This window comes from Chryseobacterium gossypii (assembly GCF_041361455.1).
Classification (GTDB): Bacteria; Bacteroidota; Bacteroidia; order Flavobacteriales; family Weeksellaceae; genus Chryseobacterium; species Chryseobacterium gossypii.
The window spans coordinates 1-113818 of sequence record NZ_JBGCUR010000009.1 but is presented as its reverse complement, the minus strand read 5'-3'; the positions used below and the strand labels follow the sequence as shown (position 1 = coordinate 113818).

94 protein-coding genes are annotated in these 113818 nt (G+C 41.1%); 33 read left to right on the top strand and 61 right to left on the bottom strand.

What is annotated here, in order from left to right:
- Nucleotides 1-73: 73 nt before the first annotated feature.
- On the bottom strand, nt 74-2008 hold the full coding sequence (gyrB, locus tag ABMQ40_RS07445) for a DNA topoisomerase (ATP-hydrolyzing) subunit B (protein WP_370898113.1): 1935 nt from the start codon (nt 2006-2008) through the stop codon (nt 74-76).
- A gap of 294 nt (nt 2009-2302) precedes the next feature.
- Between gyrB and ABMQ40_RS07440 the strand changes: the two genes are divergently transcribed.
- Together ABMQ40_RS07440 and ABMQ40_RS07435 are read left to right on the top strand one after the other, a co-directional pair.
- Nucleotides 2303-3646, top strand: a complete 1344-nt coding sequence (locus tag ABMQ40_RS07440) for a cytochrome ubiquinol oxidase subunit I (protein ID WP_370898112.1) — start codon at nt 2303-2305, stop codon at nt 3644-3646.
- The gene (locus ABMQ40_RS07435; protein WP_370898111.1) at nt 3643-4647 is read left to right on the top strand and encodes a cytochrome d ubiquinol oxidase subunit II; all 1005 of its coding nucleotides are present in this window, start codon (nt 3643-3645) and stop codon (nt 4645-4647) included. Before ABMQ40_RS07440 ends, ABMQ40_RS07435 begins: the two co-directional genes overlap by 4 nt.
- A gap of 118 nt (nt 4648-4765) precedes the next feature.
- Here the strand turns inward: ABMQ40_RS07435 and lysS are convergent, their stop codons facing one another.
- The 3 genes from lysS to ABMQ40_RS07420 form a co-directional block, all read right to left on the bottom strand.
- Nucleotides 4766-6463, bottom strand: a complete 1698-nt coding sequence (lysS, locus tag ABMQ40_RS07430) for a lysine--tRNA ligase (RefSeq protein WP_370898109.1) — start codon at nt 6461-6463, stop codon at nt 4766-4768.
- A 446-nt stretch (nt 6464-6909) separates the two neighbouring features.
- Nucleotides 6910-7290: a c-type cytochrome gene (locus ABMQ40_RS07425; protein ID WP_370898107.1), complete on the bottom strand. Its 381-nt coding sequence runs from the start codon at nt 7288-7290 to the stop codon at nt 6910-6912.
- Complete coding sequence (locus ABMQ40_RS07420) at nt 7290-7517, bottom strand: hypothetical protein (protein WP_370898105.1); 228 nt, start codon at nt 7515-7517, stop codon at nt 7290-7292. The genes ABMQ40_RS07425 and ABMQ40_RS07420 overlap by 1 nt, the downstream gene beginning before the upstream one ends.
- Before the next feature lie 128 nt (nt 7518-7645).
- Between ABMQ40_RS07420 and ABMQ40_RS07415 the strand changes: the two genes are divergently transcribed.
- From ABMQ40_RS07415 to lipB, 10 genes are all read left to right on the top strand, one after another.
- Nucleotides 7646-7927, top strand: a complete 282-nt coding sequence (locus ABMQ40_RS07415; RefSeq protein WP_370898103.1) for a hypothetical protein — start codon at nt 7646-7648, stop codon at nt 7925-7927.
- 137 nt (nt 7928-8064) lie between these two features.
- Nucleotides 8065-8280 (top strand): hypothetical protein, encoded by a 216-nt coding sequence (locus tag ABMQ40_RS07410; RefSeq protein WP_370898101.1) that lies wholly within the window; start codon nt 8065-8067, stop codon nt 8278-8280.
- A gap of 255 nt (nt 8281-8535) precedes the next feature.
- Nucleotides 8536-9957: an anthranilate synthase component I family protein gene (locus tag ABMQ40_RS07405; protein WP_370898099.1), complete on the top strand. Its 1422-nt coding sequence runs from the start codon at nt 8536-8538 to the stop codon at nt 9955-9957.
- 23 nt (nt 9958-9980) lie between these two features.
- Entirely contained in the window at nt 9981-10595 is a 615-nt protein-coding gene (locus ABMQ40_RS07400) for an anthranilate synthase component II (protein WP_370898097.1), read from the top strand.
- A gap of 38 nt (nt 10596-10633) precedes the next feature.
- A complete protein-coding gene (gene trpD, locus ABMQ40_RS07395; RefSeq protein ID WP_370898095.1) occupies nt 10634-11623 on the top strand; it encodes an anthranilate phosphoribosyltransferase in 990 nt (329 codons plus the stop codon).
- A gap of 110 nt (nt 11624-11733) precedes the next feature.
- Nucleotides 11734-12516, top strand: a complete 783-nt coding sequence (gene trpC / locus ABMQ40_RS07390) for an indole-3-glycerol phosphate synthase TrpC (RefSeq protein ID WP_370898093.1) — start codon at nt 11734-11736, stop codon at nt 12514-12516.
- Nucleotides 12517-12526: 10 nt separating this feature from the next.
- Nucleotides 12527-13231: a phosphoribosylanthranilate isomerase gene (locus tag ABMQ40_RS07385; protein ID WP_370898091.1), complete on the top strand. Its 705-nt coding sequence runs from the start codon at nt 12527-12529 to the stop codon at nt 13229-13231.
- 98 nt (nt 13232-13329) lie between these two features.
- A complete protein-coding gene (gene trpB / locus ABMQ40_RS07380) occupies nt 13330-14514 on the top strand; it encodes a tryptophan synthase subunit beta (protein ID WP_370898089.1) in 1185 nt (394 codons plus the stop codon).
- A gap of 53 nt (nt 14515-14567) precedes the next feature.
- Entirely contained in the window at nt 14568-15329 is a 762-nt protein-coding gene (gene trpA, locus ABMQ40_RS07375) for a tryptophan synthase subunit alpha (RefSeq protein WP_370898087.1), read from the top strand.
- A gap of 5 nt (nt 15330-15334) precedes the next feature.
- A complete protein-coding gene (lipB, locus tag ABMQ40_RS07370; RefSeq protein WP_370898085.1) occupies nt 15335-16063 on the top strand; it encodes a lipoyl(octanoyl) transferase LipB in 729 nt (242 codons plus the stop codon).
- A gap of 34 nt (nt 16064-16097) precedes the next feature.
- Here the strand turns inward: lipB and ABMQ40_RS07365 are convergent, their stop codons facing one another.
- From ABMQ40_RS07365 to ABMQ40_RS07330, 8 genes are all read right to left on the bottom strand, one after another.
- On the bottom strand, nt 16098-16715 hold the full coding sequence (locus ABMQ40_RS07365) for a peptide deformylase (protein WP_370898083.1): 618 nt from the start codon (nt 16713-16715) through the stop codon (nt 16098-16100).
- A 93-nt stretch (nt 16716-16808) separates the two neighbouring features.
- Nucleotides 16809-17684 (bottom strand): ChaN family lipoprotein, encoded by an 876-nt coding sequence (locus ABMQ40_RS07360; protein WP_370898081.1) that lies wholly within the window; start codon nt 17682-17684, stop codon nt 16809-16811.
- A gap of 149 nt (nt 17685-17833) precedes the next feature.
- Nucleotides 17834-18862 carry a hemin-degrading factor gene (locus ABMQ40_RS07355; RefSeq protein ID WP_370898079.1) on the bottom strand — a complete coding sequence of 343 codons (1029 nt, stop codon included), beginning with the start codon at nt 18860-18862 and terminating at the stop codon, nt 17834-17836.
- Nucleotides 18863-18954: 92 nt separating this feature from the next.
- Nucleotides 18955-19728 carry a heme ABC transporter ATP-binding protein gene (locus ABMQ40_RS07350; protein WP_370898077.1) on the bottom strand — a complete coding sequence of 258 codons (774 nt, stop codon included), beginning with the start codon at nt 19726-19728 and terminating at the stop codon, nt 18955-18957.
- Complete coding sequence (locus ABMQ40_RS07345) at nt 19728-20768, bottom strand: FecCD family ABC transporter permease (RefSeq protein ID WP_370898075.1); 1041 nt, start codon at nt 20766-20768, stop codon at nt 19728-19730. Before ABMQ40_RS07345 ends, ABMQ40_RS07350 begins: the two co-directional genes overlap by 1 nt.
- Nucleotides 20752-21630, bottom strand: coding sequence for a heme/hemin ABC transporter substrate-binding protein (locus tag ABMQ40_RS07340; RefSeq protein ID WP_370898073.1), 879 nt, complete (start codon nt 21628-21630; stop codon nt 20752-20754). Before ABMQ40_RS07340 ends, ABMQ40_RS07345 begins: the two co-directional genes overlap by 17 nt.
- 18 nt (nt 21631-21648) lie before the next feature.
- The gene (locus ABMQ40_RS07335) at nt 21649-22755 is read right to left on the bottom strand and encodes an HmuY family protein (RefSeq protein ID WP_370898071.1); all 1107 of its coding nucleotides are present in this window, start codon (nt 22753-22755) and stop codon (nt 21649-21651) included.
- 10 nt (nt 22756-22765) lie between these two features.
- Entirely contained in the window at nt 22766-24904 is a 2139-nt protein-coding gene (locus ABMQ40_RS07330; RefSeq protein WP_370898069.1) for a TonB-dependent receptor plug domain-containing protein, read from the bottom strand.
- 96 nt (nt 24905-25000) lie between these two features.
- Here ABMQ40_RS07330 and ABMQ40_RS07325 point away from each other — a divergent pair, with 96 nt between their 5' ends.
- Nucleotides 25001-25777: a T9SS type A sorting domain-containing protein gene (locus ABMQ40_RS07325; protein WP_370898067.1), complete on the top strand. Its 777-nt coding sequence runs from the start codon at nt 25001-25003 to the stop codon at nt 25775-25777.
- A 185-nt stretch (nt 25778-25962) separates the two neighbouring features.
- Nucleotides 25963-27234, top strand: coding sequence for a T9SS type A sorting domain-containing protein (locus ABMQ40_RS07320; protein ID WP_370898065.1), 1272 nt, complete (start codon nt 25963-25965; stop codon nt 27232-27234).
- 111 nt (nt 27235-27345) lie between these two features.
- On the opposite strand, the gene ABMQ40_RS07315 is transcribed toward ABMQ40_RS07320, so the two are convergent.
- The 6 genes from ABMQ40_RS07315 to ABMQ40_RS07290 all read right to left on the bottom strand — a co-directional run bounded on the left by ABMQ40_RS07315 (nt 27346) and on the right by ABMQ40_RS07290 (nt 32023).
- Nucleotides 27346-27636: a putative quinol monooxygenase gene (locus tag ABMQ40_RS07315; RefSeq protein ID WP_370898063.1), complete on the bottom strand. Its 291-nt coding sequence runs from the start codon at nt 27634-27636 to the stop codon at nt 27346-27348.
- Nucleotides 27637-27722: 86 nt separating this feature from the next.
- Nucleotides 27723-28610, bottom strand: a complete 888-nt coding sequence (locus ABMQ40_RS07310) for a sulfite exporter TauE/SafE family protein (RefSeq protein ID WP_370898061.1) — start codon at nt 28608-28610, stop codon at nt 27723-27725.
- Nucleotides 28611-28612: 2 nt separating this feature from the next.
- The gene (locus ABMQ40_RS07305; protein WP_370898117.1) at nt 28613-29854 is read right to left on the bottom strand and encodes a sulfate adenylyltransferase subunit 1; all 1242 of its coding nucleotides are present in this window, start codon (nt 29852-29854) and stop codon (nt 28613-28615) included.
- A gap of 51 nt (nt 29855-29905) precedes the next feature.
- Nucleotides 29906-30814 carry a sulfate adenylyltransferase subunit CysD gene (gene cysD / locus ABMQ40_RS07300; RefSeq protein WP_370898059.1) on the bottom strand — a complete coding sequence of 303 codons (909 nt, stop codon included), beginning with the start codon at nt 30812-30814 and terminating at the stop codon, nt 29906-29908.
- A gap of 20 nt (nt 30815-30834) precedes the next feature.
- Complete coding sequence (locus tag ABMQ40_RS07295; protein WP_370898057.1) at nt 30835-31527, bottom strand: phosphoadenylyl-sulfate reductase; 693 nt, start codon at nt 31525-31527, stop codon at nt 30835-30837.
- Nucleotides 31528-31615: 88 nt separating this feature from the next.
- Nucleotides 31616-32023: an RrF2 family transcriptional regulator gene (locus tag ABMQ40_RS07290; RefSeq protein ID WP_370898115.1), complete on the bottom strand. Its 408-nt coding sequence runs from the start codon at nt 32021-32023 to the stop codon at nt 31616-31618.
- A gap of 143 nt (nt 32024-32166) precedes the next feature.
- Between ABMQ40_RS07290 and ABMQ40_RS07285 the strand changes: the two genes are divergently transcribed.
- The 6 genes from ABMQ40_RS07285 to darG all read left to right on the top strand — a co-directional run bounded on the left by ABMQ40_RS07285 (nt 32167) and on the right by darG (nt 36984).
- Complete coding sequence (locus tag ABMQ40_RS07285) at nt 32167-32595, top strand: DUF4268 domain-containing protein (RefSeq protein ID WP_370898055.1); 429 nt, start codon at nt 32167-32169, stop codon at nt 32593-32595.
- Between the two features lie 224 nt (nt 32596-32819).
- On the top strand, nt 32820-33659 hold the full coding sequence (locus tag ABMQ40_RS07280) for an SDR family NAD(P)-dependent oxidoreductase (protein WP_370898053.1): 840 nt from the start codon (nt 32820-32822) through the stop codon (nt 33657-33659).
- Nucleotides 33660-33760: 101 nt separating this feature from the next.
- Nucleotides 33761-34675, top strand: a complete 915-nt coding sequence (locus ABMQ40_RS07275) for a helix-turn-helix domain-containing protein (protein WP_370898051.1) — start codon at nt 33761-33763, stop codon at nt 34673-34675.
- A gap of 202 nt (nt 34676-34877) precedes the next feature.
- Nucleotides 34878-35249, top strand: a complete 372-nt coding sequence (locus ABMQ40_RS07270) for a helix-turn-helix domain-containing protein (RefSeq protein ID WP_370898049.1) — start codon at nt 34878-34880, stop codon at nt 35247-35249.
- Between the two features lie 48 nt (nt 35250-35297).
- Entirely contained in the window at nt 35298-35933 is a 636-nt protein-coding gene (gene darT, locus ABMQ40_RS07265; protein ID WP_370898047.1) for a type II toxin-antitoxin system toxin DNA ADP-ribosyl transferase DarT, read from the top strand.
- Nucleotide 35934: 1 nt separating this feature from the next.
- On the top strand, nt 35935-36984 hold the full coding sequence (darG, locus tag ABMQ40_RS07260; RefSeq protein WP_370898045.1) for a type II toxin-antitoxin system antitoxin DNA ADP-ribosyl glycohydrolase DarG: 1050 nt from the start codon (nt 35935-35937) through the stop codon (nt 36982-36984).
- 76 nt (nt 36985-37060) lie between these two features.
- Here the strand turns inward: darG and gldG are convergent, their stop codons facing one another.
- The 8 genes from gldG to priA form a co-directional block, all read right to left on the bottom strand.
- The gene (gldG, locus tag ABMQ40_RS07255; RefSeq protein ID WP_370898043.1) at nt 37061-38731 is read right to left on the bottom strand and encodes a gliding motility-associated ABC transporter substrate-binding protein GldG; all 1671 of its coding nucleotides are present in this window, start codon (nt 38729-38731) and stop codon (nt 37061-37063) included.
- Nucleotides 38732-38735: 4 nt separating this feature from the next.
- The gene (locus ABMQ40_RS07250; protein WP_370898041.1) at nt 38736-39464 is read right to left on the bottom strand and encodes an ABC transporter permease; all 729 of its coding nucleotides are present in this window, start codon (nt 39462-39464) and stop codon (nt 38736-38738) included.
- A 100-nt stretch (nt 39465-39564) separates the two neighbouring features.
- The gene (locus ABMQ40_RS07245) at nt 39565-40119 is read right to left on the bottom strand and encodes a CopD family protein (protein ID WP_370898039.1); all 555 of its coding nucleotides are present in this window, start codon (nt 40117-40119) and stop codon (nt 39565-39567) included.
- Nucleotides 40119-40565, bottom strand: coding sequence for a toxin-antitoxin system YwqK family antitoxin (locus ABMQ40_RS07240; RefSeq protein WP_370898037.1), 447 nt, complete (start codon nt 40563-40565; stop codon nt 40119-40121). The genes ABMQ40_RS07245 and ABMQ40_RS07240 overlap by 1 nt, the downstream gene beginning before the upstream one ends.
- On the bottom strand, nt 40565-41761 hold the full coding sequence (gene kbl / locus ABMQ40_RS07235) for a glycine C-acetyltransferase (protein ID WP_370898035.1): 1197 nt from the start codon (nt 41759-41761) through the stop codon (nt 40565-40567). The genes ABMQ40_RS07240 and kbl overlap by 1 nt, the downstream gene beginning before the upstream one ends.
- Before the next feature lie 200 nt (nt 41762-41961).
- Complete coding sequence (locus tag ABMQ40_RS07230) at nt 41962-43887, bottom strand: M1 family metallopeptidase (protein ID WP_370898033.1); 1926 nt, start codon at nt 43885-43887, stop codon at nt 41962-41964.
- A gap of 81 nt (nt 43888-43968) precedes the next feature.
- Complete coding sequence (gene dacB, locus ABMQ40_RS07225; RefSeq protein ID WP_370898031.1) at nt 43969-45441, bottom strand: D-alanyl-D-alanine carboxypeptidase/D-alanyl-D-alanine endopeptidase; 1473 nt, start codon at nt 45439-45441, stop codon at nt 43969-43971.
- Between the two features lie 159 nt (nt 45442-45600).
- Nucleotides 45601-48048, bottom strand: coding sequence for a replication restart helicase PriA (gene priA / locus ABMQ40_RS07220; protein ID WP_370898029.1), 2448 nt, complete (start codon nt 48046-48048; stop codon nt 45601-45603).
- Between the two features lie 99 nt (nt 48049-48147).
- Here priA and ABMQ40_RS07215 point away from each other — a divergent pair, with 99 nt between their 5' ends.
- Entirely contained in the window at nt 48148-48621 is a 474-nt protein-coding gene (locus ABMQ40_RS07215) for a hypothetical protein (protein WP_370898027.1), read from the top strand.
- Here ABMQ40_RS07215 and ABMQ40_RS07210 read toward each other — a convergent pair.
- The 7 genes from ABMQ40_RS07210 to ABMQ40_RS07180 all read right to left on the bottom strand — a co-directional run bounded on the left by ABMQ40_RS07210 (nt 48618) and on the right by ABMQ40_RS07180 (nt 57819).
- Nucleotides 48618-49526 carry an AEC family transporter gene (locus ABMQ40_RS07210; protein WP_370898025.1) on the bottom strand — a complete coding sequence of 303 codons (909 nt, stop codon included), beginning with the start codon at nt 49524-49526 and terminating at the stop codon, nt 48618-48620. The genes ABMQ40_RS07215 and ABMQ40_RS07210 overlap by 4 nt on opposite strands.
- A gap of 104 nt (nt 49527-49630) precedes the next feature.
- Nucleotides 49631-52120, bottom strand: coding sequence for a beta-mannosidase (locus ABMQ40_RS07205; RefSeq protein WP_370898023.1), 2490 nt, complete (start codon nt 52118-52120; stop codon nt 49631-49633).
- Between the two features lie 89 nt (nt 52121-52209).
- Nucleotides 52210-52872: a copper homeostasis protein CutC gene (locus tag ABMQ40_RS07200; protein ID WP_370898021.1), complete on the bottom strand. Its 663-nt coding sequence runs from the start codon at nt 52870-52872 to the stop codon at nt 52210-52212.
- A gap of 8 nt (nt 52873-52880) precedes the next feature.
- The gene (locus ABMQ40_RS07195; RefSeq protein ID WP_370898019.1) at nt 52881-53876 is read right to left on the bottom strand and encodes an isoaspartyl peptidase/L-asparaginase family protein; all 996 of its coding nucleotides are present in this window, start codon (nt 53874-53876) and stop codon (nt 52881-52883) included.
- A gap of 35 nt (nt 53877-53911) precedes the next feature.
- A complete protein-coding gene (locus tag ABMQ40_RS07190) occupies nt 53912-56164 on the bottom strand; it encodes a beta-N-acetylhexosaminidase (RefSeq protein ID WP_370898017.1) in 2253 nt (750 codons plus the stop codon).
- Nucleotides 56165-56385: 221 nt separating this feature from the next.
- Entirely contained in the window at nt 56386-57039 is a 654-nt protein-coding gene (locus ABMQ40_RS07185) for a CoA transferase subunit B (RefSeq protein WP_370898015.1), read from the bottom strand.
- 78 nt (nt 57040-57117) lie between these two features.
- Nucleotides 57118-57819 (bottom strand): CoA transferase subunit A, encoded by a 702-nt coding sequence (locus tag ABMQ40_RS07180; protein ID WP_370898013.1) that lies wholly within the window; start codon nt 57817-57819, stop codon nt 57118-57120.
- 146 nt (nt 57820-57965) lie between these two features.
- Here ABMQ40_RS07180 and ABMQ40_RS07175 point away from each other — a divergent pair, with 146 nt between their 5' ends.
- Complete coding sequence (locus ABMQ40_RS07175; protein ID WP_370898011.1) at nt 57966-58457, top strand: DoxX family protein; 492 nt, start codon at nt 57966-57968, stop codon at nt 58455-58457.
- A gap of 233 nt (nt 58458-58690) precedes the next feature.
- Nucleotides 58691-59044, top strand: a complete 354-nt coding sequence (gene rplS, locus ABMQ40_RS07170) for a 50S ribosomal protein L19 (RefSeq protein WP_370898009.1) — start codon at nt 58691-58693, stop codon at nt 59042-59044.
- 101 nt (nt 59045-59145) lie between these two features.
- Here rplS and ABMQ40_RS07165 read toward each other — a convergent pair whose 3' ends face one another.
- Nucleotides 59146-60141 carry an alpha/beta fold hydrolase gene (locus ABMQ40_RS07165; protein ID WP_370898007.1) on the bottom strand — a complete coding sequence of 332 codons (996 nt, stop codon included), beginning with the start codon at nt 60139-60141 and terminating at the stop codon, nt 59146-59148.
- A gap of 378 nt (nt 60142-60519) precedes the next feature.
- Here ABMQ40_RS07165 and ABMQ40_RS07160 point away from each other — a divergent pair, with 378 nt between their 5' ends.
- A complete protein-coding gene (locus tag ABMQ40_RS07160; RefSeq protein ID WP_370898005.1) occupies nt 60520-62754 on the top strand; it encodes a reprolysin-like metallopeptidase in 2235 nt (744 codons plus the stop codon).
- Between the two features lie 71 nt (nt 62755-62825).
- On the opposite strand, the gene ABMQ40_RS07155 is transcribed toward ABMQ40_RS07160, so the two are convergent.
- From ABMQ40_RS07155 to rpsA, 3 genes are all read right to left on the bottom strand, one after another.
- The gene (locus tag ABMQ40_RS07155; protein WP_370898003.1) at nt 62826-63806 is read right to left on the bottom strand and encodes an EamA family transporter; all 981 of its coding nucleotides are present in this window, start codon (nt 63804-63806) and stop codon (nt 62826-62828) included.
- A 128-nt stretch (nt 63807-63934) separates the two neighbouring features.
- Entirely contained in the window at nt 63935-66538 is a 2604-nt protein-coding gene (locus tag ABMQ40_RS07150) for a T9SS-dependent M36 family metallopeptidase (RefSeq protein ID WP_370898001.1), read from the bottom strand.
- A gap of 192 nt (nt 66539-66730) precedes the next feature.
- Nucleotides 66731-68515: a 30S ribosomal protein S1 gene (gene rpsA, locus ABMQ40_RS07145; RefSeq protein WP_370897999.1), complete on the bottom strand. Its 1785-nt coding sequence runs from the start codon at nt 68513-68515 to the stop codon at nt 66731-66733.
- Between the two features lie 296 nt (nt 68516-68811).
- On the opposite strand from rpsA, the gene ABMQ40_RS07140 reads away from it, so the two are divergent.
- Both ABMQ40_RS07140 and ABMQ40_RS07135 read left to right on the top strand, forming a co-directional pair.
- The gene (locus tag ABMQ40_RS07140) at nt 68812-70119 is read left to right on the top strand and encodes a DEAD/DEAH box helicase (RefSeq protein ID WP_370897997.1); all 1308 of its coding nucleotides are present in this window, start codon (nt 68812-68814) and stop codon (nt 70117-70119) included.
- 137 nt (nt 70120-70256) lie between these two features.
- Nucleotides 70257-71066 (top strand): PhzF family phenazine biosynthesis protein, encoded by an 810-nt coding sequence (locus tag ABMQ40_RS07135; protein ID WP_370897995.1) that lies wholly within the window; start codon nt 70257-70259, stop codon nt 71064-71066.
- Nucleotides 71067-71116: 50 nt separating this feature from the next.
- Here the strand turns inward: ABMQ40_RS07135 and ABMQ40_RS07130 are convergent, their stop codons facing one another.
- The 3 genes from ABMQ40_RS07130 to ABMQ40_RS07120 all read right to left on the bottom strand — a co-directional run bounded on the left by ABMQ40_RS07130 (nt 71117) and on the right by ABMQ40_RS07120 (nt 75847).
- Nucleotides 71117-72010, bottom strand: a complete 894-nt coding sequence (locus tag ABMQ40_RS07130) for an SMP-30/gluconolactonase/LRE family protein (RefSeq protein ID WP_370897993.1) — start codon at nt 72008-72010, stop codon at nt 71117-71119.
- Nucleotides 72011-72288: 278 nt separating this feature from the next.
- Nucleotides 72289-74697: a reprolysin-like metallopeptidase gene (locus ABMQ40_RS07125; RefSeq protein WP_370897991.1), complete on the bottom strand. Its 2409-nt coding sequence runs from the start codon at nt 74695-74697 to the stop codon at nt 72289-72291.
- A gap of 604 nt (nt 74698-75301) precedes the next feature.
- The gene (locus tag ABMQ40_RS07120; RefSeq protein WP_370897989.1) at nt 75302-75847 is read right to left on the bottom strand and encodes a hypothetical protein; all 546 of its coding nucleotides are present in this window, start codon (nt 75845-75847) and stop codon (nt 75302-75304) included.
- 170 nt (nt 75848-76017) lie between these two features.
- Between ABMQ40_RS07120 and ABMQ40_RS07115 the strand changes: the two genes are divergently transcribed.
- Both ABMQ40_RS07115 and ABMQ40_RS07110 read left to right on the top strand, forming a co-directional pair.
- On the top strand, nt 76018-76362 hold the full coding sequence (locus ABMQ40_RS07115; protein WP_370897987.1) for a MerR family transcriptional regulator: 345 nt from the start codon (nt 76018-76020) through the stop codon (nt 76360-76362).
- Between the two features lie 142 nt (nt 76363-76504).
- Complete coding sequence (locus tag ABMQ40_RS07110) at nt 76505-77791, top strand: helix-hairpin-helix domain-containing protein (RefSeq protein WP_370897985.1); 1287 nt, start codon at nt 76505-76507, stop codon at nt 77789-77791.
- Between the two features lie 66 nt (nt 77792-77857).
- On the opposite strand, the gene rluF is transcribed toward ABMQ40_RS07110, so the two are convergent.
- From rluF to ABMQ40_RS07080, 6 genes are all read right to left on the bottom strand, one after another.
- Nucleotides 77858-78580 (bottom strand): 23S rRNA pseudouridine(2604) synthase RluF, encoded by a 723-nt coding sequence (gene rluF / locus ABMQ40_RS07105; protein WP_370897983.1) that lies wholly within the window; start codon nt 78578-78580, stop codon nt 77858-77860.
- Complete coding sequence (locus tag ABMQ40_RS07100) at nt 78580-79173, bottom strand: hypothetical protein (RefSeq protein ID WP_370897981.1); 594 nt, start codon at nt 79171-79173, stop codon at nt 78580-78582. The genes rluF and ABMQ40_RS07100 overlap by 1 nt, the downstream gene beginning before the upstream one ends.
- The gene (gene truB, locus ABMQ40_RS07095; RefSeq protein WP_370897979.1) at nt 79170-79868 is read right to left on the bottom strand and encodes a tRNA pseudouridine(55) synthase TruB; all 699 of its coding nucleotides are present in this window, start codon (nt 79866-79868) and stop codon (nt 79170-79172) included. Before truB ends, ABMQ40_RS07100 begins: the two co-directional genes overlap by 4 nt.
- A gap of 27 nt (nt 79869-79895) precedes the next feature.
- Nucleotides 79896-80714, bottom strand: coding sequence for an undecaprenyl-diphosphate phosphatase (locus ABMQ40_RS07090; protein ID WP_370897977.1), 819 nt, complete (start codon nt 80712-80714; stop codon nt 79896-79898).
- Between the two features lie 171 nt (nt 80715-80885).
- Complete coding sequence (locus tag ABMQ40_RS07085) at nt 80886-81182, bottom strand: DUF3098 domain-containing protein (RefSeq protein ID WP_370897975.1); 297 nt, start codon at nt 81180-81182, stop codon at nt 80886-80888.
- A gap of 3 nt (nt 81183-81185) precedes the next feature.
- Nucleotides 81186-82085, bottom strand: coding sequence for a cell division protein FtsX (locus tag ABMQ40_RS07080; RefSeq protein WP_370897973.1), 900 nt, complete (start codon nt 82083-82085; stop codon nt 81186-81188).
- A 90-nt stretch (nt 82086-82175) separates the two neighbouring features.
- On the opposite strand from ABMQ40_RS07080, the gene rsmA reads away from it, so the two are divergent.
- Nucleotides 82176-82946, top strand: coding sequence for a 16S rRNA (adenine(1518)-N(6)/adenine(1519)-N(6))-dimethyltransferase RsmA (gene rsmA / locus ABMQ40_RS07075; RefSeq protein WP_370897971.1), 771 nt, complete (start codon nt 82176-82178; stop codon nt 82944-82946).
- Between the two features lie 57 nt (nt 82947-83003).
- Here rsmA and ABMQ40_RS07070 read toward each other — a convergent pair whose 3' ends face one another.
- The 8 genes from ABMQ40_RS07070 to ABMQ40_RS07035 form a co-directional block, all read right to left on the bottom strand.
- Nucleotides 83004-85352 (bottom strand): choice-of-anchor L domain-containing protein, encoded by a 2349-nt coding sequence (locus ABMQ40_RS07070; RefSeq protein ID WP_370897969.1) that lies wholly within the window; start codon nt 85350-85352, stop codon nt 83004-83006.
- A 112-nt stretch (nt 85353-85464) separates the two neighbouring features.
- Nucleotides 85465-89040, bottom strand: a complete 3576-nt coding sequence (locus tag ABMQ40_RS07065) for a choice-of-anchor L domain-containing protein (protein ID WP_370897967.1) — start codon at nt 89038-89040, stop codon at nt 85465-85467.
- A gap of 140 nt (nt 89041-89180) precedes the next feature.
- Nucleotides 89181-91508 (bottom strand): choice-of-anchor L domain-containing protein, encoded by a 2328-nt coding sequence (locus tag ABMQ40_RS07060; RefSeq protein ID WP_370897965.1) that lies wholly within the window; start codon nt 91506-91508, stop codon nt 89181-89183.
- A gap of 201 nt (nt 91509-91709) precedes the next feature.
- Nucleotides 91710-92243 (bottom strand): coiled-coil domain-containing protein, encoded by a 534-nt coding sequence (locus ABMQ40_RS07055; RefSeq protein ID WP_370897963.1) that lies wholly within the window; start codon nt 92241-92243, stop codon nt 91710-91712.
- A gap of 13 nt (nt 92244-92256) precedes the next feature.
- A complete protein-coding gene (locus tag ABMQ40_RS07050) occupies nt 92257-93027 on the bottom strand; it encodes a TIGR02757 family protein (RefSeq protein ID WP_370897961.1) in 771 nt (256 codons plus the stop codon).
- A gap of 7 nt (nt 93028-93034) precedes the next feature.
- The gene (locus ABMQ40_RS07045) at nt 93035-93949 is read right to left on the bottom strand and encodes a ribonuclease Z (RefSeq protein WP_370897959.1); all 915 of its coding nucleotides are present in this window, start codon (nt 93947-93949) and stop codon (nt 93035-93037) included.
- A gap of 52 nt (nt 93950-94001) precedes the next feature.
- The gene (rdgB, locus tag ABMQ40_RS07040) at nt 94002-94586 is read right to left on the bottom strand and encodes an RdgB/HAM1 family non-canonical purine NTP pyrophosphatase (RefSeq protein WP_370897957.1); all 585 of its coding nucleotides are present in this window, start codon (nt 94584-94586) and stop codon (nt 94002-94004) included.
- Between the two features lie 10 nt (nt 94587-94596).
- Nucleotides 94597-95427, bottom strand: a complete 831-nt coding sequence (locus ABMQ40_RS07035) for a CPBP family intramembrane glutamic endopeptidase (RefSeq protein ID WP_370897955.1) — start codon at nt 95425-95427, stop codon at nt 94597-94599.
- Between the two features lie 289 nt (nt 95428-95716).
- Between ABMQ40_RS07035 and ABMQ40_RS07030 the strand changes: the two genes are divergently transcribed.
- Together ABMQ40_RS07030 and ABMQ40_RS07025 are read left to right on the top strand one after the other, a co-directional pair.
- Nucleotides 95717-97312 (top strand): peptide chain release factor 3, encoded by a 1596-nt coding sequence (locus ABMQ40_RS07030; protein ID WP_370897953.1) that lies wholly within the window; start codon nt 95717-95719, stop codon nt 97310-97312.
- Between the two features lie 209 nt (nt 97313-97521).
- On the top strand, nt 97522-98442 hold the full coding sequence (locus ABMQ40_RS07025; protein ID WP_370897951.1) for a DUF4349 domain-containing protein: 921 nt from the start codon (nt 97522-97524) through the stop codon (nt 98440-98442).
- A gap of 55 nt (nt 98443-98497) precedes the next feature.
- Here the strand turns inward: ABMQ40_RS07025 and ABMQ40_RS07020 are convergent, their stop codons facing one another.
- Both ABMQ40_RS07020 and ABMQ40_RS07015 read right to left on the bottom strand, forming a co-directional pair.
- Nucleotides 98498-98860, bottom strand: coding sequence for a hypothetical protein (locus ABMQ40_RS07020; RefSeq protein ID WP_370897949.1), 363 nt, complete (start codon nt 98858-98860; stop codon nt 98498-98500).
- Nucleotides 98861-98876: 16 nt separating this feature from the next.
- Nucleotides 98877-100016, bottom strand: a complete 1140-nt coding sequence (locus tag ABMQ40_RS07015) for an acyl-CoA dehydrogenase (RefSeq protein ID WP_370897947.1) — start codon at nt 100014-100016, stop codon at nt 98877-98879.
- Between the two features lie 298 nt (nt 100017-100314).
- On the opposite strand from ABMQ40_RS07015, the gene ABMQ40_RS07010 reads away from it, so the two are divergent.
- On the top strand, nt 100315-102093 hold the full coding sequence (locus ABMQ40_RS07010; RefSeq protein ID WP_370897945.1) for an AMP-dependent synthetase/ligase: 1779 nt from the start codon (nt 100315-100317) through the stop codon (nt 102091-102093).
- Nucleotides 102094-102365: 272 nt separating this feature from the next.
- Here the strand turns inward: ABMQ40_RS07010 and ABMQ40_RS07005 are convergent, their stop codons facing one another.
- On the bottom strand, nt 102366-103142 hold the full coding sequence (locus tag ABMQ40_RS07005) for a zinc ribbon domain-containing protein (protein WP_370897943.1): 777 nt from the start codon (nt 103140-103142) through the stop codon (nt 102366-102368).
- Between the two features lie 2 nt (nt 103143-103144).
- Nucleotides 103145-104242, bottom strand: a complete 1098-nt coding sequence (locus ABMQ40_RS07000) for a Nif3-like dinuclear metal center hexameric protein (protein ID WP_370897941.1) — start codon at nt 104240-104242, stop codon at nt 103145-103147.
- Between the two features lie 59 nt (nt 104243-104301).
- On the opposite strand from ABMQ40_RS07000, the gene ABMQ40_RS06995 reads away from it, so the two are divergent.
- A complete protein-coding gene (locus tag ABMQ40_RS06995; RefSeq protein WP_370897939.1) occupies nt 104302-105129 on the top strand; it encodes an ion transporter in 828 nt (275 codons plus the stop codon).
- A 266-nt stretch (nt 105130-105395) separates the two neighbouring features.
- Here ABMQ40_RS06995 and ABMQ40_RS06990 read toward each other — a convergent pair whose 3' ends face one another.
- From ABMQ40_RS06990 to ABMQ40_RS06980, 3 genes are all read right to left on the bottom strand, one after another.
- Nucleotides 105396-107366: a T9SS type A sorting domain-containing protein gene (locus ABMQ40_RS06990; RefSeq protein ID WP_370897937.1), complete on the bottom strand. Its 1971-nt coding sequence runs from the start codon at nt 107364-107366 to the stop codon at nt 105396-105398.
- Nucleotides 107367-107498: 132 nt separating this feature from the next.
- On the bottom strand, nt 107499-110150 hold the full coding sequence (locus ABMQ40_RS06985) for a fibronectin type III domain-containing protein (RefSeq protein ID WP_370897935.1): 2652 nt from the start codon (nt 110148-110150) through the stop codon (nt 107499-107501).
- Between the two features lie 320 nt (nt 110151-110470).
- Nucleotides 110471-113605, bottom strand: coding sequence for a fibronectin type III domain-containing protein (locus ABMQ40_RS06980; RefSeq protein ID WP_370897933.1), 3135 nt, complete (start codon nt 113603-113605; stop codon nt 110471-110473).
- Nucleotides 113606-113818 lie beyond the last annotated feature (213 nt).

Genomic DNA, 113818 nt, shown 5'->3' with positions numbered 1-113818 from the left:
TGGATTAAAAAAAACATGAGCAGAAAAAAGACTGTCCTTTTGAGACAGCCTCTTTGTCATTTATTTAAACTGTTTATGCATCAATTTTAGCATATTTTGCATTCTTCTCGATAAATTCTCTTCTCGGTGGCACCTCATCTCCCATCAGCATTGAAAAAATACTGTCGGCTTCCACCGCATTATCAATGGTCACCTGTTTCAGGATCCTGTGCTCCGGATTTAGGGTGGTTTCCCAAAGCTGCTCAGGATTCATTTCCCCAAGACCTTTATAACGTTGAATTTCTACGCCTTTTCCGTCCGGAGCCATTTCCAGGGTAAATTCCTCACGCTCTTTCTCGTTATAGGCATATATTTTCTTGTTTCCTTTTTTCAATAAATATAAAGGAGGCTGGGCAATATAAATATATCCGTTTTCAATAAGCTCTTTCATATATCTGAAAAAGAAAGTTAGGATCAGAGTGGAAATGTGCGAACCGTCGATATCGGCATCGGTCATGATTACGATCTTATGATATCTCAGTTTAGAAAGGTTCAGTGCCTTGCTGTCTTCTTCTGTTCCTACAGAAACTCCAAGAGCAGTGTATATATTCCGGATCTCTTCATTATCATATACCTTATGAAGCATTGATTTTTCCACATTCAAAATCTTACCTCTCAGCGGAAGGATGGCCTGGAAATGTCTGTCTCTTCCCTGCTTAGCCGTTCCTCCTGCGGAATCTCCCTCCACAAGGAAGATCTCAGATTCTGCCGGATCTTTGGATGAACAGTCAGACAATTTTCCCGGAAGTCCGGAACCGCCCATAGGCGATTTTCTCTGAACCATCTCACGGGCTTTTTTGGCCGCTTGTCTGGCTTTTGCCGCCAGAACCACTTTCTGAACGATCTGTTTAGCTTCAGTAGGGTTTTCCTCCAGGAAATTGGTAAGCATTTCCCCTACGATCTTGTCTACCGCACCGGAAACTTCCGAGTTTCCTAATTTTGTTTTGGTCTGCCCTTCAAACTGGGGTTCCATTACTTTTACAGAAACCACAGCAGTTAAGCCTTCACGGAAATCATCACCGGTAATTTCCACCTTTTCTTTCTGAGGAATGCCTAAATCATCCGCATATTTTTTTAAGGTTCTCGTCAATGCCCGTCTGAAACCCGCCAGGTGGGTACCCCCTTCATGGGTATTAATGTTATTAACGTAAGAATGAAGGTTTTCATTGAACGAGGTATTGTAGCGCATAGCTACTTCAACGGGAATATCATCTCTTTCTCCTTCCATGAAGATCACATTCTCCATGATAGATTCCCTGTTGCCGTCAATATATTCTACAAACTCTTTCAATCCGCCTTCTGAATGGAAGGTTTCGGATACCGGAGTTCCGTTCTCATCCTTATTCCTTTCATCGGTAAGGGTGATCTTAATGCCTCTGTTTAGATAGGCCAGTTCCCTGAGCCTCGCTGCAAGGGTATCATAATTATATACCAATTCATTAAAGATAGAGCTATCCGGCTGAAAGAACTGCTTTGTACCTCTTCTGTCACTATCTCCTATCTGCTCTACCTCGGTAACGGCACGGCCTTTCTGATATCTCTGCTGGTAAACGTGTCCGTCACGGTATACGGTAGTAATCATATCCGTAGAAAGGGCATTCACGCACGATACCCCTACCCCGTGAAGACCTCCTGAAACTTTATAGGAGTCTTTATCGAACTTACCTCCGGCCCCGATCTTGGTCATTACTACCTCAAGGGCGGATTTCTGTTCTTTTTCATGGAAATCTACAGGAATACCTCTACCGTTATCACTTACTTCAATCGCGTTTCCTTCTTTAATGGTAACGGAGATCGTATCACAGTATCCCGCTAACGCCTCGTCGATTGAGTTATCCACTACCTCATAAACCAAATGGTGAAGACCTCTTGTCCCAACATCACCGATATACATTGAAGGTCTTAAACGTACGTGTTCTATCCCTTCTAATGATTGAATACTACTAGCTGTATATTGTTTCTGACTCATATCAAATTATAAAATCCTGCTCAATGCAAAGACCCACAAATATCGTGATTTTTTTCGACTTATGAAAGTTAAAATATATCAAAAATAGAGTTTTGATCATAAAAAAAGGTACTACAGCCGGCCGCTATAACAGCTCTTATTTTAGATTTAAAATCATCTTATAATGAGTCCTGAATTATGAAAAAATGAAACAAAAAGGAGTAAAGTTAATATACATTACGTTATATCTTACTGTTTTATATCATGCTAAATCTCAAAAATTTATGCGTAACTTTATTACTCAAAAGTTGAAATATGGATGATTTTATTGCTGCCCGTGCACAAATGGCCGTATCACTGGGTTTCCACATCATCTTTGCATGTGTAGGCATGGTGATGCCTTTTCTTATGGCCTTCGCCCACTGGAAATATCTAAAAACCAATAAAGAGATCTACAAAGGACTTACCAAAGCCTGGAGTAAAGGTGTTGCCATATTATTTGCCACCGGTGCCGTTTCGGGGACAATGCTTTCCTTTGAGCTGGGCCTTCTCTGGCCGGAATTCATGAAACATGCCGGGCCCATATTTGGGATGCCGTTTTCCCTCGAAGGGACGGCTTTTTTTATTGAAGCCATCGCCATCGGTTTTTTTCTTTATGGCTGGGACAGGTTCAACAAGTGGTTTCATTGGTTCTGCGGCTTTCTTGTGGGATTAAGCGGGCTGGCATCGGGCATTCTTGTGGTTGCCGCCAATTCCTGGATGAATTCTCCTGCCGGCTTTGATTATATCAACGGGCAATATTTAAATATCGACCCTATAAAGGCAATGTTTAATGATGCCTGGTTTCCGCAGGCCCTGCATATGGTTGTGGCTGCCTTTTGCGCCACGGGATTCGCCGTTGCCGGATTGCATGCCTATCTGATATTAAGGAAAAAAAATGTGGAATTCCATACCAAAGCGTTTAAAATTGCCGCAGGCTTTGCATTGCTGGGTGCATTCGGCGCTCCCCTGAGTGGTGATATTGCTGCAAAATCCGTAGCCCAGAGACAGCCGATCAAACTGGCTGCCATGGAAGCTCATTTTGAAACTGAAAAAGGAGCGGCATTCATTGTAGGTGGCATTCCGGATGAAGAAAAAGGCGAGGTAAAATACGCAGTGAAAATTCCGAAGATGCTAAGCTTTTTGGTAAGCGGCGATTTCAATTCTGAAGTGAAAGGACTGAATGATTTTCCGAGAGATGAATGGCCACCTGTAACCATAACTCATTATGCTTTTCAGATCATGATTTTCTTCGGGGTTGTGATGATCGGTATCGGGATGATCTATTTATATGCGTTGTTTTTCAGAAAAAGCTGGCTGGATAAAGCCTGGCTGCTAAAAACATTCCTGATTGCCACCCCTTTCGGGTACATTGCCCTGGAAGCCGGCTGGACGGTCACTGAAGTAGGAAGACAGCCCTGGATCATCTACGGGATCATGAGAACGATAGATGCTGTAACCCCGATGCCCGGGATTCAGTATTCATTTTATTTTTTCACCGCTATTTTCATATCCCTGTCAATGATCATTATTTTTCTTCTGGGAAGACAGGTGCGGATGGTTCCCAAGCTTTATGACCCTACAGATCCTCAGTTTAACGATAAAAACAAAAAGTTATGATTTATGTTGTCATAGGTTTCCTCTGGTTATCCATTTGCCTGTATGTTATTTTAGGCGGGGCAGATTTCGGGGCAGGTATCGTAGAACTCTTCACCCGCAAAAAAGCACGCCCTAAAACACAGGCGATCATGTACGAGTCTATTGCTCCGGTATGGGAAGCCAATCACATGTGGCTGATTATTGCCATCGTTATTCTTTTTGTAGGGTTTCCGGAAATCTATACCACATTATCCACCTATCTCCATATTCCGCTGGTCTTGATGCTTCTGGGAATTATTGCGAGAGGAACAGCCTTCACATTCAGACATTATGATGCCGTGCGGGACAACTGGCAGGTGGTATATACACAGATCTTTTATTTTTCCAGCCTCCTTACCCCGTTTTTCCTGGGCCTGATCGCTGCCGCTACGGTTTCTCATTCTATCAATCCGGATGCGACAGGCTTTTTAGACCTTTATATTTTCAGCTGGCTGAACTGGTTTGGGATAGCTGTGGGCTTATTCACCATTTCCATCTGTGCTTATCTGGCCTCCATATTTGCTCTGAGGGAAACAGTTGACAGGCTTGAATTAAATCTGATGATCAGAAAATCCAAACAGACCATGGTCTTTGTAGTGATTACGGGGATCCTGGTTTTCTTCACTGCCTATATTTCCGATATTCCTCTTCTCATGTGGGTTTTCTCGAAACCTCTTGGGATCATTGCCATCACTTTCGCTACGATTGCCCTTGGATTGATCTTTTACTGTATGAAAGAAAGAAAACTTTTACCGGTACGCGTTTTGGCGGGCTTTCAGGTAGTGATGATCCTGGTAGCAGCCACCTATCAGCATAATCCGGATATTATCCTGCTTGGAAACGGACAACACCTTTCCTTACTGGAGCATATAGACGCTCCCAAGACCATTTCCGCATTGGGATGGGCTTTAATTTTGGGTTCCGTCTTTATTTTACCGTTTCTTTTTTACCTGATGGCCTCATTCAGCAAGCAAAGGCGATAGTATCTGATGCTATTCAAATAAAAAATCCTCCGTTTGCTTATCTACGGAGGATTGTTTTATTGTGTTAAATCTGTCTGAGATATATTTTCCTGTTGATCTTAAATCCTGATCAACATGATTAAACCAGCTTCATCAAAAGATTCTCATCAATCTTTTCTACTTTCACCAGATTATTTTTGGTCAGGTTTTTTGAAGCCTTATCCCATTTTTTTCCGGAAAGCTGGCTTCTTTCCTTTACTTCAGCCAGGGCAAACGGCTCTTCCTGGGAATTCAGGATCTCAAGGATCACCTTTTCATCTTCCCCTAATTCTACCTGTGGCGTTGTTTTTTCAGGACGCATTTGCGGGAAGAACAACACTTCCTGTATAGAGGCGTTATTGGTCAGGAACATAGTCAGTCTGTCCATTCCGATCCCTAAGCCTGATGTCGGAGGCATCCCGTATTCCAGTGCTCTCAGGAAATCCTGATCAATGAACATCGCCTCATCATCTCCTTTTTCTGAAAGTTTCAGCTGTTCTTCAAAACGCTCTCTCTGGTCGATCGGGTCATTAAGCTCCGAATAGGCATTGGCAACTTCTTTTCCGCAAACCATCAATTCAAAACGCTCTGTCAGGCCTTCTTTGCTTCTGTGTTTTTTAGTCAGAGGTGACATTTCGATCGGATAATCTGTAATGAAAGTAGGCTGAATGAAGTTTCCTTCACATTTTTCCCCGAAAATCTCGTCGATAAGCTTTCCTTTACCCATGGTTTCATTGACTTCTATGCCTATGGACTTTGCAAAGTCATATAATTCCTGCTCTGTTTTGCCTGTAATATCAAAACCTGTAAATTTCTTAATGGCATCCGTCATTGAAATTCTTTCAAAAGGAGCTTTGAAATCAATCTCATGTTCCCCGAACTTCACTTTCGTTGTTCCATTTACCTGAATTGCGCAGTGTTCCAACAATTGCTCCGTAAAATTCATCATCCAGTTGTAGTCTTTATAGGCTACATAGATTTCCATTACGGTAAATTCAGGATTATGGGTTCTGTCCATTCCTTCATTCCTGAAGTTTTTAGAGAATTCATAAACACCATCAAAACCTCCAACGATCAGTCTTTTTAAATATAGCTCGTTAGCGATCCTTAAATACAATGGGATGTCCAGGGCATTGTGATGTGTAATGAACGGTCTTGCCGCAGCCCCTCCCGGGATGGACTGTAAAACCGGAGTTTCCACCTCAAAATATCCTGCCTCATTGAAAAAGTTTCTCATGGCGTTGAACAGCTTCGTTCTTTTTACGAAAACTTCTTTTACGCCCGGATTTACAATTAAATCCACATAACGTTGTCTGTATCTGAGCTCCGGATCATTGAAGGCGTCGTGAACCACTCCGTTTTCATCGGTTTTAGCCTGAGGAAGCGGCCTTAAGGATTTGGTAAGAAGAGTGAAATTCTTTACCATTACGGTCATCTCCCCTACCTGGGTTTTAAACAACTCTCCTTCAACGCCTATGATATCTCCTATGTCCAGAAGGTGTTTGTATATTTCATTATATAAGGTCTTATCCTCACCCGGACAGATCTCGTCCCTGTTAAAATATATCTGGATCTTGCCTTTAGAATCCTGCAATTCAGCAAAAGAAGCCTTTCCCTGGATTCTTCTTGACATTAACCTACCTGCAATCTTAACCTTCTTATTATCAGCGAAATTCTGCTTTATAGATTCTGTAGTATCTGTAATTTTATATTCATCTGCCGGGAATGCATTGATCCCCACTTCAACGAGCTTATTAAGCTTTTCTCTTCTAATTAGTTCTTGTTCTGATAATTGCATTTCTTATTTTTCTAAAAGCGTACAAATTTAGTGATAATTTATAAAATCTTTGATGAAAAAATAAATTAATAATTCCTTAGTGTTCAAACAATTATTCAGGATAAAAATCTGATAAGGAAAGCTTTTGTTCAATAAAAACATTGATCCCGGCATTCTTGCCCCGAACATTATAGTTCAAAAAACAGCGGAGACAGAGCCATTATCGGCGGATTTAATCAATAAGATCTTACGCTGGCAAGCTCAACTATGTTCGGGTTGCTGTTTTCATGGTCATTTCCTTCGGGCTCATTCCGGTATGCATCAAGCTTTTGGGAATCCGCCATTGAAAAGAGGCTGTCTCAAAAGGTAAATTAACGCTCTGAGAATCTCTTAAATGACAAAAGTTGTCAGACAGGAGTCCGAGAGAGGGGGTGCTTTTGAGACAGCCTCATATTTACGATTCAGAATTATTTCTTCTTTAAAGTTAAAATATATTCTACCATCTTCTTAGCATCTTCCTTGGATACCTGAGGGTGTGCAGACATAGGCACTCCTCCCCAAACTCCGCTTCCGCCTTCTATAATCTTGGAGGCCAGCATTTCCACATCTTTCTCAGAATATTTCTCCGCTATTTCCTGATAAGAAGGACCTATCAGCCTTTCATTAACGGAATGGCAGGCCGTGCAATCCTGTGTTTCAATGATCCGCTCGCCCGAAAGATTGCTTTTTGCAGGCTCAGAAGATGTAGCAGCGGTTTCAGAAGATGTAGTGGCAACCGGCGTACTTTCTTGTTTGGAACAGGAGAAAAAAAGTACTCCCAGACATCCTGTAAGAAACAGCTTTTTCATTATTTCTTGGAAATAGAATCTGTTTTAGAGGCTTCTGAAGGAACTGATACCGCGGCATTCACATCTGCCTCAGGCTTTTCTGTTTTCTTATTTGCAGAATCCACTACAGTAGGAGCTTCCGGTTCTTCCAGCATCGTATTGCTGTCTTGTAATGAATGATCTGGTTTTTTAGTACAGTTTACAACCAATAAACTTCCGATAAATGCGATTGCTAATACTTTTTTCATTATCTTTCTATAATTATTTAGGCAAAAATATAAAAAATAAACGTTCGGGCTCATGAAAAAACATTCACTTTCATGATATTTTATATGGCTTCAGGCATAATTATTATATTTAGCAAAATCAAATTCCTATGATTCTCATTTCAAAAATATTATTTTTTACAAGCCATCATGGCTTTTATACGGCAATCATTCTGGCTTTATTCTTTGGTTTACTTTTCGCTCTGACCAAAAAATGGTGGACCGTATTACCTGCTCTTCCTTTAGCTATTTTGAACGGAATTGGAGGACAGTTTTTTAACGCCTGGTTTTTAAATAAATACGGAATTGAAGGTACAGCCATCATTACCTCCGATATTGAGACCAGCTCCACTCTGAATGACCCTATATCCATGATTATGAGGCTATCGTAAGGAAACAGGACGGCAGCTACGTTTCTACTTTCTTTTCTACCACAACAGCCGCGATTTATCCTATAGAAAATGCCATCAGAATCCCCCGGTCGGGTGAGCCTTTTCCCGTAAAGTATATTCCGGGGTATGAAAAGAACATGGTCATCCTTTATTATCAGTCAGAAGAAGGAAAGGCTCTTAGGAAATACGAATTGCAGGCTCCGGTGAATGCAGCAAAGATCAAATATGAAGCTGATCCCTCGAATCCTGAATTTGTAGAAGAATATATTTCAGCGCTACAAGATTATCTGAAGGTTTACGACGATCAGGAATACAGGATCAGGCTTCAGGAATTACAAAATATGAGAAAATAAGGGATGTGACAGGATACCCGGAATTAAGTTTTTTTATTTTTTCCTGTTTTACTTTTTTATATTAAAAAATTATTTACATTTGTGCCATGCTAAAAAACAACAACAATATGTGGTGGTGGCTTTCAAACTCTTCGTCGGGTCTGAGCTGAAATCCTATTGTTGAATTATAACGAATAAAAGAAAAGCTATATAAAGACTTTGACGGACGCCGTTGAAGTCTTTTTTTATTAAATTCATATCAAAACAAAACGACAAATGTTCAATAAAAAAATTAAAATAAAAACTGTTTCAAAAAAAATGCTGGGAGATCTTCAGACTCCGATGAACATCTACCTCCGGATGCGGGACAAGTTCAGGGATACCATCCTGCTCGAAAGCTCCGATTCCAGGAATATTGACAATAATTTTTCCTTTATTGCCATTAATGCCGTTGCAGGAATCGAAATCAAAAACCTGAACGAGTTTGAAATAAAACTCCCCACAAAAGAACCTATCAAACAGTTCATCATCGATCATAATATCACAGAAGTTTTCAGGCAGTTCTGCGATATTTTTGAGTGCGAAAAAGCCAATGACCCCGTTGAAGAAACGGCACAGAGCCTGTTCGGGTATACAAGCTTTGAGGCTGTACAGTTTTTCGAAAATGTAGCTTTCAAAGCCCAAAGCCCCGAAGTGGAAATTCCCGTTCTCCGCTACAGACTTTATCAGTATGTGATTGCAATCAACCATTATAATGATGAGATGTACATCATTGAAAACCAGATTGACCATGTAAAATCTGAACTTTATTTACTGGAAAGCCTGATCAGAAACCAGAATGCAGTGATTTATCCTTTTGAAAAATCAGGTCAGGAAACTTCAAACCTAACGGATCGGGAATATACGGAGCTGGTACAGACAGCCCGGAAGCATTGCCTGAGAGGTGATGTGTTTCAGCTGGTCCTGAGCAGAAGATTCGAGCAGAAATTTCTGGGTGATGAGTTCAATGTTTACCGGGCCCTCAGAAATATCAATCCTTCGCCCTATTTATTCTTTTTTGATTATGGCAACTACAAATTATTCGGATCAAGCCCGGAAAGCCAGCTGATCATAAAAAACAATAAGGCGATCATCCACCCTATTGCCGGAACATTTAAAAGAACGGGCCATTTTGATATAGATCTGCAATCTATTGAGGCATTGAAGAATGACCCCAAAGAAAACGCCGAGCATACGATGCTTGTAGATCTGGCAAGGAATGATCTGGGAAAGCTTGGAAAGAATGTAACGGTTACCCGTTTAAAGGAAATACAGCTTTTTTCCCATGTGATCCACATGGTCAGTGAAGTTACTGCTGATTTACCGGAAAAAACCAATCCTTTTGAAGCAATCTCGGCAACTTTCCCGCAGGGTACCTTAAGCGGGGCTCCGAAACATAAGGCTCTTCAGCTTATCAATAAATATGAAAAAGATTCGCGCGGCTACTACGGGGGCTGTATCGGGATTATCGGTCTGAACGGGAACTGTAACCAGGCCATTATGATCAGAACATTCCTGAGCAAAAACAACACCCTGTATTATCAGGCCGGAGCAGGTCTGGTGGCCAACTCGGTGCCTGAAAAGGAACTGGAGGAGGTCAATAATAAACTGAATGCACTAAAGAAAGCAGTGGAAAAAGCTGCAAAAATCAGCTATTAATCAATAATCTGAAATACAAGGAAATGAGCGATAAAAAAGAATATAAAGCCAATAACTCCAATGCCGGAACCAGGGTTCTGGTCTTTGACAATTATGACAGTTTCACCTATAATCTCGTTCAGATCGTAGAAAAGATATTAAACGAGAGAGTGGATGTAGTGAGAAATGATAAAATCACTTTAGAAGAAGTCGGGAAATACGACAAAATAATTTTGTCTCCCGGTCCCGGGATTCCTGAGGAAGCAGGTATTTTGCTGGACCTGATCAGAGAATATGCCCCCACCAAAAGTATTCTGGGAGTTTGTCTCGGCCAGCAGGCCATCGCGGAAGCATTTGGCGGAAGCCTGATCAATCTTTCTGAAATTTTCCACGGTGTAGCTACCTCTGCCAGGCTGGTGAAGGACGGCACCAGGCTGTTCAAAAATCTTTCTTCCGGATTGGAGGTAGGAAGATATCACAGCTGGGTCGTAAATCCTGAAGGGTTCCCTGAAGAACTCGAGATCACCGCCGTAGACGAAAACGGAATGATCATGGCCCTGCAACATAAAAGATATGATGTACACGGCGTTCAGTTTCATCCGGAAAGCATTTTAACGCCCGACGGAGAAGTTATCATCAAAAATTTCCTTTTAAATTGAATATAACCCAACTTTCCTCAACCGTAAAATCCACACAAATGAAAGAAATCCTGCAATACCTTTTCAATCATCATACCCTGTCCAAATCCGAGGCAAAAGCCATCATGATTGAAATTGCACAAAATAAGTTCAGTGCTATAGAAGTAACCGCTTTTACCAGTGTTTTCCTGATGCGTAATATTACATTAAAGGAGCTTGAAGGCTTCAGAGAAGCCCTTCTTCAGATGGCCATACACGTGGCCCTGGATGCTTCGGATGCTATGGACATTGTAGGAACAGGCGGCGACGGGAAAAACACCATTAATATTTCCACTTTGGCCGGCTTTGTGGTGGCCGGGGCGGGACAGAAAGTGATCAAGCACGGAAATTACGGAGCTTCCACCGTTACCGGATCGTCAAACGTCCTGGAAGAACTGGGATATCATCTTAACAGTGATTCGGATAAGCTGAATAAAAGCCTGGAAAAAGCCAATATATGCTTTCTACATGCCCCCTACTTTCATCCTGCGCTCCAGTCCGTGGGCACATTACGAAGGGCTTTGGGGCTGAGAACGTTTTTCAATCTGCTCGGCCCGCTGGTAAACCCTGTTAAGCCCCGGTTTTCCATGATCGGGGTTTACAATCTGGAAATCGCCAGGATCTATCAGTATCTTTTACAAAAGGATCAAAGGGATTTTATTCTGGTTCACAGTATGGACGGATATGATGAGATCAGCCTTACCCATGACACCAAAATCATCACCAGGGACGGAGAGGAGATTTATTCAACGGAGGACCTCGGTTTTGATTCGGTAAGTCAGGAAAGCCTGAAAGCTGGAGAAACTTCCCAGGAAACAGCTAAAATATTCAGGGATATTTTACAGGGCAAAGGTACAAAACAGCAAAATTCCGTAGTTCTGGCCAATGCTTCCGTAGCCCTTTACCATACGCACAAGTTCGGAAGCTATCATGACTGCCTCCTGCTGGCGGAAGAAAGCTTAAAAAGCGGAAAGGCACTGAAAAGCCTGGAATTGCTGCTGGAGCATTAGGATTATGAGTTATAAGTTATGAATTATGAGTTGTGATTTTGCAGATAAATGACCAATTGCCGGATCCCATCCATATCCACAATCCCAACTTTACCAAATAAAAAAATACAATGACAATACTGGACAAAATCATAGAGAATAAAAAAGAGGAAATAATGGCCCGCAGTTCCCAAATTCCGGTTGAAAAACTAACAGATTCCGGATTTTTCAGACGAAAGATTTTTTCCTTAAAAGAATCCATTAAAAACCGGAACGGAATCATTGCCGAGTTTAAAAGACAATCCCCTTCCAAGGGAATCATCAATGATAAAGCCTCGCCTCTGTACATAACGTCAGCTTATGAGCATTTTGGCGCAAGCGGAGTTTCCATTCTTACCGATAAGGATTTTTTCGGGGGAAGCATTGATGATATCATACAGGTAAGGGATCATATCGGTATTCCGGTCCTTCGGAAAGATTTCATGATCGGGGAATATCAGTTTTATGAAGCCAAGAGCATAGGAGCGGATGCCGTTCTGCTGATTGCTGCCTGCCTTTCTCCTGCCCAGGTCCGTGAATTTACAGAGCTTTCTCATGAGCTGGGACTTGAAGTATTGCTGGAGATCCATACGGAAGAGGAACTGAAGCATTATAATCCGGAAATTGACATGGTTGGGATCAACAACAGGAATTTAAAGGATTTCAGGGTAGATTTACACCATTCCGCCCGGCTGAAAAGTCTGCTTCCGGCCAATGCCCTTACCGTTGCAGAAAGCGGAATCTACAGTATTGAGGATTTTTGTTATTTAAAGGATAAAGGATTTGACGGGTTTCTGATGGGAGAATATTTTATGAAGCAGGAAGACCCGGCTAAAGCCTTTGAAGATGTTATTAAAACAGCTTTACAGCACTAAAGAATGCAAGATGTACAAATCTGATATTTCAGCAATAGAGCCACCGTTGAAGCTCAAAGTATGCGGACTGACAAAGCCTGGCCAGATCCATGAACTGATACTCATGAATACAGATTTTCTAGGATTTATCTTTTATGGGAAATCGCCCAGATATGTTTTAAATCATATGAGTCTCGCCGATATTTCGCAGATATCCCACAGGGGAAAAGTTGGCGTCTTTGTCAATGAAAAAACAGAGAATATCCTACAGACAGCTGAAAAGGCCGGCCTGAATTTCATACAGCTGCATGGGGATGAAAATGAAAGCTTCATTTCAGGATTAAGAGAAAAGCTGGCTCCAGAAATACAAGTCATTAAAACTCTCAGAATAGGAAGCCATGAAATATCACTTAAAGATTATCTACCCGGTCCTTCCAGCAATACCGCGGATTATATCTTATTCGATACCGATAGCAGCAATTATGGCGGAACAGGGAAACAGTTTGACTGGAATGTTTTAAACGGCTTTGAAATTCCTTTACCCTATTTTTTAAGTGGCGGAATTTCAGAAGAAAATATTGAAAACATACAGATCCTGCACCGGAAGCCTTTTGCCATAGACATTAACTCCAGATTTGAAACTGAACCGGGGAATAAAGATATTCCCAAAATACAACAACTGAAATCTAAAATACATCAATGTGAATCATCTGATCAAAAACCCCGATGGGTTTGATAAGGGACAGAAGCATACTGAAATATGGACATTGCATCATGGAACGGAATAAAATCACGGAGGGCCTGACTCTTTCTTAACTATAAACTACACAAAAAATGAATTATAAAAACCCTGATAAACATGGATATTACGGAGAGTTCGGAGGAGCTTTCATCCCCGAAATGCTATATCCGAATGTAGAAGAACTGCAAAAGAATTACCTTTCAATCATAGAATCTGAAGATTTTCAGAAAGAATATCGGTACCTGCTGAAAAATTATGTGGGGCGGGCCACTCCGCTTTATCATGCGAAAAACCTGAGCCATAGATACGGGACCCGTATTTATCTGAAAAGAGAAGATCTCAACCATACGGGCGCCCATAAAATTAATAATGCTTTAGGACAGGTCTTACTGGCAAAGCGCCTGGGGAAAACACGGATCATTGCCGAAACAGGGGCCGGGCAACATGGCGTGGCCACCGCTACGGCCTGTGCCCTGCTCGGCCTGGAATGTATCGTCTACATGGGAGAGGTTGATATCCGCCGGCAAGCTCCGAATGTAGCCAGAATGAAAATGCTTGGCGCAAAAGTAGTTGCGGCAGCTTCAGGCTCAAAAACCCTGAAGGACGCAGTGAACGAAGCCTTAAGGGACTGGATCAACAACTCGGTTACCACCCATTATGTTATCGGAAGTGTGGTGGGCCCGCATCCTTTTCCTGATCTGGTAGCCAGATTCCAGAGTGTGATCTCAAAGGAGATCAAAGAGCAGCTTTATGAACAGACCGGAAGGGAAAACCCCGACTATATCGTTGCCTGTGTAGGAGGCGGAAGCAATGCGGCAGGAACCTTTTACCACTTTGTGGACGAGGAAAATGTAAAGATCATTGCTGCCGAAGCAGGAGGCTCGGGAATAGATTCGGGGAAGTCGGCAGCCACTACCTTTCTCGGAACTTTAGGTGTTCTGCATGGCAGCAAAAGCCTGGTGATGCAGACCCCCGACGGTCAGGTAATAGAGCCCTATTCCATCTCCGCAGGATTAGATTATCCCGGAATCGGGCCTTTCCATGCCAATCTGTTTAAAAAGAAGCGCGCAGAGTTTTTGAGCGTTAATGATGACGAAGCTCTGAAAGCCGCTTTTGAACTGACAAGATCAGAAGGAATCATTCCCGCCCTGGAAAGCGCACATGCATTGGCGGTCTTAGACCAAAGAAGCTTCAGTGAAAAAGATATTGTTGTCATTTGCCTCAGCGGACGCGGAGATAAGGATATGGAAACGTATTTGAATAATTATGAGTTATAAGTTTGATTTCTCACCTTATTTCTTTTCGCTTTAATTTTTTAATCTTTAAATAAATGAAATTACTTAACATATATTTTACGGCAGGCATCCCACAACTGGAAAATACAACAGAGATTATAAAATTAATTCAGGACTCAGGTGCTAATATGATAGAGATCGGAATGCCTTATTCAGATCCCGTAGCTGACGGCCCCGTGATTCAGAAAGCCCATGAACAGGCCCTGAAAAACGGAATGACAATGGAAAAGCTGTTCGCGCAATTAAGATCTGTTAAAAACGAAATTAAAATCCCTGTCATCCTTATGGGATATATCAATCCTGTTTTAAGCTTCGGTTTTGAAAATTTTTGCAAGGCATGCTCGGAAACAGCAGTATCAGGACTGATCATTCCTGATCTTCCTCCTTTTGAATTTGAAAGAAATTACCGTGAAATTTTAAAGAAATACAATCTTGACTTCACATTTCTGGTCACTCCCGAAACCTCTGACGAAAGGATATTGTATCTGGATTCATTAAGCTCAGGTTTTTTGTATGCTGTAAGTTCCTCCTCTACCACAGGCCATAAAAACGCACTTCTGAAAAACACGGATTACCTTTCCAGACTGGTCTCTCTGCCGCTTAAGAATCCCGTGATGATCGGCTTCGGGATTCAATCGAAAGAGGACTTTGCAAGTGTTACGGAAAAAGCAGCAGGAGGGATTATCGGGACCGCTTTTGTAAACATTCTTCTGGAGGATAAAGATTGGAAGAAAAATGCCATAGATTTTGTCAATTCCATAAAGGGTAAAAATTCACTAAATTTGTACAATCAATAAAGGGTATGAATACAAATCAGAATAAAGTAGTAGAATTTGAAGATTTAGGCATAAGGGAATATCAGTCCGCCTGGGATTATCAGGAAAAGCTGATGAAAGGTATTATCGATACCAAAATCAGGAACCGTGATCTGCCGGCTGAGGAGCACAGGATCACTCCGAACCATCTGCTTTTTGTAGAACACCCTCATGTCTACACTTTAGGTAAAAGCGGCCACGAGGAAAATATGCTGGCAGGAATTGATCAATTAAAGGAAATTGATGCTACTTTTGTAAAAACCAACCGGGGTGGAGACATTACCTATCACGGTTACGGGCAGATTGTCGGCTACCCGATCCTGGACCTTGAAAATTTCTTTACGGACATCCATCTATATATGCGAAACCTTGAAGAGGTCATCATCAGGACCATAGGTGACTTCGGATTGAAGGGCGAACGTTCAAAGGGTGAAACGGGCGTATGGCTGGATGTCGGAAAGCCTTATGCCAGAAAAATCTGCGCTATGGGTGTAAAAGCTTCCCGCTGGGTAACCTTGCATGGTTTTGCCTTGAATGTCAATACGGATATGCGTTACTTTGAATACATCATTCCCTGCGGCATCAAAGATAAACAGGTAACCTCATTAAAAAGGGAACTGGAAAGGGAACTGACCGTCGAAGAAATGGAAGAGGTGAAAACAAAGATCAGAAGGCATTTCGCAGATGTCTTCGGTGCCGAACTGGTGGATAAATAATCCCGGTCTGCCTTTATTCGGATATTATGCCCGGTCATTTTATCTTTTGAAAAGCATCTACCTTCTGGTACGCATCATTTTTCTCTTTTTCTTTTTTATCCGAAATCAGGATACCGGAGAGGTGGTCAATTTCATGCTGGAAAATCACTGCGGTAAATCCCTCCACGATTTCTGAGTATTTCTGGCCCTTTAGATCAGCATACTCCAATTGAATAACTTTGCTCCTGTAAAACTGATCCCTGAATTCGGGGATCGACAGGTCTCCTTCCGGCCCAAGATTCTGCAATTCTGATTTCCAGACAATGACAGGATTGATAAAATATTCCAGAGGATGCCCGTCTTTATCAAAACGCTGGACCCAGATCACTTTCCGGTTGATACCGACCTGTGGCGCTGCAATTCCTACTCCTCCGGCAGTGGAAAGAAGGGACAGCTTCATCCTTTTCACCAGGGTAACGGTATTGGGATCCAGCGGATCTATTTCCGTAGAAAGATTCAGCAGGGTTTTATGCTGATGCTCATCGGTAACCTGATAAATCGGCAAAGCAGCATTGATATCTCCTCCGTTGATGATGGAAAGCTCATCCGAAGTTAGTTTCTGGGCATTGATAAGGCTTATGAAAAAGAGTAACAACAGAGGTATTTTCTTCATATTCTTTTTTTTGAAACAAATATAAATTATTGACGGGAATTTCGTAGCTTCATTATCCTGAAACCGGTACTATACGCTTAAGTAACCCACATTTCAGAAAGTCTTCGTCATATCCGCCGGAATAACCAGATTAAAATCTGTTGGGACATAGTCCTTATCAGGAATTTTCAGATCCGGATCCTCAGATTCAAAGACAGAGATCACTGCCATTTTAATATGCGGATCTTTTTGCCTGATATACCAGTATATCCCTCCAAATTCTTTGGTATGATAATTTCCGTTGTAGTGGATGAAAATTTTTCCCGGCTGCCTGTTTTTCAGGATAGATTCGGCCATCGTTGCATCCTTTGTAGCCTGTGCCGAGATAAAGTTCATCACTTTGGTTCCTTCCGCATGGTCTCCCATCATCGCTTTCATTTCAGGATATCCCGGTGTCTCCAGGCTTACCCTGATCGGCAATTCTGCCATATAGCCCTTTTCTTTTTCGCTCAGCCTGTTTAAGGATTCCAGACCTTCCTTAGCCGTTTGAGAGGCGTATCTCCTCGGAATATTCGTTGCAATGAAGCTGAGCTTTTTACTTCTGGCAAAGTCTACCAAAGGTTTGTAATCGGTGGTATAATTGTTCCACAGACGTGCAGAATCTTTCAGGGCTCTGGCATCGATTTTCCCATTAAGGTACTGGTCGAGCTGGGCCTGGTTATCCCTCTCAAACATCTCCGCTCCTAAAATAACCTGTCCCCCGGTCCTTTCATACAACGCTTCTGTTACTTTCAGCTGAAGCCAGTGAATGATGGAACTGTTATGATTTTCACCAAAGAAAACCACATCGTATTCAGCCAGCTCTCTGATCAGCTTATCCGTTCCGATCTTCCTGCCTTTCTGGTTATAAAACTGATATGCCCTGAAGTCCTGAGCCTTTAGGGAATAAAAGCATACCAGCAATATCGTTATGAAAATATTCTTGGTCATTGTCATTTTGTAAAAATAAGTTTAAAACACCAACGGTACAAATGATTGTCACCAATATGCGGCCATTGATGATCATTCATACTTTCACTAAAATAAAGGCCGTTTTGAATTACAAAACAAAACGGCCTCATTCAAAATCATCTAACTATTTATTTCTCTAAATTAGCAATAAGATCTTTCCATTCCTGAAGCTCAGGGATTCCCGGCTTCCTTTTTCCGAAGAACTGAACGATGAAATCCCCTTCTTTGTTAAAGACCTCCACTGCCGTTACCTCTCCGTCCTCAGTAGGTTTCTTTACAATCCATGCCTGTTCGATCTTGGTTACATCCAGATGCAGGTTAAAATCAGGATCCATTACATTGAACCATTGCTGGTGCCAAAGGGTTTTCTTCACTTCCCCGGTATGGATCTGGATAATTCCCCTGTTCCCCACAAAAACCATGATCGGAAGATTTTTTTCAGAAGCATCCTCCAGCACATTAACTACTTTGGAATTGTCGATCTTTTTGGCAAAGCCCTCCGGAGCCAGCCGTAAAGCCTGGGTTCTGCTTACCCCGAACTTTCTGGTCATCATAAAGAAGTCATGGGTATCTTTCAGCTCGGTCCATGCCTTTCGGAACCCTTCTACATCAATCTCAGAATCCGCTTTTTCGGCTGCTTTCGGAGCTATAGCCTCAAAATCAAAAGTACGGTTCTGTTCCTCGGCCCTATATTTTTCAACAATAGCATCAAAAGCCTGCTCATGGCTGTCTTTTGTAAGGTAAATCTTGTGAAGTGCCAGCCCGTCCTTACCGAAAAATTGCAGGCTTTTTTTATCACCTTCCACTACGGCAAAGGCAAACTTCCAATGGTTAAGGAAAATTCTGAGGTCAATATCTTCTCCTACAAAAAGCTGCGCATGCGGGCTGCTGAAATCCCCGTTCAGGTAAATTCCTTTTCTTTCATGTACACATTCGTCATTACGGGTAAGGGCCATTACCTTTCCCAGCTGTTCCGCTTCGGTCAAAATATTTTGAAACTCAGGCTTCAAAACCGTCACCCCTTCACCAATATTAGTTATCAATAATTCGGCTTCGCTCACTCCCAGCTGTGCCGCAGCATTTCTTATTCTCAGGTGTGGATTTTCTGCTTTTAAAGCTTCCCACTTTTCTTTCAGATCATTAACTAATGTGCTCATTATTTATTCTTTTATGGTTAAAACTGTATAAATTCTTCTTATTTTTTCCTTTGTTGGACTCTACTGATATTCTTATCTTATAAATTCACCGGTTATCCAAAAATGATCATCGGGTGACTGTTAACAGGATGCGGACAGATCGTACATGGAAAATTGTAAGCCTTGCTGATGTTTTCTGCCGTAAAAACCTTATCCGGCGTTCCGTAAGCTGATACTTTCCCTGACTTCATCAGGAGGATCTTGTCTGCAAACTGAGCTGCCAGATTCAGGTCGTGCAGCACAACAATAGCGCTGTTCGCTTTTCTTGTAAATTTTTTAATAATCTCCAAAGCTTTGTACTGATGCCTGATGTCCAGGTTATTCAGGGGCTCATCAAGGAAAACCAGCTTATGGGCAATTTTATTTTGCAGCTGAGCCATTACCCTGGATAGATGGACCCTCTGCTTTTCTCCTCCGGACAAGGTATTGTATTCCCTGTCCTTTAGATGGAGAACATCGGTTTCCTTCATCATTCCTTCTACCGCTTCAAAGTCTTCTGGTCCCGGCTGCGAATCAAAATAGGGATATCTTCCCATCATGATCACATCTTTCACCTCCAGAGGGATATCATTGCTGTTATGCTGTGAAAACTTAGCCTTATGCCTGGATATCTCCCGGATATTCCAGTCACAGACCGGCCTATTTTTAAACAAAATTGTCTGGTTCCCGTATTTTACTTCATTCGCCAAAATGCTCAGCAGGCTCGATTTCCCTGCTCCATTCGGACCTACAATGGCTAAAAACTCACCATATTCCAGAGAAATATCTACCCCATCCAGAATATGGAATTCCTTATGTCTGTAGCTGATCTGATGTGCTTTTATCATTACAATGATCTTTTATGTTTAATCAGGATGGCAATGAAAATAGGGCCTCCCATTAATGCCGTGAGGATCCCGATCGGCAATTCCGACGGCTCTACTATGCTTCTGCTGAACGTATCTGCCGTCAACAGCAGGATACTTCCACAAACTGCCGACAGCGGCAGGATAAAGGTATAGTCGGATTTGAATACAAGCCTTAGGATATAGGGAACTATAAGCCCTACAAAGCCGATGGTTCCTGAAAAGGCCACACTGCTTCCCACCATCAGCGCCGTGATCACAATGATCTGTTTTTTTAATCTTTCCACACTGATCCCCAGGTGCTGGGCATCTTTTTCTCCCAGCATCATCGCATTCAAGGCTTTTCCCTTAGGCAGTAAGATGATGTAGGAAATAAGCATCACCACTGCCAGCACGATATTTTTGGTCCAGGTGGCCGCCGCCAAGCTTCCGAGGTTCCAAAAGGTAAGGTCCCTCAACTGCTCGTCTTTGGATATATAGATCAAAAAGCCTGTGATTGAGAAGCCTATAGCCGTAATGGCAACCCCGGTAAGAAGCATCATCACCACATTCGTCTTTCCTCCGCTTGTGGATATCCTGTATACCAGCATCATTGATAAGAAAGCTCCTATAAAAGCTGCAATGCTCACCAGTGAAAATTGTACGGCTTCAGGAAGATACTGCCTGAAATGTCCTCCTAAAACAATAGCAATTGCGGCAAGCAGCGTTGCTCCCGAGGTCAGACCAATCAGGTCCCCCGTTGCCAGCGGATTTTTAAACAACCCCTGCAATCCGGTTCCTGAAACGGCTAGCATACTTCCGATAAGCATCGCCATCACGATTCTCGCTGCACGCACATCCCAGATTACATATTTATTGCTCAGGGACAGATTCGGATCTCCTTTTACAAACTGCCATAAGACCTTGAACGGGGCTTTCCCTCCAAAGTCATAAACTCCGGTATTAAGTGCCAGTACCGCTAATATTGCAAGCAGCACGACACTTATAATAAAATAAAAATATAATTTACTTTGTGTTTTCAATTAATAGCTTGTTTAGTCCTACTGCAGCTTCTCCCAATCTTGGCCCGAAACCGGAAACCAGACCTCCGTCCATTGCAATGATTTTTTTGTTCTTTCCTGCGTTGGTCTGGGCCACTCCAGGCATCTTAAGCGCTCCTTCGCTTCCCCCGGCACTTTCTAACCCGGTGGTAAAGAAAAACAGTACATCAGGGTTGGCTTTCACAACAGCTTCAGGAGTCAACGGCTTAAAATCCTCAAAATCGATAACCGCATTCTTTCCGCCAGCCAGGCTGATCAGGGCGTCCATCGGTGTGTTTTTCCCCGATACCATCAGCATATTTCCTCTGGCATATATGAATAGTACTTTCGGCTTTTCAGCGACAGGCTGAACCTGTTTCAGGTCAGCATCAATCTTATCATTCAGTTTCTGGTATTCTGTGCTGCCTATGGCTTTGGCTACCTGCTCGATCAATTTTTTTGTTCCTTCCACAGAATATTCCTGTTTGAAAATTTCAGCTTTAATCCCTGACGATTTTATCTTTCCAAGCAATTCGGGGTTGATATCCTTGTCTGATGCTAAAATCAAAGTAGGGTTTAACGCCATGATTGGCTCAATGGTCATGGATCTTACATGTCCCAGATCTTTAGCCGTAGATTTCAGAGTCTCGGGATAGGTACTGGTAACGTCCGTTCCTACGATCTCTTTCTCATGTCCCAGGGCACTTACGATTTCTGTGATCCCGCCGCTCAGGGTCACGATCTTATTATTACTTTTCGGGGCTTCGGAAGCAGTCTCCGTAGCGTTTTCTTTTCCGGTGCTTTCTGCTTTTTTACATGAGTAAACAGCCAAAAGAACCGACGCTACCAAAATGAATTTTTTCATGTTATACTATTATTTGATTTATAAAGGTTTGTATTCGAATTGAGGAAAGCCACGTTCTCCAGTTTCACTGTTTGTAAGCCTTGTGAATTTCAGCTTGAAATAGTATCCATCAGCATCTTTAATCACATAGAAACGGTCACCATAAACCTCAAGGCCGTTTGTGCCTACAGGATTTCTCCAGTTGCCCCCGATCACACGGTGATCATTGTAAACCAGCTTAGACTGATCCACATCAGAAAGTTTAAAATTATTATAAGCATCCATCCCGGAGCCTGAAGATACGATCACCTCATAGGCACCTACTCCGCCAAGGTTGTTATTATTTACAAAGTCTGCATAAATGTAGCTGCCTGCACCCGTAATGATGTTGGTAAATACGGTAAAGCAAAGATCCCATTTGTTTTTTTCAGGCTGGATGAATACTTCCTTTTTGTCTTTCAGGCTCACGAAGCTATAGTTGTAGGCGGGATTTTTGGCTATAACAGCTTCATAATAATTACTTCCGTCAAGATCTGCTGCTTTCACCCTGTATCCATCTCCTGCCCTCAAGATCTGTACTTTTTTCCAACCTCTGCTCTCTCCACCCGTTGCTACGCTTCCTGCGGCCACACTGCCGCTATAAATATCCTTACCCATATTCACAAGGTAAACCGCATTTTCAGAATCATTTGCCTTTATTTCTTCAATGGCGGTGTATCCGCCCGGAAAGTTCCCTTTCACATCATCAATATAAACTTCATTGGCAGGATTGAAATTGGCTACCTGCACCTGGTTCATCAATGAAGAGAGCGTAGATTCGTTTACCTGATCTAAATCCGTAACATCAGGGATCTTTCCTGCTGCCATCATTATCGAAGAATTCAATATAACTTTAAAGGCGCTTCCGGAATAAAAGGCCAGATCCCAGTCCGTCCTCCTGGTAATGGTTTGTTTCGGCCCTTTAGTACCCGGATCAATTTCGCTTAAATCAATCCAGACCTGATTGGGCTGTGTAGCACCTCCTACTTCGGGGTTGGCAATAGATCCTTCAACAGGCGCTACCGCTACGGGATCTTCATTATCATTAATGCATGATTGTGAAACCAGTGAAGCTCCCAGCAAAAGGTAAAATAGTATTTTTCTCATTCTTATTCTTTTAAAAATTATAGTTTAAGCGGGCAAAATAGCTTCTGCCATAGAACAGGTTCTGATCGTTTGCTCCTGCATTGTGCCCATCACCGGCTATAGTGGTATTTCTTATGGTGGAAACATCAAAAATATTTTTAATTCCCAGGCTCAGCTCCAGCTGATTTTTAAAGAACGGCTGGGATACCGTGAAATTCATCATACTAAAATCACCGATCTCCCCCAGCACATACTGTCCCGGATCCAGAGGGTCCTGGGCATTTGCACGGTGGACATACTGCCTGCTTTTCCCTGAATATTTATAATACAATGCAAAAAGTGTTTTGGCTTGGGGAAGCGTATAGCTGGCTGACAGATTTGCCTCCACATAATAATTGAAATCATCCGGTGAAACAATATTCCCTGTATTCAGTATTTGTGAAATTCCCATCGTGGAAACTCCTGCATTGATACTCAGATTATTTTTTCTGATATTGACGCTTCCACCAAACAATAATGATCTGTAATCATCAATATTCAGATAAGTGTATTTCAGCGGGCTGTTGCTGATGATCACGCTTTCGATCCTGTCCTTTACGTCAAGGTACATTCCCGAAAGGCTGATGTTGAACTTCCAGTTATCCCGGGTATGGATGTTATAATCCCAAAACAGGCCTATGGAATATCCCGTTTCAGGTTTCAGGTTTTCATTTCCCCTGATATCATGATTATTATCAACCAGGTAAGTATATAGTTCGTCATAGGTAGGGAATCTGTTCGCAGAACCGAAAATCCCGCGGATATCAGATCTTTCGGAGAAACTGTATCTGGTTGTCAAAGAATAATTAAACTGGGAATCAAATTTATCACTCAGGGCGAGCCTGGTTCCCGGACGCAGCGAGAATCTATCTGTCACCTTCCATTCGGCAGATAAGAAATTAGCATAATTAAAGATGGTCCTGCTGATGTCCTCCTTTCCTGAGGTCCCGAAATTCCCTGTTGTACTGCTTGCAAAACCTTTGGTCCTGTCCAGTTCATATCCAATCTGAAAATTGATTTTCTCGCTATCTAAAAAATTGCTGAACATACCCCTGGAATACAGGACCTCTGATTTATAGTAGGTTTGCTTGTCCTGTTTTGATATTTCCGTTCTGTTCGGCACATCATACCGATAATCCTGGAACTTTCTTTCCTGGCTCTGGTAGGAAAAATCACCGTTATAGTTGATCCTGGATCCCAGTTTGGTCTGAATATTTAGCTGGTGGATCCATCTTTTTGTAAAATAATCCTTATCACGGGAAACATAAGTTCTCTGGCCTCCACCCAACGGAGTATCTTCCACAAGAGGATTATAATAGTTCACGGTTTCCGTAAGAAAATTAACTTTGTAAAATAAAGAGGTATTGTTTTTTGCATAACGGACGGCGGCATTAGCAACGAGCTGGTCTTTCGGCTGCCATTCATATCCTCTCAATGCATTGTCCGGATCAAAAAACTTATAGCCCCGGAATTTCCCTTTATAGCCCTGAAAGTCATTATGATTAAGATCAGCTGTCAGTGACCAGTTTTCAGATAATTTATATCCCAGATTTAAAGACTGTACGTGCCGGCCATTCCCTTTTTTGAACCAGTCGTAATCTTTACCGACGGTTTCTTCCTGTAATGAAATCCGGGCATTGAATTTTTTAGAGTAATTTTTTTTGGTAATGATATTGATGACCCCCGCCACGGCATTATTCCCATATTCCACTCCCATGGAACCTTTTACGATTTCGATCCGCTCAATATTATTTACGTTGAGTTTTGTGAGATCAACCAGATTACCCATCCCCTGATCACTTACAACAGGGATATTATCAATAAGAATTTTAGTGTATTCCCCGCTCAATCCCATAATATTTGCACTGGAATCACCGCTGCCTCTATCCGGCTGGATTAAAATATTGAGGTTTTGGTTAAGAACTTCAGCAACATTTGTAACAGCCATATTTTTGATCTGCTGTGCATCAATTACTTCAACTTTATAAATAGATTTGTTAATGGATTGCTGGGTGTACTGGCCGGTAACGACCACTTCTTCAATGTTCTTCTGATTCAGAGAATCTTTTTCCTGTGCATTCATCCAGAAAACAGTGGATAATGAAAGCATGGAAAGTACTTTCTTCTTCATAAGGGAAAAAATTTTCGACAAATATAACAGTTTTATTTAGAACAATTAAAAATAATTATATATTTTTGTGTAATAATTCTAAATAAAAATAATATTATGAAAGTAAAATTACTTTTAGGAGCTTTAGTGTTCTCAACGGTTACGGCCAATGCCCAGTTAGCTTCCATTAATGAAAACTTTGAAACATTTACGACAGGGACCACTTCTCTTCCTCAAAACGGATGGGGTAAGGTGACAACAGGACCTATGGTATATATAGACGGTACTACCAATAAGTACCTGCAAGGGTATTCATTCTTTTTCCCTAATACTGCCTATTATGCGGTATCACCGCAGATTGTAGCTCCCAACGGATCTCAGACTCTGACTTTCACTGCGGCCCAGACTACGGGCTCGGCCGGTGCGGGAACCATTGAGGTAGGCCTGGTAGCTTCTCCTTCGGATATGTCTACATTCACTTCACTGGGAGCCCCCGTAACTTTGTCTTCTACCACTGAGCAAACCATTACGCTTAATGTTCCGTCTTCAGCCTACCAGTACCTGGCATTTAAATTCGTATCAACGGTTGCCCACGGAGCATTCCATATTGACAATGTAGTGCTGACCGCTGCAACCACCCTGGGGGTATCAGATCAGATTAAATCCGCAGACAATATCAGATTTGCTGTAAATTCAGAAAATAGCGCTTTAGAGTTTGTGGCTAAAAAAGAGCCAAAAAACATCGATATTTATTCCACGGCAGGGCAAAAAGTTGCGGAAGGAAAGCTTCAGGACCGTAAATTTGATATCAGCTCTCTTCAAACAGGCGTTTATTATATCATCATAGAAACTGCCGAAGGTGCAGCAGTAAGATCGAAATTTATCAAAAGGTAAGATTTATTAGACCAAGCTTACAGCTATGAAAGGCTGATCTGTGAATTCAGGTCAGCTTTTATTTTTTCTGATAACCTGCTTATCCGGAGTTTCAAAATAAGATAAAAATCATGTTTTTATTTAGAATCATTAAAAATAAATACTATACTTTTGTAGAATAATTCTAAATAATAACCTCTTTAACTATGAAAGCAAAACTACTTCTGGCTTCTATACTTTGTATAGGCATTCAGCAGACAGCTTCAGCTCAGGTGGATATCAACGGATATACTACAGTAAGTTTAACCACAGGGCCTAATTACCAGAACCGTGTTTTTTTCGATTTCAGCACCAACAATATCGTATCACAGCCAGCAGATTCATGGGATGTGGCATTTTACAGAAATTCGAGCATGAGCTTCGGAACCCGGATCAATGACGCCCAGAATATTGAAGTATATCAGGCATCGGACAATCCTGCGGACTGGGACAATATCAATATTGCCAATATTGCTTCATGGGGAGCCCCGTTATATAATCCAGATCAGACCGCTTCTATTCAGGAAGGGGCTTTCGAACAGGGCACCGCATCTTACGGATGGGGAGACTACAATGTGGCCAACCACCATATTGAAGGCAAGATAATATTTGTTTTGAAGTACCTGAATTCCAATTCTTATATCAAATTCATGATCACCGATTATTTCGGAGGGTATACTTTTAAATATTCCAAATGGAACGGCACCTCATGGGATGCTACCCAAACCAGAACACTGGCCAACGGAACAGACGATGCTTATTTCAACTATTTTTCATTTACTACCGGAGATAAGGTCTCCAATCTTGAACCACCGAAGGCTAACTGGGATCTTATGTTCACAAGATACTGGACTTTTTATGCAAATATCATGATGTACAGAATGTCCGGAGTTATCCAGAACCCGAATGTTACCGTGGCAAAAGTACAGCCTGAAACACAGGAAACAAATACCTATAACATCCCTGCATCAACTGCATTTTCCGGAAACATTACAGCGATTGGGCATTCATGGAAGCCTACCTCAGGAGTCTACAATGATGTGGTATATTATGTAAAACAGGGGTCTGACTACTACAGAATGTTCTTCACTCAGAATGGCGGAGCATCCAATGGGAATATGTACTTCAAGTATAAGAATGTTACTGCTTCATTGGGGATTACCGAAGTGGGTAAGAAAGCTTCGTTCGGGATCTACCCGAATCCGGTGAGGGCTGACAGAAAAATCACCGTATTGTTCGATATTAAAGAAAAAGCCGGCAACAAAGGCAGTATAGAGATATATGACCTTTCCGGAAAAAGGGTTTATTCTTCTGAACTTACCAATCAGGCAGGATTTTACAGACAAGACCTAAACCTGTCACAGCTTACCACCGGAAATTATATTGTAAAAATCTCTTATGGAGGCCATTCGGAAACCAAAAAGCTGATCGTGCAATAATCTGAAGATAATACTTTCTATTTTTTCTAATTCAAGGCTGCTTACCTCAGGGTGGCAGCCTTTTTTGAACCGGCAGGAGCTTTTATTCTCAGCTTATGCTCTTCTTTGATCTTAGTATATTTTAAATCCTTTATATACTTCAGTAGTGCTTTCCATAATTCTGGAAGCTTCACTGCGGAAATTCAGCAGGTGGTCCTGCCCGATGTGATTGTTGTGATGTTCAACGGATTCCCATAATTCTATCAGGAAGAAAGTACCTTTATTGTCTTTATCCTCTATAAGGTCATACTGAAGGCATCCTTCTTCTTTTCTGGTTTCTTTTACAAGGTTCTGAAATAATTCCACCGCTTCCATCAGATAGTTTTCATTGAACCTGAAAAGCGCAACTATATGCAAATTCATACGCTGATTTTTTGGTGTAAAAGTATAATATTTTCAAGACCGAAATTCTTTTTATCTCCTCTATTTTTCCACAATAAGCATAAATCTCAGTTGAAAACTGATTTATAAATAGTTATGGAACTCATCACAATCACCAGGGTCCCGATGATCAGGAACATTTTTTTCACGGGAAGCCTGGCGGTAAGCATTGCGGAGAAAGGTGCTGTAACAATGCCGCCGATCAGCAATCCCAGAATGATATTCCAGTGCTGGATGCCCAAGGTAAAAATAAAGGTAATGGCGGCCGTAAGGGTAAGGATAAACTTAGCCACCGTAGAGCTTCCTACCGCAAATCTCGGGGTAAATGCATTTTTGATCAGAGTTCCCGTTACCAGAGGCCCCCACCCTCCGCCGGCAAAAGAGTCTATGAATCCTCCGATAAGTCCCAGCCTTGTTAAGTTGGTTTTCCGCTTTAGCTTTTTATCCTGCTTTTTCTTAAAGGCATTGGAAAGGATCTGAAAGCCGAGATATAGGGTATAAAAAGCAATAATCGTTTTAGTGATCTTAGCATAATATTCCCCCAGGTAAGTCAGGCAGACCGCTCCTATTATAGCTCCGGCCACCGCCGGGATAGCGAGCTTTTTCACCAGTCCTTTGCTTACATTTTTAAGCTTCACATGGCTGATGCTTCCCGCCGCCGTTGTAAAGCTTTCCGCCGAATGTATGCTCGCACTTACAACATGAGGCGGAATATTCAGGAACAAAAGTGTTGTGGTGCAGATCACCCCGTAGCCCATTCCCATAGAGCCGGCAACAATTTCAGCCAGAAATCCCACCAGCATCATCCAGTAGAAGATATAATTATCTTTGGCCAGGATCGTCAAAAGCTCGTCCAGATAGCCCAGCTCATACATGGCCAGGACCACAATGAACAATACTGCGGTCGTGGCAAAGAATACATTAAGCCTTATCTGAACTTTCCTGGAGATCTCCATTTTTATAAAATCATTACAGCTCCAACGGTGGAATTGCCTGTTTCATCAATCAAAATTGCATTTCCGGTATCCCTGCTATCTTCAAAACTGTCAAAAACCAAAGGCGAGGACGTTTTGAGCCGAAGCTTTGCCACTTCATTCAGTTTTATATTTTCAGTAACAGGCATTTTCTCAAGGGTATTGACATCTATTCTATATTCGATCTCTTTGATGACAGCCTTCAGCACCTTGCTTTTATGCTGAATAAAATACTTATTGCCTTCGCTGAGCTCCTTTTTATCCAGCCAGCAGACAATGGCTTCAATTTCATTTTCCACTTTCGGAAGATCTTCTGTTTTTACCAGAAAGTCTCCCCTGCTGATGTCTATATCATCTTCAATATGCAGAACAGCGGGCTGATTGGCAAATACCATATCCACTTCTTTACCGCCAGTCTCTATCCCGGAAATGATGGTGCGGATATTTTGCGGAAGAACGGTAATCTCATCTCCTTTCCTGTAAATTCCGGAAATAACTTCTCCCGCATAGCCTCTGTAATCATGAAGCTCCCCGGTCTGAGGGCGGATCACATACTGTACCTGGAACCTTGATCTTTCCAGGTCTTTATTATGGCTTACCTCAACATTTTCGAGAAAATCCAGAAGCGTGGGGCCATCATACCAGGGCATATTTTCTGACCGTTCAACAATATTATCTCCATGAAATGCTGAAATGGGAAAATAGCTGACATTCTGCAACCCCAGCTTGTCGGCCACCTGCTGATACCGTGATTTTATATCTTCGAAAATTTCCCTGGAATAATCCACCAGATCCATTTTATTTACCGCTACGGCCACATTCTTCATTTTCAGTAATGACGCGATAATGGAATGCCGTCTTGTCTGCTCAATAACGCCCTGTCTGGCATCGATCAGGATTACAATCAGCTGTGAGTTGGATGCACCCGTAATCATATTTCTTGTATATTGGATGTGTCCGGGAGCATCGGCAATAATGAATTTTCTTTTCGGTGTTGAAAAATAACGGTAAGCCACGTCAATAGTGATTCCCTGTTCCCTTTCCGCCCTCAGTCCGTCCGTTAAGATAGCCAGGTCCACGCCGTCAGCATTTTTATTCTTCGATTGTTTTTCCAAGGCTTCAAGCTGGTCGATTAGTATATTTTTGCTGTCGTACAGGAGCCTTCCGATCAGGGTGCTTTTTCCGTCGTCCACACTTCCTGCGGTTATGAATCTTAATATGTCCACGTTCATTATAGTTATAAGTTATACATGATGAGCATAAGGTCTGCAAGCCTGTTAAAAATAGCCTCCTTTTTTCCTATCTTCCATAGCGGCTTCCGTCACTTTATCGTCAATCCTTGTTTCTCCGCGTTCGGAAATCCTGGAAGCGGTGATTTCGTTCACCACCTCATCCAAAGTCTCTGCGGAGCTTTCCACCGCTGCCGTACAGGTCATGTCTCCCACGGTTCTGTAACGCACTTTCTTATTGATGATCTTATCATTCTCATCTATCCTGATAAAATCGGAAACGGCGATCAGCTGGCCATCATATTCAATGACATCCCGGTGATGGGCAAAATAGATCGACGGAAGCTGAATGTTCTCCTTCCTGATATAGTTCCACACATCCAGCTCGGTCCAGTTTGAAATCGGAAAAACCCTTACATTCTCCCCTTTATTGATCTTTCCGTTGTAGATATTCCATAATTCCGGCCGTTGCAGCTTTGGGTCCCATTGCCCAAATTCATCCCGTACGGAGAAAAAGCGTTCCTTGGCCCTTGCCTTTTCTTCATCTCTTCTTGCCCCTCCGATACAGGCATCAAACCGGAACTCTTCAATAGTATCCAATAGGGTATGGGTCTGAAGCCAGTTTCTGGAAGCAAATTTCCCTTTCGGCTCCGTTAGCTTTTTCTCTCTTATCGTATCTTCAACTTTTCTTACAATAAGCTCCGCGCCGATACTTTCGGCAAGGTGATCCCTGAACTGCAAAGCCTCCGGAAAATTGTGTCCTGTATCTATATGCACCAGCGGGAACGGGATCTTCATCGGGGCAAAAGCCTTTTTCGCGAGGTGAACCAGGGTAATGGAATCTTTCCCGCCGCTGAAAAGTAACGCAGGCCTCTCAAACTGAGCTGCCACTTCACGCATGATATAAATGCTCTCAGCTTCCAGCTGTTCCAGATAGTTTAGTGTATAGGTACTCATTATTTATTTGAAAGTTTTAATTATTTCGTGTGCAGACCGCACTCTTTATGTGAAGCTTCCCACCACCAGCGTCCCGCCCGGGGATCTTCGCCTTCCGTAATGGCTCTGGTGCAGGGCTGGCATCCAACGCTGATGAATCCTTTTTTATGCAGGGACAGTTCCTGAACCTTATTCTGTTCAAGATAGGTCAGGACCTCCTGATAATCCCAGTGGATCAGGGGGTTGTATTTATACAGGTTCCTGTCTTCATCCCATTCAACAGCCTGCATATTGCCGCGGTTTTCAGATTGCCCGGCACGAAGGCCCGTGATCCAGACCTTTGCATTTTCCAGTGCCCGGTTCAGAGGCTTTACCTTACGGATATAGCAGCATTCTTTCCTGTTTTCGATGGATTGGTAAAAGGCATTGATTCCCTTTTCATTCACATACTGCTCTACCTCCGAGGCATCGGGAAAATAAACCCGGGTCCGGATTTTGTATTTGGAATTGTTGTTTGAAAGTAATTCGTAATGTTCAGGGAAGAGCCTGCCTGTATCCAGCGTAAAGACCTTTACCGGCAGCCTGTTTCTGAAGATGATGTCAGTAATCACCTGGTCTTCCTGGCCCAGCGAGGTTGAAAAAACCACTCCTTCCGGGAATTTTACTGAAACGAATTTCAATCCTTCCTCTGCTGAAAGCTGTTTCAGTGTATCTGCATCTTCTTTTGAAATCATATTTTATCATTTGAAGTAATGCAAATATCTAATAAAAATATTATCCTACCAAATGAGTAGACTATTTATTCAAAAAAAAGGATTTAAATCAGTCAACTAAATCGAGCAGCGTTTTTTTCTCAAGAATATTGAGTGAAGCATCACGAACCTCTATCAGCACGTCATGCAGGCCACAATGGTCTTCATTGCAATCCTCACATTTTTCATAGAAATTAAGGCTTACACAGGGAAGCAGGGCAATAGGCCCGTTCACCAGCCTGATGATTTTTGCCAGCTTTACATTACCAGGATTCTCTTTAAAGAAGTATCCTCCGCCTTTTCCCTTTTTACTATCAAGAATGTCCGCCTTTTTCAGTTCAAGAAGGATATTTTCCAAAAACTTCAACGGAATCTTCTTATGTTCTGCAATTTCGGAAATAAGAATCGGGCCTTCATTTCTTTTTTCTACAAGATATGAAAGCGCCTTGAAAGCATATTGAGATTTTTTAGACAGCATTGCAGCAAAAATAATAAAAATTGTTTGAATGTGTAAAGTGCAGATAAAACGGAAAGGCAGGCACCGGAAGTTTTCTGCAATACTTACATCAACTTCCCTTCCGCCAGCCTCCGTCTTCCCCGGCAAATTACTATATTTGCCTCATGTTCAGCAAACAGGAGGCACAGCAGCTAAAAAGGGAATTCTGGACGGCATTCGGAAAGTCTTTTCCCAGGAAATGGATCTTGTATGATACCAAGATCAAGGATATGTCGTTCAAGTTTTACGCGGATAACAGGAAAGCGGAGGTTTCTTTGGATATAGAAATGAAAGATGAGATCTTCCGGAACGCATATTATGAAAAGATCTGGTCTCTGGAAGATATTCTTAAAGACTTCATCGGAGGTTTTCAGAAGGAAGAGTATTTCACTTTGGATAATGGGAAGATCATCAGTAAAGTCTGGGTTGAGAAGCATGGGGTTTCCGTCTTCAATAAAAACACCTGGCAAGAAATATTTGAGTTTTTTGTAGAGAAAATGGACGGTTTTGAGCGGTTCTACTATGAATATGAGGATTTTATAAAGGATATCTGATGCTTTAGAGCACCGGACAGTATTCAGCAACGCTATTGAGAGGACGGATATAGCCCGTTATAATCCGCATAAAAGAAATGAATAAAGAGAAGCTCCGGTTTCTCTTTTATTTTTTACATACTTCATTATTCACGATCTGATTACATCATTCGTTGATCGGGCTACATTTGCTTCCCTGCATCTGCCCATCTTTGTACCATCATTACAACAATAAAGTAAAAAAAATGGAAACAAAAAAAGTATGGTTAGTAACAGGCGCGTCCAAGGGATTAGGCCTGGTACTGGTAAAAAAATTATTGCAGGAGAATTTTCATGTTGCCGCCACCAGCCGCAGCGTACAGTCTCTTATCTCAGAAATCGGGGAAGCTTCTGAAAAGTTTCTGCCACTGGGGGTCAGCCTGACGGATGACAATGACGTAAAATCAGCGATCTCCAAAACCGTGGATCATTTCGGGCAGATCGACGTGGTGGTCAATAATGCCGGCTACGGCCAGATCGGTACTCTGGAAGAGCTTTCTGATGAAGAGGCAAGGGCCAATTTTGACGTAAATGTTTTCGGAACGCTGAATGTGATCAGAAACGTCATGCCTTTCCTCCGGGAGCAAAAATCAGGGCATATCTTCAATATTTCCTCTGTAGGAGGATACTCGGGGAACTTTCCGGGCTGGGGGATCTATTGCTCTACCAAATTTGCGGTAGCCGGATTTACGGAAGCCCTGGCAGAAGAGGTGAAGGATTTCGGAATACATGCTACGGTAGTATATCCGGGCTATTTCCGTACGGATTTCCTGAGTAAGGATTCAGTGAAAACTCCTGCGAGGCCTGTCGAAGCTTATGAAGCGGCCAGAAACTCCGAGCAGGCCCACCTTAATGATATTAACGGAAACCAACCTAACGACCCTGAGAAAGGAGCAGAAGGGCTGATCGCCATCAGCAGGGAAGAAAATCCGCCGGTGCATTTATTGTTAGGCGTTGGAGCAGCCGACTTCCTCCATAAAAAGATTGAAGCCATTACAAAAGACGCCAAAGATTGGGAAAGTCTAACGGTATCTACAGGAATTTAATCTTTTTACCCGCAATTTACAGATCCTTCGAGAGGCTCGGAGGATCTCATTTTACAATATTGCAATCCGCCATTCAAAAATAATTAAATAACTTAGTGATTATGAAACAGACATTCCGCTTCAATTCTATTTCAGACTTTCATGCTTTCTGTGGTCTTCCGAAGCCTGAACATCCGCTGATCAGCCTGATTGATTACAGCAAGGTAAGGTATCCCGTGAATGATGATGAGCTGAAATGGGTGCAGAACTTTTACTCCATCGGTCTGAAACGTAATGTGAATGCCAAGTTCAATTACGGGCAGCAGGAATATGATTTTGATTCCGGAGTGTTGTGCTTCGTTTCTCCACTCCAGTTTTTAAGCCTGGAAATGAAGCCTGAGGTGGAAGTGGAACCCACAGGGTATTTATTGCTGATCCATCCCGATTTTCTTTGGGGAACTTCCCTGATCAGGAAAATAAAATCCTACGAGTTTTTCAGCTATCAGATCAATGAGGCGCTTTTTCTTTCGGATAAGGAAGAGAAGATCATTGTAGATCTGTTTAAAAATATTGAAAAGGAATATCAGACGAATATTGATAAGTTCACCCAGGATCTGATTGTCGCCCAGCTTGAATTATTCCTGATCTACTCCGAACGTTTTTATGAACGGCAGTTTTTTACTCGGAAAAAATCCAGCCACGAACTGCTGGTAAGGTTTGAAGAGGTTCTTTCCCGGTATTTCGACAGCGGGGATCTCCTCGAAAAGGGTATTCCTTCTGTAAAAGCGATCGCTGAGCAGATGAATATTTCCCCCAATTACCTGGGAACTTTACTGCGCATCCATACCCAGCAAAATACGCAACAGCACATCCAGAACAAAATTATTGATGCCGCCAAAGAACGCCTGAGTACAACGAACCTTTCCGTAAGTGAAATTGCCTATGAACTGGGATTTGAGCATCCGCAGTCTTTCAGTAAGCTGTTCAAGCAGAAAACCAGCCAGTCGCCGGGAGCGTTCAGAAAGCTGTTTAATTGAAACAGAGTCCGGGTAAACGGCAGATTTGTTTCCTATTAAAAGTAAAGATATTTATAAAAGGTAAGCAGATGTGCAGGTTTCCTGACCATTTTCTATGACTTATTAATGCTTATGGTTTAAAATCTGGTCTTGGCTATCGTTTATTTCAAAATTTTGCCTCATTTTTGTCTATATTTGTATAAAGCACAGATAAAGATCATATATGGAAAAGCTAAGAAATCTAAGAAAACAAAGAGGATACACCCAGGAATATATGGCTAAGATCATCGCCACAGATGTCTCCAACTATTCCCGAAAAGAAAATGATGAAGTAAGAATCTACGATGATGAATGGGAAAAGCTGGCCAAGGCGTTGGATGTTCCGGTGGAAGAGATAAAAGAAGAAAAGCTAAAAGCTATTGTACATAACAATCATGACAATACTACCTTTAACGGAAACTCCGGCAGTTATTTCAATAACTTCAATGGTATACCCAATTCTATTGTAGAGGATTTACAGGATTATATTAAAGTTTTGAAAGAGCAGATTGTGGCTTTGAAGGAAGAGAATGAGAGGTTGAAGATAAAAAATTGAAATTTAACATATAAGTAAAATTAAACAAACAGTTGTATACAATTCAACATGATCAATCAACATAAGACATATTGTTATCGTATTACCCATATAAACAACCTACCTCTTGTGTTGAAAAATGGTATTGTTAATAAACATCATCCCGATGCCTCCAGTAATTACATTGACATTGGTAATCCTGAAATTATTGATGTTAGAAGTACAATGCCTGTAAAAATTAATAATTATGGAATGATTGGCGATTATGTTCCGTTTTATTTTACTCCAAAATCTATGATGCTTTTTAATATAATAACTGGTTATAGGCATCCTTTAGTTTTAAAAAGAAACCGAACTGAAATATTGATTATCCGTTGCTTAATAAATGATTTAGCAACTTTGCCACAATGGTTTTTCACAGATGGACAAGGAAATAAGAGTTTAACTAAGCATTATTGTGATTTGACAGAATTAAACTCAATTGATTGGAAATGCATTCAAGAAAGTAATTTTAAAAATGATGAAGATGATCCTGATCGCTCCAGAAAATATCAGGCTGAGTTTTTAGTTCACAAACAAGTACCTCTGACGAGTATAGAATCATTAAATGTCTATAATAAATATAGTGCAAATATTGTAAAGAATTTACTAAAGCAAAACAATATTAATATGGCTGTGAATATTCAGCCACAATATTTTTTTTAAAATGATAAAAGTATTTGAAGGCGATATGATGCAATCTGGAGCGGAGGCTCTAGTAAATACCGTAAACACAGTAGGTGTAATGGGTAAAGGAATTGCATTACAATTTAAAGAAGCTTTTCCAAATAATAATAAAGCATATATTGATGCTTGTAAGAATAAAGAATTAGAACCTGGTAAACTTTTGGCTGTATGGGACGAAAATCTACAATTAGGTAAAAAGCTTATAATAAATTTCCCTACTAAAATTCATTGGAGATATCCTTCAAAATATGAATATATTGAAAAAGGATTAATTACTTTACGTGAGTTATTGCAAAAAGAAAAAATAAAAAGCGTTGCAATACCACCTTTAGGAAGTGGTAATGGTGGTTTGGATTGGAACAAAGTAAAACCTATGATTGAACAAGCATTGGATGGATTAGAAACAGAGATCATGATTTATGAGCCAAATGCTGCGATTAAGGCCATTTTACAAAAACAAGAAGTAAAAAAAGAAATAAAATTGACACCGGCTCGTGCTTCATTACTTTATTCTTTATTTGCTTTTGAAAGTATGGGCGAATATAGTAGTTTATTTGCTGCAAACAAACTAGCATATTTCTTACAGCGGAAAGGACAAAAATTGAACCTTACCTTTAAAGCCCATCATTATGGCCCATATGCTATTGGTGTAGAAAAAGTGCTTTATTATCTAAATGGTGTTTATTTAAAAGGAATGGAACAAGGAAGTACAAAGCCATTTGAGCCTTTACAATTAAACTATGAAAAATGGGAAGAAGTAAAACAATATGTTAATAGAGAGCTTTCTTACGAAGATGCCCAACGGGTAAAAAGTCTTATTCAATTTTTAGCTGGCTTTACTTCAGAACTTTCATTAGAAATTCTAGCAACAGTTGATTTTATCATTGCTCAAAATCCACAATATTCCGTTGATGAAGTAATTAAAGCTATTGCAAACTGGAATATGCGCAAGAAAGAATTATTTAAGCATGAATATATTGAAACATCATATAATTACCTTAAAGACTATTCTTCCAACTTAATTGTATAACATTATAATTAGTAAAATATAATTTGATCTACTAATTAATTAACAAAAGAGAAACCTTCCGGTTTCTCTTTTTTATTTATCCAAACTTTCTCTTCCTCAGCCAGAAGAACAATCCTCCTAAAGCGCCTATCACCACTAAAGGGAGCAGCAGATTAAACCATTGCCAGTTGTTTTTCTCTTCGGTGATTCTCTGGCGGTCCAGAAGCCTTTCTTCGATGTTTCTGTTCCTTAATTCCATCAGGTTGCTATCATCCAGCAGGTAATCCAGCGCATTTCTCAGGAACTGCTCGTTTCCGAACTGCTCGTTGGTCAGCAGGTCTACCCCCAGCGGAAGCGGTTCGCCTTTGATGATCTTATTCCTGCCTACGTCTCCGTCTGCAATGATGATCATTTTATTTTCCGGGCTTTGTCCTTTGAAACCGGGATAAGATTTCCTTTCGATCCTGGAGGCATAGGCAGAATTAAACTTCCCTTCCAGGGCCACGGCATAGATTTTCGGGGTGCTTGGCCTTTCTCTTTGTCCCAGGCTGTCTACGCTGGCAATCTCTTTCAGATCCACATAGTTCGGGACCTGCTTCAGCAAGGTCCTTTCACTGGATTCAAAAAGAACGTGGGTTTTGATATTTTTTCTTCCCCCTAAGGTATCTATGGATGTAGGGAACTCAAATTTTACCGGATTGATATTTTTGGTAACGGGATGATCATGTTCTGCGATCCCCAGCGGGAAATACGGCCACGGAAGGCTTGTGTACTGTGGGTTTCCGCTTACTTCCCCGGTTACCAGCCTTAGGAGGGCAAATTTCTTCACATCCTTTACCAATGCAGGGTTGATCCTGACGCCGTAATTGAAGAAGAAATCTGTCATATTAAGATCGATAGGGAAAGGCATTACCTTTTTAGCCCTCGTCAGGGTATCCATCTCGGCATTCACCGCATCGATCATCCAGAGCGTCTTGCCTCCGTTCATAATGTACTGATCAAGGATCACCTTTTCCCCGTCCGTAAATGCTTTTCGGGGCTTTGCGATCACCAGGGCATTCATTTGCTTTAGCAAAGGCACATCGGCAAGGGTAAGCTCGGTCTGGTTCTTAGGGATCACCGGGCCTGCGTCATAGTTTTCCAGGGCCAGGTGCATAAACCCCTGGAACTCATCCGGGCTCAGCTCATCCTGATTCACCAGAATCCCGATTTTTTTCCTTTTATCGGTGGTGATATTCTTGATATTGGAAACGAGGTTATATTCTAAATTCTCAATGGACCTGGTAAGCTGCTCATCGGCATCTATACCCGTCTGCTGCACCACCAGAGGGATGGAAACTCCCTTTTTATCATATTTTACTACGGCATACGGGAAAAGCATGATCTGGGAAACCTTTCCGTCTCTGATATCCGGAAGTACGGAAGGCTGCATTCCCATAGCCATCAGGGTATCCTGAGACATTTTGGTCTTGATGGGATCGATGAACTTAAAATCGATCTTGGGGTTGATCTTTCTGAACTCTTCCAACATGAATCTGGTTTCACCCTGAAGCTGCTTAAAGCTCGCGGGGAAATCTCCTTCCAGGTACACATCAACGGTTAAAGATTTTTTAACGGATTTCAAAACTTTTACCGTGTTATCGGAAAGGGTATATCTTTTTTCTTTCGTCAGATCCAGCCGGATGCCTGAGATAAACAGGATGACCGCCAGCGGCAGAATGACGAACAGTAAAATTCCTAACGGGGACTTAAACGGGATCTTCTTCATAATCCTACTTCTTTTTATTGATAAAATGATTGGATAATACTAATGTAACACCGATGATAAGGACAAAATAAGCGACATCCTTAAAGTCAACAAGCCCTCTGGTGAACCCCAGAAAATGCTGATAAAAGCCAATGTTCTGCAGGATGAAATCTGCACCGCCCAATAGCTTATAGCTTGCAAGCTGCTCGATGCCAAAGTACATGATAAAGCACATGAAAACACCCAGCAAATAAGCCATGATCTGGTTCTGGGACAGTGAAGAGGCCAAAACCCCTACCCCTGAAAAAGCCGCAATCAGGATAACCAACCCGATATAGCTCCCGAAGGTCATTCCCAGATCAATATTTCCCTCAGGCACTCCCAAAACATACACTGTATAAAGATACACAAGCGAAGGGATCAGGCACAGGATCCCCACTACCCAAACGGAAAAGAATTTTCCGAATACCAGGTCTGAAATTTTTAAAGGCTGCGAAAAAAGCCAGTTCAGGGTCCCCGTCTGCTGCTCTTCCGCAAAGGTCCTCATAGACAATGCAGGAATAATGAACATCAGCAACCACGGAACCAAAACAAAATAGCTTTGCAGAGAAGCCATCCCGATCTCAAAAATATTGGAGTCGTTATCGAAAAAAAACAAAAAGAGAGTCGCTATGAGACTGAAGGCCGCAATGATGATCCATGCGCTCCAGTTCCCGAAGTAACTCCAAAGTTCTTTCTTAAAAATTGCAAACATGTTTTTTAGTTATGGGTTTTAAATTATGAGTTATGAGTTGTCAGTTACCGGTTGTTGGCTTTAAACCAACTTATAACTCAAAACTCATAACTTATAAGTACTATTGTTTATTTTTTTTATTCTTATTCACCAGCTTTACGGTCGCCATGATCAGAAATACCAGAACGAGAAATCCTGCAATTAATTGCCACCAATACTCGATTACCGCTGATTTTAACATGACCGTGAATACTACCAGGAACAGAATGAAGGTTGCGATTTCGTTGGCCTGTCTCAGCTTTATATTGGCTGTTTCAAGGGTATTCCCGTTCAATTGTTTAAGCTGCAATACTTTTTTCCAGCACCAGTAATGGTAAATGGCAAGGCCAATGAGGAAGGTCAGCTTCAGATGAAACCAGGGAGTCTTCATAAGGCCTGTATTCAGGAAGATCATGATCAGCCCGCAAACCGCCATGATAACGCCCGCAGGTACGGTAATGATATTCCATAGCCTTCTGGCCATGAAAATATATTGCTCCCGTAAGATTTTCTTTTTCTCTTCCTGAAATTCATCCGTATCCTTGTAATAAACAAAGATCCTCACGAGGTAGAAAATCCCTGCAAAGTAGCTTACCATGAAGATGATATGCAAAGCTTTTATTATGGTGTAAAGCATTATAAACCCTGGTTTTTATATGAGATGCTGTCTGTTTTTTTACCATCATGGTATTTTTTCACATACAGCAGCTCTCCTTTATCATTATAGTACTTCCAGTCACCGAAATAGTACCAGTGGCGCCCATTTTCCGAAATATCCAGCCTGGATTGCCCGGTCTCCTTGATATTTCCGTCAGGAAAGTAAACTTTTGTTTTTGTAATATTCTTCCTGATCCTGTCCTTCTGATAAAGCTTACCGGCCAATGTAGTTTTCCAGACACCTGCCTTTTCCCCGCTTCTGTATCTTCCTACAGCTACCAGAGTACCCGCATCCGAAGAATATTCCTCTCTCCATTTGCCGTGCCTTTTATTTACATTATTCTGGTCTTTGACGTACCGGTTCATCTCTATTGTGCAGGAAGACAGCATAAGACAACCTGCCACAATCAGTGACAGCCTTTTCATTACTTAATCACACCAAGCTCCTTGCCTACTTTTTCAAAAGCGGCGATGGCTTTATCCAGGTGCTCTCTTGTATGGGCCGCAGACAGCTGAACCCTGATCCTTGCTTTTCCTTTCGGTACCACCGGATAGAAGAATCCGATCACATAAATCCCTTCATCCATAAGCTTTTCAGCCATTTTCTGCGAAAGCGGGGCATCATAAAGCATTACCGGAACGATAGCGGCATCGCCATCAGGGATATCAAATCCTTTGGCCTTCATCTGCGTTCTGAAATATTCGGCATTTTCCATTACCTTGTCGCGCAGGGAAGTATCTGCGGAAATCATATCCAGCACTTTCAGGGCTGCCCCTACGATTCCCGGAGCCAGTGAGTTTGAGAAAAGGTAAGGCCTTGAACGCTGTCTCAGCATGTCTATGATCTCTTTCTTACCGGAAGTAAAGCCTCCTAATGCTCCACCCAGGGCTTTCCCCAATGTGGAAGTAATGATGTCTACCCTGCCCATCACTTCATTAGCTTCGTGAGTTCCACGGCCTGTCTTACCTATGAATCCGGTAGCATGGGAGTCATCCACCATTACCAGGGCATTGTATTTTTCGGCTAAGTCACAAACTCCCTTAAGGTTGGCAACAATGCCATCCATAGAGAAAACCCCGTCCGTTACAATGATCTTAAATCTGTGATCTTTTTCGGAAGCGGCGATCAGCTGGGCCTCAAGATCAGCCATATCGTTGTTCTTATAACGGTATCTCGCCGCTTTACACAGACGCACCCCGTCAATAATTGATGCATGGTTCAATTCATCTGAAATAATAGCATCTTCCTCAGTAAAGAGTGGCTCGAAAACACCTCCGTTCGCGTCAAAGCAAGCCGCATAAAGGATCGTATCTTCCATTCCCAGAAACTCAGCAATCTTTTGTTCAAGCTGCTTGTGAATATCCTGGGTTCCACAGATAAAACGAACGGATGACATTCCATAGCCATGAGACTGGATCATCTCCTGGGAAGCTTTCATCACCTCAGGATGATTAGACAATCCCAGATAGTTGTTGGCACAAAAGTTTAAAAGCTTTTTCCCGTTAGCTTCAATTTCAGCGCTTTGCTGAGAAGTAATGATCCTTTCTCTTTTATAAAGGCCGTCATTTTCAATATTTTGAAGTTCGTTCTGTAAATGTTGAAGATATTTTTCAGAAATCATTTTTAGTAATTTTTTAGATGCGCTAATTTAAGAAAAAGGCTGTAAAATATAAGCTTTTATGATTTTAATTCTAACAGTTCCGCTTAAATCCGTATTTTTTCATATCAAATTCTAAATTCCATCAGGCTGCCAAGGCTGGAAAGCTATCATTATCAGGGAGCTTAAAAAAAGAAGCTTTCAAAGTTGAAAGCTTCCCGTTTTTATTTCTTGATAAACTTAATGTTCTTTTCCTGTATCCTGAGAATATAGGTTCCGGGAACCAGCTCCGATACCGGGATGGCTTTACCAGGCTGATATATTCCTTTCTTCACAAGCTTTCCGTCAGTAAAATAAACGGTATAGTCCTCTTTCTGGCGGATTCCTTTTAAATACAGCTCATTTTTGGCAGGATTCGGATATAAAGCAAAAGCTTCGAAATCAAATGCTGATGTACTGAGAGTATTATCCTGGGCCACAGTAGAGTTCTTCTCGAGGATCTGATACTCATAATTGAACTGAACATTGGCTACAGGGAATGAAACCGTTTTCATAAAATACTGATCATTAGAGGTATTATCCAACACAAAATAAGCTACTTCGCCTCCCGTGCCGTTTACTTTTACCGGCAGAGGCATTTCAAAAAAGCTTACCGTAGGGCTGCTTTGGGCCTGAGAAACTTTAAAGGTCACCTGAGCACCGGATTGCTTCCACCTGATATCATAGGTAGGATACCCTTCGCCATAGACCCAGTCGTTAAAAAATTCCGTAAAATCTTTACCTGTTGACAGAAGCAGGGAAGCATTCAGATCGGATGTTTTGGCATAGTTATAAGCCAGCTGGGGCCTTGAATGATAATCCTGAACAGCCTGGTAAAAAGCTGTATCTCCCAGGATCCATTTCAGCATCCTTACGACATAGCCTCCTTTGGCATAGGACAACCTTGAGCTGAATATGGCAAAAATATCCCCCAGATTGGCATCCGCAACGTATACGCTTCCTCCCGGAGAACTTGTTATAAAATTCTTTTGGTCAAGCAAATAATTCATAAACTGGGTATTGTTCATCAAAAGCTTTTCATTGGCCAGATGTTCCCCGAACGTGGCAAAGCCTTCATTCAGCCAGATATCATTCCAGGCACCGCAGGTCACCTTATCCCCGAACCACTGATGGGCCAGCTCATGGGCAATAACCCCTTTATCCCAGCTGCTCATGGAAGACATGGTCTGGTGCTCCATACAGGTTCCTCCATACTGAAATTCCATATGCCCGTACTTTTCATTCCTGAAAGGATAAGCTCCGAAATAGGTTTCAAAGGTGTCCATCGCCTGCTTTGTCCAGTTGATATTAGCCATCACGGTAGTATTGGCGGCAGTAACAGGAGAAATATAGTTGACAAAAGGAAACGGCGGTGTTCCCATGGTATCGGTAAGCTTAGTGAAATTGGTAACGGACAGTGCAATAAGATATGCGGCCGTAGGGTACATCGTCCTCCAAAAGGTCAGCTTCTGCCCTCCGGGAAGGATCGTCTCAGACATGAATTTCCCGTTGGCCGCAACGCTGTATTGAGAGGGTGTGGTAATTTTAAAATCAAACCTGTCGATTTTGTCATTCAGGCTTTGTTTGGTAGGGAACCAGTCCTGAGCCCCGTAAGGCTCACTTAATGTGGAAATGATGGGGTCACTACCCAGAGTTCCCGTAGAAAAGGCATTGTTACCCAATGGTGGCGGCCCGGAATAGGTTATCGTTAAAGAGTCTACAACATTGGCCGGAAGCGCGTTCTGAAAATCAATTTTCAGTTCTTTGGTAGGCAGTTGCTGGAAAAGGAGACTGGTCCCGTGATATTGTACCTGGGAAACGGTCAGGGTATTGTCCAGATCAAAATATATGCTGCTTATGGCCTGGTTAGGCTTAAAATGTGAAGTTACGGAACCGGAAATATTGTGTACCATCGGGTCCAGAGTAACTTCCATTCTCTGATATTGGAGATCATAATTAAGGGTATTCGGATTCACATTATATTCGATCATCTTTTGGGTAAAAGACTGCATTTCCTTTGCTATTAATCCTTTCTTTTCGATATTCTGTTGCTGGCTGCATAACTGTTGGAAGAAAAACAAACTTACAACGAGGAGGGAAATTTTTTTCATAGGTATCATTAATTGAAACCAAAGATAAAAAAAACCTTTTAACCATTGATTAAAAGGCTTTTATATCGACTGACTTATTTTTTATAAATCCAAGGCAGGTTCGAGAAGCTTCTCCATCCTTTTCTTCACCATATCCACAGATCCTGCATAATTATTAACCATTAAGGAAAATACCAGCGTTCTTCCGGAATTGGTTTTCAGGTATCCTGCCAGTGTTTTTACTTTGTTCAAAGTTCCCGTTTTGGCAAAGATCTGTCCGTTTCCGGTTCCGAGGAACATTCTTTTCAGTGTTCCGGACTGGCCTCCTACCGGTAATGAATTCAGATAGGTCTTGTAGTATTTTTCATCCATTAAAGACGTTAAAAACTTCACCTGGGAGATCGGGGTTACATGGTTGCTTCTGGAAAGCCCGCTGCCATCCATATAATTAAGTCCCTCCAGGTCAAAATTACTTTCTTTCAGATGATCCGTCACTACGATCCTGCCGGATTCTGTGGTCTGGTCTCCCAGTTTCTGGAACCCTACGGTCTTAAGCAAAGCTTCCGCCAGAGAATTATCACTATGCTGGTTGGTATAATAAATAATATCACCTAAAGTGGGAGATTTATAAGCCGAGATCATTTTTCTGGTTTCGGGATTGGCATCCGTCATTTTAGGCGTCACTTTTCCGGTAACGGCAATTCCGCTCTTCACCAGGGTGGTCCTGAAGGTATTGGCCAGATAGGCCGGAGCATCCGGCAACCTGGTGGTCAGATATCCTTCTCCATCATATTTGTCTGCATACACAATCTGTTTCACATACGGAGAAACATAGAAATACTTTTTCTCTACGGAAAAACTGTTGCCCTTTTTTACAATCAGCTTTTCATTGGCAGGGTTTATCTCTTTGGTCGTCCCTACCGGTAAGTAATAATTATTGTTTTCCAGCCATACAACGTTTTCCGGAAGCCTTGAAATATTTCCTTTGAAGATCGCCGTCTGAATAATGATATCACCATTCACCTTTTTGATCCCTTCACGGGACATTCCGCCTACGAAGTCTGAAACAATATCCCTGTAAGACCAGGCACCTGCCTTATTGGTTCCCAGGGACGGGTCTCCGCTTCCGATGATATAAAGATTTCCGTTCAGCACCCCGTTTTCATCGATATTTCCTGAATATTCCAGCTGGGTTATCCAGCGGTAATTTTCCCCCAGCATATTAAGCGCTGTTTCTGTGGTCAGAAGCTTCGTTGTGGAAGCAGGAACCAAAGGGGTGTTTTCATTATACGAGGAAATTACTTTTTTCGTTTTCGGGTCGTACACTACGAATCCCCAGTTGGCATTTTTCAATACCGGATCGGTCATCATTGTGTTTACATTAATGTCTACCAGCTCTTTAGGCGACAATATCGTTTTCTCCACCGCCGAAGTGATGGGAGAAGGTAAGTTTAAAGTACTTTTCTGATTATCGTAAGCCTGAGAGTAAAGAACAGTAGAAACGGTAGATTGGGCAAAGAAAAAACCAGTGGCCAAAACCGTAATACCTGAAATATATTTTCTGAAATTTACCATCTATTTTTCATTTTCTTACAGTTTGGATGCCTTAAAAATCAATTAGTTAAATCAATGATTAAAGGCCCAAACATTTAAACAACGTTCAAAAGTAGAAATTATTGCTATAAGTAGATCCTTCACCGGCTTATAAAAGCCTATAAAATTTGTTAAAAATTGTTAAAAATCTACGAAAATGTCTTTTTTAATGCTTTGATAGGCAGTAATTTCATCAAATTCTTTTAGACTTAGCAAAACCATTTCCTTGAATTTGTCATAATTTCTTCCCCGCGGCAGCTTTAGCAGGATCTGGAACTGATACAGGTTATTAAGCCTGGCGATCTGTGCCCTTTCCGGTCCCAGCACACATTCTTCCGGAAGGTATTTCCTTAAAACGGAGCCCAGAAACTGGGAAGCCCGGTTCACCTTATCTTCTTTCCGGTGCTTCAGCTCTATCATGATCAGTTTTGTAAATGGCGGATAATGAAATTTTTGTCTTTCCTTAAGAAAATAATTATAGATCTTTGAAGCATCATTCATCTTTATAAGCTGGAAAACGGAATGATCCGGATTATAGGTCTGGATCAGAACCTTTCCTTTTCCGGAAACCCTTCCTGCTCTTCCTGAAACCTGGGTGATCAGCTGATAGGCTCTTTCTTCAGCCCTGAAATCCTGCACGTAGAGCAATGCATCTGCCCTGGGAATGGCAACCAGCTCAATATGGTCAAAATCCAGACCTTTGGAGATCATCTGAGTTCCTACAACGATGTCGGTTTCCCGGTTTTCAATCTTTTCATACAGCTTTTCATAGGCAAATTTCTTACGCATGGAATCTACGTCCATCCTGTCCACTTCATGGTCCGGAAACAGCCTGGAAACTTCTTCATGGATCTGTTCAACGCCTACTCCTCTTTCATTCAGGTTTTCGGAATGGCATTTCGGACAGGTCCTGGGTTTGGAAGCCCGCTGTCCGCAATAATGGCATTTCATTTCGTTGGACGATTTATGGTAGGTCATCACCACGTCACAATTGGAGCAGTAGTTGACATATCCGCAGGTTTCACATTCAACCACATTGGCATAACCACGGCGGTTGTGAAGAATCATTATCTGGCTGTTCTCATCCAGGGTTCTCCTCATCTCTTCAATCAGCCGTAAAGAAAAGCTTCCGGTAGCCTTCTTGGATTCCTGGGCTTCTTTGAAGTTGAGCAGTTCATATTCCGGCAGCTTTACCTTCCCGAACCTTTCGCCCAGAAAAATGTATTTCAGCTTATCCTTCCGGGCCGAATAATAGCTTTCAACAGAAGGGGTTGCGGAGCCCAGGATTACTTTTGCCTTATAAAAACCTCCCAGTACCAGCGCTGCATCTTTGGCATTAAAATACGGGGAAACCTCCTTAGGCCTGTAAGCGGAATCATGCTCCTCATCTACAATGATGAGTCCCAGATCACGGAACGGTAAAAAAAGTGAGTTCCTGGTCCCTATAAGTACCCGGATATCATTATTCTTAACTCTTTTCCAGACCTCCACACGCTCAAAGTCTGTCAGCTTCTGATGGTAAAAGCCCAGCTGTCTGCCGTACTTTTTTTCCAGCCTCTGTGTAATCTGTTTGGTTAGGGAGATTTCGGGGAGCAGGAACAGCACATTCTTTCCTTCACTGATGTATTCTTCTATTTTTTCCAGATAGATATGGGTCTTTCCGGACGAAGTTACTCCGTGAAGCAAAACGTTTTTATTTTCTTCAAAAGCTTCATCTATCTCTTCTCTAGCTGCTTTCTGTATTTCCGAAAGTTCTTCCACTGCTTCGATCTCGCCTTCATAGCTTTCCAGCCTGTCTTTTTGCAGATAATATTCCTCCACCAGGCCTTTATCCACCAAAGGCTTAAAATGGCTGTGTGCAAAGTTACCCTCGTCAAAGACCTCAGACTTTTTGACAGGAATATCCGGGTTTTCTGTCTGTTTCGAGAGTATTTTCAGGAATAGTTCCTTCTGTTTCGGGGCTCTGTCCAGCCTGGTGAGTATCAGGGTAAGGCTCCTGTTGTCCAGGAGGTCTTCATTGATCTTTACATAGGCTATCTCCCTGGCTTTATATTTTTCGGAGATTTTCTCATCAATCTCTATATATTGAAGATCGATAAGGGAATTGATGGTCCTGATGATATCTTTTTTAGGAATAAAGGCCTCGATATCTGAAAGATTGATCAGCTGCCTGACCTCCAGGGCCTGGATGAGATACATTTCATTGACATCCAGGTTTTCAAAATCCACGGTCACATTGGGCTTCAGTTTCAGATAGGTTTCACTTTCCAGTTTCAGGGAAGACGGAAATGCAAAACGGTAAATTTCTCCCAGGCTGCATAGATAATAATCCGAGAGCCAGCTCCAGAAATTAATCTGCTCTTCCGGCAGGATCGGCGATTCATCCAGAATACTGATTATTTCCCTTGGAACAAAGCTTTCGGGTTCTTCATCATGAATCTCAAAAACAATTCCCGTGTAGATCTTTTTACCACGGAAGGGAACCAGTACACGCATCCCGGTCTGTAATGTGGAAACCAGCTCCCCGGGCACTTTATAGGTAAAAGAGCCTTTGAGGTTCAACGGTAAAACTATCTGGGCGTATCGCAAAGGGAAGTAATTAAAATGTAAAATTAAATTTTTCTTTACACAAGTGCAATAATTTCTCCTTTTATCGTTCTAATGTTGGACTTCTTTAAACTAAATACCATGAAAAAATTCCTTTTATCCCTGCTTTTGCTTTTTATTACAATTCTTCCGGCACAGGAAAAGGTTTCCATCAACAAACAGGAAATAACGATCCCCATCGGTAAAAAGATATGGGTTAAGCCTGAAATTGAAGATGGCCGGATCATCCGTTTTGAGATCATCCGGGAACAAGACATCTCCGGTAAGGTAGATTTATTTGAATTGCTGAAACACTTTGAGAAAGATGACAAAAAGGATAACAGCATAGAGTTTACCTTCTCCGAGGCACGGATGATGGATACTCCTCTTTTTGCCCTGGTCACCATACAAAGGACCGGCAAGAAAATGACCTTTAAAGCAAAAATAAGGCTCAAAGGAGATTCTGCCTATTTTCCAACCTCCATCTTACCTATAGGAAGTAATATCATTTCCATAGAACAATGGAAGGATACTATCGATTCAATCTTCTTATACGACTTTAAGCTGGAAGGCTAGAATACAAACTCAATGATCTTATACCAGACCGCTGAGGTTAAAAATCCCGCAATGATGCTGAAACCGATGATCAGATTCGTCAGTTTGGTATTGAGCCTGAACTGCTCAGCAATAATGCTTGAAGTAACTACGGTAGGCATTGCGGCCTCAAACACAGTGATCCTGGCTATATTTCCTTTTATTCCGAGCAATAAGGCCAATCCTAAAACCATTGCCGGTGCCAGTATCAGTTTATAAAGCATTGAAACGGATATCTGGGGAATCAGTTTTTTCCATCCGTTGAACTTAAGCTGAAGGCCTACCGAGAATAAAGCCAGAGGGCTCACCGTTGCCGCAAGCTTATCGAAGAACGGCTCCGCCGATGTAAAATCAATGAACCGGGAAAGTACCAATGCTGCGATGCAGCCTATAAGCGGAGGAAAGGTAACCAGTCTTTTCAGAATAAACCCTGCACTTACCTTTCCGGACCGGCTTCCCCCTCTCACGGCAGCGATAATTCCCAAGGTTGAAAGCGAAAAAAACATGGTCTGATCACAGATAACAGCAATACTTAAAAGACCTTCGCCATAAAAAGCGCTGATCAGGGGAAACCCGATGAAAGAGGTATTGCTATAGCCACTTGCCAGCTCGAGAGTGCTCCTGGACCTCCCCGAATAACCTTTACGCCTGCTGTAAAGCATCATAAAAAAGAAGCAGAAAACAGCAATAAGAAAAGTTGCCACAATGGGAAAAAGCATTTCCAGGCTCCAGTGAACTTTAGGTATATACTTGAAAGAAATGGCGGGAAGGGCAAGATAAAGAATCCAGGTATTGATCCCTTTATGCGCATCAGGATGGATGGATTTTGTTGCTTTGAGCACCATTCCGGCAATAATACAGACGCCTATCAGAACAAAATTTACCATAGCTGAAGATATGATGCAAATTTACACAAGGGGTTTCATCCTGCAAAAATAATTCATATGCTTATAATATTAAACGGTCCCGTGTTTGATCCTTTGATGAAGCCTCAATGCTCCTGCATGGTGTCCCAAAGGCTCATTACCTCAATTTTTTCCAAAGGCTTCGATAACCGTATCTTTTTTGTGGTCTTCGGGAGAAGGTCAAAAAAGTTATCACTGAAATGGGTGCCACCCAAAAGATAAACATCCTTGGCCAATACGTCTGTTGAAATCCCAATTTCCGTCGGGGAGATCATCCTGATCCGAATATCGGGCTTTGGCAGCTTCAAATCCTTCGGTTTGGTAAGGAAATAATGGTTCCGGGCGATGATCCGTCCCTTACCGTCACTTGCCGCTAATTTTAAAAAGACGTCATTTTTATCAGTATCCGGGATCAGGTCTTTCAACGGGAATGTTCCTATCTTCAGATTATCCTTTAATGTCCTCCCTTTGCCATCAATGTTAATCTTTTTTATAATCTCACCATTGAATCTGACCACATGAACCTCTAAGTGAACATCTTGAAATTTCGTCAAATCATCATTCACAGCATAAAAGCTTAGCATTCCGTCTTTTTCTTCCATCAAAACAGCCTGTGGCTCAAAGCTTCTTTTTATCTGGTAATGCAAAGCCTTCCTGTTTCCTGAGTAATCGATGGAGGACCAAGAGACCACCGGCCAGCAATCATTCAACTGCCAGTATAGGGTTCCCATATTGTATGGCTTTGCACGGCGGTGGGCTTCTATAGCGATCTGCATCCCGCGGGCCTGTAGCAATTGGGAGATATAATTATACCCGATAAAATCTGCCGGCACATTATAATCCCGCTTCATATATACACCGATGATATCCCAACCTCTTGCATGCTTTTCGTGAGCTTTAATCACCGGGCTTTGCAGATCCAGGTCAGGGGTTCCGGAAAACATTGTTTTTGTTGTTTCCAAGGATGGCATTCCCTGAAAGCCGTACTCGGACATGAAGCGCCCCACCTTTTCATTGTATATCCCGAACGGCTGCTCTCCCCACCAGACACCCCAATAATGGGAATCTCCTTCTGTGAGGCTTTCCCTGTGCCCCCATCCAATAGACGGGGAGCTTGGCCAGTATATATTTTTTTCGGGGGTCAACTGCTCTTTCAAGGTATTCGGGATCAGCTCATGAAAAACTTTCCTATAGTCTTTCCAAACCTGCAGGGAATCCTGTTCCGAATATTTAAACTGCTTCTGGTATCCCCAATTGACGATCGCCTCATCTACTTCATTATTTCCACACCATAAGGCAATGGACGGATGATTCCTGAGCCTGCTGGCCTGGTCTTTCACCTCTTCTTTCACATTGTTTAAAAAAGCATCATCTGCCGGATAAAAGCTTCCAGCAAACATGAAATCCTGCCAAACCAGGATACCGTTTTCATCACAGGCCTTGTAAAATTCATCATCTTCGTAGATCCCGCCACCCCAGACACGGATCATGTTCATATGGGCTTCTTTGGCATCTTTTATCAGCTGCCGGTATTTTTCTTTCGCGACCGCAGGTGAAAAGCTGTCTGCGGGGATCCAGTTGGTTCCCTTTATGTACAAAGGATTACCATTGACCCTGAAATAGAAGGTCTTTCCTTTGGCATCTTTTTCCTGTACCAGCTCAATAGTCCTCAAACCGATCCTGACACGTTCATTTGAGAGGACTTTCGTTCCTTTTTGTAAAGAGATGTTTATATCGTATAAATAAGGATCGCCCCAGCCATTGGGCTGCCAAAGCTTCGGCTTTTCAATGGTAAAAGGAAGCCGGATGGTATTTTTCCCTTTTTTCAGGTGGACAGTACCCAGCTTCTCATTGATCAATACGGTATATGTGCCTTCATTATCAGCCGTAATTGCAGCATGAAGATCAAGATCCGCTTTTTGTTCGCTCAGACTTTTCTGCTCCACCTGTACATTCTCAAACCGGGCGCTGTTCCAGAACTCGAGCTTCACATCTTTCCAGATCCCTGCTGTAACCAGCCTTGGGCCCCAGTCCCATCCGAACTGATATTGTGCTTTCCTTACGAAGCTTCTCGGAGATTCAGGCATAGTAAAGGGAACTTTAGCGGCAAGCTCTTTTCCGGTGACAACGGCAGATTTAAATTTGATATACAGCAGATTATGGCCGGACTTAAGGTATTCTTTAACGGGAATCACCCATTTTCTGAACATGTTATCGGTCTTCATGAGCAGCTTTCCGTTCAGATAAATTTCGGAAAAGGTATCAAGACCGCAGAATACCAGATTGATATTCCGGTTTTTCAATTCTTCCGGTGAAACGGTAAATTCTGTACGGTAATCCCAGTCTTCATTTTCTACCCATTGTACTTTTTTTTCGTTTTCATCCCGGAAGGGATCCGGAATAATCTTATTGCTCATCAGATCAAGATGTACAGTTCCGGGAATTTTTGCAGGCAGCCATTGTTCTTCCTTTGAATTTCTGAACTGCCATCTTTCAGGGGACAGGCTCCTTTCTGAAAACTGGGCAAAGATTAAGTTTTGGACGAAAAAGAAAGCAAAAAGGATCGTTTTATTCATCAATAATAATGGTTATTTGATAAACAGCGTATTTTCCGTGGATGATAAGGCATTCGATCCGTATTCCGGAAATACAGCTGTAAAAGGGTCTATTTATTCTTTAAGGCCATCACCTCTTCCGCGCTGGGGAAACTTCCTCCATCGGTAATCGCGGAGGAATGGAAATAGGCAGCTTTTGTATATTCCCGGATTTCCTGAATATTGCCTGAACGGAGCCCTCCGCCTACTAAAATCTCTATTCTTCCGGCAGCAAGCTCAACCAGTTTCTTAAGGTTTTCTTTTCCTTCATCCACATTTGGTCTCTGGCCTGAGGTAAGAATCGTATTAAAGCCGCATTCAATGATTTTTTCCAAAGAGCCTTCCATATCCTTTGCCCTGTCAAAGGCACGGTGAAATGTACATGGTAAAGGTTTTACCAGCTCAACCAGCGTTGTGTTCTGCCGGATATTGACTTCGTCATTTTCATCCAGGATTCCGAAAACAAAACCGTCAATATGTAAGGATTTCAACCGGATCAGCTCAAGCTTCATCTGTTCAAATTCCGCATCGGAATAGGTAAAATCACCGCCACGGGGGCGGATCATTGCAAATATGGGTATATTGATGCGTTGTCTCAGTTGTTTTGCGGTTTCAAATGCCGGTGTTGTCCCTCCTTCACTTAACCCGTCACACAGCTCGATACGGTCCGCCCCGTTTTGAAAAGCAATAATGGCTGATTCGGGGTTAAAGCAGGCTATTTCAATTTTTGACATTTCAATGATTATTTTAATGCAAAATCCGGTTTTTCCAATCTGTTTCCTTTCTGATCATAAACGGCAAAATTAAACCCGTCCTGGATACAATATGAGCCGTATTCTCCTTTTTTATTTAAAGCAATAAAGCCAACCTGGATATCTTTCAGGTTTTTATTCCTTCTCTGCGTGATCTTCACAATCCTTTCCACAGCTTCTTTGCATGCCTGTCCGGGACTTCTTCCCTGCCTCATCAATTCAACGACGAGATGGGTACCTACTGTTCTGATCACTTCTTCACCGTGGCCTGTGGCGGTTGCCGCCCCTACTTCATTGTCTACAAATAATCCCGCACCGATAATCGGCGAATCACCTACCCTTCCGTGCATTTTGAAAGCCATCCCGCTGGTGGTACATGCTCCGGAAAGATTACCCTGAGCGTCCAGGGCAATCATCCCGATGGTATCGTGATTTTCAATATTTACAACAGGCTTGTACCGGCTTGTCTTCAGCCATTCTTTCCATTCTTTTTCAGATTCTGGGGTCAAAAGGTTTTCTTTTTTAAATCCTTCTGAAAGGGCAAACTGAAGCGCACCGTCACCTACCAGCATTACATGGGGTGTTTTTTCCATGACAGCTCTGGCCACCGAAATCGGGTTTTTAATGTATTCGAGACAGGCAACGGAACCGATATTGTAGTTTTCATCCATAATACAGGCATCCAGGGTCACTCTTCCATCTCTATCGGGGCGTCCTCCATAGCCTACGCTTCTTTCGCCGGGATCCAGCTCTACCAGCCGTACTCCTTTTTCAACGGCATCAAGAGCTTTTCCGCCCTTACCTAAAACCGTCCAGGCTTCTTCGTTGGCCTTTAGCCCAAAATTCCAGGTGGAAAGAACGATAGGTTTATTGATAGCGCCATTATCACCCTGAGGAAGCCGGCCGGCGATCAGGTCTAACGGATTGAGCAATAACGCGGAAGAGGCTATCGCCGTGTTTTTTATAAATTTTCGTCTTGAGTTCATTTATCAGTCAAGTTTAAAAGTTTTTTAAAAATAGATCACAAAGCTCCTATTTCATCTACAAAAAGCCATGCCTTGGAATCCGCACCGGGATTCCCGGCAGGGATAATTCCTGCATTTTCTATTTTAATTCTGATGTATCTTGAATTTTGTTTTCCCACATTCAGCCTGATCTTTCCTTTTGCGTTCAGAATCTCATCTTTTCCTATTTCCCCGATTATCTTAAAGTCTTTATTGTTTTCGGAAACAAAAACCTGTGCGGATTTTGCCAGGTGGATCCAGCTCCCTTTATTTTCAAGGGTATTGAAGTATACTTCGGAAAAGGCTGTTTTTTGTCCAAAATCAATGGTTGCCACAACATCTTTTCCCTGGAAGCCCAGCCATGTTTTTCCCAGCTGCTTCTGGTTCCCGATAATACCGTCCACCAAAGTAAAGGCTCCTCCGAAAGAATAATTCTCACTTGGCTGCTGTTCCAGGCTTATATTTTTACCGGTTGTTTTTGAAACGGTGATCTGCTGTGAAGAGATCGCGCTCTTTAATTTTCCGTCCTCAAAATAAGCTGATTTTATGGTCATGGACTCTGAAACCTGAACCGGATTCCGATAGGTTTCTGAATTTACCGTAGGGTCTGTTCCGTCCGTGGTGTATCTTATTCCATCCGGGTGCTGGGAAGTTGATAGCTCATAGGCAACCCCGTTATTTTGAGCAACCACTTTTCCCGAGATATTATAAATGCTTTTTGCATAATTGATATGCAGGTCATCCAGAATTTTAAACTGATTGATCACCCGGTTTTCAAATTCTTTATATTTTTTGGGATCTGATGTTCCCCAGGCGACTTCTGAAAGGGCGAATATTCTCGGGAAGATCATGTATTGCACCTGCTTGAAATCAGGAATGTACTCCGTCCACAAATTAGCCTGAACCCCCAGAATATATTTGGCTTCATCCCGGCTCAGCTCTGCCGGAACGGGATTATAGGAATACACTTTATCTAAAGGAGTGTAGCCTCCGAACGCATTCGGTTCCGTTTGGGGATCGCCCTGATAATGATCAAAATAACAATATGAGCCCGGCGTCATTACAGCGAAGTGTTTTGCTTTTGCAGCTTCAATGCCACCGTTTATACCCGTCCAGCTCATTACGGCAGCATTGGGGGCAAGCCCTCCTTCCAGAATTTCATCCCAACCGATAATCTTTCTGCCTTTGCTGTTGACATATTTTTCAATTTTATGAATAAAATAGCTTTGTAAGCCGTGTTCATCCTTCAGATTATTTTTTCTGATCAGTTCCTGACAGTGAGGGCATTCTTTCCATCTTGTCTTCAGGCATTCATCTCCCCCGATATGGATGTATTGTGAAGGAAAAAGCTGAATGACCTCATCCAGCACATTTTCCAGAAATGTAAAGGTCTCTTCCTTAGGACAGAAGACATCGTCAAAGACTCCCCATTGGGCAGCAGGCTCGAAAGGGCCCTTTGTACAGGCCAGTTCCGGATAAGCTGACAGCGCCGCGAGAGCATGTCCCGGCATCTCAATTTCCGGAACAATGGTGATATGTCTTACCTGGGCATAGCTTACCACGTCCCTGATCTGCTCCTGGGTATAAAAATACGGGCCGTACGGCTTTCCGTCGAAAGTATTATCTACATAGGCCCCGATCATCGATTCTTTTCTTTTAGAGCCTATCTGCGTCAGTTTCGGGTATTTCTTGATCTCGATTCTCCAGCCCTGGTCGTCCGTTAAATGCCAGTGAAAAGTATTCAGTTTGTACATGGCCAGATAATCTATGTATTGCTTTACTTCATCAACAGTGAAAAAATGCCGGCAAACATCCAGATGCATTCCGCGCCACGAAAATTCTGGGTAGTCTTCAATAACCAGACAAGGAATTTTTCTGTCTTTCCCGTGTTCTTCAAACAACTGAATCAAGGTCTGAAGCGCGAGAAAATATCCCTGGTTTGTATTGGTTCTGATTTCAATATATCCGGGGAAAACTTCTATTGCATAGGCTTCTTTATTCTGCCCGCCATCCGGCGATTTTAGCATTGAGCGTATCAGATGGGGTCTTTTTCCTTTTTTTTCATACTGAAATTCCAGGGATTTCAGCCGGCCCTTAAAGTATTCCGTTTCTTCTTTAGGAAGATTACCGCTTAATACAAGTGTTCCGGGAATCTGAAATTCTCCCTGGCTGAAATTTACTTTTTGGGGATAGGGAATTAAATTCAATCTGGATTGGCTGAAATAAAGGTTTGACATAAGTATGGAAAGAACCAATAAAAAACGCAGCATTTTTGTTTAATTAAGTTTTAAGCGAATATAATTATTTTCCGAAAAAGTTTTTATAGAAGTGAACGATCGGGGGTTGTGGTTAGGTATCAATATTAAAAACTGAAAGTTCAACTCTTCTCCAAATTAATGAGGAAAAATATATCGGGAACTTCATTTGACTAAAAGTTCCCGATACAGGCTAGCGGTATTGTATTTTAATTTATCAACGGTTCTGTTCGCAATTAAAATTGCATTTCGGGAATTTCTCCTTCGATAATCAGATCTGCTTCCGTAGCTTTTATAATGTCTTCCACAGATACTCCCGGCGCTCTTTCAACGAGTTTAAAGCCAGCCGGTGTGACATCGAGAACCGCAAGTTCGGTAACCACTCTTTTTACGCAATTGACACCGGTAAGGGGAAGGGTACATTTTTTCAGGATTTTGCTTTCCCCGGCTTTATTTACGTGCATCATGGCTACGATAATGTTTTCGGCGGAAGCTACGAGATCCATAGCGCCTCCCATTCCTTTTACCATTTTGCCCGGAATCTTCCAGTTGGCAATATCACCGTTCTCCGAAACCTCCATGGCTCCGAGAATCGTCAGGTCAACTTTTTTACCCCGGATCATTCCAAAGCTGAATGCCGAATCAAAAAATGAACCGCCTGGTAAGATTGTAATAGTTTGTTTTCCTGCATTGATGATGTCTGCATCTTCTTCACCTTCATACGGGAAAGGCCCCATGCCCAGGACTCCGTTTTCACTCTGAAACTCCACGGATATATTGTCCGGAACATAATTGGCGACAAGAGTGGGAATTCCTATTCCCAGGTTTACGTAATATCCATCTTTAACTTCTTTGGAAATACGTTTTGCTATATCTTCTTTTGATAACATAATTTAATGTGATAATGTTGCGGTAATGAGGTAATATGGTAGTATAATGATGATACCACGCCGTGATATCACCCCAGTCTAATCTTTTTTTCTAACCGTTCTTTGTTCAATTCTTTTTTCAAATTTCTCGCCCTGGAAAATTCTCTGAACCATAATCCCTGGAATATGAATCTGATTAGGATCTAATTCTCCGGGCTCTACTAATTCTTCTACTTCGGCAATGGTAATTTTTGCCGCTCCTGCCATCGGGTGATTGAAATTTCTTGCTGATCCTTTAAAGATCAGGTTTCCTGCATGATCTCCCTTCCAAGCTTTTACGATAGAGAAATCCGCTTTATAGGCATATTCCAAAATATGGGGCTTCCCGTTGAAATCTTTTACTTCCTTTCCTTCCGCTACTTCAGTTCCGTAGCCTGCGGGGGTATAAAAAGCGGGGATACCGGCTTGGGCAGCTCTGCATTTTTCCGCGAGGGTTCCCTGAGGAGTAAGCTCCACCTCCAGTTCTCCGGAAAGCATTTGTCTTTCAAATTCAGCATTCTCTCCTACATAGGAGGAAATCATTTTCTTTATCTGCCTTTTCTGAAGCAGCAACCCTAATCCGAAATCATCAACTCCTGCATTGTTTGAAATGCATGTTAAGTCTTTCACATCACTCTCCACTAAAGCATTAATTGAGTTTTCAGGAATACCACAAAGGCCGAAACCACCCAACATCAAAGTCATTCCGTCTTTGATTCCTTCAATGGCTTCCTTCGCATTTTTTACTCTTTTATCTATCATGAAATATTAGATTTTCTGTTGGCTAAATTTAATAATTTTTCCGGTACCTGCGGTATCCGGTATTTTTTTTAAGTTTTTAACTTATCTTTATCCTCATTAATTTATAGTTATATTAAGTTCCCTCATACAATTATTATCGTTAACAAATGAAAAAAGAAAGTTTAGACAAAGCCGGAAACGTATTCTATGTACTCTGCAGGATAAGCATCGGATTATTTTTCTTCCTCACCGGATATAACAAATTATTTCATCCTGTTTTTCAAGGATATATGCTTAAAACAATGACAGACCTCGGCTTCTCTCATCCTGAATTAATGGCCAATTTCGTAGCCTTCAATGAAGCGGTCTGGGGATTATTTTTACTTTTGGGATTGTTTACCAGACTAAGCTCTTTCGCACTGATTGTAGTGATGCTTGTAGCCCTGATCACAAAAGATATTCATAGCATTCCTTCAGAGCTGATGCCTATTGATCCTAAGGCAGCTGCCCGGCCAATGGATAATTTCTCATGGCTTACCTATTTCTTTTTTCTTCCGCAGGTATTGTATATAATGTTACTGGGATTATTTGCGCTTTATGGCTATAAAGCTTTTGGTATTGACAGGTTCAGACAAAAAAAGATAAATCCTTACAGATAAGGGAAACTCCCCTCTTTAATCCGCATCTCTGAATAATCAGCTTCAATGTAATAATTTCCCTGTATGCATAAATAGCACCTTTCGGGATCAATTATTAACATGATTTAAATGTTATTTTTACCCGATAATTGTTTGGAATATTCAAAAACTATTTCGTACATTTGCAACCTGTTATTCAACCTCTGACGAAAATCGTGTAAGTTGCTTAGCTTTAACCTTTTATTTTATTAATAATGGATTTATTAAAGTACGTACAGGATAAGTACATTGCAAAAAAAGATTTCCCTGAATTCAAGGCAGGTGACACTATTACCGTGTATTACGAAATTAAGGAAGGACAAAAAACAAGAACCCAGTTCTTCAAAGGAACAGTTATTCAATTGAGAGGTACAGGATCTACAAAAACCTTCACTATCAGAAAAATGAGCGGTGATGTAGGGGTAGAAAGAGTATTTCCTATTAACATGCCTGCACTTCAGAAAATTGAAGTTGACAGAAGAGGTAAAGTTAGAAGATCAAGAATTTACTACTTCAGAGATCTTAGAGGTAAAAAAGCCAGAATCAAAGACGCTGCTTTTAAAAAATAAAAATTCAGACAACAATAAATACAAAAAAGGGACTGCTTATAATAAACAGCCCCTTTTTTATTTTTATTCATCGGCATCATGCCATACAAAACCAGACCAGATTATCTGATAAAATCATATAAAGCATTCCAGAATTGCTCATAAACCTCAATATGAGGAAGGTGCCCTACATTTTCAAGCTCAATCAGCTTTGATCCGGGGATCTCTTTCTGTGTTCGTTTACCCAACTCCTGATACTGTCCCATTTTAGGCTGAAGCTCTTTCGGAGCCCTGTCTTTCCCTATCGCCGTCCTGTCTCTGGTCCCAATAATCAGCAAAGTAGGCGCCTTAATATTTCTAAATTCATAACATACCGGCTGATTATAGATCATATCTGACGTCAACGCTGCATCCCAGGCTACTTTCGGGTAGTCAGGATGTAACGTCCAGCCGGCAATTAGATCCAGCCATGGCTGATATTCCTCTTTCCACTTATTATCATAATAAAATTTCATTTGATAATTTTTATAGGTCTCAGCTGTATTTTTCAGCTCGGCCTGGTAAGCGCTGTCAATATCCTGATAGGCTGCGAAAGTTTTATAATCTTCAAGCCCGATAGGATTTTCAAGGATCAGCTTTTCCACCAGATCCGGGTACTGTAGAGTAAATCTTGTGGCTACCATCCCTCCCATCGAATGGCCGAGCACTATAACCTTATTTATTTTCAGCTCATCCAGAATGGCTTTTGTATTTTCTGCCAGTTGTGAGAATGAGAACTGATAACTTTGGGGTTTGGATGATTTTCCGAATCCTATCTGATCCGGAATTATAACTCTAAAACCTTTGGCAGCTAAGTCTTTAGCAGTTCTCTCCCAATATACGCCATTAAAATTCTTTCCGTGAAGGAGCATCACTGCTTTTCCGTTGGAAGCTGGTGGCTTTACATCCATATAAGCCATTTTCAGATCATTTTTCTGGGATCTAAAATTGATGAAATGAACCTCAAAAGGATACCGGTAATCCGAAAGCATTGCATCTAAGGGTTTTATCTGCGAGAAAACAGAGCCGGAAGCAACGGACAGCATCAATAGGGCAACAGCATTTTTGAAATACTTCATGATATTTTATTTAGGAATGTTTAAAATTAACAAAAACATTTCAAAATAATGTTTATTATCTGTTTAAACTTAAAAGGATATACGGCATACAATCGGGGTTAAAAATAAATTAAATAAGATTCAAATTATTAGAGATAAGGCATCAAATTAATGATTGAATTATTGCTTATCAGGACAATAATGTATAAATATAAAGTATAGCATTTAACACTGATTAATATTTTACACCATAACAGCCAACATTAATGATATCATTTTATTAAAAGCTAATATTCTATTAATTATATACTTATAATACACTTTTATATTGCTTACAAACACTAATTCCTATATATTTGATATTTACTTTTCAAAAATACACCTATTAAATTACAAAATATGAAAATCAAATTTTTACTTTATCTTGGGATATTCATTTTATCCATTTCTTCAGGAAGGGCCCAGGATTTTTTCACCGTGATCAGTGAAAGGTCTCTTAAAGCCGAACCTAAAAACAGAACGGTACAGCCGGAAAAGTTTCTTACTTATAAACTGGATGTGACCGGAATCAAAGGTTATTTTAATTCAGTTCCGGAACTGAAGGATCAGGATTTTAAAGGTAATGCTCCGGTCATTATTTTACCTATGCCGGATGGAACTAAAACAAAATTCAGAATATGGAAGTCTTCCGTAATGGCCCCGGAACTGGCTCATCAGTATCCTCAGCTGGTTACTTTTACAGGACAGGGTATTGATGACAGATATGCTACCATAAAACTTGATTTTACAGAATTAGGATTTCACGCCCAAATAAAATCTGTAGCAACAGGGGATATATATATCGACCCTTATGCAAAGGGGGATATTAATAATTATGTTATTTACAGGAAAAGTGATCTAATTAACAAAAATCCAAGTTCTTGTGCTACTAAGGACGATGATTCTCAGTCTGAAAAAAAAAGCGTTCAAAAAACCGTTACTCCAAGCGTAGGAAATCAAATTAGGATTTTCCGGCTCGCTGTAGCCTGTACGGGCGAATATGCACAAGCTGCAACAGGATTATCTTCCCCTACTGTAGCTCAGACCTTGTCAGCTATTGTAACATCCGTAAACAGGGTGAATGGAGTATATGAGCAGGAAGTAGCCTCAAGACTGATATTAATTGCCAATGAGACAAGTATTATCTTTACAAATCCTGCTACAGATCCTTTTAATGGAAATGATGATTCATTTACATTAATTGGAGAAAGCCAAACCCAGATTAATACCAGAATAGGGGCAGCTAATTATGACATAGGCCATACTTTCAGTACTGGCGGCGGTGGATTGGCTAACCTAGGATGTCTATGCGATAATAATACTAAGGCAAAAGGAATTACCGGCTCACCTAACCCTGTTGGTGATCCTTATGACATTGATTTTGTCAGCCATGAAATAGGACATCAGTTCGGAGGCCCTCATACTTTTAATGCGACAACAGGAAACTGTAATGGCAATCGTAGTGCTCTCAATGCCGTAGAGCCTGGCAGCGGGATAACAATTATGGCTTACGCAGGCATTTGTGGCAGTTTAAATGATTTGGCTGCTAATAGTATTCCTATTTTCCATACCAAATCATTTCAGTCTATTACGGAAACAGTTCAGTCAAGGACATGCCAGGTAACAATGTCCATTTCCAATACAGCTCCTACTGTAGATGCAGGAAATAATTATACCATACCTAAAAGCACTCCGTTTAAGCTGACAGGTTCTGCAACAGATGCTGAAAACAATGCTCTAACCTATTGTTGGGAACAAAACGATACAGGGCCGGCCGGAAACTGGAATGCACCATCCGGAAACGCCCCTCTATTCCGTTCATTTATGCCGGAAACTGTTCCATACAGATATTTTCCGAAAATTACAGATGTTATCAATAATACGGTCACTAAAGGGGAAGTTTTGCCATCATACGCAAGAACCATGGAATTCAGACTGACTGTAAGGGATAATAATGCAGGTTGTGGAGGTGTTGCAAATGATGATGCAACAATTACGGTAGATGGTAACTCAGGACCATTCACTGTGACTTCACCTTCCCTGGCAGTAAACTGGGCAGGTAATACTACTCAGACTATAACCTGGGACGTAGCGAATACAAATGTTGCCCCTGTAAACTGCGCCAATGTAAGCATTCTCCTTTCAACAGATGGAGGTCTTACTTATCCATATACAATTTTAGCTTCTACTCCTAATGATGGTTCTCAGACTATTACAGTTCCCAATATAAGCACTACAAAAGCCAGAATCATGGTTGCAGGAGAAGGAAATGTTTTTTATAATATCAATCCTGTTAACTTCACTATTACTGAGGAAGCATTGAGTGTTAATGAAATAGCCGGAAACAAAGAGGCATTTGCAATATATCCTAACCCGGGTAAAGGGATTCTGAATATTAAATTTACCAGCTTAAATGAAGTATATGATATCTGGGTATATGATGCAAGCGGGAAATTAGTGTTTAGCAAGTTAAACAATAAAGTAACCTCTGATAAAGTAGGTACTTTTAATTTGGCTCATTTAATCAAAGGAGATTATTTAATTAGGATTAAAGCTAAAAATATAGATCAAACAATAAAATGGATCAAACAATAAAGAATATAAAATAAGGTAATTGACGAAAGGCTGTTTTACAAGTTGTAAAACAGCCTTTCGATTTATCATGATCAAGACCGTTCTGTATGTTTTAAGCCTTTTGTCCTCGGCAGATTCATCAGAACTATGGCCAAAAGAATCAAAGCAATTCCCACCCACTGGATCAAAAGCACTCTTTCTCCCAGCAACAGGTAAGCCATCGTTACAGAAACCGGTAGTTCAAGGGAAGAAACTATGCTTCCAAGCCCTAATCCTGCATTCGGAAAACCTATATTGAACAGTACCGGCGGAATAATCGTTCCGAATAATGCCAGAATGAAGCCATATTTCCAAAATATAGAGTAATTAAATGAGTGGATATGAGTGGTATTTTCTGTAAAAGCAAGATAAACCAACCTTAGCCCGTGAGAATATAATGGACCGATCTGTGCGAAAAATAAAAATGCAAACACCACTATTGAACCGCCTGCAAGCATCACGAGACTCTTTCTGAAAACCGGCAGGTGTGTTGCAATGGTATTGGATGTGAACATCGTTAATGTATATGAAGCTGCAGCCATCAATCCCCAGAACACTCCATGCCAGTCTAACTGTACATCAGTATTGATAAGGTTTGTTGCCAGCACGGTTCCTGCAAGAACAATAACAGTGGCAAAAATTTTCCTTATACCCGGGAGCTTTTTAGTCAGAAAACTTTCCACAACAACACTGAACCAGACAGATTGCATAAGCAGCACGATAGCTACCGATACATTGATATACTGAACCGCCAGATAATAAAACAAGCTTGTACCCCCCAATGAAGTTCCTGCCATTAGCAGCATCCTAACCTCCCGGAATCCCGGGGAAGGCAATGGTTGCTTTGCAGTCTTCGTATGGATAACATTAATGATCAGAAGCCCTATCAATCCCAACAGAAACTGTGAAGTAGTGACTTCGGAAGTGGTGTACCCATCCTGATAGGCCATCTTTACAAAAGTTGCGAGCATACCATATATACTGGCCCCTATTCCTACAAACAAAACCCCTTTTAGTATATTTTTCTTCTTCATAAGTTTTTAACAACCATCAAAGATATCATTTATAATTTTATTGGTCACGATGATATTGCTATGATAAGGAACGGCCCGGGCTTCGCCCGGGCCGTTCCTGTTATGGTTCAGATTATTATGATTACATCTTACTTTTTAATGATTACCTTAGAAACTGCTTCAATGTTAAGCCCTTTTACCTTTACCATATAAGTTCCATTGATCAGTTTATCCGTAGAAATCGATTTTCTGGCATCCGGAGAAATTTTATCTTCGGAAGAAACCAGCTTTCCTGACATATCATAAATTTCAACACTTACTTTTCCTAGTGTATTGCCCGGGAAGCTGATAAAGAATTCATTTTTAGCAGGATTCGGATAGATAGAAATGGTATTGTTCCTGATATCCTTCACTTCATCCGTTGCTAATAAGCATTCTCCCGGAACCGTAAAGTCTTCTACCTGGTCGTTAATATTGGTTTTGGACCCGGCAGAAGCATTAACTCCCAATCCTCTTTTTGCAAAAGCCCCCCAGATCATACATTTATCGGCGCCTCCCGTAGTGGCCAGATCAGCAGCTAATATGGCATTTCTTCCGTCAATGAATGTAGGGTTACAGGCCTGAAGCTTCAGGGCATCTGTCACCAGCTGCAAGACTCTTGAGCTGCCATTGGTAGTGTTCGCCGTTACATCAGAAGAATATCCATATTTGGCAACATATTCCCAATGCAGATCCCACAGCATCGTAGCCCAGACAAACCCGATGGAATGTACATCCGGAACAATTCCTGAACCGTTGTTATATTCCATACCGTTTGTATCTCCATATGTATAGCTGTTGATGGTGAAATTAGGAGAATATTTGGCAGGTCTTATTCCTCCTCCCGTTATAGACTGACCGATCACATATGTTCCCATTCCTCTGGGTACTGATGCGTTGTCTCCCGGCTTATTTGTAAGCATTAAAGCAAAAAAGTCTGACCATCCTTCTCCCATCTGTTCTTTATCATTGGAAGAGTTCAGGCAGTTGTATCCGGAGCCTGTGAGCCTGTTTGAAATGCCATGTCCGTACTCGTGAGTGACAATACCGTTATCAAAGCTGCCGTCATATCTGGCGTCTATCCTTAAATCAACATTCACTGGTATGTTGGCTGTCAGTTTGGTTTTAATGTACTCACCCTCTGCATTGGTAATCAATATGGACGGTATCGTAATGGTATTGTCTACGCCACCCATATTGATCAAAGTAGATCCGTTTGCAGGATCATTGTAGATCACGGCAGCTACCGCCCCGGCATTTTGTGCGTTTTTCACCTTCACAGAGAAACTGCATGTTCCTCTTTGGATCAGCCCTATTTTCCCGGCCAGCTCTCCCGCAGGCAGAGCAGCACATCCATCTGCAACGCTGGCTGCCTTAATATCTCCTGTTATCCCTATGTCATTCAACGGAGCTCCAAACTGTGCCAAACCTCCGTTTACGACCCTTGGAACTGCATCAGACGGGGTATTGTAAAAGAGTTTACGGTTTGATCCCATCCAAAGGTACATTTGCATCAGACCGTTATAATTATCCGGATAACTGGCGAAATTAGCATTATTATAGCCTCCTCCATCTTGTGACTGGGCAAAAACGTCATCATCATCTAAGCCTCCGTTACCAAAATTATTTTTCTGGAAATTCCTGGCAGACTCTGTAAATCCGAATTTGTAAAAAATATCATGGACTTTATTGGTAATATAGAATAAGTTTGTGGTGGCAGCCGCTAAATTGGTATATGGCAAAGCTAAAGGATTATAAGGAAAATCAAAATTTCTGGAAGCTCCGCCGTCCGGTGAGGTGCCAAAGGTATTTTCATCATCATCCTTATCGTCATAGGCATATACATTATTCCCTCTTGTGATGGTATAATGGTTTACCCCGTCAGAATGCCATCCTTCCGGTGAGGAGGTCAACATCCACGGATTAGTCACTACGGCTCTGGCTCCGAAAGTCGGGGATTCGACAGGTAAAGGAAAGATATTATAGGATGCATTATCCGGAACCCAAGCGACATAGTTGCTCATATTGCTGTGCTCCTGATAGAACTCTTTTTCCAAGGGGAATGCAACCATTGAATGCTGCTCATCATGGGAATAAGCATCTTCGTTGAAACGGCATGACAGGTTCAGATTGGCCCTATCCAGGATCTCCCCTGTATGAGCATCCACTAAGATATCCCAGTGATTTGTGGTTTTTGGCTCATGCAGAAGATATTCGTAGGCAAGCTTAAGGTTATTGTTTTTATCTGTGGTATAGACCAGTCTTTCCTTAGCAGCCTGCATCTTATCCGCACTGTTTTCAAAAAACTTTATGATGGGCAGGGCCGATACTTTTTCGTTCCCGAGATCAGCCGCAATTTTACGTAAAGCTTCTTCTCTGCTTAAAACGGCAGTGCTTGATACAGATGTCCTGTAATCCTTTACAAAATTATCTGTGTAGTAAGCGACCTTATTATCTTTAATAAGTACCGTCCCTACTGAGCTGTGTACAGGCAGCCCGTTGTATAGCTGCTGGATTTTTACAACGCTTCCGTTCAGGGATTTGGAGTTATCAATATTATCAATAATAAAATCTGTAAGATCTGATTTTTTATATTCCCTGATCTTGTTCTGAGAGATATAATCTTTAATAAGCCTTTCGTTATTTTGCGAAAACAAAACAGATGGAAGTACGGCAAATGCAGCCAATAAAAGTGGTAAAACTTTCTTTTTCATATTTACTAATAAAGGCGCTAATTTACAAATATTTAACAATCGGAAAATATTTTGTTTTAAAAAAAATATAAGAATATAAACGTATTAATATTTTTCTTTCATTATTTAAAGTCCTTTATCTGATAAGAACTTCCTAACAAATAAAAAAGCCACTCTTTTACAGAGTGGCTCAATATGGTCAATGAATTAAGGTTATTTACCTTCTTCCATTTTTCTTTTCAATTCAGCTAATGCATCGATATCTCCAAGAGTTGATCTTTCTTCGTTTGAAGAAGATGTGATATTCTTAGAAGCTTCTTTGGCATTTTTCTTCTCTTCATCTCTGAAGATACCTGTATGAGAAACTACTACTCTTTTGAACTCTTTGTTGAATTCGATTACTTTGAATTCAGCTTCTTCTCCTTTTTTGATTTTAGATCCGTCTTCCTTCTCTAATAATCTTGAAGGGCAGAAAGCTTCTACCTCAGCATCCTCAAACTGTACAGAAGCTCCTTTATCATGAACTTCTACTGCTTTACCGGTATGGATGGTTCCTTCAGCATATTTTGTTTCAAAAGTATCCCAAGGATTCTCTGTCAACTGCTTGTGACCTAAAGATAATCTTCTGGCCTGGATATCCAATTCAAGAACAATAACATCCAGTTTATCCCCTACTGCACAGAATTCAGACGGGTGCTTGATTTTCTTAGTCCATGAAAGATCAGAGATGTAGATCAATCCGTCGATACCTTCTTCAAGCTCTACGAATACACCAAAGTTAGTGAAGTTTCTTACAGTTCCTACATGCTTGGATCCTACAGGGTATTTGGCTTCGATATTTTCCCATGGATCTTTGGTTAATTGTTTGATACCAAGAGAAATTTTTCTTTCGTCTCTGTCTAAGGTTAATACTTCTGCTTCCACTTCATCCCCTACCTTCACGAAATCACCGGCAGATCTTAAGTGAGTAGACCAGGACATTTCAGAAACGTGAATTAATCCTTCTACTCCCGGAGCAATTTCTACAAATGCACCATAGTCAGCAAGAACCACTACTTTTCCTTTCACTCTGTCTCCTACTTTAAGATCGGCAGAAAGAGCATCCCATGGATGTGGCTCCAATTGCTTCATACCTAACTGGATTCTTGTTTTCTCATCATCGAAATCAAGGATAACCACTTTTACGGTTTGTCCATCCTCAAGGATCTCAGACGGGTGGTTCACTCTTGACCATGAAAGATCTGTGATGTGGATCAATCCGTCTACACCTCCTAAGTCGATAAACACACCATAAGAAGTAATATTCTTAACGGTACCTTCAAGAACCTGTCCTTTCTCCAATTGAGAAATGATTTCTTTTTTCTGACCTTCGATATCTGCTTCGATTAACGCTTTGTGAGATACTACTACGTTTTTGAATTCAGGATTGATTTTCACCACTTTGAATTCCATAGTTTTACCTACAAACTGATCGTAATCTTTGATTGGTTTAACGTCAATTTGAGAACCAGGTAAGAATGCTTCGATTCCGTGAACGTCAACGATCATACCTCCTTTAGTTCTGGATTTTACAAAACCGTTTACGATTTCACCTGTTTCGTGAAGTTCGTTTACTTTATCCCATGCTTTAAGCGTTCTTGCTTTTTTGTGGGATAATTGTAACTGTCCGGTTTTGTCTTCTCTTTTGTCAACCATTACTTCTACTTCATCACCTACCTTAAGACCTTGGTTGTAACGGAATTCGTTAAGAGAAATAACACCCTCAGATTTGAAATTGATGTCAACAATAGCTTCTTTGTCTGTCAATCTTACAACTTTACCAATAAGAACGTCGTTATCGTCCAGATTGTTAAGAGATCCGTTGTAGATTTCCTCCAAGTCGCTTTTTTCTTTTCTAGCATCAGCATCAAGACCAGATTCAAATGAATCCCAGTCAAATTGTTCAGGTGCTACGTTTTGATTTAATAATAATTCTGCTGAATTTGTCTCTTTTGACATATTCTAAAAAATTTGTATTCCTTCTTTTTCAACGGTCTGAATGAATGTGGATTAAAAAATACGGAAGTAATTAATAATTAATATTTTACTTTTTCAAACCTTTACCACAAAAAGTGGCTGCAAAGATACGGATTTTATTTTACATAAACAATATCAATCCCTACCAAAATACCATCATAAAGAACTGATGGTCAAGCCTATTAAAAAACCGTAAAAGCAATCAACCTGAATCCATCCTCATAATTCATAATTCATAACTTATAATCCGGCTCCCGCCAAATCACTACCTTTGTACAATGGAACCTGAATCTTTCTACAAAAAGCTGCAGATTCATGAGATGAATCAAATGCAGAAATCTGCCTATCGGGCTACAGAAAACCACCATGATGTTGTTCTCCTGTCTCCTACAGGCTCGGGAAAAACTCTTGCCTTTTTGTTTCCCGTACTCAGAAATCTCAAAAAGAACATATCCGGAATCCAGGCTCTCATTTTGGTTCCGGCCAGAGAACTGGCCCTGCAGATCAAGCAGGTTTTTAAGTCTATGGGAACAGATTTTAAGGTCTCCGTTTGCTATGGAGGGCATGATAAAAAAATTGAGATCAACAATTTCAATGAAGCTCCTGCTGTATTGATCGGGACTCCCGGAAGAATTGCTTATCATTTGAAAAATAACAACTTCAATCCTGAAAGCATTACGACCTTAGTTCTGGATGAGTTCGACAAAGCTCTGGAACTTGGTTTTCACGATGATATGGAGTTTATCATCCGTTCTTTAAGCAACCTTTCACAACGTATCCTGACCTCCGCAACGGCCATGGATGAGATTCCGGCATTCACCGGATTAAAAAATGAAAAAGTTATTGATTTCTTAAAGTTAAATGAGGTAAAACCAGATATTCAACTCAGAAAAGTAATGACCATTCCGGAAGAAAAACTGGACACCCTTTTTCATCTGGTGTGTAAAACAGGTAATAAAAGAACATTGATCTTCTGCAACCACCGGGATGCCGTTGACCGTATTTCTGAGCTTTTACGGGAAAAAGACATAGATTGTGAGACATTCCATGGCGGAATGGAACAGGATGAGAGGGAACGCGCCTTATTAAAATTCAGAAACGACTCTACCCGGATTTTAATTACAACCGACCTGGCTTCCCGCGGACTGGATATTCCGGAAGTGGAATCTATTATTCATTATCAGTTGCCACCGAAAGAAGATGCTTTTATCCATAGAAACGGACGTACGGCAAGGATGAATGCCAAAGGCTTTGCCTATCTGATCATGACTGAAGACGAAAGCTTCCCTTTCATCAAAAGCAATATCCCGGAAGAAAGTGTTGCAGGACATGATAAAGTTCCTGAAAAAACACCATTTCAGACCATCTACATCAGTGCCGGAAAAAAAGACAAGGTAAACAAGGTGGATATTGTAGGATACCTGATCAAAAAAGGAGAGCTGCAAAAGGAAGATATTGGCCTGATTGAAGTGAAGGATACCACCGCCTACGTCGCGGTCTCAAGGAATAAGGTAAATGCTGTTCTCAAAAAACTGAGCCATGAAAAGCTGAAAAACAAAAAGGTAAAAATGGAGATCGCTTATTAACGGTCCTGATTCTCAGCTTACAGACGGTCATAAGATTCATTAAATGAAGGCATAAACAACTTCTATCAGAACTCAAAAAGGAAAACCGGACTTTTTTTGTACTTTGACTGCCTCATCTTTGAATTTAATCAATCACCATGAACATTAAAACATTTATTGTTGATGCCTTCACCAATGAATTATACAAGGGAAATCCTGCTGCCGTCTGTATCCTAAAAGAACCCATCAGTGAAGAAAATATGATCCTCATTGCCAAAGAATTCGGGTTTTCAGAAACGGCATTTGTGATCCGGGAAGAGCAGACCCTCTTTTCTATACGATATTTTTCTCCGGTAATGGAAATCCCTTTGTGCGGGCACGCTACGATAGCATCAGCCAGAGTTCTGTTTATGGAATACCCGGAATTGGATGAAATAAGCTTTCTGACCCGGTTCGGAGTCCGCCTTGAGCTGAGCCAGTCCGAACAACATATCGAAATGCTGTTTCCTGTGCATGATACCCGGGAGTCTTCAATTTCCGATGAGATAAAAAAGGCCATCGGAATCGAAAAGATCATTAATTGCAGATACAATGAAGACCACAATATCATCATGGCAGAGATAGAAAGCAGTAAAGAACTGCAAAATTTAAAACCGGACTTTAATACCCTGAAAAATATTAAAACCTCAATCAACGGGGTTTTGATAACAGCCCGATCTGAAAGGGAAGATTATGATTTTGAATACCGTTATTTCTGGCCATGGTCCGGCTCAGATGAGGATCCGGTGACAGGAGGAGTCCAAAGCTTTCTGTGCAAATACTGGTCTTTAAAGCTCAATAAAAAGAAGCTTAAAGCCTTCCAATGCTCTGACCGTACAGGCAGCATGGAAGTGGAATTAAGGGATGACAAAACGGTTATAAGAAGCCATGCGGTAATATTCTTAACCGGTGAGATCAATATAAACTAACTGTAAAAGCCACAAAATTGTGGCTTTTACAGTTTATTGATGTAATTATATTATTTTGTTCCCTTCACCTTTGTAGGCAGGGTGTAAACGGATTTTGAAGCCGTAATGAACAATATATCATGATTTTTTCCTCCGAAGGTTACATTAGACGTCCAGTCTTCAGGGATCGGGATGTGGTAGATCTTCTTGCCATCGCGGTTGAAAACATGTACCCCCTCTCCTGTCAGATACAGGTTGCCATGCTTATCCATAGTCATCCCGTCCGAACCCATTTCGCAGAAAAGTTTTTTTTCAGACAGCTTTCCTTCTCCTAGAATATCATATACATATGTTTTTCCCGCATCAATATCCGAAACGTACAGCTTTTTGAACTTCTCGCTTCCCACTACTCCGTTAGGCTGGGTAAACGTTTCTATCTTAATGGTCTTTCCATTCTTATCTCTGTAATAAAGGCTTTTATGCGGGATTTCCTGTTTAAAATCCTCCCAGTAATCTCTTTCATATAAGGGATCCGTGAAATACATTCCTCCGTAGGAATCGTTCCAGACATCATTAGGCCCGTTAAACCTTTTTCCTTCATAGCCTCTGACCAGGACCTCAACCTTTTTATCTTTTGATATTTTCCAGATCTCACCTTTATCATCAGAACATGTAATAAGATTGCCATCCTTATCGAAATGCGTTCCGTTCGCCCTTCCTGTTTTATCAAGAAACTCAACAATAGCATTTGTTTTCCAGTCCCAATAATAAATTTTATCATTAGGCTGATCTGTAAAGTAGACATTACCATCTTCATCGGCAGAGGGCCCTTCCGTAAAACTGAACTGATCGGAAATCTTTTCCGGCTTTACATCATCATAAAACATATTACTATAATTTACTGATCTACAGTTTAGCAATACTAAAACCAAACCAAACAGGCCTGTTTTGAAGATATTTTTCATACCACATTTTTTAGGGCTTACAATTTACGACATACGCCGTCAGAATCAAACATTATTTTCTCAAACTGATACATTATTGCTTTCCCTACAGAATGTTCTCCTTACTGTAAGCAACAGAAGCGAAGAAGTTCGTAATAAAAATAATATGGAAGATTCAACAAAACCTGCATTAAAATATTCCCAACAGTCGATTACAGAAAAATGTAATAAAAAATCAACATAAATCATAAACAAAAAGGACTGGCGCTGCCAGTCCTTCTATATCGGTGAATAATCTATTATTTTATTACCAATTTGCTGTTGTACACTCCTTTTGAAGAATTGATGCTGATGATATACACTCCTTTAGGCGCATTTACATTAAATTCTTTGGTATTGTCTCCTTCGCCCTGATAAGCGGAAGAATAGATCAGCCTTCCACTGGAATCAAACATGTTTACCTTAATTTCTCCTTTTAAATTTCTTGATTTAATAAAGAAGTTACCATCAGTAGGATTAGGATAGATCTTTATATCATTTCCTAGCGGTGAGGAATCTTCATTGGTTCCTAAATTCTGGGTTTCTCTGGTACATACTTCAAGGGACCAGGAGCTGATACTTCCCGTGTTTCCGTTATAGTTATCTGAAGCGAAAAGCTTCCATTCTCCCTGAGCAGGGTGTCCTTTAAATATGGCCAAAGATTCATCGGATTTGGTCTCTCCCTGAACCGGAGAGGCACAGGCAACCGCATTTCCCGTATCACTGAACGATGCGGTAATGCCTGAATAGGAATTACACTTACGGTTCCAGAAAAGTGCAGACAACCCTATCGGGCTTTCTATACCCAGCGCCAGATCTCTAATATTAGTGTGGGTAACAGAAGGTGTTATTTTAATCTTAGTGATAATTCCTGGGTTATTGACCATTAGAGGAACTGAAATTTTTGGTGAAGAAATTCCCGTTCCTCCGGGGCCATCAGTAATAGCAACAGAAGGGCCACTATACGTATATGTTGTACAGTTTTCCCCGGTAACGGAATAGTCAATTACAAAGCTGGGACTCACTGCATAATAGATATTACCCACCGATTCTATCATAATAAACGCATTCGCAGAAGTATATCCTGCAGGGATCATAATTTGCTCATTGCCATCGTTTGGTGTATTGGCTGCAATCGTAGTAAAGGTCTGACCACCGTCTGTAGATAATTTGATATTGACATTAGCTGTATTGATCGGTGCCTGGTTGGTATTGGCTACATCCCAGGTTATATTTGCTGTTCCTCCTGAGCTGAATGATTGTCCGAATGTTGGAGCTGTTACCTGAAAAGGCCCTGCTCCCGCATTCACGGTTACTTTCATTTCATCTTTTGACACTTGTGGTTGGATAGGATTATTATCTCTTACTGTAACGGCAAAATTAAGGTCTCTCGCTATACTGGAAACGCTTTCCCAACGTGTTGATAACACGCCTGCCAATACTTTATTAAATTCCGGAAAGTATCTTACCAAAGAACTTACCGGAGTAAAAGACCTGAAGGTAGGACCTTTCAGCTTTGTAGGATAGGCTTCTGAAATATTGCCGTATCCTATCTGATCAATTTCAGCCTGGTCTGTCTGTTCCCATGTATAAGTATAAGCTGCGGTACCGGTATTTGCAGTAGACGCGGTTAGCACAAAGGGTGTTGATTTAGGAATAATATAGTCAGCCCCTGCGCTAATATTCGGTGCAGGACTTGAAAAAGGAGTATTAACACCACAGGTTACACTCTCCAGATTATCCTTAATCTGCGTAATGCTGTTGGTATGGTAATAATCGTTGGAATTAAACTGGATATCGGAATTAAAGGTTATTCCTGTATATCCCATTATTGTACTGCCGCTTCCTGGCTCTACGGTCTGGTCTGACTGACTAAGCCTATAGGTATAGGTATGGCCTGCACCCAGCTGATGCCCCATTTCATGAGCTACGTAATCAATATCAAAAGTATCTCCTTCAGGAAGGTTATGAGCAGTCCAACCTCCGGCCTTACTATCGTCAACACAGATACACATCAACCATGCTGATCCGTTGGCTCCTTCTTTATCCAACAAATGTCCCATATCATAATCGTCGGCTGGAATTACTGCGGAGATACCGTCATGCGCCTCAATCGGTCCTCCGTCTGAATACGGGTCCGATGCCGGGTCCAAAAATATAATCGCATCATTGTTGGCAATCAGGTTAAAATGAAGTGACAGGTCTTTTTCAAAAACACTGTTCAATCTGGTAAGGGTTGCATTCATTGCAGCCAGAATTACCGCTTTTTTCTCAGCAACAGTAGCTGTAGCAGGTGTTCCGGCAGCAGTTAAATGATATTGTGCATACTCTCCTGTACAGGATAGCGCCAGTCTAAAAACATTAAATCCAGCAGTTTTTTTATTCGCAGCATTGTTCTTTTTTCCAACAGGATTCTTCTGCAGATCATCAATCGTACCACATTCAAAAGGCTCTTTATCCTGGCTTTTCCTCGCGCTGGAATCGAAAACAGCGTATACTGTTCTGTCTTCAGTATAAGGTTCAATAAACTCTGATTTTCCCGAACGGGTGATCATGGAAGAAAACCCAACCGGTGATATGCTGAATCTCAGATGAGCCGAAGGATCTTCTACTCCTGTTCCCACATAGGATTTTATATCAGGATATTTCGCCTGAAGTTCAGGAGCCATATTAGAAAATTCCCAAACCTATCCAAGGAGTAAAGACCTGAAAACTTCAGTTTTTCCTGTACTTTTTTGACTTTCTGAGTCTTTAGCTCAGTTCTTGTCCATTGTGAAAATCCCAAAAGAGGGATCAACAGAATAAAAATAAAATATTTCATAGATGCATTATTTAGTTCCGCCAAATTAATAAAAATTATCGTATTACCAATAAAACAATGTATTTTAATAAAATATAACTAAAAAAATAGCAAATAAATTATATTAAATTAAAAAAAATAAACTAATAAACTAAAAATGATTAAATTATTACATTAAACACAACTAATTCAGAAAAATATTAAGAATAAGTACAGGACAAGTTCCGGGTGCTTAAACAAGAGGGGTATTTTTCACAGATCAAAAAAGGACCGACCTGCACCGATCCTTTTAATCTATAAAAAATAAATTAACATTATTTGATCACTAATTTACTGTTGTACTCTTCTTTTGAAGAATTGATGCTGATCACATATTCTTTGACATCGTTTCATCAGGCCGTTAAGCATAAGAACAGGTCAGTTATACCTATTCTATGCACAGTCTAATGCCAGTCTAAAGATCCCACAGTATTTTATTCGCAGTGTCTTTTAATGGAATTCTTCTGCCGATCATCAATCGCACTGCATTCAAAAGGTCCTTTATCCTGGTTTCTCCTTGCATTGGAATCAAAAACGGCATAAACTGTTCTGTCTTCAGTATAGGGTTCAATAAACTCTGACATTCCCGAACGGGTAATCATCGAAGAAAAACCAACCGGCGATACGCTGAATCTCAAATAAGCTGAAGGATCTTCTATGCCTGTTCCCACATAAGATCTTATATCAGGATTTTTCATCTGAAGCTCTGGAGCCATGTTTGAAGATTCCCAAACCTGAAACTTTTCCAGCTTTCCACTCACGGTAGGAAGTGAAATGATCACTCCTTTTGCGTTGGAAAAGCGGGCAGGTGCGCTGCTCAAGGCAGCTTTAAGCCTGTTCATGTCTAATGAATAAAGACTCTTAAATTCTAATTTTTCCTGCAATTTTTTAACTTTCCGGGCCTTCAGTTCAGTCTTTGTCCATTGTGAAAATCCTATAACCGGAATGATCAGCGCGGAAATAAAGAAATAATATTTCATATATTGTATTTTTTTGATAATCACTAATTTATTAAAAAAAATCATTCGCTTCACTTCTTTTCCACTCCTATGGATTATTAATATAGGAAAGTGATCTGCAACTCTTCAAAAAAGATATATTTGCAGGAAATTTTAAAAAATCTTTATCTTTGGGTTCTAGGATTTAGAAAATGAAGATAAATTTACCTGACAAACTGTATTATTCCATAGGAGAAGTCGCTAAGGCATTTGATGTAAACACTTCACTGATACGGTACTGGGAACAGGAATTTCCTATCATTAAGCCTAAAAAAAATAAAAAAGGAAACCGCTATTTCACGCCTGAAGATATTAAAAACCTTCAGATCATTTACCATCTCGTCAAAGAGAAAGGCTATACATTGGACGGAGCCAGAATTGCTTTGGCCACCAACAGTAAAATTTCCGAAACCATTACTTTAATCGACCGCCTGGAATTTGTAAAAGCTGAATTATTAAAGCTTAAGGATTCGCTGGTGGAAAGGGATACGGAATAGTATAGCTTTAAATAATTTTCCAAAATATAATTTTAAGTTTACGTCAATAACCTAAACGGGTAATTTTTATTTAAAATCACCTGGAAATCAACTTTTTACCTCTCATTCATTGAAAATTTAAGTTTTATTATTTAAGTTTACAATGATGAGAAAGAATTATTACCAGCATATGGCGTTCATGGGAATGCTATTGATCATTCTTTTCACTTATCAGAATTATACAAGTGAAAAGAAAACGGATTTTTCTGATATCACCTTTATTCCGGATAATCATCCTTCAAGTTTATCTGGATTCAACCCTAATGACCTAGGTGCAAAGCAATGGCAGAATCTGGGCTTTTCACCGGCGCAGGCTTCCGTTATTCTTAAATATAAAAAAGTCATTGGCGGAAGCTTTGCTTCAAAAGACCAGCTCCGGAAGTGCTATGCCATTTCCCCGGAAAAGTTCGCTGAACTGGAAGATTATATTCTTCTTCCGGAACAGGCAAAGGCGGATCATGAAGTGATCAGAAATCCTGAAAACACAGTCACTGTTTCTAATCAATTTGATCCCGATCAGCTTTCTGCTGACGACTGGATCCGGATGGGATTCACCAAAAAACAGGCACAAGCCATTCTAAAGTATAAAAGCTATCTTGGCGGAAGCTTTATAAGCAAGGAAAAACTTAAGGAATGCTTCGTTATCAGCGAGGAAAATTACCGGAAAATGGCTCCTTATATCATATTGCCGGAAAAAAGTCCTTCCAACCGGAAAAACCCTGCAAAAACCTTACATACAGGAAAGCATGGCATTCCCTATACCGCTTTTGATCCCAACCTTACCACGGCGAAAGACTGGATAGATCTAGGATTTTCCGACAAACAGGCCAAAACCATCATTAATTACCGGGACAATACTTTAAAAGGGAGTTTCAAAAATCTGGAAGATATCCGGAAATGTTATGTCATTTCAGATGAAAGGTTCAAACAGCTGAAACCTTACCTCAGATTAAATCCGGCGACAATGCATAGGAATGACAGGACAGATATCCAGCAGGAAAAAACAGATTTCTCAAAAACCGACCTGAACTCCATTACCTTCAGGCAGCTTCTGGAATTCGGACTGGATGAAAGAAGCGCAGGCTCCATTATCGGCTTCAGAAGAAAGCTCGGCGGATTTATGAGTAAACAGCAGATCCTGGACACTTATAATATCAACAAGGAACTGGTGCAGAAATTACTTTCAGTCACCCCGCTGGATACTTCCGGTGTTCCCAGATATACATTACACGACGCCCCAGAAGAATGGCTGAAAAACCATCCTTATTTCAGATATTCTGCCGATAAAATCATTTTTTACAGAGTAAGTGAACGTGATGAAAAGAAAATCTGGAAACTATTGAAAATAAAGCCGGAATATGAGGCAAGAATGAAGCTTTATTTGAGATGAGTTATAAGTTATGAATTGATTATGTGCGATAAACTTATAACTCATAATTCATAACTCTCAATTACCTCAATCCACAGTTTTACTTGAGCCTTCAAGAAGTCCGTTCAGAATGGAAAGTTCTTCTACAGTCAAATCTCTCCATTTCCCTACGGGAAGGTCCAGCTTAATATTCATGATCCGGATGCGCTTCAGTTTTTTCACTTCATATCCCAAAAATTCACACATTCTCCGGATCTGCCTGTTCAATCCTTGCGTAAGAACAATCCGGAAATTCATTTCATCAATTTTTTCGACTTCACATTTTCTGGTTACCGTATCCAGAATGGGTACCCCATTTCGCATTTTCTCCAGGAATTTTGGCGTTATGGGCTTATCTACCCTTACCAGATATTCTTTCTCATGGTTATTTCTGGCCCTTAAAATCTTATTGACAATATCACCGTCGCTGGTCAGGAGTATCAATCCTTCACTCGGCTTATCCAGCCTTCCGATGGGAAAGATTCTTTTCGGATGGTTAATATAGTCTACAATATTATTTTTCTCACGTTTGGTATCTGTTGTACAGACAATTCCAACCGGTTTATTGAAGGCTATATAAACAGGCTTATCCTGGGATTCACGAACAGGTTTTCCGTCAACTTCCACGATATCTTCATCAGAAACTTTCGTTCCCAGCTCAGGAATTTCACCGTTGATCTTTATTCTTCCTTCTTCCAGAAGTTTATCAGCGGCCCGTCTTGAGCAGTAGCCCACCTCTGAAAGGTATTTGTTGATACGTATTTTTTCCATTAGTCTTGTCCGTAAACAGTATAGTTTTTATTGCTGAATATTACAATTCCATAGCTTAAGCCTATGAATACGGCATTAGAGCTGTCAAACTTAGGACCTTCAAAAATAAGACCCACCTCCTGGCTCAGCCTTTTCGAATATGAGATCTGCTTCCCAAGCTTTACACCCCAAAATTCCGATTCCGACACTGCCGTATGGTTGATTTGTCTTCCATAATTAAGTTCTATAAAAAAAGGCTCTTCGCCCGGATTAAAAATAAATTTAGGCTGGATCACCCAATAGATCAGATGAAAATTATCTGCAACAAAGCTGTATTTCAATCCTGTACCGAGAGCAAAGTTGGGTAGAAAGTTATATCCGCCGATTACAGAGATACCATAGGTAAACTTATTGGGCAGATAAGGAGCCACATATTGCTGATAATACTGAGAATCTTTGTTCTGACTATCTTTAATGCTGTTCCCGAGGTTATAGCCGGCATTAAGTGACGGATTAAAATAAAATCCCATTTTAGGTTTCCGGGACTCAGCTTCCTGAGAAAAGAGCCTGGAAAATGAAAAAAGGATCAGGAAAAGAAATAGATTGTGCTTCATATCATTTCAAACTTAAAATCGTTGTCAAGAAATCTGGAGGTTGCATTCTCAACATGATATTCCCCGATCTTCGTACGCCTCAGTTGCGTCAAATATGCTCCTGTTCCCAATTCCTGTCCGATGTCATGGGCGAGGCTGCGGATATAGGTCCCTTTGGAACAGCCTACCGTAAAGCTAACAAAAGGCAGGTCTGTTACAATATCTTTAATATAAAAAATAGTTGTTTTTCTTGATTTCATCTCTACTTCTTCGCCGGCCCTGGCAAGGTTGTAGGCTCTTTCTCCGTCTATTTTTATCGCTGAAAAAACAGGAGGTTTTTGCTCTATCTCCCCTACAAACCGGTCCAGAACTTCTTTTATCTGCACTTCGGAAACATGTGAGATATCCTGATGAAGGATCTCAGGTTTTTCAGTATCATAGGATTCCGTCTGGACTCCGATTTTGATTTCGGTACGGTATTCTTTGGGAGCATCCTGTATCTCGGGGATTTTTTTTGTGAATTTGCCACAGCAGACGATCAGGAGACCGGTAGCTTTAGGATCCAGGGTCCCGGCATGCCCGATTTTGAATTTTTTAGGAAGCTTAAATTCTCTTTTAAGTTTGTATTTCATTTTATTGACCGCCTGGAAAGAGGTCCAGTCCAAAGGCTTGTCCAATAAAAATATCTGTCCTGACAGTAAATCTTCAGTCGTCATGAATAAATAATAGATGATGAATAGCGGTTATTTAAACCAATAAAAGTAAATCAGCAAGGCCAGCCCTACAAAGATACGATACCAGCCCCAGGGTTTGAAGCCGTATTTATTCAGCATCCCGATAAAGGCCTTGATCGCTATTAGCGCTACAATGAACGCCACTGCATTTCCTATAATGAAAATAGTGATGTGATCTTGTGATGAAAGAATCATTTCATATCCTTTTTGGGGATTCCCCGTTTCTTTTCCCCATGTTTTAAGGAAAACCGAATATACCGTAACTGCCAGCATGGTAGGTACAGCCAGGAAAAATGAAAATTCAGCGGCCGCTTTTCTGGTAAGCCCCTGAGCCATCCCTCCGATGATAGACGCTGCACTTCTGCTGGTCCCCGGCATCATGGCCAGACATTGCCAGAACCCTATTGTAATGGCATTCCTTACCGTAATTCCCTTTTCATCATCAATCCGGGAATCTTTAAACCATTTGTCCGCAAACAACAGAATGATCCCGCCTAAAACCAGGACCGAAGAAATGGCAATCTGATTGCCGAGAACGGCTTCTATCTTATCGTCAAACAGATATCCAAGAACCAAAGCGGGAACCACCGCAAAACTCAGTTTAAAATAAAACTGCAGATTGTTAAAGTCAAAGAATTTTTTCCAATAAGCTACCACTACGGATAAAATGGCTCCGAACTGAATGGATACCTGAAACATCTTTAAAAACTCATCTTCCTGTAATCCCATTAAGCTTGCCGTAAATCCCATGTGCGCCGTAGAAGAGATCGGAAGATACTCTGTAAGCCCTTCTATAATGGCAATAATAATTGCTTTGACTAAATCCATAGTTCTTTTACAAATAAAAGATTAAAAAAATTAAGAATTAAAGACCGGAATAATTAAACATCAATCTGCAGAACAAAACAGTCAATTCCACCCTTGCAATTAATTAATATTTAATTTTTTGAACCAATGAATCTTTTAGTTCTTAATTTTTTTAATCCTAAATCAATCTGATTATTTTCTTTTTAAAATTGCGTATCCTTCAATAATAAAACCTATTACTACAAATAGCGGGGCTATCCTGATTCTTCGGATGGAGAAAATACCATCATTCCATGAATTGGGATCATATTTCCCGTCTACAGTATTGGCATCGGCACCCATCATCAGCAGAAATCCTACCACAATGAACGCGAGGCCTATCAGCATCCATTTAAAATTCTGTTGCCCGAAATAATAGGTATTTTCCTGCGGGGTCTCGGTTTCTTTACCAAAATTGGCTGCAGAAAATTTATTTGTTTTTTTGCTCATTTTCTAAGAGTAATATAAGTCGTCAACGTTTGTTCTTAAGAATCTCCAGGTGGCAATAACCGTACTTAAAACGGTGATCAGTATCCCAACACCTAATACCAGTAAAACCAGCCAGAGGTATTGATCGTTTTCCTGGGCAAAAGATGAGCCGATCTGGTTGGTAAAATAATACCATACGCCAAACAAGACCAAAAGCCCAATGACAGCTCCTATGGCTCCAAGTATAACTGCCTCCACAATAAACGGCTTCAGGATAAATCTTCTCTTTGCCCCTACCAGCTGCATTGTTTTGATGATAAATCTCTTTGAGAATATTTTCAAACGGATCGAGTTGTTAATCAGAACCACCGCTAAAATCAGGAATAACATAGAAAAGCCGAAGATCCACTTCAATATTCTGCTCAGGTTGTTATAAACATCTACCATCAGGGTACTGTCATTCTTAACATCTACAATGCCCGGAACAGATTTAATGATCTTTATGGCTTCATCAATTTTGGCCGGATCTACATATTCAGGCTTTAAAGCTACTTCCACAGAAGAAGGGAAGATGTTTTCCTCAAAAAGAGCATCACTGTCTATTCCCATGCTGGCTTTGGCTTCTTTGGCAGCCATTTCCCTGGAGATGTAAGTCGCCTTTTTTACAGGAGCCAAAGTCTGTATCTTTTTAAAAGTCTCTTCTTCCAGCTTCGCAATTTTCACAGAATCCTTAGCATCATAATTTTCATCAAAATAAGCATTTACCACCAGCTGTTCCTTGATATAATCGGAGTACTTTTGAGCATTGATCAAAATAAGCCCCATTAACCCCAACAAAAATAACACTAAGGCAATACTTATTACTACTGTAATATTGCTGGACCGAAGTCTTTTCTTATTAAACTCATCTACAGATTTAGCCATTAATATTAAAATTTTTGGCTAAAATAGAAAAAAACTTCCGAAATTTGAGACGAAAAAAGGAAAATCATTGTTAATAAAATCATAAAAACATTGAGTATAAAAGCAAAAAAACATCTCGGTCAACATTTTTTGACGGATGAAAACATCGCAAGGAAAATTGTAGAAAGCTTAAGCTTTGAGAATTACAATAACATCCTGGAAGTAGGCCCTGGAATGGGTGTTCTTACCAAATATCTTCTTAAAAAGAATCATAATATTTACCTGGCAGAAATTGATGAGGAGTCTATTGAATATTTAAAGAATAATTATTCTGAGATCACGGAAAAAACTTTTGTGGGAGATTTCCTGAAGCAGGATTTTAATTTTGTGAATGGAGAGCAGATAGCAATCATAGGGAATTTTCCTTATAATATTTCCTCACAGATATTATTCCAGATCATTGATCATTATACCCTGATTCCTGAAATGGTGGGCATGTTCCAGAAAGAAGTTGCTGAAAGGACGGCTGCCATTCCGCGTACAAAAGATTACGGTATTCTTTCGGTCCTGGTACAGGCATATTATGACGTCTCTTACCTGTTCACCGTTCATGAAAATGTTTTCAATCCGCCGCCAAAGGTAAAATCCGGCGTTATTCAGCTGAAGAGACATGCGAAAGAAGGTTTGACGGGGAATGAGATCCTCTTCAAGCAAATTGTAAAAGCCGGCTTCAACCAGAGAAGAAAAAAGCTTTCCAACGCCCTGAAAATATTAAATATCCCCGAAGCATTAAAGACTCATGAGTTTATGGATAAACGGGCTGAAGAGCTGAGTGTGCAGGATTTCATATCTTTCACCCGGCTCTGGAAAGAACACCAATAAAAATAAAAAAGCCCGGCTCTCTAAATTGCCAGGCTTTTTTTATGCATTATCGATTATTTATTCTCTGTTTTTAAGCATAATCCATCCGGACCAGTTCATCTGGGCTTTTGATTTCGGATATTCAAAATTAAACTTATACCAGTAAGTTGCCGTTGGAAGTCTCTTACCTCCTACCGTTCCGTCCCAAATCGCATTTTGTTTGGAGAATCTGAACATTTCAGCTCCGTATCTGTCGAAGATAGAACCTGTAAAGTTTTTAAAGTCTCCAAGAGCCGAAAGATCCAGAACATCATTGATTCCATCCTGGTTTGGAGTGATGATATTCGCTATCTGAAGAGTAAAGAATTCAAGCGCTCCTACGCAGTGTGTTCCCACTGTTCTTACCTGTATGTTATAATTGGTATTATTCTGTAAACCGGTGAATACATTTGAGTTCTGCCATGTAATACCACCATCAATAGAATATTCTACGGTGGTCGGGATGTTATTGATCATCGGGCTTTCAGCTGTAATTGTCAACGTATTATTTCCGTAATCAAGGTTAGTAATAAATGGTGATGCCGCAGCCAGTACTTTAGCGGTAAATGTTTTGGTACAGTAACCATTATCAATGGTAACGGTATAGATTCCCAATTGATCTACGTCGATGGTCTGTGTGGTTTCACCTGTACTCCACAGATAGGTGTAATTAGGACCCGCGCCAGCGTCTAAAGTGATTCTGTCCCCGATACACATTTCTACATCAGCAAGAGGTGATGTGATTTCCGGTACAACTTCTACTGTAATGGTTGCCGGCTGTAGTGAGACACATCCTTTAGGTCCTACTGCATAAACGGTGAATGTGGTTGTATTATATAAAGTAACAGTCTGGGTGTTACCGGTTCCCGGGAAATTACTCCATTGGTAAGTCGTACCTCCGGTAGCCGTCAGATCTACAGAATCTCCGGGGCAGATTTTCAGCTTGGAAGCCACAACGTGTGCCGTTGGAGTAGTTTCTTTTTGCAGGGTGAGTTCCACCATTTTACTACAAAAGCCTCCGTTGGAAACCACTACATACAGGATCTGGCCGTCAGTTCCGTCGTAGTTTAATATATTGTTAATATAATTATCATTTTGAGCCAGCGCATCGGCCTGAACTTCATAAAAATGGAATACAGCTCCCGGCGTCGGGCTTATGGCAGGCATTATCGTACTTAAATCAAAAGTAGTAATATCCGGTGTTGCACAGAGCAGAAGTGTTGCATCCTGTGCCGTTGGTGTAGTTCCTCCATGGATGGTGATGCTGGCCGTACCCGGGCACGGATTTCCGGGAACACTCACTTCAATGGTATAGGTTCCAGGCTGCACGGCGGTTATGGTATTGGTAGTGGCTCCTTGTACAAGGGTTCCGTTATGGTACCACTGATAGGCAAGATTCGGATCACTTACCGATGCCGTTATAACCTGAGGTTCATTATCACAAACATTGATTTCTGAAGGTAAAGTAGCCCCTGAAGGATCCAATAATTCAACACCGATATTGAAGGAACCTCCTTCCAGGAAAACCGCCGAGTCATATGCAGTATCTCCTGCATCAGCCAATACCATTTTGAAATGGTAGGCCTGTCCCGGAACTACGGTTGCTGTCGCTGTAAGAGGAATCGTTCTACCGTTAAAGTTCGTTTCTATATTCGAGGTGTTGTATCCTCCAAAGAAGGCTTCATTCACTGCCCCACAGGAACCCGGGATCGCTGGGTGGATATTTGTCACACTTACCGGTCCCGCACCGCTAGGCAACACAGCCATATTTACGTAAGGGCCACCCGCTACAGGTCTTAATAATAAAGCAAATGCGTCAGAATAACTGCATGGAAATGATCCTGTATATTCTTCTGATGCAAATAAATAATTAAATTTTACCTGTGATGATGTAGGAACGAAGTCAAATTCCAGAACAACGGCATCATTAAGAGGTCTGGAAGGATTGGTGGCCGCTACCAGGTCTGCATCACTCCCTGTACCTACATTGTCACTAAGAGTACTACCAATGAAGTTATTACCTCCCTTGTTGGCATAACCTGTAGAAAGTATAATACCATCCTTAAACGGAAATGCCGTGGTCCCTTTGTGAAAATATCCCCAGGATCTGTTTGCATTATTAGCAGGTAAATTAGGCGTTACCTGAACATTGGAAACATTGGGGGTTACACACGAATTGGTTCCGGATGAGATCAAGACATCTTTTACCAATTGTGTAATATTATAATTTGTTTCTGTATATGAAGGCGCATTCACATCAATAAAAGCGCCTGCTTTCATCGTTAGTGGGGATTTAAGCTCCTTTTGGGGTTTTCTGGGGGTAACATTTTGCGAATAGAAATTCGCCGAGACTAAAAAAAAGGAAAACAATAGTAGATATCTCTTCATAATAATTTTGTTTTAACAAATTTAATTTTTTTTTAAATATACCACACACATATTTATTTTTTTTAATGTTAAAGTCTTCCGAATTGGAAGACTTTAACATATTTTCACAAAATTAATTTCTATTTTTTAACAAGATCCAGCCGGTACGAAGCTCCAGCTTTTTACTCGCCGGATTTTCCCATTGTGCCCTGTACCAATAGGTCGCTGTCGGGAGATTCAGGCCTTTCAAGTTTCCTTTCCATACCGCATCGGATTTGGTAGCCTTGAATATCTCCTGTCCGTATCTATTGAAGACAGAGGCTGCAAAATTATTGTATTTGCTGATACCTGAAAAGTCTATTACATCATTGTGTCCATCGGAATTTGGTGTAATGACATTAGGGATGACAAAGGTAAAGTATTCCAGGCTGTTACTACATTTTGCATCTTTAACCCTTACCATCAGGGTATAGCTTGTATTGTCTAAAACATTGTAGAAAATATTAGAAGTCTGCCAGGTTAGTCCGCCATCGATAGAATATTCCAATATGCCTCCTGTAGGATTGGTTGCTGTTAAGGTCAGCACATGATTTTCATAGACAATATTTGTAAACTGTGGCAATTCAGGGTTCAACAATTGGGCTGAGAATGTCTTGGAACAGGTTCCATTACTGATGGTTACACTGTAGGTTCCCGGAATATTGGTAGAAATAGTCTGAGTAGTGGCTCCCGTACTCCACACATAGGTATAATTAGGACCTGATCCGGCATCTAAAATTCCCGTATCTCCTGCACAGACATACACATCTTCCAATGTTGAGGTAATTGCCGGCACCACTTCGATCGTAATTGTAGCCGGGTCTACAGAGCTACAGCCATTCCCTCCCAATGCGTATACTGAATATGTAGTGGTGGTGGTAGGTGTAACTACCTGCGTATTTCCGTTCCCCGGAAGTCCTACCCAGTTATAAGTAATACCACCCGAAGCTGTTAAGGTCACTGATTCCCCTGCGCATATCTTCGTTGGAGAAGCTGAAATTTGTGCTGTAGGAGGTCCCACAACTACTGTAACTGTTGCAGGATTGGCCGATATACAGCCATTGGCTCCTACTGCATAAACCGTATAGGTAGTTGTAACCGTAGGGGATACTACCTGGGTATTCCCGTTCCCCGGTAGTCCGGTCCAGTTATATGTGGCTCCTCCTGTTGCTGTAAGCGTTACAGATTCGCCCACGCAGATCTGGGCAACAGAAGATGTAAGGCCGGCAACCGGAAGTACCTTATCCTCAGTCACCGTAACATTTGCTGTATAGACACATGACAGATTTCCAGGCTGGGATACATTAGTCACTGTTAAAGTATATACCCCACCGGCATCAACTACCGGGGTCAAAGTATCTGCTCCCGAAACGATGTTTCCTCCGGTAGTGGTCCAGGCGATTGTAGAGCCTGCAGGAATGATCGAGGATGACGCATTCAGGGTAACCTGGCTGGTTGTACATGTAATATTCTGTGGCGTATTCACCGTTAAGGTTGTTTCTGCCGTCTTCAATAGTTGCAGGCTGACTACATAGCTACAGCCTCCGTTTTTCACTAAAACATAAACAGTCTGGTTTCCTGCGCTGGGGAAAGCGGTAGGTGTTGCAATAGTATTGGCATTTCCGGCATTGGCATCAGCCTGATTCACATAATAGGTAAAAGTAACTCCCGGAACCGTAGTAATCTGCGGCTGGGCAGAAGTTAGATCATAGGTGATATTACCCGGCTGGTAACATTTCAGTAATACCGCATTCTGTACGGTAATCGGTTGGGAAACTTCGATGGTTATGGTTGCAGGATTTTGCGAAACACATCCATTGGCTCCTACCGCTGTTACAGTATAAGTTGTAGTTGTGGCAGGAGTTACCGTCTGCGTACTTCCATTCCCCGGCAGTCCTACCCAGTTATAGGTTGCTCCTCCCGAAGCGGTTAAAGTTACCGATTCACCGGCACAGATAAGCACTTTAGAAGCTGTAAGCCCCGTAGTAGGAGGCGCACTGTCACCGGTAACGGTAACACTGGCCGTTGCTGTACAGGTTACATTTCCTGGTTGGTATGTGTTGGATATGGTTAAGGTATATGTTCCTGCCAGATTTACCACCGGCGTCAATGTATCTCCTCCTGAAACAATATTTCCACCGGTTGTTGTCCAGGCAAATGTAGATCCTGCCGGATACACTGAAGCGGAAGCATCCAACGTTATCTGAGAATTGTTGCAGGTGAGCACCGTAGGCGGAGCGATGGTTGCCGTCATCTGGGGAGCTTTCACCAGATGCAGCTCGGCTACTTTGGAACAGAAACCGTTTTTAACAAGTACATATACTGTTTGTCCGTTGCTCGAAAATGCTGTAGGGGTGGCAATAGTATTTCCGTTCCCGGCATTGGCATCAGCCTGGTTCACATAGTAAGAGAATGTAGCGCCCGGCGTCGTGCTTATGGCGGATTGAGCTGTGGTGAGGTTAAAAGTTACAAGCCCCGGCGTATAGCAGGATGTCAGTGTTGCATTTTGTACGGTAGGTGATGTTCCGCCAACAATGGTTACACTTGCCGTTCCCGGACATGAATTCCCCGGAATAAACACCTGAACAGTGTACAGACCAGGCTGTGTGGCTGTGTAGCTTGCACTGGTAGCTCCGGGAATCGGATTATTATTGAACAGCCACTGATAGGTTGCGTTAGGCACCTGAGTAGAAGCCGTGAAAGTTTGCGGTGCGTTATCACATACATTGATGGAAGAAGGCAACTGAACTCCCGCAGGGTCTAAAAGGGAAACACCTATATTGAATGAGCCCGCTTCCAGGAAAACCCCTGAATCATAATTTGAATCCTGATAATCTGCCAGTACCATTTTAAAATGATAAGTCACTCCGGGAGTAACGGTAGCTTTAGCGGTCAGGGGAACTGTACGTCCACTGAAATTGGTCTCTATATTGGCAGTGTTCTGTCCGCCGAAATACTGTTCATTAATGGGACCACAGGAATAATTTGAAGGCACGATATTCGTTACGCTCACCGGTCCTGCCCCGTTCGGCAGAACAGCAAGATTGGTATAGGGTCCTCCGGAGGCCGGTCTCAATAACAGAGCAAACCCGTCTGAAATGGTACATGGGAAATTATTATCGTATTCTTCAGAAGCAAATATATATCTGAATGAAACTTCCGTAGAAGTGGGAACAAAGTCAAACTCTATAAAGGTTGCATCCTTGAGGCTGCTGTTTGGCACACCCAAAGCAGCTGCCAGATCAGCATCCCCTATTGTCGGCAAAGCATCTCCCAGATTGGCAGACTGAAATGTATTTCCGGATTTCCGGGCCTGCCCGGTAATAAGAACAATCCCCTTTTCAAAAGGAAAGTTAGTAGTTCCTTTATTGAAAAAGCCCCAGCTTCTGGTCTGATCACTGGCAGCAAGATTGGGCGATACGTTTACATTACTTACATTAGCTGTAGAACAAGTAGAACCTCCTGCAATAAGAACATCTTTAACCAATTGGGTGATATTATAGCTGGATTCAGGATAATTAGCTGTATTTACATCTATGAAAGCACCCGCTTTCATAGTTGAAGATGTAGGCTGGGCCATACGATTCTTCCTGACCTGGGAAAACGCAGAATTGCCTACAAGAACTAAAAATAAAGCTAAAAATAGATTTCTTGTTCTTCTATTTAACATTTTATGGTATTTTAAACAAAAATACTATTTTTTTTATTAGAATTGTTATTAATTTATATTTCAGGTTCCAATACCATATTAGCCAAAAGATAAAAAAGGCTAACGATACGTTAGCCTTTTTATCTTTTTATCTTTAAGTATTATTCTAAATTTTTCAGCAATATCCAGCCGGTCTTCACTGCCGTTTGTTTACTGGCCGGGTCTTCAAATGTTACCTGATACCAGTAGGATGAAGTAGGAAGACGTTTTCCCTGGAAATAGCCATCCCAATAAGGTCTTGTTTTCTCCGCCTTGAAAACCTCTTTTCCGTAACGGTCAAATATACTTGCTTTGAAATCTTTATAATCACTTACACCTCTGAAGTCAATTATATCATTAATATTATCTCCGTTAGGAGTGATCACGTTCTGCATTACGAAGGTGAAGTATTCTAAAAAGCCTACACAGCTTGTTTTCTTCACTCTTACCCTGATAGAGATCACCGTATTTCTAGGAACGTTGGAGAAAACATTGGAATCCTGCCATGTTGCCCCGTTATCTACTGAATATTCCAACGGCCCGTTGCTCGGATTGCTCGCGGTGATAATCATTGTACCATTATCACTGTAATCTACTTTGATAACTTCAGGAATGATCGCCTGGATTACCTGTGTGGTAAACACTTTGCTGCAGACACCATTATTGATGGTCACAGTATAGGTTCCCGGAGTACCCACCGTAATGGTTTGTGTCGTTGAGCCAGTATTCCATGAGTAGGTATAATTTGGTCCTGTTCCCGCATCCAGCGTTATCTGGTCCCCGGTACAGATCATTCCTCCTGAAAGGTCTGAGTCAATTGCAGGAACCACCTCTATGGTTATTGTCGCCGGCTGCAAAGACTGGCATCCTTTAGGACCTATTGCATATACCGTATAGGTAGTGGTTTGGGTAGGGCTTACCGTTTGTATATTTCCTGTACCGGACAGATTGTTATCCCATAAATAGGTTGCTCCGCCGGCAGCCGTTAAAATAGCAGACTCTCCTGAACAGATCCTTGTTTTGGAGGCTGTAAGCTGAGCTACAGGTGTCTCTTCCTTTTCCAGAGTTAAAGTAACCATCTTGCTACAGAATCCTCCGTTTGAAACCACTACGTACAGTACTTGCCCATCCGTACCATTATAACTGGCCACAGCCGCATCAGAAAGGTAGTTGTCATTTTGGGCTGTTGCATCCGCCTGGTCCTCATAGAAGTGCAATACGGCTCCCGTAGTAGTTGTGATCGATGGTATCGCGTCATTCAGGTTAAAGGTAATTACACTCGGGGTGGTACAAAGCTTTAACGTAGCGTTTTGAGCTTGCGGCGTTGTACCTCCGACAATGGTAACCGTTGCCGACCCCGGACACTGGTTCCCGGGAACGGAAACTTTCACCTCATAAACACCCGGCTGGGTGGCTATATATGTAATATTGGTAGCGCCACTGATAGGAGCCCCGTCTTTATACCATTGGAAAGTCATGCCCGGCACGGTTGCAACCTGTGCCGTTAAATTTTGCGGAGTATTATCGCACATTGGAATAGTATCCGGTAAAACCGCTCCGGTTTCGTCCACAATCTTAATTCCTATGTCGAAAGAGCCTCCTTCCAGAAATACCGCTGAATCATAGCCCTGGTCTCCTGCATCAGCCAAAACCATTTTGAAATGGTAGGCTACTCCCGGAGTTACATCAGCTATTGCTGTCAGAGGAATTGTTTTTCCATTGTAGTTGGTTTCGATATTCGCACTGTTTTGTCCGCCGAAGTATTGGGCATTGATCGGTCCACAGGAATAAGGCGGATTCGGTACGATATTCGTTACACTTACAGGGCCGGCTCCATTAGGCAAAACGGCTAAATTGGTATAGGTAGTACTACCCACCGGCTTCAGCAACAGTGCAAAGGCATCTGAATATCCTGAGCATGGAAAAGTGCTGGTATATTCTTCAGAAACAAACAGATAATTAAACTTTACCTGGTTAGAGTTTGGCACAAAATCAAACTCAAGTATTACAGCATCATGCAGTTCCTGGCTTGGATTGGTTGCCGCTACAAGATCAGGATCACTCTGCCCATACGCTATCTGGCCTCCAAGGGTATTGGCTTCCGCAGTATTACCTGCTTCCCTGGCATACCCGGTAGTCAGAACGATCCCGTCATTAAACGGAAAGTTTGTGGTACCTTTATTGAAATATCCCCAAAATCTGTCATTATTAGTCACCGCATGGTTTGGAGTCACCGTTACATTCGTCACGTTTGGTGTCGTACAGTTTGTTCCTCCATTGATAAGAATATCTTTTACAAGTTGTTCGGGAGTATAACTGGAAGCTGCATAGGAGGGAGCATTAACGTCTATGAATACTCCTGATTTCTTGCTTGCCGCTGAAAGCTTTTCCTTTTGAGGTTTTCTCTGCGCATTCTGAGAGAATACCAAAGTAGAAGCAAACAGAAACATAAAAAAGAAAAAGTAATTTTTCAATCTATAGTTTAACATTTTATTATTATTTGTTCAAAAATAACATTTTTTTAAATTAAAATTCATATTAAATTATTAGAATTATCAAGATTATCAAAAATAATTTATTATTTATTAGCAATAGAGAAATTTATTCTATAAATAATACTTTATAAAAATAAAAACTTCTGCCGCAGAAGATTATTCATTATTTTTTATGCCGGCTTCATCTTTACCCAGCTCATCGATCTTATTCTGAAGCTCCTGGATTTTATCTTTTAAGGCTTTGATCTCATTCTTATTTGAATTGACATTGCTTTTAAGAATCACATTTTTGGCCCTTTCATTGTGATCCTCCTCTTCCTCTTCTTCATTGATCTCTTCAATATCTTCCTGAATATCTTCAATGTCCTCATTAATTTCTTCAATATCTTCCTGAATATCCTCTATATCCTCACTGATCTCTTCAATATCTTCCTGGATGTCCTCAATTTTTTCATGGCTTTTATTGACGGACATCTGAATAAAGATCGCCAGATAAATTGCCTCCAGTGAAACTACCGTAGTAAGGATCAAAAGCATCTTATCAAATTCAACAATACCCAGCAAGGGAAGTAGAAATGAAATAATGAAAAATAAGGTGTGGGCAATAAGTGACGGAATAGATCCTATCCACCAGGTAATGCCATTGGCTATTCTTTCTAAAACTTCTGCTTTCTCACTGTATTTTTTCATCTTCTCGCTATTTTTATAATAATTCTTTGGTTACCCCCAGGCCAAAAAGGGCAAAATCATATTTGGCAGGATCTTTTTCATCGAATTTCCTGATCGTTGCATCCAGCTCCTCCACCGTTTTCCAATCATTCTGGGTTCTTGTAACCAATCCCAGTTTTCTTGAAATATTTCCTGTATGGACATCTAGAGGTATCGACAGGTACTTCTGGTCTGTATTTTCCCAGATACCAAAATCCACGCCTCTTTTATCCTTTCGCACCATCCACCGAAGAAACATCACAATCCTTTTGGCTGAAGAATTTTTATAAGGAGAGCTTACATGTTTATGGCTTCTGTGCTTTTCGGCTTCCAGGAAACGGCTTCTGAACCTCTCAATCGCATGGAGAAAATTCGTTTCGGAGCCTTCGGTTCTAAAAAGGTCTTCCAGACTTCCGTATTCCTTATAGATCCTGTTGAACTGTTTTATAAAATATGCAAAATCCTGACCATTAAAAGTCCGGTGAATGCTCTTATCCTGAAGATATTGTATATCGTTCGCCGAATGGTTCAGCACAAAATCATACGGAGAATTACCCATTATGTCCAGCATCTTTTCTGCGGATCTAATGATAGATTTCCTGTTTCCCCAGGAAATGGTTGCTGCCAGAAAGCCTGCAATTTCAATATCCTGCTTTAAAGAAAAGCGATGGGGGATTTGTATCGGGTCGTTCTCAATAAAATCCGGGTTGTTGTACCGGTCTGATTTTTCGTCTAAGAAGTCTCTAAGCTCTTCAAAATGTAGCATACTGATTTTAAATTTTCATGGGCTCCAGGGCTTTTGGTAAATAGGTATTGGGAAATACATTTCTCGCTTCATCCGTAAATACCGTAAGGTCTGCGTACCTGTTCGAAAAATGTCCCAAAATCAGCTTTCCGACCTCCGCTTTCCGGGCAATGGTAGCTGCCTCCAGGGCTGTGGAATGCCCCGTATAATCAGCCATTTCCTTCAGATCATGTAAAAATGTGGATTCATGATACAGCACGGTTGCGCCTTTCACAATAGGGATCACGCTTTCTAAGTATCTTGTATCGCTGCAAAAAGCGTAGGAAACGGAAGGTGCGGGATCAAGGGTAAGAACCTCATTTTTAAGTATATATCCATCGCTCAGAACAAAGTCTTTTCCTGCCTTAAGGTTATGGTAATCACAGATTTCTATCTCGTCATATTTTGCAATTTCCTTCATATTCAGGTGTCTGTCCTTCGGCTTTTCCCTGAAAAGGTATCCGTTACAATAAATCCTGTGGTCCAGCGGGATGGTATACACCCCTACCCTGCTATCCTCATAGATCTTTTCAGAATAATCTTTGTCCAGCTCATGATAGATCACCTCAAAACCACGGTGTGTTTCGGTAATGGTAAAGATGGTTTCCAGCATATTTTTAATTCCCTTGGGGCCGTAAACATGCAAAGGTGTTTCCCTGCCCAATAGTCTGAATGAAGCGATAAGCCCGGGAAGCCCGAAGCAATGGTCCCCATGGAGATGTGAAATAAAGATATGATTGATCCTTGAAAATTTTGCTTTGGCCTTTCTCAGCTGAACCTGGGTTCCTTCTCCACAGTCAATCAGGAAATGTCTTTCTTCCATTTCCAGAAGCTGCGCCGTAGGTGAGGAATTGATGGTAGGAATCGCTGAATTAAAACCTAATATCGTTAAATAAGTGCTCAAATCAATAGTTTATTAGAACAAATGTACGACAGAAAATCTAAAACCTGAACTTTTATTGTTGCTTATCAGCTACTTTAAGGAAATCTAAAAATAAATCCAGCGCTCTTTTACGGTGGCTTATTTTGTTTTTATCTTCAGGGTTCATTTCCGCAAAGGTTCTGTCATATCCTTCAGGCACAAAGATCGGGTCGTAGCCGAATCCTTTAAACCCCTTATTTTCCGTCAGCAGGTTTCCGTGGACCCTTCCTTCAAAATATCTGGCGCCATTCTCATCATAGTAGCACAAAACAGTAATGAAATAAGCTTTTCTGTTGTCAATGCCTTCCATTTCCTGCAGCACTTTTTCTATATTTTTAGCAAAATCATGGTCTCCGGCATAGCGTGCAGAAAAAATTCCCGGTCTTCCGTCCAGCGCTTCTACAACCAGGCCACTGTCATCTCCCAAGCTTGGGATCCCCGTCTTCTCAAAACAATAGCGGGCCTTAATCAGCGCATTGGCATTGAAAGAATCCCCGTCCTCAATAATTTCCTCATGAATATCATAATCTGTAAGGCTTTTGACAATAAAACCGTCTTTTAAAATCTGCTGAATCTCTTCTTTTTTATGCTTGTTGTGGGTAGCAACCAATAATTCCATATTTTTTCATTTAGATTTCAGAATAATGCACCTTGTACTTTTTCATAAAAAGATAGTAGAATAAAGTAAAAAGTATAATTCCGACTGTTAATATAATCCACTCAGAAACGTGTAACGCCTCTGAAAAGCTTTCATTTTTCGTATAGGTAATCAGTAATGATGAACACAGGTTATTAAACCCGTGAAGCAGCATAGGCAACAATAATGATTTTGTTTTGTAATAAACTACCCCAAGAACACATCCCAACAGCACTGCTCCTACAAATTGCCACGGGTTGCCGTGCACCAGCCCGAAAATAATAGCCGCATACAGAATGGCCCTTCCAGGCTTCACTCCTTTATTGATCAGCCCTTTCTGAATAATGCCTCTGAAGATGATCTCTTCAAAAACCGGCGCCATAATCACTGTGGTCATAAACATCACCACCTTATCATTGGTAATCTGATCCATCAATTGGGTAAAAAATTCATAATATTTCCCCCAGAATGGCCCTGTAACAGGAATTTGTGCTGTAATAAATTCTCCGATGAACATCATTCCCAGCATCATGGGAAAAATAAGAACATAGGTATAGAAATTTGTAGATGAAAAATTAAAGTTCAATTTCTTCTTTGTGGTGGGCCTGACAATGAAAAAGTCAAAAAAAGCAATGGCCGTTAAAAATCCGGCTGCATTCATAAGCATGAAAAACCAGTCTTTATACTGCAGGTTTATTTTAAAGACAAGCATCCAGAAAACATTCAGAAAAGAGACAAATGTTGTTCCTACGAACAAGCCTATCAATAAAATAAGGCCACCGATCCAGGTAAAGGTAAATTTCGGGTATTTACTGTTTTCCATTAATTTAAAACTTTGTCAAATATAATTATTTGTATGTATACTGTTCACATTTCCCACCGGGAACAATTCCGTTCGCGTCCGGATCAGCTACGCCCGGTCATTGTTAATGAATCAGCTCAGCGCAATGTCCCCGGATCCCGGTATTGCTGTAAAAACTTTAACAAAGATAATCGTTAAAAATATGCCGTCAAACAAAAACCCAGCCTTTGCAAGACCTAAAGGCCTCATTTTTCAGAAAGTTTTCATTTTTTAATAAAAAATCACGATTTTTGCAACCTCAAAATACACTATGTCAGACTTAATCAAAGAAATAGAAAAAAGAAAGACTTTCGGAATTATTTCCCACCCCGATGCCGGAAAAACCACCCTTACGGAAAAATTGCTACTTTTCGGGGGAGCCATCCAGGAGGCGGGTGCGGTAAAGTCCAACAAAATAAAAAAAGGAGCTACTTCCGACTTTATGGAGATTGAACGACAGAGAGGGATCTCTGTGGCAACTTCCGTATTGGCCTTTGAATATAAAGGGCATAAAATCAATATCCTGGATACCCCGGGACACAAGGATTTCGCAGAGGACACCTACAGGACCTTGACCGCTGTTGATTCTGTAATTGTTGTAATTGACGTTGCCAAAGGGGTTGAGGAACAGACTGAAAAGCTGGTTCAGGTATGCAGAATGAGAAATATCCCAATGCTTGTTTTTATCAATAAGCTTGACCGTGAAGGAAAGGATGCCTTCGATCTTCTGGATGAAGTGGAACAGAAATTAGGGCTAAGTGTAGTGCCTCTTTCTCTTCCTATAGGTATGGGAAGTGACTTTCAGGGGATTTACAACATCTGGGAAAATAATATCCAGTTGTTTCTGGAAGAAAAAAAGCAAAAAGTGGGAGAATCCATCACTTTTGATGACATTAATGATCCTGCAATAGACGAGGCTATCGGACCGAAAGCCGCACAAACCTTACGTGATGAGCTTGAGCTGGTGCAATCTGTTTACCCCGAGTTCAGCCGGGAAGATTATATGAAGGGCGATTTGCAACCTGTTTTCTTTGGTTCAGCACTAAATAATTTCGGAGTACGGGAATTATTGGATGCCTTTATTGAAATTGCTCCCATGCCACAGCCGAAAGAAAGCGACATACGTCTGGTAAAGCCCGAAGAGAATAATTTTACGGGATTTGTTTTCAAGATCCACGCGAATATGGACCCTAAGCACAGGGACAGACTGGCCTTCGTGAAAATTGTTTCCGGAACTTTTAAACGAAATGAAAATTATCTGCTGGTAAGAGAAGGTAAAAAAATGAAATTTTCATCCCCAAATGCTTTCTTTGCAGACAAGAAAGAAGTTGTAGACGAAAGTTTCCCGGGTGATATCGTAGGCCTTCATGATACGGGGAGCTTCAGGATCGGTGATACTTTAACGAGTGGGGAGAAACTAAATTTCAAGGGTATTCCCAGCTTTTCTCCGGAACATTTCCGCTATATCAACAATGCAGATCCTTTAAAAGCCAAACAACTGGCCAAAGGCATAGACCAGCTGATGGATGAGGGGGTAGCCCAGCTGTTCACACTGGAAATGAACGGCAGAAAGATCATAGGTACCGTAGGAGCCCTCCAGTACGAGGTCATCCAATACCGTCTGGAACATGAATATGGTGCTAAATGTACCTATGAGCCGCTTTCCATGCACAAAGCCTGTTGGGTGGAGGCTGATGAGAAGTCTGAAGAATTTAAAGAATTTGCAAGGCTTAAACAGAGGTTCTTAGCCCGGGATAAGTACAACCAGCTGGTATTTTTGGCAGATTCCTCCTTCACCATCCATATGACGCAGGAAAAATTTCCTAATGTGAAGCTGCATTTCATCAGCGAATTTCAAAATAATTAATCAGCATTAAATACATCATTTATAAAATCCGCAGGAGATTCTTGCGGATTTTTTTTGAAAAATTATCTGAAAATCTTTGTAAATCCTTTGTAAAATAAGTTTAAGTACCTGGCTTTCTTACGAATCCGATTTTACCAATATAATACTCTTTATTTACAAATACACTCCGGATTCCACGTCTAACTTTACCCCATCAAAAATTAATATTTATGAAAAAATTCATTTTACTTATTGCCGTATCAGGCAGTTTCATCATGTGCAAAAAGGGAGAAGTTTCACAATCCGGTTTGGCAAATTCCGCAGACAGTGCAGTATCAGATGTTGTTGAAAATATGAATGATATCCGCAATACCGCAAGTACTGTTCTGGATTCCGCTCATGTAAGAATAAAAGATTTTGACAGCACTACCACAGGCATCAGGAAAAAGCTTGAAGCCACCTCAAAAAGCATAGATTCTTTATCGGATAAAATCGCTGTGACAAAGCTGGAATCCAAAACCGGGAAAAAGGATTCAGCCCATGAAAACAGGAAGACTGCAGTAAATATTCCTGCTACCAGAGTCATCAAGGAAACGAAAGTCATTTATAAAGAAAAGTCCGGAAATGAAAGCGATGAACCGGCACCAAAGGATAAAATGATAAAAACCGGCACGCTGGAACTGACCGTGAATGATGCAGAAACCGCAAAGGAAACCGTAAAGGAAGAAGTTCTGAAATATGATGGCTTTATCAGAAGTGAAAATATTTCCCTCAATAATAATGACAGGAAAATCGCCTATCTGAAAATAAAAGTCCCTATTCAGAAATTTGAATACCTGATGGATGAGATCAGCTATAACATCGGTAAAGTTGAAAATAAAGGAATTGAAGTTTCCGGGCAGAGCTTGGTACAGAACACCATGTGTGAGGTAGATATAACTCTTTACGAAACTGATGAGGCCTACGCAAAAAGTGATGAGCCCAAAACCTTTAGCGATAAATCCTGGGCTGCCATTTCTTCAGGCTGGAATGTCATTACTTCGATCTTTCTTTTTCTGCTTCCTTTCTGGCCTTTATTTTTACTGGCAGGAGCAGGATATTATTTTTATAAAAGAAAGGCAAGATCTGCCAACGGACATTCCAATCAATAGTATTGTATTGTGGTTTGTGTATGACAAAGGCTCCCGGATCGGGAGCCTTTGTCTACTATTTCATATTCACTATTCTGTCTACTACATACCTGGTATTTCCCCGCCATGGCAGGGCTCCGTTGTATTCCTTATAATGGAGATCAAAGGTTTTTCCGCTGTTCATTTCCAGTTGCCTGAAGATCTGTGGATCCTCCACTGAAAATTCAAATTCATAGCTGGTAATGGTACCGGTTTTCCCTCTGCCGAAGCCTTCCTGGATCAGCTTACCTTCATAGGTTTTAAAGATGTAGCCTTTCTTTATGGCATAATTCAGGTAACCTGATTTCACGCCTTCCCCGAACACGAAGAAATATTTATACCAGACGAATACGCCCAGTAACAAGAGGATAACACCAAGACTGATCCACAGGTATTTCATAGCTTGATTTTAACAGTTACTTTGCAATGCTTCTTGAGATCACTATTTTCTGGATCTCGGAAGTTCCTTCATAGATCTGGGTGATTTTGGCATCTCTCATCAGTCTTTCTACATGATATTCCTTCACATAGCCATATCCTCCATGGATCTGTACAGCTTCAATGGTAGTATCCATGGCCACCTGAGAAGCATATAATTTTGCCATGGCCCCGCTTTCGGAAATATCCTTTCCTGCATCCTTTTCAGTTGCAGCCTTGAAGCAGAGCATTCTTGCGGCAGTGATCTGCGTAGCCATATCAGCCAGTTTGAACGCTACGGCCTGGTGGTTAATGATCTCCGTTTTGAAAGCTTTTCTCGTTTTAGCATATTTCAAAGCTAATTCATAAGCTCCGGAAGCAATACCTAAAGCCTGGGAAGCAATACCTATTCTTCCCCCGTTCAATACAGCCATTGCGAAGTTGAATCCGAAGCCGTCTTCGCCGATCCTGTTTTCTTTCGGTACCTTCACATTATTGAAAATCAATGAGTGTGTATCACTACCCCTGATGCCCAACTTGTCTTCCTTCGGCCCGATCTCGAAGCCTTCCCATCCTCTTTCCACAATAAATGCATTAATTCCTTTATGCTTTTTTTCAGGATCTGTCTGGGCTATTACAATATAGTAAGATGCAGTTCCACCGTTGGTGATCCAGTTTTTAATCCCGTTCAAAAGATAATAGTCTCCTTTATCTTCGGCGGTAGTTTTTTGTGAGGTGGCATCAGAACCTGCTTCAGGTTCAGATAATGCAAATGCGCCGATCACCTGGCCGCTCGCCAAAGGAACAAGATATTTTTGCTTTTGTTCTTCGGAAGCAAATTTTTCAAGCCCCGCACAAACCAATGAGTTGTTTACAGACATTACAACAGCTGCGGAAGCATCCACTTTAGCGATCTCCTCCATAGCCAAAACGTAAGAAACGCTGTCCATACCGGCACCGCCGTATTTAGGATCCACCATCATTCCCAAAAGTCCCATTTCACCCATTTTCTTTACCTGCTCTGCGGGAAACTTCTGATCGCGGTCTCTTTCTATTACTCCCGGTAATAATTCGTTTTGTGCAAAATCCCTTGCTGCCTGCTGAATCATCAGCTGTTCTTCCGATAAATTAAAGTCCATAAAAATTTAATAATTAGATGGTCGCTAATTTACACTTTTTAGGTAAATCTGGAAAATAGTATCTAAAATTCATGGGCAGAGGCCGGCAAAAACATCGCTCCGGTCCTGTTTAAATGTCACTTGGCCATAACGGATATGGTCATGTCTTTTCTTTTCACAGGATCTGAAATGACTGTCTTTTCCCGGAAGGCCTGATTGTTATGGTAAGCATTCAACTCACACTTAATTACCGGATTCTAATTTCTTTAATTAAAAAAAATGCTTATATTTAAAATTCTTTAAACTATGTTCAAAAATCATGACGATTAAAAGATTATTTGATATCCCCCAATATGCTTTGGAAAAATTTCCGAAAAACGATATGTTCGTAACCAAATATCATGGGGAATGGAAAAAGACCTCAACTCAGGAGTTCATCAATGAAGGAAACAAGATATCAAGAGGACTTTTAAAACTGGGGATAAAACCCGGAGACAAAATAGCATTGATCACAACCAATTCACGTACAGAATGGGCCATCATGGATCTGGGGCTTTCCCAGATCGGGGTTGTTTCCGTTCCCGTATATCCCAATATCTCTCCTGAAGATTATGAGTTCATCTTTAACAACGCCGAAATAAAATATTGTTTCGTCTCTGATAAGGATCTCCTGGCTAAGGTAATGAAAGTAAAACATAATATCCCTTCTTTACAGGGGGTCTTCACTTTTGATAATATAAGCGGAGCGGCCAACTGGAGGGAAATCCTGGATCTGGGCGAGGATGATTCCACCCAGATTGAAGTGGAAGATCTGGCCAAAACGATTAATCCTGAAGATCTGGCCACGATCATCTATACTTCCGGCACTACCGGCAAACCGAAAGGCGTGATGCTTACCCATCACAATATTGTCTCCAACGTGCTGGGTTCCATACCAAGAATACCCAGGAAAAAGAATCTTGATTACAAAGATATAAGGGTCTTAAGCTTTCTTCCCATCTGCCATATTTTTGAACGGATGCTTTTTTATCTTTTCCAATATAGCGGGTTTTCTGTTTATTTTGCGGAAAGTATTGATAAGATGGGAGAAAATGTGAAAGAAGTAAAACCTCATTACATGAGCGTGGTTCCAAGACTGGTGGAAAAGGTTTATGATAAAATTTACAACACAGGAGCTTCTGCCGGAGGCTTAAAATCAAAGATTTTCTTCTGGGCTTTAAATCTGATCAATAAGAAAAAGGGAATTTCCAAACCGTCCGGTTTAGGAGAAATTATTGCTGATAAACTGGTATTTTCCAAATGGAGAGAAGGGCTAGGAGGAGAAATCATCACTCTGGTTTCAGGTTCTGCCGCCTTGTCCATCCGGCTAAATACACTATTCCAAAACGCGGGAATCCCTATCCTGGAAGGTTATGGCTTAACGGAAACCTCTCCGGTAATTTCCGTAAACAGCTTTGAAAAAATGAAAATCGGTACCGTGGGATTACCTTTGGATAATCTGGACGTTAAGATCCAGGAAGACGGTGAAATCACCGTAAAAGGCCCGTCTGTTTTCATAGGATACTTCAAAAATGAAGAAATGACAAAAGAGGCATTTACCGAGGACGGATATTTTAAAACAGGAGATATCGGGCATATCGACAGCGACGGCTTTCTGCAGATCACGGATCGTAAAAAAGAAATGTTCAAGACATCAGGCGGGAAGTATATTGCCCCTCAGACAGTTGAAAACCTGGCAAAGGCTTCCAAATTTATTGAGCAGATCATGGTAGTAGGTGATGGCGAAAAAATGCCTTGCGCACTGATTCAGCCGGATTTTGAATTTGCAAAGAGCTGGGCGATGAGAAATAACCTTAATATTGGCTCCACACCGGAAGAAATTTCTAAAAGCCCTGAATTAAAGGAAAGAATAGAGAAAGAGATAGACAATATCAACGAACACCTGGGTAACTGGGAAAAAATCAAGAAAATCGAACTGACGCCTGAGACATGGAATGTGGAAAACGGTCTTCTGACTCCCACTTTAAAGCTGAAAAGAAAAGCTATCAAAGAGAGGTTTATTGATCTTTATAATAAAATGTATGAGCATCACGAATAATCTTCCAAAAGGATTATATAACAAATAAACCGATCCAATGATGGATCGGTTTATTTGTTATATTTCCGACGCGACAATTGAAATCATCATAATAGAAAAGGAAGACGAATAAGCCCACAGATTTTCAATAAGATCAACCGGTTGCCGAATATTTTTATTATCTTAAAAACAGGCTGAAATAATGATCTCAAAAGAACTGGATTCCGTTATAATCCGATAAAAAACGGGACAGAAAAATTTCTGTCCCGTTTGTATTTTATTTGTAATTAAAATCAGAATTTAATCACAGATTTCATTTTTTCAGTTTCCTCCATTACCAGCTCATCATCAACCAGGATCTTACCTGAATGCTCATCAATGATAATTTTCTTTCTCTGGGCAATTTCCATTTGCTTCTGAGGCGGAATTGTAAAAAAGGAACCTTTTGGAGCACCTCTTTCCAATCCTACTACGGCAAGTCCGTTTACAGAGTTGTTTCTGATCCTGTTATAGGAAGCCAACAGTCTGTCATCAATTTTAGCCGCAAATTCTTTCGACTGCTCTATAAGGTATTCTTCTTCTTTCTGTGTTTCGGCAATCAGCCCTTCCAGTTCGTCCTTTTTAAACTTCAGGTGGCTCTTAAGTTCGTCGATCTTTGCATTCAGATCGTTTAACGTCTCATTTTTATGAGCGATTTTAGCCCCGAACTCTTTAATTCTTTTTTCTGCAAGCTGAATTTCAAGTTCCTGATATTCAATTTCTTTACCTAAAGCTTCAAACTCTTTGTTGTTTCTTACATTATCTTGCTGAGATTTGTATTTCTCAATTAAGGTTTTCGCATGGTTGATTACTTCATGCTTTGTTTTGATCTGGTCTTCCTGATCTTTGATATCCGCATGAAATTTTTCAGCTCTTTTTTCAAGCCCTTCAATCTCAATTTCAAGATCTTCTACCTCGATTGGCAATTCTCCTCTTGTATTTCGGATTTCATCCAATCTCGAATCAATGATCTGCAAATCGTATAAAGCTCTTAGTTTCTCTTCAACTGAAATATCGTTGGTTTTTGCCATATCTAAAGGAAATAATTTACTGGGTTTGTTTTTTCGTTAGATTTTGAGATTGCAAATGTACTAAATTTTTGTGACAAAATTTCAAATAATTGTTGAGTTACAAATTGTTCTGATTCATAATGCCCTATGTCACAAATCAACATTTTAGATTCCGCCAGAAAGAAGTCATGGTATTTAACATCTCCTGTGAGGTAGGCATCACATTTTTGAGACAAAGCGGATTTAATACCACTGGCTCCGGAGCCACCCAAAACGCCTACTTTTCTTATTTTTTTATGAGTGAATGGGGAATGCCTGATAATTTCCAGATTGAATTTTTCTTTCACCAGCTGCAAGAAATCCTTTTCATCCATATCCTGTTCCAGCACTCCATACATGCCCAATCCGGCATACTGGTTCTCATTCTCCAGGTGATAGACTTGGTAAGCAACCTCTTCATAAGGGTGTGCGGACTTCATTGCCGAAATGATTCTTCCCTGCTTATAGCCTTCGAAGATCACAGAAATCATGTTTTCATCAGCATTCTCACGAATGTTCTGTTGGCCTGAAAAGGGATTTGAGCCTTCAACCGGTCTGAATGTGCCATTACCCCCGACGGTGAAACTGCATTCATCATAGAATCCGATACTCCCTGCTCCGGCTGAGAAAAGGGCTTCCTTTACCTGCTCTGTATACTCTTCAGGAACAAAAACTGTCAACTGTTTTAAATTATCTTTTTTAGGCTGAAGAATCTTTATGTCTTTCAGGCCAAGCCGGTTGCAGATTCCGGCATTTACTCCGAAGAAATCATTATCAAACGCCGTATGAATGGCATAGATCGCCACTTTATGCTCAATGGCCTTTAAGACCGCTCTTTCCACATAATTTTTCCCGGTCAGTGATTTCAATCCTGAAAATATGATGGGATGAAAACATACGATAAGATTGCAATTTTTCCGGATCGCTTCCTCCACCACATTTTCCAGGGCATCATGGCAAACCAGTATGCCGCTTACATTGCGGTCCGGGACTCCACACAATAAACCTACATTATCAAACTCTTCTGCCTGCTGAAGCGGGATCCGTTCTTCTATTTTTGAAATTACTTCGCTTATTGTCATTTTATTATGTATGTTTGTTACGAAAATAGGGATAATTTGTTAATTTAAAAAACTCGCAAATGGAAAGAGAGCACAATCTTATTCCTGAAGATACACTTTGGAAAAGGTTCCTGTACAGAGTAATTTACCGGTCTGACACCCGGCTCGGGAAATTGTTCGACATCGTTTTATTATCCTTGATCCTGATAAGTACTGCCATCATCATGATGGAAAGTGTACATAAACTGGATGAGAGGTTTCACAACACTTTCCTTGTACTTGAATGGATCATATCCATATTTTTTAGCATTGAGTACCTGATGCGGATTGCTGTTGTGAAAAACAAGAGAAACTATATTTTCAGCTTTTTCGGGATCATAGATTTTCTGGCGCTGGTTCCTTTTTACTTAAGTTTTTTCTTTCCGGTTACCAAATATTTTTTAATTTTCAGAATGCTGAGAATGCTGCGGATATTCAGGATCTTCAATCTCCTGGATTTTATGAATGACGGTTATCTCATCGTAAGAGCTTTAAAAAACAGCTCAAGAAAGATCTATATTTTCCTCTTGTTCCTAATCATCTTTTCGGTAATTGTAGGTTCCATGATGTTCATGGTGGAAGGAGGAAGACCTGGTTTTGAAACCATTCCGCAATCTATTTACTGGGCGGTGGTTACTGTAACTACCGTGGGATATGGAGACGTATCGCCCATTACTCCTATGGGAAAATTTTTTGCTGTTGTGCTTATGCTTGCAGGTTATTCCATTATCGCCGTTCCTACAGGGATTGTAACAGCCGAAATGAGAAATAAAAGACAGAACCTGGAAAAGGTATGCGACCGGTGCGGGAATGATGATATTGATGATGATGCCAGGTATTGCAAACAATGTGGCAAGAAATTAGCATGATGCTTACTATCAATTTTTAACTTATTAACCAAATACACAAAAATCATGGAACCAAAAAAGAAAAATAAGCCAAACAGTTTAGTCGTTATTCTTTTCTCCTTAATTGTACTGATGGTAATTGTTTATTTCATCCTTGTGACATTTTTCCCCGCCGTATTTTCTAATCTGAATACGGGAGATCTGCAGCCTGTTCCAGATAAATAAAAACAATATAAAAGAGGGTAGCAGACTGCTACCCTCTTCCGTTGATATTGATAATATCTTTTCTATTTTCTGATCATTTTTGAAGCCTGTTTGGAACCATCCTTCATATTCAGCGTCACCAAATACAATCCCGATTTTAAATCTCCTACATGAAGGGTTGAGGCCGGATTCGTGATTGTTTTTACCAGCCTGCCGGACATATCTGAAATGACAACTGATTTCACCTTTGAAATATCCGGGATGTTCAATGTTTCAGTGAACGGATTCGGATATAATCTGATATTATTCTTACTACCCGACACCTCAGCTGTTGCCAATGTATTTTTAGTAATATTGATGGTGAAGGTACCTTCCAGCTCATCGGAGTATCCGCTGTAATGTCCTACATTGATGTAGTAAACCGTACCCGGCATAGTCGAGAATGAAATGGTCTCGGTATCTCCCTGTCCTTCATCATCTACCGTTCCTTCACAAACCAGGCTGCCACAGCTTCCCGTATACACTCCTATCTGAGGATCGAAATTACTGCCTGCTGGCATTTCCACTGATACGTTGAATATATCTCCGTCCCCTGTAAATGTAAACCATGTACCGTCATTCATTTCATTATCACTACAAGCAGTTACAAATCCCGAATTATTGGTAGCACCAGCAGCATCTGTCTGTACGTAGGTATACGGAAATGCGGTTGCAGATAAGGCGCCTGAACAATCATCGTTTAACGGAGGAGGCGGGAACGTTCCTACACATATGTCAAAGCTCTGATTGCTTCCTGCGTCATAATAGCTGTAAACCCTGATATAATATGTATCCCCTACTGTAAGGTTATTAATGACCGCTGAAGGAGGATCTGAGCATAATATACTCGTCAGATTACCACAGGCCCCGCTGAATACCTGAAAATAGGTATCCGTATCATCCATGGTACTGCCTATGGAAACAACGTTATTAAGGGAAATCTGATGGGTGGTAGATGTAGCAACAAATTTATACCATACATCATCATCCGGGTCACCATAGCAAGGATCAGGGATCAGACCGGAATCAGTAGCTCCTATCGTATAGCCTGAAGTTACATTTCCACAATTGAGATCAGGATTCACGGTTAATGTAATTGCGTCTGAACAATCATCATTAATTGGCGGAGGAGGCACCGTAGTGAACATCGTTTGGCTACAGCCTGCTGATTCGCCACCCGGCCCTACAGCCACTACTTTCAGATAATAAGCAGTATTTGGCAAAAGAGCCGTGGAAGGGATAAAACTGGTTGTTGTTACGGGTTCTTGGTTAACTACATCCGTTCCTCCCGGAGTTGTCCCGATGGATACTTTATATCCTGTAGCATTCGGTGAAGGATTCCAGAGAATATTTGGGGATAAAGGGATGAAAATATCGTTATCAGCGGGGTAAGTTATCACGGGACATGCCGGAAGCGTGCTTTCCGTAAGCCCTTCGATAGTAATTACCGACTTATAGGAGACCCTGTTCCCATCCATTGGGGCAGCAGGATCAGGATTATCATTATCATTCCTGAAATACATTGATGCGTTGGATGCGCCATTATATACATAAAAAACCTCATTATAATTATTCTCATCATAGCCAGCAGAATTTTCTTCTGCTGCCAGCACCAGATTATCCGTATTATTATAAGGAAAAGGGGCAGCAAATGTGATCTCCACTACTCCATTGGCATTGGTAACAGTTCCGGAATAAACCTGTGTAAGCTGTGAAACGGGTATCCAATCTGAATCTGATGTAAAAGAGGTCTTCGTTGTGTGCCCTAAATACACCACCCAGTCCGAAGAATTCATAAGAGACATTGCAGGATCCAGATAAAATTTAAGTCCTGTAATATTTCCTGCCGCGTTCGCATTAATTTCCTGTTTTGTGAAAATCTGCTGAACGTAAGAGTATCCGTAATAAGTACTTATTGGAGCTACCCCAACGTCTGTACTTCCTGTACCCAAATTGATTTGGGCGGTTAATGTGATGCTTATCGTCAGTAAACATGAAAGTAAAAATTTTACCATAGATTAATATTTTGAATTATACATAAAATTACCAATAAACTTTTAAATAATTCACATAAAGCTCTTATTTAACTAAAAAAAATAGCGGCTAAGAATTTAGCCGCTATTATTATTTATAATAATTATCAGAAATTATTTTTTGATCGCTTTTATCGCTTGTTTTGAGCCATCTTTCATTTCCATTGTTATCAGATACATACCTGATTTCAATTCTGCCAGATAAAGGGCTGAAGCCGGATTGGCAATGGTTTTCACCAGTCTTCCTGCCATATCGGTGATCAGAACATTTTTCACTTTAGCCGCATCAGAAATGTTCAATACTTCCGCAAACGGATTCGGATACACCTTAATGTTATCTTTAGCCACTGAAATATCATGGGTTGCCAGCGCACTTGCATCATAAGCTGAAATCTGGAATTGTCCGTCAAACACGCTGCTGTTACTCCATCTCCAAACGCTGATCAATAATACCGTTCCAGGTGTTTGTCCGGTTAGAGTAAGTTTTGAGAAATTACCGTCACCAGTGTCATCATCACACCCTGCTTCAACTAAAGCTCCGCAAGAGCCTGTGAATGCATTAATCACAGAGTCTGTATATTGCGATCCTGTAACGGATTTGGTTTCGATCGTAAGGTTTCCTGATGCAGGCACTGTCACAGAATACCAAACGTTGTTGTTCGCATTTGTCTGACATGACAGCGGTGTTTCATCAGAAGTTGCTCCAACGTTGGTTCCAACTATAGCGTTTGATTCAAAAGTAGTACCTACAGTCAATTCGACTGGCGCACTACAGTTATCATTGGTAATACTTGTTGAAGCTATGTATGGACCCACCCAGGTACTCTGATCAGTTGAGCTACAATGAGATCTTACCCATACATAATATGAAGTAGCTGCCGTAAGATTAGACAATGTCTGTGTGGTACCGCTTACTCCTGTATAGTTCGGAGTTGTAGTGGAAGTAGGCGCTGTGTTTGTTGTGTCATAATATACATCATAACCACCTGCAGGTGCCGAAGCAGGAGCCGTCCAGGAGATATCCACAGATCCGGTGGTTGCATTGGCTGATGTTATAGCCGATGGTTCCAGACATGTAGGGGCCACCTGTAATTGGAAATCATCAACACCTAAATACCAAGGCGCACTTGTAGAAGAAACATTCAGTCCGAAATAATAATTACCGGTTGTAGCTGGTGTATATACCACTTTATATTGGGTATAAGAGCTTGTTCCCTGAGTTGATGTGATAAATGTACCGATCGTAGTAGCTCCGGCTGTATCCGCGGTGGTATTTACCTGAACATCTCCTGAAAATCCTACATACGAACTGGAAGTTCCGTTGGTATTATAATAGAATGAAAATTCATACGTGGTACCTGCCGTTAAAGCAAAAGCAGGAGTCCAAAGCTGGCTTGCCACTGTATTTCCATAAGCAATAGACATATAATTAGGCGTTGATTTCGGCGCATTATATGAAGTTGATGAACTGTTCATTGAAGCCCAGCTCTTAGTACCCGCCACTTGTGTCCAGCAAGTCTGCACTACACCTGAACCTACATTTGACATATTGTCAAAGTTTTCAGTCCATGGAAGCGTAGAGATCGCGCCTGTACATAAGGTTGTAAAACTTCTTTCAGAACAGCTTGCTGAAGTATTATTAGGAGTATAGGCATTTACCGTGTAATAATATTTGGTAGATGAAGCCAAGGCTGTGGTAAATGTATAAGAAGTAACATTTCCTAAATCAACATTGTTTAATACATCTGTTCCTCCGGCAGTAGTACCAACAGATATCCTGTATCCGGTAGCATCGGTCACAGCATCCCATGTAATTGTAGGAGTCAGAGGCATACTTGTTGCATTCGCTGCTGGGGCTGTCACTGTAGGACAAGTAATATTTTTAGTAGTAAAGTCTCTTTCGGAGCAGCCTGTTGATGATCCGTTCGCATTATATGAGCTAAGCGTATAGAAGTACTGCTTACCATACAATAACGGAGTACTTAAAGTATAGGTGGTAACGTTTCCAAGATCCACATTATTCATCACATCTGTTCCTCCGGATGTAGTACCAATGGACAATCTGTATCCTGTCGCATTGGAAACAGCATTCCAGTCAAATGTCGGGGTAACAGATACCCCTGTAGCAGAAACAGATGGAGATGTTACACCAGGGCACACAGGCAGGGCACTTGCCTCCAATCCCATAATGGTAACGATGGATTTGTTTGCTGTACGTGATCCTGTAGGAAGTGTGCCATTAGGATCAGGATTTGTTGTATCGCTTCTGTAATACAAAGTACTGTTGGAAGCGGAAGAATAAACATACATGGCTTCTGAAGATCCGTTGGAATCATAATCAGCCTTGTTTTCTTCGGCCGCGATCACCAGGTTATCGGTATTATTATAGGCAAAAGGAGTGCTTAAAGTTATTTCAACAACTCCTGCATTGTTGGTAACCGTTCCGTTGAAAACCTGCGTTAGTTCAGATAACGGGATCCAGTCTGAAGTGGAAGTAAAAGAGGTTTTTGTGGTATGTCCCAGATACACTACCCAGGAATCCGAATTGGTAAGCGTAGCATTCGGGGAAAGGTAAAACTTAAGTCCCGTAATGTTTCCGGCCGCATTAGCATTAATTTCCGTTTTTGGGAAAATCTGCTGTACATATGAATAACCGTAATAGGTGCTAACAGGAGCCGGTCCTTTATTGGTCCCCGACCCCAGGGTGATTTGTGCGGATATGCTAATTCCCAGCAATATCCAACACATCAGTAGAAGTTTTTTCATACTCAGTAAATTAAAATTAGTGGGTAAAAGTAATAAATAAATTTAATTAATATCAAGCAATAATGTATTTTTTTACAAACATAAACCTAAAAAGCATTAAAATATTAAATAAAACCAAACAAACATTTGATTTTAATAATTTATTCTCAATATGTTGATTTAATTTTAAATATTGATTACCAATTATTTATAACCGGTCATTATTGTGAAAACAGTTATCAAAGAACTGTATTTAACATAAAAAAATTTCAATAAAAAGCTTTATAAATAAAAAATAGCAGCCAAAAAATGGCTGCTATTATCAATTATGTTTTACTGAGTTATTTTTTAATGACTTTAATAGTCTGCTTAGTACCATCCTTCATTTCAAGGGTAAGCAGGTACATTCCTGAATTCAGATCACTTAAATGGAGAGCCGAATCAGGGTTTACAATAGTTTTCACCAATCTTCCCGCAACATCATTTACTGAAACAGATTTCACACGGGCTATATCTGAAATATTCAGCACATCCGTAAATGGATTAGGATATACTATAATATTATTTTTAGCTCCTGAGACCTCTGAAGTAGCCAGGTTAGGGTTTTGTTTTACTTCCAGATTATCCAGGAGTACGTCATCATAGAAATATCCGTTGCCGTTTACGTTCTTATCTACAGTAAATCTCACCTGGATTGTCGCTCCTACATATGAAGGTGCCAGAGCAATTCCCACAGGTCTCCACTGATTGGAGTTGGAAGTATCACTGAAGATCGTCGTCCATCCGCTACCATCATTTACTTCAACAGTAAGTTTGTTATCATCATAAGAAGAAGGAGATACTGTCGTGGAAGTTGACGTTGAATGATTTTTGAACCATTCAAAAGATACATATGGCTCTGTAAGACCTGTCAGATTGATAGGAGGAGTAATCAGTTCTACCGTATTGGCACCAGCTCCGCTGTATGGCGAGCTTGCATCTACCCAGGCGTAGGTACCTGCAGGTCTGCCGTTATTGGCTGTATTGGCGCCGTAATCCGCACTGCCGGTAAACTTCCAGAAAAGGTTAGCAGAAGTGCTGGTTGCTGTCGGGTTAACATTTTCCCAACAGTTTGGAACCGCTCCATTGTCAAAGTTTTGAGAGAAAGGAGCCATAACCGCCGCACAGGCCGTGCTGAATGTTCCATAAGAAGACCATGCACTCTTATCGGTAGCACTGCACACAGATCTTACCCATACAAAATAGGTTGTGGCGGGCGACAATGAAGACAGTGAAGCCGATGTACCGGTGCTTGTTCCAGAAGGTGTTACCGTAGCATCAGGAGCTGTATTGTTGGTTGAATAATAGTATTCATATCCGTTTGCAGGTGCGGCAGCAGGAGCTGTCCACGAAATATCAGCCGTAGCGGTTGTCACATTGGACGATGATATTCCTGTAGGTGCAAAGCAGCTAGGTGCCTGCTCCCAATAAACATCATCCCAGTAATAAGATTTACTGTCGGCAGCATTTCTTATGGCAAGTCTTGCATTGGCAGGAACGGTTGCCGGTACCGGAACTGTATATTCTGCACCGGAAACGGTGTAAGAAGTATTATTGATCGTTAGTGTCTGTAAAGCAACGAAAGTATTGGAATCATTGATGTCCGTTACATATCCTACATCAAGGGCACCAGGTGCTCCTGAAGAAACTCTTGCTTTGAATCTGAGCCAATGAGTTCCGGCACTGATATTACTGAACTCCGGCAATACAACAATAACAGGAGACTGCGAAGAAGATGCATACTGATAAATATTTCTGGTGCCTGAAGCAGGTGTTGTGCTTGTAATTGTCTGTGAGCCTGTTCCGGTCATTCTGTACCAGCAAGCAGGGACAATGCTGCCTGTAGTATAGCTGTCAAAATTTTCATACAGATCCGTCATCGGAGCACATGCCGTCAGGAATGTGCCATAAGAAGACCATGCGCTTCTGTCTGTGGCGCTGCATACGGATCTCACCCACACATAATAGGTAGTGGCAGGAGACAATCCTGATAATGATGCGGTAGTGGAAGTACTGGATCCCATAGGTGTTGTAGTAGCAACAGGATCTGTATTACTGGTCGAATAATAATATTCATAGCCGCTGCCAGGTGCTGTGGAAGGCGCCATCCAAGAAATATCAGCGGTATTTGCCGTTATACCGGATGCAACAACCGAAGTAGGAGCAAAACAAGTAGGAGCTGGCTCCCAGTATACATCATCCCAATAATAGGATTTGCCATCAGCAGCATTTCCGATTGCAAGTCTCGCATTGGCAGGAATGGTTGCCGGTATCGGAACCGTATACTCGGCACCGGAACCCGTATAAGAAGTATTATTGATTGTTAAAGCCTGCAGAACAAAAAAGGTATTAGGATCATTGATGTCCGTTACATATCCTACATTAAGGGACCCCGGAGCTCCGGAAGAAACCCTTGCCTTGAATCTTAGCCAATGGGTTCCGGCATTAACGTTACTAAACTCCGGTAAAACAACAATGATAGGATTTTGTGATGCAGTGGCATATTGGTAAATATTTCTTGTGCCTGATGCCGGTGATGTACTGGAAATAGTTTGTGAACCTGTACCGGTCATTCTGTACCAGCAGGTAGGAACGATATTTCCTGTTGCATAACTGTCAAAGTTTTCATACAAGCTGGTCATCGGACCACAAGCAGTTAAAAATGTTCCCGGCAGGTAATACCATGCGCTTTTATCCGTTGCGCTGCATACTGATCTTACCCACACATAATAAGTGGTTGCGGAAGACAATCCTGACAATGATGCCGACGGAGTTGTACTTGCTCCTGAAGGAACCGTATTGTTATCAGGTGCCGTATTGCTTGTAGAATAATAGTATTCATACCCGTTTCCAGGAGCTGAGGCTGGTGGCGTCCAGGAAATATCTGCTGTACTTGTCGTTACATTAGACGATGTAATAGCTGTAGGCGGCATGCAGCTAGGAGGATTCCCCACCTGTATGGAGAAGTCAACAAAATTCCCATAATTGCTGGGCCCACAGGCATTAATAGGAGACGTCGGGGTAACGTAACCAAGTTCGATTCTTACTCTGTAAGTACCCTGAGCCTGGCTTGAAGGAACTGAAATAACCCCGGTGTAATCGGCGGCATAAGAGGTCGTTGCAATAGGACTTTCATCTGCATCATCAAAATCAAAATCATTATTCCAGTCTATATAAACATAATACTTAGCCGTACTGGTGCTTGTCTCCAGGTGCAGCTGAATATTTCCGCCCGGATAGGAATCAACTTTCTGGGTAGAATTGTCAACATAGCTTTGATAAGATGAAGCTGAGTAATTAATACTGCTTTGATCAGTCAGAGTAATCGTTTTCAGATAATAAGACTGGCTCGACGACCCTGCAGCCGGGGTACAGTACTGGGCTTTCAATTCCCATAATGATAAGAAAAGAAAAACCAAAAGATAAAGTCTTCTCATAGGTAAATAGAATTAAGGATTAAAATTGAAGCCTAAAAATAAAAATAATTTTTTAACCGATCAAAACAAATATTTAATTTTTATTGAATAAAAATTAAAATAAATACAATATATTTACTAAATAATTAAACAAATATTTAAAAGACTAAATTTTAAAATAACCCGAGTTCGGGATAAGAATAAGAAATAAATTTGTGATAAAAAGTAATAATT

What these genes read in the sequence shown, in the direction of transcription:
- gyrB (WP_370898113.1), bottom strand. Translation starts at nt 2,008, where the DNA reads ATGAGTCAGAAACAATATACAGCTAGTAGTATTCAATCATTAGAAGGG.
- ABMQ40_RS07440 (WP_370898112.1), top strand. Translation starts at nt 2,303, where the DNA reads ATGGATGATTTTATTGCTGCCCGTGCACAAATGGCCGTATCACTGGGT.
- ABMQ40_RS07435 (WP_370898111.1), top strand. Translation starts at nt 3,643, where the DNA reads ATGATTTATGTTGTCATAGGTTTCCTCTGGTTATCCATTTGCCTGTAT.
- lysS (WP_370898109.1), bottom strand. Translation starts at nt 6,463, where the DNA reads ATGCAATTATCAGAACAAGAACTAATTAGAAGAGAAAAGCTTAATAAG.
- ABMQ40_RS07425 (WP_370898107.1), bottom strand. Translation starts at nt 7,290, where the DNA reads ATGAAAAAGCTGTTTCTTACAGGATGTCTGGGAGTACTTTTTTTCTCC.
- ABMQ40_RS07420 (WP_370898105.1), bottom strand. Translation starts at nt 7,517, where the DNA reads ATGAAAAAAGTATTAGCAATCGCATTTATCGGAAGTTTATTGGTTGTA.
- ABMQ40_RS07415 (WP_370898103.1), top strand. Translation starts at nt 7,646, where the DNA reads ATGATTCTCATTTCAAAAATATTATTTTTTACAAGCCATCATGGCTTT.
- ABMQ40_RS07410 (WP_370898101.1), top strand. Translation starts at nt 8,065, where the DNA reads ATGGTCATCCTTTATTATCAGTCAGAAGAAGGAAAGGCTCTTAGGAAA.
- ABMQ40_RS07405 (WP_370898099.1), top strand. Translation starts at nt 8,536, where the DNA reads ATGTTCAATAAAAAAATTAAAATAAAAACTGTTTCAAAAAAAATGCTG.
- ABMQ40_RS07400 (WP_370898097.1), top strand. Translation starts at nt 9,981, where the DNA reads ATGAGCGATAAAAAAGAATATAAAGCCAATAACTCCAATGCCGGAACC.
- trpD (WP_370898095.1), top strand. Translation starts at nt 10,634, where the DNA reads ATGAAAGAAATCCTGCAATACCTTTTCAATCATCATACCCTGTCCAAA.
- trpC (WP_370898093.1), top strand. Translation starts at nt 11,734, where the DNA reads ATGACAATACTGGACAAAATCATAGAGAATAAAAAAGAGGAAATAATG.
- ABMQ40_RS07385 (WP_370898091.1), top strand. Translation starts at nt 12,527, where the DNA reads ATGTACAAATCTGATATTTCAGCAATAGAGCCACCGTTGAAGCTCAAA.
- trpB (WP_370898089.1), top strand. Translation starts at nt 13,330, where the DNA reads ATGAATTATAAAAACCCTGATAAACATGGATATTACGGAGAGTTCGGA.
- trpA (WP_370898087.1), top strand. Translation starts at nt 14,568, where the DNA reads ATGAAATTACTTAACATATATTTTACGGCAGGCATCCCACAACTGGAA.
- lipB (WP_370898085.1), top strand. Translation starts at nt 15,335, where the DNA reads ATGAATACAAATCAGAATAAAGTAGTAGAATTTGAAGATTTAGGCATA.
- ABMQ40_RS07365 (WP_370898083.1), bottom strand. Translation starts at nt 16,715, where the DNA reads ATGAAGAAAATACCTCTGTTGTTACTCTTTTTCATAAGCCTTATCAAT.
- ABMQ40_RS07360 (WP_370898081.1), bottom strand. Translation starts at nt 17,684, where the DNA reads ATGACCAAGAATATTTTCATAACGATATTGCTGGTATGCTTTTATTCC.
- ABMQ40_RS07355 (WP_370898079.1), bottom strand. Translation starts at nt 18,862, where the DNA reads ATGAGCACATTAGTTAATGATCTGAAAGAAAAGTGGGAAGCTTTAAAA.
- ABMQ40_RS07350 (WP_370898077.1), bottom strand. Translation starts at nt 19,728, where the DNA reads ATGATAAAAGCACATCAGATCAGCTACAGACATAAGGAATTCCATATT.
- ABMQ40_RS07340 (WP_370898073.1), bottom strand. Translation starts at nt 21,630, where the DNA reads ATGAAAAAATTCATTTTGGTAGCGTCGGTTCTTTTGGCTGTTTACTCA.
- ABMQ40_RS07335 (WP_370898071.1), bottom strand. Translation starts at nt 22,755, where the DNA reads ATGAGAAAAATACTATTTTACCTTTTGCTGGGAGCTTCACTGGTTTCA.
- ABMQ40_RS07330 (WP_370898069.1), bottom strand. Translation starts at nt 24,904, where the DNA reads ATGAAGAAGAAAGTACTTTCCATGCTTTCATTATCCACTGTTTTCTGG.
- ABMQ40_RS07325 (WP_370898067.1), top strand. Translation starts at nt 25,001, where the DNA reads ATGAAAGTAAAATTACTTTTAGGAGCTTTAGTGTTCTCAACGGTTACG.
- ABMQ40_RS07320 (WP_370898065.1), top strand. Translation starts at nt 25,963, where the DNA reads ATGAAAGCAAAACTACTTCTGGCTTCTATACTTTGTATAGGCATTCAG.
- ABMQ40_RS07315 (WP_370898063.1), bottom strand. Translation starts at nt 27,636, where the DNA reads ATGAATTTGCATATAGTTGCGCTTTTCAGGTTCAATGAAAACTATCTG.
- ABMQ40_RS07310 (WP_370898061.1), bottom strand. Translation starts at nt 28,610, where the DNA reads ATGGAGATCTCCAGGAAAGTTCAGATAAGGCTTAATGTATTCTTTGCC.
- cysD (WP_370898059.1), bottom strand. Translation starts at nt 30,814, where the DNA reads ATGAGTACCTATACACTAAACTATCTGGAACAGCTGGAAGCTGAGAGC.
- ABMQ40_RS07295 (WP_370898057.1), bottom strand. Translation starts at nt 31,527, where the DNA reads ATGATTTCAAAAGAAGATGCAGATACACTGAAACAGCTTTCAGCAGAG.
- ABMQ40_RS07290 (WP_370898115.1), bottom strand. Translation starts at nt 32,023, where the DNA reads ATGCTGTCTAAAAAATCTCAATATGCTTTCAAGGCGCTTTCATATCTT.
- ABMQ40_RS07285 (WP_370898055.1), top strand. Translation starts at nt 32,167, where the DNA reads ATGTTCAGCAAACAGGAGGCACAGCAGCTAAAAAGGGAATTCTGGACG.
- ABMQ40_RS07280 (WP_370898053.1), top strand. Translation starts at nt 32,820, where the DNA reads ATGGAAACAAAAAAAGTATGGTTAGTAACAGGCGCGTCCAAGGGATTA.
- ABMQ40_RS07275 (WP_370898051.1), top strand. Translation starts at nt 33,761, where the DNA reads ATGAAACAGACATTCCGCTTCAATTCTATTTCAGACTTTCATGCTTTC.
- ABMQ40_RS07270 (WP_370898049.1), top strand. Translation starts at nt 34,878, where the DNA reads ATGGAAAAGCTAAGAAATCTAAGAAAACAAAGAGGATACACCCAGGAA.
- darT (WP_370898047.1), top strand. Translation starts at nt 35,298, where the DNA reads ATGATCAATCAACATAAGACATATTGTTATCGTATTACCCATATAAAC.
- darG (WP_370898045.1), top strand. Translation starts at nt 35,935, where the DNA reads ATGATAAAAGTATTTGAAGGCGATATGATGCAATCTGGAGCGGAGGCT.
- gldG (WP_370898043.1), bottom strand. Translation starts at nt 38,731, where the DNA reads ATGAAGAAGATCCCGTTTAAGTCCCCGTTAGGAATTTTACTGTTCGTC.
- ABMQ40_RS07250 (WP_370898041.1), bottom strand. Translation starts at nt 39,464, where the DNA reads ATGTTTGCAATTTTTAAGAAAGAACTTTGGAGTTACTTCGGGAACTGG.
- ABMQ40_RS07245 (WP_370898039.1), bottom strand. Translation starts at nt 40,119, where the DNA reads ATGCTTTACACCATAATAAAAGCTTTGCATATCATCTTCATGGTAAGC.
- ABMQ40_RS07240 (WP_370898037.1), bottom strand. Translation starts at nt 40,565, where the DNA reads ATGAAAAGGCTGTCACTGATTGTGGCAGGTTGTCTTATGCTGTCTTCC.
- kbl (WP_370898035.1), bottom strand. Translation starts at nt 41,761, where the DNA reads ATGATTTCTGAAAAATATCTTCAACATTTACAGAACGAACTTCAAAAT.
- ABMQ40_RS07230 (WP_370898033.1), bottom strand. Translation starts at nt 43,887, where the DNA reads ATGAAAAAAATTTCCCTCCTCGTTGTAAGTTTGTTTTTCTTCCAACAG.
- dacB (WP_370898031.1), bottom strand. Translation starts at nt 45,441, where the DNA reads ATGGTAAATTTCAGAAAATATATTTCAGGTATTACGGTTTTGGCCACT.
- ABMQ40_RS07215 (WP_370898027.1), top strand. Translation starts at nt 48,148, where the DNA reads ATGAAAAAATTCCTTTTATCCCTGCTTTTGCTTTTTATTACAATTCTT.
- ABMQ40_RS07210 (WP_370898025.1), bottom strand. Translation starts at nt 49,526, where the DNA reads ATGGTAAATTTTGTTCTGATAGGCGTCTGTATTATTGCCGGAATGGTG.
- ABMQ40_RS07205 (WP_370898023.1), bottom strand. Translation starts at nt 52,120, where the DNA reads ATGAATAAAACGATCCTTTTTGCTTTCTTTTTCGTCCAAAACTTAATC.
- ABMQ40_RS07200 (WP_370898021.1), bottom strand. Translation starts at nt 52,872, where the DNA reads ATGTCAAAAATTGAAATAGCCTGCTTTAACCCCGAATCAGCCATTATT.
- ABMQ40_RS07195 (WP_370898019.1), bottom strand. Translation starts at nt 53,876, where the DNA reads ATGAACTCAAGACGAAAATTTATAAAAAACACGGCGATAGCCTCTTCC.
- ABMQ40_RS07190 (WP_370898017.1), bottom strand. Translation starts at nt 56,164, where the DNA reads ATGCTGCGTTTTTTATTGGTTCTTTCCATACTTATGTCAAACCTTTAT.
- ABMQ40_RS07185 (WP_370898015.1), bottom strand. Translation starts at nt 57,039, where the DNA reads ATGTTATCAAAAGAAGATATAGCAAAACGTATTTCCAAAGAAGTTAAA.
- ABMQ40_RS07180 (WP_370898013.1), bottom strand. Translation starts at nt 57,819, where the DNA reads ATGATAGATAAAAGAGTAAAAAATGCGAAGGAAGCCATTGAAGGAATC.
- ABMQ40_RS07175 (WP_370898011.1), top strand. Translation starts at nt 57,966, where the DNA reads ATGAAAAAAGAAAGTTTAGACAAAGCCGGAAACGTATTCTATGTACTC.
- rplS (WP_370898009.1), top strand. Translation starts at nt 58,691, where the DNA reads ATGGATTTATTAAAGTACGTACAGGATAAGTACATTGCAAAAAAAGAT.
- ABMQ40_RS07165 (WP_370898007.1), bottom strand. Translation starts at nt 60,141, where the DNA reads ATGAAGTATTTCAAAAATGCTGTTGCCCTATTGATGCTGTCCGTTGCT.
- ABMQ40_RS07160 (WP_370898005.1), top strand. Translation starts at nt 60,520, where the DNA reads ATGAAAATCAAATTTTTACTTTATCTTGGGATATTCATTTTATCCATT.
- ABMQ40_RS07155 (WP_370898003.1), bottom strand. Translation starts at nt 63,806, where the DNA reads ATGAAGAAGAAAAATATACTAAAAGGGGTTTTGTTTGTAGGAATAGGG.
- ABMQ40_RS07150 (WP_370898001.1), bottom strand. Translation starts at nt 66,538, where the DNA reads ATGAAAAAGAAAGTTTTACCACTTTTATTGGCTGCATTTGCCGTACTT.
- rpsA (WP_370897999.1), bottom strand. Translation starts at nt 68,515, where the DNA reads ATGTCAAAAGAGACAAATTCAGCAGAATTATTATTAAATCAAAACGTA.
- ABMQ40_RS07140 (WP_370897997.1), top strand. Translation starts at nt 68,812, where the DNA reads ATGGAACCTGAATCTTTCTACAAAAAGCTGCAGATTCATGAGATGAAT.
- ABMQ40_RS07135 (WP_370897995.1), top strand. Translation starts at nt 70,257, where the DNA reads ATGAACATTAAAACATTTATTGTTGATGCCTTCACCAATGAATTATAC.
- ABMQ40_RS07130 (WP_370897993.1), bottom strand. Translation starts at nt 72,010, where the DNA reads ATGAAAAATATCTTCAAAACAGGCCTGTTTGGTTTGGTTTTAGTATTG.
- ABMQ40_RS07125 (WP_370897991.1), bottom strand. Translation starts at nt 74,697, where the DNA reads ATGGCTCCTGAACTTCAGGCGAAATATCCTGATATAAAATCCTATGTG.
- ABMQ40_RS07120 (WP_370897989.1), bottom strand. Translation starts at nt 75,847, where the DNA reads ATGAAATATTATTTCTTTATTTCCGCGCTGATCATTCCGGTTATAGGA.
- ABMQ40_RS07115 (WP_370897987.1), top strand. Translation starts at nt 76,018, where the DNA reads ATGAAGATAAATTTACCTGACAAACTGTATTATTCCATAGGAGAAGTC.
- ABMQ40_RS07110 (WP_370897985.1), top strand. Translation starts at nt 76,505, where the DNA reads ATGATGAGAAAGAATTATTACCAGCATATGGCGTTCATGGGAATGCTA.
- rluF (WP_370897983.1), bottom strand. Translation starts at nt 78,580, where the DNA reads ATGGAAAAAATACGTATCAACAAATACCTTTCAGAGGTGGGCTACTGC.
- ABMQ40_RS07100 (WP_370897981.1), bottom strand. Translation starts at nt 79,173, where the DNA reads ATGAAGCACAATCTATTTCTTTTCCTGATCCTTTTTTCATTTTCCAGG.
- truB (WP_370897979.1), bottom strand. Translation starts at nt 79,868, where the DNA reads ATGACGACTGAAGATTTACTGTCAGGACAGATATTTTTATTGGACAAG.
- ABMQ40_RS07090 (WP_370897977.1), bottom strand. Translation starts at nt 80,714, where the DNA reads ATGGATTTAGTCAAAGCAATTATTATTGCCATTATAGAAGGGCTTACA.
- ABMQ40_RS07085 (WP_370897975.1), bottom strand. Translation starts at nt 81,182, where the DNA reads ATGAGCAAAAAAACAAATAAATTTTCTGCAGCCAATTTTGGTAAAGAA.
- ABMQ40_RS07080 (WP_370897973.1), bottom strand. Translation starts at nt 82,085, where the DNA reads ATGGCTAAATCTGTAGATGAGTTTAATAAGAAAAGACTTCGGTCCAGC.
- ABMQ40_RS07070 (WP_370897969.1), bottom strand. Translation starts at nt 85,352, where the DNA reads ATGAAGAGATATCTACTATTGTTTTCCTTTTTTTTAGTCTCGGCGAAT.
- ABMQ40_RS07065 (WP_370897967.1), bottom strand. Translation starts at nt 89,040, where the DNA reads ATGTTAAATAGAAGAACAAGAAATCTATTTTTAGCTTTATTTTTAGTT.
- ABMQ40_RS07060 (WP_370897965.1), bottom strand. Translation starts at nt 91,508, where the DNA reads ATGTTTCTGTTTGCTTCTACTTTGGTATTCTCTCAGAATGCGCAGAGA.
- ABMQ40_RS07055 (WP_370897963.1), bottom strand. Translation starts at nt 92,243, where the DNA reads ATGAAAAAATACAGTGAGAAAGCAGAAGTTTTAGAAAGAATAGCCAAT.
- ABMQ40_RS07050 (WP_370897961.1), bottom strand. Translation starts at nt 93,027, where the DNA reads ATGCTACATTTTGAAGAGCTTAGAGACTTCTTAGACGAAAAATCAGAC.
- rdgB (WP_370897957.1), bottom strand. Translation starts at nt 94,586, where the DNA reads ATGGAATTATTGGTTGCTACCCACAACAAGCATAAAAAAGAAGAGATT.
- ABMQ40_RS07035 (WP_370897955.1), bottom strand. Translation starts at nt 95,427, where the DNA reads ATGGAAAACAGTAAATACCCGAAATTTACCTTTACCTGGATCGGTGGC.
- ABMQ40_RS07030 (WP_370897953.1), top strand. Translation starts at nt 95,717, where the DNA reads ATGTCAGACTTAATCAAAGAAATAGAAAAAAGAAAGACTTTCGGAATT.
- ABMQ40_RS07025 (WP_370897951.1), top strand. Translation starts at nt 97,522, where the DNA reads ATGAAAAAATTCATTTTACTTATTGCCGTATCAGGCAGTTTCATCATG.
- ABMQ40_RS07020 (WP_370897949.1), bottom strand. Translation starts at nt 98,860, where the DNA reads ATGAAATACCTGTGGATCAGTCTTGGTGTTATCCTCTTGTTACTGGGC.
- ABMQ40_RS07015 (WP_370897947.1), bottom strand. Translation starts at nt 100,016, where the DNA reads ATGGACTTTAATTTATCGGAAGAACAGCTGATGATTCAGCAGGCAGCA.
- ABMQ40_RS07010 (WP_370897945.1), top strand. Translation starts at nt 100,315, where the DNA reads ATGACGATTAAAAGATTATTTGATATCCCCCAATATGCTTTGGAAAAA.
- ABMQ40_RS07005 (WP_370897943.1), bottom strand. Translation starts at nt 103,142, where the DNA reads ATGGCAAAAACCAACGATATTTCAGTTGAAGAGAAACTAAGAGCTTTA.
- ABMQ40_RS07000 (WP_370897941.1), bottom strand. Translation starts at nt 104,242, where the DNA reads ATGACAATAAGCGAAGTAATTTCAAAAATAGAAGAACGGATCCCGCTT.
- ABMQ40_RS06995 (WP_370897939.1), top strand. Translation starts at nt 104,302, where the DNA reads ATGGAAAGAGAGCACAATCTTATTCCTGAAGATACACTTTGGAAAAGG.
- ABMQ40_RS06990 (WP_370897937.1), bottom strand. Translation starts at nt 107,366, where the DNA reads ATGGTAAAATTTTTACTTTCATGTTTACTGACGATAAGCATCACATTA.
- ABMQ40_RS06985 (WP_370897935.1), bottom strand. Translation starts at nt 110,150, where the DNA reads ATGAAAAAACTTCTACTGATGTGTTGGATATTGCTGGGAATTAGCATA.
- ABMQ40_RS06980 (WP_370897933.1), bottom strand. Translation starts at nt 113,605, where the DNA reads ATGAGAAGACTTTATCTTTTGGTTTTTCTTTTCTTATCATTATGGGAA.